Annotated in this window: 136 protein-coding genes, 1 other RNA gene, 3 pseudogenes and 1 riboswitch (2 of these 141 cut by a window edge); of the genes and pseudogenes, 28 read left to right on the top strand and 112 right to left on the bottom strand. The window is 43.4% G+C overall.

The window, feature by feature from the left end:
• From CXL14_RS13235 to cgeC, 5 genes are all read right to left on the bottom strand, one after another.
• Positions 1-167, bottom strand: partial view of an AraC family transcriptional regulator gene (locus CXL14_RS13235; protein ID WP_032863669.1) — the 5' portion only. 280 nt of this gene lie to the left of the window's left edge; 167 of the gene's 447 nt are visible here — the first part of the coding sequence; its start codon is at positions 165-167; the stop codon falls past the left edge of the window.
• A 137-nt stretch (positions 168-304) separates the two neighbouring features.
• Complete coding sequence (locus CXL14_RS13230; RefSeq protein WP_014418145.1) at positions 305-451, bottom strand: YjcZ family sporulation protein; 147 nt, start codon at positions 449-451, stop codon at positions 305-307.
• Positions 452-529: 78 nt separating this feature from the next.
• On the bottom strand, positions 530-1,309 hold the full coding sequence (locus CXL14_RS13225; protein WP_014418146.1) for a GNAT family N-acetyltransferase: 780 nt from the start codon (positions 1,307-1,309) through the stop codon (positions 530-532).
• A gap of 38 nt (positions 1,310-1,347) precedes the next feature.
• Complete coding sequence (locus CXL14_RS13220; protein WP_014418147.1) at positions 1,348-2,619, bottom strand: glycosyltransferase family 2 protein; 1,272 nt, start codon at positions 2,617-2,619, stop codon at positions 1,348-1,350.
• Between the two features lie 64 nt (positions 2,620-2,683).
• Entirely contained in the window at positions 2,684-2,983 is a 300-nt protein-coding gene (gene cgeC / locus CXL14_RS13215; RefSeq protein WP_007407929.1) for a spore maturation protein CgeC, read from the bottom strand.
• A gap of 210 nt (positions 2,984-3,193) precedes the next feature.
• Between cgeC and CXL14_RS13210 the strand changes: the two genes are divergently transcribed.
• Entirely contained in the window at positions 3,194-3,625 is a 432-nt protein-coding gene (locus CXL14_RS13210) for a hypothetical protein (RefSeq protein WP_014418148.1), read from the top strand.
• A 6-nt stretch (positions 3,626-3,631) separates the two neighbouring features.
• The gene (locus tag CXL14_RS13205) at positions 3,632-4,588 is read left to right on the top strand and encodes a CgeB family protein (RefSeq protein WP_014418149.1); all 957 of its coding nucleotides are present in this window, start codon (positions 3,632-3,634) and stop codon (positions 4,586-4,588) included.
• Positions 4,589-4,639: 51 nt separating this feature from the next.
• On the opposite strand, the gene phyC is transcribed toward CXL14_RS13205, so the two are convergent.
• Positions 4,640-5,791, bottom strand: a complete 1,152-nt coding sequence (gene phyC / locus CXL14_RS13200; protein WP_014418150.1) for a 3-phytase — start codon at positions 5,789-5,791, stop codon at positions 4,640-4,642.
• Positions 5,792-6,107: 316 nt separating this feature from the next.
• On the opposite strand from phyC, the gene CXL14_RS13195 reads away from it, so the two are divergent.
• Entirely contained in the window at positions 6,108-7,133 is a 1,026-nt protein-coding gene (locus CXL14_RS13195) for an SDR family NAD(P)-dependent oxidoreductase (RefSeq protein WP_014418151.1), read from the top strand.
• A 40-nt stretch (positions 7,134-7,173) separates the two neighbouring features.
• Here CXL14_RS13195 and msrB read toward each other — a convergent pair whose 3' ends face one another.
• The gene (msrB, locus tag CXL14_RS13190) at positions 7,174-7,608 is read right to left on the bottom strand and encodes a peptide-methionine (R)-S-oxide reductase MsrB (RefSeq protein ID WP_007409536.1); all 435 of its coding nucleotides are present in this window, start codon (positions 7,606-7,608) and stop codon (positions 7,174-7,176) included.
• Positions 7,609-8,142, bottom strand: coding sequence for a peptide-methionine (S)-S-oxide reductase MsrA (gene msrA / locus CXL14_RS13185; RefSeq protein WP_003153641.1), 534 nt, complete (start codon positions 8,140-8,142; stop codon positions 7,609-7,611).
• Positions 8,143-8,270: 128 nt separating this feature from the next.
• On the opposite strand from msrA, the gene CXL14_RS13180 reads away from it, so the two are divergent.
• Positions 8,271-8,696: a MarR family transcriptional regulator gene (locus CXL14_RS13180; RefSeq protein ID WP_025649777.1), complete on the top strand. Its 426-nt coding sequence runs from the start codon at positions 8,271-8,273 to the stop codon at positions 8,694-8,696.
• Positions 8,697-8,745: 49 nt separating this feature from the next.
• Here CXL14_RS13180 and CXL14_RS13175 read toward each other — a convergent pair whose 3' ends face one another.
• The 5 genes from CXL14_RS13175 to ilvA all read right to left on the bottom strand — a co-directional run bounded on the left by CXL14_RS13175 (position 8,746) and on the right by ilvA (position 12,444).
• Complete coding sequence (locus CXL14_RS13175; protein ID WP_014418153.1) at positions 8,746-9,309, bottom strand: YpmS family protein; 564 nt, start codon at positions 9,307-9,309, stop codon at positions 8,746-8,748.
• Between the two features lie 9 nt (positions 9,310-9,318).
• The gene (locus tag CXL14_RS13170; RefSeq protein ID WP_003153635.1) at positions 9,319-10,074 is read right to left on the bottom strand and encodes an SGNH/GDSL hydrolase family protein; all 756 of its coding nucleotides are present in this window, start codon (positions 10,072-10,074) and stop codon (positions 9,319-9,321) included.
• A 77-nt stretch (positions 10,075-10,151) separates the two neighbouring features.
• On the bottom strand, positions 10,152-10,733 hold the full coding sequence (locus CXL14_RS13165; protein ID WP_032863668.1) for an SCO family protein: 582 nt from the start codon (positions 10,731-10,733) through the stop codon (positions 10,152-10,154).
• A 98-nt stretch (positions 10,734-10,831) separates the two neighbouring features.
• The gene (locus CXL14_RS13160) at positions 10,832-11,083 is read right to left on the bottom strand and encodes a DUF2535 family protein (protein ID WP_007409532.1); all 252 of its coding nucleotides are present in this window, start codon (positions 11,081-11,083) and stop codon (positions 10,832-10,834) included.
• A gap of 92 nt (positions 11,084-11,175) precedes the next feature.
• Positions 11,176-12,444, bottom strand: coding sequence for a threonine ammonia-lyase IlvA (gene ilvA, locus CXL14_RS13155; protein WP_014418155.1), 1,269 nt, complete (start codon positions 12,442-12,444; stop codon positions 11,176-11,178).
• Between the two features lie 184 nt (positions 12,445-12,628).
• On the opposite strand from ilvA, the gene CXL14_RS13150 reads away from it, so the two are divergent.
• Positions 12,629-13,621, top strand: coding sequence for a sigma-54-dependent transcriptional regulator (locus CXL14_RS13150; RefSeq protein ID WP_014418156.1), 993 nt, complete (start codon positions 12,629-12,631; stop codon positions 13,619-13,621).
• 16 nt (positions 13,622-13,637) lie between these two features.
• Positions 13,638-14,276 (top strand): PAQR family membrane homeostasis protein TrhA, encoded by a 639-nt coding sequence (gene trhA, locus CXL14_RS13145; RefSeq protein WP_003153625.1) that lies wholly within the window; start codon positions 13,638-13,640, stop codon positions 14,274-14,276.
• A gap of 41 nt (positions 14,277-14,317) precedes the next feature.
• Here the strand turns inward: trhA and CXL14_RS13140 are convergent, their stop codons facing one another.
• The 10 genes from CXL14_RS13140 to CXL14_RS13095 all read right to left on the bottom strand — a co-directional run bounded on the left by CXL14_RS13140 (position 14,318) and on the right by CXL14_RS13095 (position 22,769).
• Positions 14,318-14,941: a lysophospholipid acyltransferase family protein gene (locus tag CXL14_RS13140; RefSeq protein ID WP_014418157.1), complete on the bottom strand. Its 624-nt coding sequence runs from the start codon at positions 14,939-14,941 to the stop codon at positions 14,318-14,320.
• A 21-nt stretch (positions 14,942-14,962) separates the two neighbouring features.
• Positions 14,963-15,448: a dihydrofolate reductase gene (locus CXL14_RS13135; RefSeq protein ID WP_014418158.1), complete on the bottom strand. Its 486-nt coding sequence runs from the start codon at positions 15,446-15,448 to the stop codon at positions 14,963-14,965.
• Complete coding sequence (locus CXL14_RS13130; protein ID WP_003153622.1) at positions 15,445-16,239, bottom strand: thymidylate synthase; 795 nt, start codon at positions 16,237-16,239, stop codon at positions 15,445-15,447. The genes CXL14_RS13135 and CXL14_RS13130 overlap by 4 nt, the downstream gene beginning before the upstream one ends.
• Positions 16,240-16,338: 99 nt before the next feature.
• Positions 16,339-16,947 (bottom strand): YpjP family protein, encoded by a 609-nt coding sequence (locus tag CXL14_RS13125; protein WP_014418159.1) that lies wholly within the window; start codon positions 16,945-16,947, stop codon positions 16,339-16,341.
• Positions 16,948-17,209: 262 nt separating this feature from the next.
• A complete protein-coding gene (locus CXL14_RS13120) occupies positions 17,210-17,980 on the bottom strand; it encodes a class I SAM-dependent methyltransferase (protein ID WP_014418160.1) in 771 nt (256 codons plus the stop codon).
• A 39-nt stretch (positions 17,981-18,019) separates the two neighbouring features.
• Complete coding sequence (locus CXL14_RS13115) at positions 18,020-18,454, bottom strand: BrxA/BrxB family bacilliredoxin (protein ID WP_003153619.1); 435 nt, start codon at positions 18,452-18,454, stop codon at positions 18,020-18,022.
• A gap of 81 nt (positions 18,455-18,535) precedes the next feature.
• Positions 18,536-20,212, bottom strand: a complete 1,677-nt coding sequence (gene ilvD / locus CXL14_RS13110) for a dihydroxy-acid dehydratase (RefSeq protein ID WP_007409524.1) — start codon at positions 20,210-20,212, stop codon at positions 18,536-18,538.
• Positions 20,213-20,464: 252 nt separating this feature from the next.
• Positions 20,465-21,598 carry a conserved virulence factor C family protein gene (locus CXL14_RS13105; protein ID WP_014418161.1) on the bottom strand — a complete coding sequence of 378 codons (1,134 nt, stop codon included), beginning with the start codon at positions 21,596-21,598 and terminating at the stop codon, positions 20,465-20,467.
• Positions 21,599-21,666: 68 nt separating this feature from the next.
• Positions 21,667-22,275 carry an HD domain-containing protein gene (locus CXL14_RS13100; protein WP_014418162.1) on the bottom strand — a complete coding sequence of 203 codons (609 nt, stop codon included), beginning with the start codon at positions 22,273-22,275 and terminating at the stop codon, positions 21,667-21,669.
• A gap of 11 nt (positions 22,276-22,286) precedes the next feature.
• Positions 22,287-22,769 (bottom strand): glutathione peroxidase, encoded by a 483-nt coding sequence (locus CXL14_RS13095; protein WP_014418163.1) that lies wholly within the window; start codon positions 22,767-22,769, stop codon positions 22,287-22,289.
• 283 nt (positions 22,770-23,052) lie between these two features.
• Between CXL14_RS13095 and metA the strand changes: the two genes are divergently transcribed.
• The 4 genes and pseudogenes from metA (at position 23,053) to cspD (ending at position 25,746) form a co-directional block, all read left to right on the top strand.
• Positions 23,053-23,958 carry a homoserine O-acetyltransferase MetA gene (gene metA, locus CXL14_RS13090; RefSeq protein WP_014418164.1) on the top strand — a complete coding sequence of 302 codons (906 nt, stop codon included), beginning with the start codon at positions 23,053-23,055 and terminating at the stop codon, positions 23,956-23,958.
• 224 nt (positions 23,959-24,182) lie between these two features.
• Positions 24,183-25,325, top strand: coding sequence for a diglucosyl diacylglycerol synthase (locus tag CXL14_RS13085; protein WP_007409520.1), 1,143 nt, complete (start codon positions 24,183-24,185; stop codon positions 25,323-25,325).
• Between the two features lie 93 nt (positions 25,326-25,418).
• Positions 25,419-25,530, top strand: a pseudogene (locus CXL14_RS20095) (hypothetical protein); the annotation flags it as partial.
• 15 nt (positions 25,531-25,545) lie between these two features.
• Positions 25,546-25,746 carry a cold-shock protein CspD gene (gene cspD, locus CXL14_RS13080; RefSeq protein ID WP_003153604.1) on the top strand — a complete coding sequence of 67 codons (201 nt, stop codon included), beginning with the start codon at positions 25,546-25,548 and terminating at the stop codon, positions 25,744-25,746.
• Between the two features lie 51 nt (positions 25,747-25,797).
• On the opposite strand, the gene CXL14_RS13075 is transcribed toward cspD, so the two are convergent.
• Positions 25,798-25,980, bottom strand: a complete 183-nt coding sequence (locus CXL14_RS13075; protein ID WP_012117812.1) for a hypothetical protein — start codon at positions 25,978-25,980, stop codon at positions 25,798-25,800.
• A gap of 161 nt (positions 25,981-26,141) precedes the next feature.
• On the opposite strand from CXL14_RS13075, the gene CXL14_RS13070 reads away from it, so the two are divergent.
• Positions 26,142-26,399 carry a DUF2564 family protein gene (locus tag CXL14_RS13070; protein ID WP_014418165.1) on the top strand — a complete coding sequence of 86 codons (258 nt, stop codon included), beginning with the start codon at positions 26,142-26,144 and terminating at the stop codon, positions 26,397-26,399.
• Positions 26,400-26,425: 26 nt separating this feature from the next.
• On the opposite strand, the gene CXL14_RS13065 is transcribed toward CXL14_RS13070, so the two are convergent.
• Both CXL14_RS13065 and CXL14_RS13060 read right to left on the bottom strand, forming a co-directional pair.
• Positions 26,426-26,608, bottom strand: coding sequence for a zinc-finger domain-containing protein (locus CXL14_RS13065; protein WP_003153581.1), 183 nt, complete (start codon positions 26,606-26,608; stop codon positions 26,426-26,428).
• 2 nt (positions 26,609-26,610) lie between these two features.
• Positions 26,611-27,282, bottom strand: coding sequence for a ribonuclease H family protein (locus CXL14_RS13060; protein ID WP_014418166.1), 672 nt, complete (start codon positions 27,280-27,282; stop codon positions 26,611-26,613).
• An 81-nt stretch (positions 27,283-27,363) separates the two neighbouring features.
• On the opposite strand from CXL14_RS13060, the gene CXL14_RS13055 reads away from it, so the two are divergent.
• From CXL14_RS13055 to sspL, 3 genes are read left to right on the top strand one after another with little or no spacing between them, the layout of a single operon-like run.
• Positions 27,364-28,044, top strand: a complete 681-nt coding sequence (locus tag CXL14_RS13055) for a queuosine precursor transporter (protein WP_012117815.1) — start codon at positions 27,364-27,366, stop codon at positions 28,042-28,044.
• Between the two features lie 6 nt (positions 28,045-28,050).
• Positions 28,051-28,443 (top strand): reverse transcriptase-like protein, encoded by a 393-nt coding sequence (locus CXL14_RS13050; protein ID WP_025649782.1) that lies wholly within the window; start codon positions 28,051-28,053, stop codon positions 28,441-28,443.
• Positions 28,444-28,494: 51 nt separating this feature from the next.
• Complete coding sequence (gene sspL / locus CXL14_RS13045) at positions 28,495-28,623, top strand: small, acid-soluble spore protein L (RefSeq protein WP_003153575.1); 129 nt, start codon at positions 28,495-28,497, stop codon at positions 28,621-28,623.
• Between the two features lie 5 nt (positions 28,624-28,628).
• Here the strand turns inward: sspL and CXL14_RS13040 are convergent, their stop codons facing one another.
• The 7 genes from CXL14_RS13040 to CXL14_RS13010 all read right to left on the bottom strand — a co-directional run bounded on the left by CXL14_RS13040 (position 28,629) and on the right by CXL14_RS13010 (position 35,693).
• Positions 28,629-29,516, bottom strand: a complete 888-nt coding sequence (locus CXL14_RS13040; protein WP_014418167.1) for a 5'-3' exonuclease — start codon at positions 29,514-29,516, stop codon at positions 28,629-28,631.
• Between the two features lie 93 nt (positions 29,517-29,609).
• Entirely contained in the window at positions 29,610-29,753 is a 144-nt protein-coding gene (locus CXL14_RS13035; protein WP_014418168.1) for a hypothetical protein, read from the bottom strand.
• A 76-nt stretch (positions 29,754-29,829) separates the two neighbouring features.
• Positions 29,830-30,087, bottom strand: a complete 258-nt coding sequence (locus CXL14_RS13030) for a YpbS family protein (protein WP_012117818.1) — start codon at positions 30,085-30,087, stop codon at positions 29,830-29,832.
• A 67-nt stretch (positions 30,088-30,154) separates the two neighbouring features.
• Entirely contained in the window at positions 30,155-33,736 is a 3,582-nt protein-coding gene (locus CXL14_RS13025; RefSeq protein WP_014418170.1) for a dynamin GTPase, read from the bottom strand.
• Positions 33,737-33,918: 182 nt separating this feature from the next.
• Positions 33,919-34,014, bottom strand: a complete 96-nt coding sequence (fbpC, locus tag CXL14_RS13020) for a Fur-regulated basic protein FbpC (protein ID WP_025284905.1) — start codon at positions 34,012-34,014, stop codon at positions 33,919-33,921.
• A gap of 72 nt (positions 34,015-34,086) precedes the next feature.
• Positions 34,087-34,593 carry an isoprenylcysteine carboxyl methyltransferase family protein gene (locus CXL14_RS13015; protein ID WP_014418171.1) on the bottom strand — a complete coding sequence of 169 codons (507 nt, stop codon included), beginning with the start codon at positions 34,591-34,593 and terminating at the stop codon, positions 34,087-34,089.
• Positions 34,593-35,693 carry a type III polyketide synthase gene (locus tag CXL14_RS13010; RefSeq protein ID WP_014418172.1) on the bottom strand — a complete coding sequence of 367 codons (1,101 nt, stop codon included), beginning with the start codon at positions 35,691-35,693 and terminating at the stop codon, positions 34,593-34,595. The genes CXL14_RS13015 and CXL14_RS13010 overlap by 1 nt, the downstream gene beginning before the upstream one ends.
• Positions 35,694-35,859: 166 nt before the next feature.
• Here CXL14_RS13010 and CXL14_RS13005 point away from each other — a divergent pair, with 166 nt between their 5' ends.
• Positions 35,860-36,468, top strand: a complete 609-nt coding sequence (locus CXL14_RS13005) for a GNAT family N-acetyltransferase (protein WP_014418173.1) — start codon at positions 35,860-35,862, stop codon at positions 36,466-36,468.
• Positions 36,469-36,496: 28 nt separating this feature from the next.
• Here the strand turns inward: CXL14_RS13005 and CXL14_RS13000 are convergent, their stop codons facing one another.
• Positions 36,497-36,805: an MGMT family protein gene (locus tag CXL14_RS13000; RefSeq protein ID WP_014418174.1), complete on the bottom strand. Its 309-nt coding sequence runs from the start codon at positions 36,803-36,805 to the stop codon at positions 36,497-36,499.
• Between the two features lie 222 nt (positions 36,806-37,027).
• Here CXL14_RS13000 and CXL14_RS12995 point away from each other — a divergent pair, with 222 nt between their 5' ends.
• Positions 37,028-37,291 (top strand): hypothetical protein, encoded by a 264-nt coding sequence (locus tag CXL14_RS12995; RefSeq protein WP_017418009.1) that lies wholly within the window; start codon positions 37,028-37,030, stop codon positions 37,289-37,291.
• Between the two features lie 839 nt (positions 37,292-38,130).
• On the opposite strand, the gene CXL14_RS12985 is transcribed toward CXL14_RS12995, so the two are convergent.
• Positions 38,131-38,697 carry a cysteine hydrolase family protein gene (locus CXL14_RS12985; RefSeq protein ID WP_014418176.1) on the bottom strand — a complete coding sequence of 189 codons (567 nt, stop codon included), beginning with the start codon at positions 38,695-38,697 and terminating at the stop codon, positions 38,131-38,133.
• Between the two features lie 345 nt (positions 38,698-39,042).
• On the opposite strand from CXL14_RS12985, the gene CXL14_RS12980 reads away from it, so the two are divergent.
• Complete coding sequence (locus CXL14_RS12980) at positions 39,043-39,318, top strand: hypothetical protein (protein WP_007409505.1); 276 nt, start codon at positions 39,043-39,045, stop codon at positions 39,316-39,318.
• 450 nt (positions 39,319-39,768) lie between these two features.
• Here the strand turns inward: CXL14_RS12980 and CXL14_RS12975 are convergent, their stop codons facing one another.
• Complete coding sequence (locus CXL14_RS12975; RefSeq protein ID WP_014418177.1) at positions 39,769-40,014, bottom strand: helix-turn-helix domain-containing protein; 246 nt, start codon at positions 40,012-40,014, stop codon at positions 39,769-39,771.
• A gap of 514 nt (positions 40,015-40,528) precedes the next feature.
• Between CXL14_RS12975 and CXL14_RS12970 the strand changes: the two genes are divergently transcribed.
• On the top strand, positions 40,529-41,221 hold the full coding sequence (locus CXL14_RS12970) for a hypothetical protein (RefSeq protein WP_014418178.1): 693 nt from the start codon (positions 40,529-40,531) through the stop codon (positions 41,219-41,221).
• A 93-nt stretch (positions 41,222-41,314) separates the two neighbouring features.
• Here CXL14_RS12970 and CXL14_RS12965 read toward each other — a convergent pair whose 3' ends face one another.
• The gene (locus CXL14_RS12965; protein WP_158319026.1) at positions 41,315-42,748 is read right to left on the bottom strand and encodes a glycosyltransferase; all 1,434 of its coding nucleotides are present in this window, start codon (positions 42,746-42,748) and stop codon (positions 41,315-41,317) included.
• Positions 42,749-43,189: 441 nt separating this feature from the next.
• Here CXL14_RS12965 and CXL14_RS12960 point away from each other — a divergent pair, with 441 nt between their 5' ends.
• Positions 43,190-43,786: a sigma-70 RNA polymerase sigma factor region 4 domain-containing protein gene (locus CXL14_RS12960; protein WP_014418180.1), complete on the top strand. Its 597-nt coding sequence runs from the start codon at positions 43,190-43,192 to the stop codon at positions 43,784-43,786.
• 208 nt (positions 43,787-43,994) lie between these two features.
• Positions 43,995-44,522 carry a hypothetical protein gene (locus tag CXL14_RS12955; RefSeq protein WP_040221738.1) on the top strand — a complete coding sequence of 176 codons (528 nt, stop codon included), beginning with the start codon at positions 43,995-43,997 and terminating at the stop codon, positions 44,520-44,522.
• 194 nt (positions 44,523-44,716) lie between these two features.
• On the opposite strand, the gene CXL14_RS12950 is transcribed toward CXL14_RS12955, so the two are convergent.
• From CXL14_RS12950 to CXL14_RS12725, 47 genes and pseudogenes are all read right to left on the bottom strand, one after another.
• Positions 44,717-45,880: an N-acetylmuramoyl-L-alanine amidase gene (locus CXL14_RS12950; RefSeq protein WP_014418181.1), complete on the bottom strand. Its 1,164-nt coding sequence runs from the start codon at positions 45,878-45,880 to the stop codon at positions 44,717-44,719.
• Positions 45,881-45,925: 45 nt separating this feature from the next.
• Positions 45,926-46,348, bottom strand: a complete 423-nt coding sequence (locus CXL14_RS12945; RefSeq protein ID WP_040221739.1) for a phage holin family protein — start codon at positions 46,346-46,348, stop codon at positions 45,926-45,928.
• Positions 46,349-46,397: 49 nt separating this feature from the next.
• On the bottom strand, positions 46,398-46,583 hold the full coding sequence (locus CXL14_RS12940; protein WP_014418183.1) for an XkdX family protein: 186 nt from the start codon (positions 46,581-46,583) through the stop codon (positions 46,398-46,400).
• Positions 46,583-46,945 (bottom strand): hypothetical protein, encoded by a 363-nt coding sequence (locus tag CXL14_RS12935; protein WP_040221740.1) that lies wholly within the window; start codon positions 46,943-46,945, stop codon positions 46,583-46,585. The genes CXL14_RS12940 and CXL14_RS12935 overlap by 1 nt, the downstream gene beginning before the upstream one ends.
• Positions 46,942-48,765 (bottom strand): BppU family phage baseplate upper protein, encoded by a 1,824-nt coding sequence (locus tag CXL14_RS12930; protein ID WP_014418184.1) that lies wholly within the window; start codon positions 48,763-48,765, stop codon positions 46,942-46,944. Before CXL14_RS12930 ends, CXL14_RS12935 begins: the two co-directional genes overlap by 4 nt.
• A 14-nt stretch (positions 48,766-48,779) precedes the next feature.
• Positions 48,780-51,344 carry a peptidase G2 autoproteolytic cleavage domain-containing protein gene (locus CXL14_RS12925; protein WP_014418185.1) on the bottom strand — a complete coding sequence of 855 codons (2,565 nt, stop codon included), beginning with the start codon at positions 51,342-51,344 and terminating at the stop codon, positions 48,780-48,782.
• Positions 51,345-51,397: 53 nt separating this feature from the next.
• Positions 51,398-53,101: a phage tail spike protein gene (locus tag CXL14_RS12920; RefSeq protein ID WP_014418186.1), complete on the bottom strand. Its 1,704-nt coding sequence runs from the start codon at positions 53,099-53,101 to the stop codon at positions 51,398-51,400.
• A gap of 14 nt (positions 53,102-53,115) precedes the next feature.
• Entirely contained in the window at positions 53,116-53,955 is an 840-nt protein-coding gene (locus CXL14_RS12915; RefSeq protein ID WP_014418187.1) for a phage tail family protein, read from the bottom strand.
• Positions 53,949-58,436, bottom strand: coding sequence for a phage tail tape measure protein (locus CXL14_RS12910; RefSeq protein ID WP_014418188.1), 4,488 nt, complete (start codon positions 58,434-58,436; stop codon positions 53,949-53,951). The genes CXL14_RS12915 and CXL14_RS12910 overlap by 7 nt, the downstream gene beginning before the upstream one ends.
• Positions 58,437-58,633: 197 nt before the next feature.
• Entirely contained in the window at positions 58,634-59,011 is a 378-nt protein-coding gene (gene gpG, locus CXL14_RS12905; protein ID WP_014418189.1) for a phage tail assembly chaperone G, read from the bottom strand.
• Between the two features lie 65 nt (positions 59,012-59,076).
• Positions 59,077-59,685, bottom strand: a complete 609-nt coding sequence (locus CXL14_RS12900) for a major tail protein (protein ID WP_014418190.1) — start codon at positions 59,683-59,685, stop codon at positions 59,077-59,079.
• A 14-nt stretch (positions 59,686-59,699) separates the two neighbouring features.
• Positions 59,700-60,083, bottom strand: a complete 384-nt coding sequence (gene gp17 / locus CXL14_RS12895; RefSeq protein WP_014418191.1) for a tail completion protein gp17 — start codon at positions 60,081-60,083, stop codon at positions 59,700-59,702.
• Positions 60,080-60,478, bottom strand: a complete 399-nt coding sequence (locus CXL14_RS12890) for an HK97-gp10 family putative phage morphogenesis protein (protein ID WP_014418192.1) — start codon at positions 60,476-60,478, stop codon at positions 60,080-60,082. Before CXL14_RS12890 ends, gp17 begins: the two co-directional genes overlap by 4 nt.
• A complete protein-coding gene (locus CXL14_RS12885; protein ID WP_014418193.1) occupies positions 60,475-60,792 on the bottom strand; it encodes a phage head closure protein in 318 nt (105 codons plus the stop codon). Before CXL14_RS12885 ends, CXL14_RS12890 begins: the two co-directional genes overlap by 4 nt.
• Positions 60,782-61,084, bottom strand: coding sequence for a head-tail connector protein (locus CXL14_RS12880; protein WP_014418194.1), 303 nt, complete (start codon positions 61,082-61,084; stop codon positions 60,782-60,784). The genes CXL14_RS12885 and CXL14_RS12880 overlap by 11 nt, the downstream gene beginning before the upstream one ends.
• Before the next feature lie 17 nt (positions 61,085-61,101).
• A complete protein-coding gene (locus CXL14_RS12875; protein ID WP_014418195.1) occupies positions 61,102-61,581 on the bottom strand; it encodes a collagen-like protein in 480 nt (159 codons plus the stop codon).
• A gap of 22 nt (positions 61,582-61,603) precedes the next feature.
• The gene (locus CXL14_RS12870; RefSeq protein ID WP_014418196.1) at positions 61,604-62,896 is read right to left on the bottom strand and encodes a phage major capsid protein; all 1,293 of its coding nucleotides are present in this window, start codon (positions 62,894-62,896) and stop codon (positions 61,604-61,606) included.
• A 38-nt stretch (positions 62,897-62,934) separates the two neighbouring features.
• On the bottom strand, positions 62,935-63,561 hold the full coding sequence (locus CXL14_RS12865) for an HK97 family phage prohead protease (RefSeq protein WP_014418197.1): 627 nt from the start codon (positions 63,559-63,561) through the stop codon (positions 62,935-62,937).
• On the bottom strand, positions 63,524-64,804 hold the full coding sequence (locus CXL14_RS12860) for a phage portal protein (protein ID WP_014418198.1): 1,281 nt from the start codon (positions 64,802-64,804) through the stop codon (positions 63,524-63,526). Before CXL14_RS12860 ends, CXL14_RS12865 begins: the two co-directional genes overlap by 38 nt.
• A 4-nt stretch (positions 64,805-64,808) precedes the next feature.
• Positions 64,809-64,979 carry a hypothetical protein gene (locus tag CXL14_RS20200; protein WP_014418199.1) on the bottom strand — a complete coding sequence of 57 codons (171 nt, stop codon included), beginning with the start codon at positions 64,977-64,979 and terminating at the stop codon, positions 64,809-64,811.
• Between the two features lie 13 nt (positions 64,980-64,992).
• Positions 64,993-66,702, bottom strand: a complete 1,710-nt coding sequence (locus CXL14_RS12855) for a terminase large subunit (RefSeq protein ID WP_014418200.1) — start codon at positions 66,700-66,702, stop codon at positions 64,993-64,995.
• The gene (locus CXL14_RS12850) at positions 66,699-67,214 is read right to left on the bottom strand and encodes a phage terminase small subunit P27 family (RefSeq protein WP_014418201.1); all 516 of its coding nucleotides are present in this window, start codon (positions 67,212-67,214) and stop codon (positions 66,699-66,701) included. Before CXL14_RS12850 ends, CXL14_RS12855 begins: the two co-directional genes overlap by 4 nt.
• A 225-nt stretch (positions 67,215-67,439) precedes the next feature.
• Positions 67,440-67,805 (bottom strand): HNH endonuclease, encoded by a 366-nt coding sequence (locus CXL14_RS12840; RefSeq protein ID WP_088056582.1) that lies wholly within the window; start codon positions 67,803-67,805, stop codon positions 67,440-67,442.
• Between the two features lie 305 nt (positions 67,806-68,110).
• On the bottom strand, positions 68,111-68,317 hold the full coding sequence (locus CXL14_RS12835; RefSeq protein ID WP_088056583.1) for a hypothetical protein: 207 nt from the start codon (positions 68,315-68,317) through the stop codon (positions 68,111-68,113).
• Between the two features lie 136 nt (positions 68,318-68,453).
• Entirely contained in the window at positions 68,454-68,666 is a 213-nt protein-coding gene (locus tag CXL14_RS12830) for a helix-turn-helix domain-containing protein (protein ID WP_088056584.1), read from the bottom strand.
• Positions 68,667-68,929: 263 nt separating this feature from the next.
• On the bottom strand, positions 68,930-69,079 hold the full coding sequence (locus tag CXL14_RS20195; protein WP_162839616.1) for a hypothetical protein: 150 nt from the start codon (positions 69,077-69,079) through the stop codon (positions 68,930-68,932).
• Positions 69,080-69,201: 122 nt separating this feature from the next.
• Complete coding sequence (locus tag CXL14_RS12820) at positions 69,202-69,711, bottom strand: hypothetical protein (protein WP_088056586.1); 510 nt, start codon at positions 69,709-69,711, stop codon at positions 69,202-69,204.
• A 15-nt stretch (positions 69,712-69,726) separates the two neighbouring features.
• Positions 69,727-70,710, bottom strand: coding sequence for a DUF6731 family protein (locus CXL14_RS12815; RefSeq protein WP_088056587.1), 984 nt, complete (start codon positions 70,708-70,710; stop codon positions 69,727-69,729).
• A 63-nt stretch (positions 70,711-70,773) separates the two neighbouring features.
• Positions 70,774-71,289 carry a sigma-70 family RNA polymerase sigma factor gene (locus CXL14_RS12810; RefSeq protein ID WP_088056588.1) on the bottom strand — a complete coding sequence of 172 codons (516 nt, stop codon included), beginning with the start codon at positions 71,287-71,289 and terminating at the stop codon, positions 70,774-70,776.
• A 19-nt stretch (positions 71,290-71,308) separates the two neighbouring features.
• A complete protein-coding gene (locus CXL14_RS12805; protein WP_088056589.1) occupies positions 71,309-71,494 on the bottom strand; it encodes a hypothetical protein in 186 nt (61 codons plus the stop codon).
• A gap of 250 nt (positions 71,495-71,744) precedes the next feature.
• A complete protein-coding gene (locus CXL14_RS12800; protein ID WP_025852606.1) occupies positions 71,745-72,410 on the bottom strand; it encodes a hypothetical protein in 666 nt (221 codons plus the stop codon).
• A 162-nt stretch (positions 72,411-72,572) separates the two neighbouring features.
• Positions 72,573-72,830, bottom strand: coding sequence for a hypothetical protein (locus tag CXL14_RS12795; RefSeq protein WP_101287836.1), 258 nt, complete (start codon positions 72,828-72,830; stop codon positions 72,573-72,575).
• 35 nt (positions 72,831-72,865) lie between these two features.
• Entirely contained in the window at positions 72,866-73,069 is a 204-nt protein-coding gene (locus CXL14_RS12790; protein WP_025852610.1) for an XtrA/YqaO family protein, read from the bottom strand.
• Positions 73,070-73,151: 82 nt separating this feature from the next.
• Entirely contained in the window at positions 73,152-73,316 is a 165-nt protein-coding gene (locus tag CXL14_RS20190; RefSeq protein WP_162918043.1) for a hypothetical protein, read from the bottom strand.
• 50 nt (positions 73,317-73,366) lie between these two features.
• Positions 73,367-73,795, bottom strand: coding sequence for a RusA family crossover junction endodeoxyribonuclease (locus CXL14_RS12785; protein WP_088056591.1), 429 nt, complete (start codon positions 73,793-73,795; stop codon positions 73,367-73,369).
• A 95-nt stretch (positions 73,796-73,890) separates the two neighbouring features.
• The gene (locus CXL14_RS20420; RefSeq protein ID WP_088056592.1) at positions 73,891-74,034 is read right to left on the bottom strand and encodes a hypothetical protein; all 144 of its coding nucleotides are present in this window, start codon (positions 74,032-74,034) and stop codon (positions 73,891-73,893) included.
• On the bottom strand, positions 74,031-74,978 hold the full coding sequence (locus tag CXL14_RS12780; RefSeq protein ID WP_141233183.1) for an ATP-binding protein: 948 nt from the start codon (positions 74,976-74,978) through the stop codon (positions 74,031-74,033). The genes CXL14_RS20420 and CXL14_RS12780 overlap by 4 nt, the downstream gene beginning before the upstream one ends.
• Positions 74,863-75,564, bottom strand: coding sequence for a DnaD domain protein (locus tag CXL14_RS12775; protein ID WP_052586175.1), 702 nt, complete (start codon positions 75,562-75,564; stop codon positions 74,863-74,865). The genes CXL14_RS12780 and CXL14_RS12775 overlap by 116 nt, the downstream gene beginning before the upstream one ends.
• A gap of 197 nt (positions 75,565-75,761) precedes the next feature.
• Positions 75,762-76,595, bottom strand: a complete 834-nt coding sequence (locus CXL14_RS12765; protein WP_371979617.1) for a PD-(D/E)XK nuclease-like domain-containing protein — start codon at positions 76,593-76,595, stop codon at positions 75,762-75,764.
• Positions 76,519-77,439, bottom strand: coding sequence for a hypothetical protein (locus CXL14_RS12760; protein ID WP_025852621.1), 921 nt, complete (start codon positions 77,437-77,439; stop codon positions 76,519-76,521). The genes CXL14_RS12765 and CXL14_RS12760 overlap by 77 nt, the downstream gene beginning before the upstream one ends.
• Positions 77,436-77,624 carry a hypothetical protein gene (locus CXL14_RS12755; RefSeq protein WP_032859263.1) on the bottom strand — a complete coding sequence of 63 codons (189 nt, stop codon included), beginning with the start codon at positions 77,622-77,624 and terminating at the stop codon, positions 77,436-77,438. The genes CXL14_RS12760 and CXL14_RS12755 overlap by 4 nt, the downstream gene beginning before the upstream one ends.
• Before the next feature lie 101 nt (positions 77,625-77,725).
• Entirely contained in the window at positions 77,726-77,923 is a 198-nt protein-coding gene (locus CXL14_RS12750; protein ID WP_014721404.1) for a YqaI family protein, read from the bottom strand.
• The gene (locus CXL14_RS12745; RefSeq protein WP_014418217.1) at positions 77,920-78,177 is read right to left on the bottom strand and encodes a YqaH family protein; all 258 of its coding nucleotides are present in this window, start codon (positions 78,175-78,177) and stop codon (positions 77,920-77,922) included. The genes CXL14_RS12750 and CXL14_RS12745 overlap by 4 nt, the downstream gene beginning before the upstream one ends.
• Positions 78,174-78,745: pseudogene (locus CXL14_RS12740) on the bottom strand (helix-turn-helix domain-containing protein). Before CXL14_RS12740 ends, CXL14_RS12745 begins: the two are co-directional and overlap by 4 nt.
• A 57-nt stretch (positions 78,746-78,802) precedes the next feature.
• Complete coding sequence (locus CXL14_RS12735) at positions 78,803-79,531, bottom strand: phage regulatory protein/antirepressor Ant (protein ID WP_014418219.1); 729 nt, start codon at positions 79,529-79,531, stop codon at positions 78,803-78,805.
• A complete protein-coding gene (locus CXL14_RS12730; RefSeq protein WP_032863594.1) occupies positions 79,528-79,842 on the bottom strand; it encodes a hypothetical protein in 315 nt (104 codons plus the stop codon). The genes CXL14_RS12735 and CXL14_RS12730 overlap by 4 nt, the downstream gene beginning before the upstream one ends.
• Before the next feature lie 12 nt (positions 79,843-79,854).
• On the bottom strand, positions 79,855-80,073 hold the full coding sequence (locus CXL14_RS12725; RefSeq protein ID WP_088056598.1) for a helix-turn-helix transcriptional regulator: 219 nt from the start codon (positions 80,071-80,073) through the stop codon (positions 79,855-79,857).
• Positions 80,074-80,226: 153 nt separating this feature from the next.
• Between CXL14_RS12725 and CXL14_RS12720 the strand changes: the two genes are divergently transcribed.
• Entirely contained in the window at positions 80,227-80,604 is a 378-nt protein-coding gene (locus tag CXL14_RS12720) for a helix-turn-helix domain-containing protein (RefSeq protein ID WP_014418220.1), read from the top strand.
• A gap of 371 nt (positions 80,605-80,975) precedes the next feature.
• Positions 80,976-82,172, top strand: a complete 1,197-nt coding sequence (locus CXL14_RS12715; RefSeq protein WP_014418221.1) for a tyrosine-type recombinase/integrase — start codon at positions 80,976-80,978, stop codon at positions 82,170-82,172.
• Between the two features lie 43 nt (positions 82,173-82,215).
• On the opposite strand, the gene pbuX is transcribed toward CXL14_RS12715, so the two are convergent.
• The 5 genes from pbuX to CXL14_RS12690 all read right to left on the bottom strand — a co-directional run bounded on the left by pbuX (position 82,216) and on the right by CXL14_RS12690 (position 88,262).
• Positions 82,216-83,520 (bottom strand): xanthine permease PbuX, encoded by a 1,305-nt coding sequence (pbuX, locus tag CXL14_RS12710; RefSeq protein WP_014418222.1) that lies wholly within the window; start codon positions 83,518-83,520, stop codon positions 82,216-82,218.
• Complete coding sequence (gene xpt, locus CXL14_RS12705) at positions 83,517-84,101, bottom strand: xanthine phosphoribosyltransferase (protein ID WP_014418223.1); 585 nt, start codon at positions 84,099-84,101, stop codon at positions 83,517-83,519. The genes pbuX and xpt overlap by 4 nt, the downstream gene beginning before the upstream one ends.
• 99 nt (positions 84,102-84,200) lie before the next feature.
• Positions 84,201-84,300, bottom strand: a riboswitch (purine riboswitch).
• A 133-nt stretch (positions 84,301-84,433) separates the two neighbouring features.
• Complete coding sequence (locus tag CXL14_RS12700; RefSeq protein WP_017418012.1) at positions 84,434-85,936, bottom strand: carboxypeptidase M32; 1,503 nt, start codon at positions 85,934-85,936, stop codon at positions 84,434-84,436.
• Positions 85,937-86,047: 111 nt separating this feature from the next.
• A complete protein-coding gene (locus CXL14_RS12695; RefSeq protein ID WP_017418013.1) occupies positions 86,048-87,967 on the bottom strand; it encodes an ATP-dependent DNA helicase in 1,920 nt (639 codons plus the stop codon).
• Positions 87,968-88,070: 103 nt separating this feature from the next.
• Positions 88,071-88,262, bottom strand: coding sequence for a hypothetical protein (locus CXL14_RS12690; RefSeq protein WP_003153550.1), 192 nt, complete (start codon positions 88,260-88,262; stop codon positions 88,071-88,073).
• A 166-nt stretch (positions 88,263-88,428) separates the two neighbouring features.
• On the opposite strand from CXL14_RS12690, the gene CXL14_RS12685 reads away from it, so the two are divergent.
• Positions 88,429-88,581, top strand: a complete 153-nt coding sequence (locus tag CXL14_RS12685) for a YpzG family protein (protein WP_003153548.1) — start codon at positions 88,429-88,431, stop codon at positions 88,579-88,581.
• A 40-nt stretch (positions 88,582-88,621) separates the two neighbouring features.
• Here the strand turns inward: CXL14_RS12685 and CXL14_RS12680 are convergent, their stop codons facing one another.
• From CXL14_RS12680 to CXL14_RS12645, 9 genes and pseudogenes are all read right to left on the bottom strand, one after another.
• Entirely contained in the window at positions 88,622-89,788 is a 1,167-nt protein-coding gene (locus CXL14_RS12680) for a THUMP domain-containing class I SAM-dependent RNA methyltransferase (RefSeq protein WP_022553050.1), read from the bottom strand.
• 96 nt (positions 89,789-89,884) lie between these two features.
• Positions 89,885-90,266: RNase P RNA component class B (gene rnpB / locus CXL14_RS12675), an RNA gene on the bottom strand.
• Positions 90,267-90,321: 55 nt separating this feature from the next.
• Complete coding sequence (gene gpsB / locus CXL14_RS12670; RefSeq protein ID WP_003153541.1) at positions 90,322-90,621, bottom strand: cell division regulator GpsB; 300 nt, start codon at positions 90,619-90,621, stop codon at positions 90,322-90,324.
• 79 nt (positions 90,622-90,700) lie between these two features.
• Complete coding sequence (locus tag CXL14_RS12665; protein ID WP_014418228.1) at positions 90,701-91,249, bottom strand: SLOG family protein; 549 nt, start codon at positions 91,247-91,249, stop codon at positions 90,701-90,703.
• 88 nt (positions 91,250-91,337) lie between these two features.
• Complete coding sequence (gene cotD / locus CXL14_RS12660; RefSeq protein ID WP_003153539.1) at positions 91,338-91,574, bottom strand: spore coat protein CotD; 237 nt, start codon at positions 91,572-91,574, stop codon at positions 91,338-91,340.
• Positions 91,575-91,657: 83 nt separating this feature from the next.
• Positions 91,658-91,765: pseudogene (locus CXL14_RS20090) on the bottom strand (hypothetical protein); the annotation flags it as partial.
• Between the two features lie 121 nt (positions 91,766-91,886).
• On the bottom strand, positions 91,887-93,125 hold the full coding sequence (locus CXL14_RS12655; protein ID WP_014418229.1) for a ribonuclease H-like domain-containing protein: 1,239 nt from the start codon (positions 93,123-93,125) through the stop codon (positions 91,887-91,889).
• Positions 93,126-93,144: 19 nt separating this feature from the next.
• The gene (locus CXL14_RS12650; RefSeq protein ID WP_014418230.1) at positions 93,145-95,391 is read right to left on the bottom strand and encodes a DEAD/DEAH box helicase; all 2,247 of its coding nucleotides are present in this window, start codon (positions 95,389-95,391) and stop codon (positions 93,145-93,147) included.
• A gap of 98 nt (positions 95,392-95,489) precedes the next feature.
• On the bottom strand, positions 95,490-95,996 hold the full coding sequence (locus CXL14_RS12645) for a PTS sugar transporter subunit IIA (RefSeq protein WP_012117833.1): 507 nt from the start codon (positions 95,994-95,996) through the stop codon (positions 95,490-95,492).
• Between the two features lie 138 nt (positions 95,997-96,134).
• Between CXL14_RS12645 and CXL14_RS12640 the strand changes: the two genes are divergently transcribed.
• Complete coding sequence (locus CXL14_RS12640) at positions 96,135-96,548, top strand: Hsp20/alpha crystallin family protein (RefSeq protein ID WP_007612169.1); 414 nt, start codon at positions 96,135-96,137, stop codon at positions 96,546-96,548.
• A 29-nt stretch (positions 96,549-96,577) separates the two neighbouring features.
• Here the strand turns inward: CXL14_RS12640 and CXL14_RS12635 are convergent, their stop codons facing one another.
• Positions 96,578-97,045 carry a YppG family protein gene (locus CXL14_RS12635; RefSeq protein ID WP_014418231.1) on the bottom strand — a complete coding sequence of 156 codons (468 nt, stop codon included), beginning with the start codon at positions 97,043-97,045 and terminating at the stop codon, positions 96,578-96,580.
• A gap of 186 nt (positions 97,046-97,231) precedes the next feature.
• Between CXL14_RS12635 and CXL14_RS12630 the strand changes: the two genes are divergently transcribed.
• Positions 97,232-97,414: a YppF family protein gene (locus CXL14_RS12630; RefSeq protein ID WP_003153532.1), complete on the top strand. Its 183-nt coding sequence runs from the start codon at positions 97,232-97,234 to the stop codon at positions 97,412-97,414.
• Between the two features lie 38 nt (positions 97,415-97,452).
• Here CXL14_RS12630 and CXL14_RS12625 read toward each other — a convergent pair whose 3' ends face one another.
• Complete coding sequence (locus tag CXL14_RS12625) at positions 97,453-97,821, bottom strand: YppE family protein (protein ID WP_014418232.1); 369 nt, start codon at positions 97,819-97,821, stop codon at positions 97,453-97,455.
• A gap of 45 nt (positions 97,822-97,866) precedes the next feature.
• On the bottom strand, positions 97,867-98,112 hold the full coding sequence (locus CXL14_RS12620; RefSeq protein ID WP_014418233.1) for a DUF5446 family protein: 246 nt from the start codon (positions 98,110-98,112) through the stop codon (positions 97,867-97,869).
• A gap of 205 nt (positions 98,113-98,317) precedes the next feature.
• Between CXL14_RS12620 and sspM the strand changes: the two genes are divergently transcribed.
• Positions 98,318-98,422, top strand: a complete 105-nt coding sequence (gene sspM, locus CXL14_RS12615; protein ID WP_003153525.1) for an acid-soluble spore protein SspM — start codon at positions 98,318-98,320, stop codon at positions 98,420-98,422.
• A gap of 43 nt (positions 98,423-98,465) precedes the next feature.
• Here sspM and CXL14_RS12610 read toward each other — a convergent pair whose 3' ends face one another.
• Positions 98,466-99,428, bottom strand: coding sequence for a DUF2515 domain-containing protein (locus CXL14_RS12610; RefSeq protein WP_014418234.1), 963 nt, complete (start codon positions 99,426-99,428; stop codon positions 98,466-98,468).
• Between the two features lie 41 nt (positions 99,429-99,469).
• On the opposite strand from CXL14_RS12610, the gene recU reads away from it, so the two are divergent.
• Entirely contained in the window at positions 99,470-100,078 is a 609-nt protein-coding gene (gene recU / locus CXL14_RS12605; RefSeq protein ID WP_014418235.1) for a Holliday junction resolvase RecU, read from the top strand.
• Between the two features lie 38 nt (positions 100,079-100,116).
• On the top strand, positions 100,117-102,900 hold the full coding sequence (locus CXL14_RS12600; RefSeq protein WP_032863588.1) for a PBP1A family penicillin-binding protein: 2,784 nt from the start codon (positions 100,117-100,119) through the stop codon (positions 102,898-102,900).
• A 77-nt stretch (positions 102,901-102,977) separates the two neighbouring features.
• Here CXL14_RS12600 and CXL14_RS12595 read toward each other — a convergent pair whose 3' ends face one another.
• From CXL14_RS12595 to panC, 10 genes are all read right to left on the bottom strand, one after another.
• The gene (locus CXL14_RS12595; protein WP_021494228.1) at positions 102,978-103,469 is read right to left on the bottom strand and encodes a YpoC family protein; all 492 of its coding nucleotides are present in this window, start codon (positions 103,467-103,469) and stop codon (positions 102,978-102,980) included.
• Positions 103,466-104,125, bottom strand: a complete 660-nt coding sequence (gene nth / locus CXL14_RS12590) for an endonuclease III (RefSeq protein WP_007612187.1) — start codon at positions 104,123-104,125, stop codon at positions 103,466-103,468. The genes CXL14_RS12595 and nth overlap by 4 nt, the downstream gene beginning before the upstream one ends.
• An 18-nt stretch (positions 104,126-104,143) precedes the next feature.
• Positions 104,144-104,842 (bottom strand): DNA replication protein DnaD, encoded by a 699-nt coding sequence (gene dnaD, locus CXL14_RS12585; RefSeq protein WP_003153516.1) that lies wholly within the window; start codon positions 104,840-104,842, stop codon positions 104,144-104,146.
• Between the two features lie 94 nt (positions 104,843-104,936).
• Positions 104,937-106,229: an asparagine--tRNA ligase gene (asnS, locus tag CXL14_RS12580; RefSeq protein WP_003153515.1), complete on the bottom strand. Its 1,293-nt coding sequence runs from the start codon at positions 106,227-106,229 to the stop codon at positions 104,937-104,939.
• Positions 106,230-106,363: 134 nt separating this feature from the next.
• Positions 106,364-107,545 carry a pyridoxal phosphate-dependent aminotransferase gene (locus tag CXL14_RS12575; RefSeq protein WP_007612190.1) on the bottom strand — a complete coding sequence of 394 codons (1,182 nt, stop codon included), beginning with the start codon at positions 107,543-107,545 and terminating at the stop codon, positions 106,364-106,366.
• A gap of 22 nt (positions 107,546-107,567) precedes the next feature.
• Positions 107,568-108,053 (bottom strand): cell wall elongation/penicillin-binding protein regulator TseB, encoded by a 486-nt coding sequence (gene tseB, locus CXL14_RS12570; protein WP_021494229.1) that lies wholly within the window; start codon positions 108,051-108,053, stop codon positions 107,568-107,570.
• 9 nt (positions 108,054-108,062) lie between these two features.
• Entirely contained in the window at positions 108,063-108,233 is a 171-nt protein-coding gene (locus CXL14_RS12565; RefSeq protein WP_003153512.1) for a YpmA family protein, read from the bottom strand.
• Between the two features lie 147 nt (positions 108,234-108,380).
• Positions 108,381-111,167, bottom strand: coding sequence for an ATP-dependent DNA helicase DinG (dinG, locus tag CXL14_RS12560; protein ID WP_029973654.1), 2,787 nt, complete (start codon positions 111,165-111,167; stop codon positions 108,381-108,383).
• A gap of 121 nt (positions 111,168-111,288) precedes the next feature.
• A complete protein-coding gene (panD, locus tag CXL14_RS12555; protein ID WP_003153510.1) occupies positions 111,289-111,672 on the bottom strand; it encodes an aspartate 1-decarboxylase in 384 nt (127 codons plus the stop codon).
• Between the two features lies 1 nt (position 111,673).
• Positions 111,674-111,906 carry the end of a pantoate--beta-alanine ligase gene (panC, locus tag CXL14_RS12550; protein WP_029973653.1) on the bottom strand. Its footprint extends 628 nt past the window's final position, so only the last 233 of its 861 coding nucleotides appear in the window; the start codon falls outside the window, past its right edge — the gene reads right to left on this strand; it ends in the stop codon at positions 111,674-111,676.

Raw genomic sequence — 111,906 nt, 5'->3', positions numbered from 1 at the left:
TGATCTTGCGGAATTCCTAAAATGACAGAATGATCAAGCAGACCATTCAATTGCGCCCAGTTTTTAAATGACTCCATCAGTTCTTTGTTTTGCTTTCCGCCATACTTTCCGACGTTTCGGAAATAAGCAATTCTTGATTCAGGTAATTCTTCAATCGTTATGTCCACATTTTCGCCCCCTTCTCCAGAAAGGTAATATGTATTAAAATGTTTTTCAAGCTGATTTTTCAGCATGGAAATAACAAAAAGCCTGCAGAAAGTGATGTTCTCTGCAGGCTGATTTTCATTATAGGATTTTTTTCAGTCTAACAAATAAAAGCCGCACCGACGATGATTAATAAAATAAACAATACCACAATCAGCACAAAAGTGCTGGTTCCGCCTCCGCAGCCGCCGTGCCCGTAACCATAGCCAAAACTGCCGCAGCCGTAGCCATATCCGTATCCGTACATACGCAAATCATCCTTTCTTCTTACGATATACGGCATTGTATGCGGGCCAACTCCCAATTGGTTTATGCGAATGCCCAACTATGTAAGAAAATAATGAAAAATTGTATGCACGCGCCGAAATCTTTTGAAGCCGAGTTTTTCATAAAAGCGGTTTACACCGTCCATCCCGGACGTCACAAGGTATACGGTTTCCATGCCGTTCAGCTTTGCCGCCGCCATCAGCTCATTCATCAATATCGATCCGTAGCCTTTTCGTTGGAATTGATCCAGAATTGCGACTTCTTCTATTTTTGCGGTTTTATCTGCTTTGTTGATGAAAAGCTCTCCGCAGCCGATCGGAATCGTTTGCGAGGCGTCGCTGTAGCACACGACAAGCATAACCGTTCCGTCCTTATACAAAGGATATTTCCGCTCAAGCTTTTGTTCGGCCGCCGCCTCGCCAATGTAAAGGGCATCATAGATGTTCATAATAGACGACCCGTCGGCGAGGCTTTTTTCCGTCCCCCAAGCAGTGAGCGGGTGTCCGGCCTGCAGGTCCCCATTTTCCAGTTTCCTTGCAAAAAACAGCTCATCTTCCACTACGCAGCCCTGTTTTACCAGAGTTTGTTTCAGAAGAAGCGGAAACGTGTGCTCCGGAGCCGCTTTCACATGAATATAATTGGCTTGAAGCATGCCCGGAACGGACGAAAAAAACGGCAGGAGTTTGTCTAACGGAAATGTATGGTGCAGCTGAATAAAGTTATGCGAAAAAATCTGCGGCAAAAAAGGGTCCGTATATACACTGAAATGCTCGAACCTCTGAATGCCGGAAGTAAGCTCTATATACTGCTTCTCGGTTTTATTAAATTGATCGGTCATAAAAGCTCTCCTTTTCCTTACACATCCAACTGCATCTCTCAACCTTTTGTTATATTGAGATTTCTCATAATTTCATCGTACACCGGATAGAACGGCATTCCAATTGGTAATTGTTTAATTTGCTGAAAGGAAATGGGTATCGCCTTCTGATTCGCAAAAAAGCGTTTCGCTACGTCATGACTGATCGGATGGAGAACCCCTCTCAAATAAACATAAAATTCCCGTTCAATGCGAAACAGCATTCTCCCGGGCAGATGTTGAATACAGCCCGATGCCCCCCGGCTGATCGGCGGACCGTCCGGAAGCGCTTGTATTTCGTCCCGTTCTAAAGCCGGGATGTCATGCCGTTTAAATCGGTAAAAGCGAAATGCGCTATGATCAACCAGCCTTTTCTCCCCGTCTTCTATAAAATAAACATGAAACTGATCCCTGACGAGCTGAAAATTCGGAATACTGACGGAGTTCTCTTCCTCATATTGAAATAAAAACGGATCCGGAATGACGACGGTTCGCCCTTCATATAACGTATGCCAGCGCTCGTTTACAGGCTTCCTTTTATTTCGGTCAAGCTGATATACTTTCTGATCCGTCCCCTTTACAAAGGACCCGTCGATCAGGACAGACGGAAGCGATTGATACGTGTTCTGAAATGAGTGGGGTGTTTTATAGGTCGTATCCAACACTTCTTTTATCGGCAGAAATGATGTAAATGTGTTGAGCCTGCTCCAAAAAACAGAGTCTCCGTGATTCCAATGCATAACATCTTCGTCCCAAAAGCTGCCAAACTTCTCTTTCACACGCTCAAGCAATGATCTCCGGTGCATCACCGAACAGTGATCAACGAGAAAAGCGGCCTGATCAAGCACCTCTTCAGCAAAACGATAGAAGTGGAATTGTTCTGTTCCGCGCCCGTTTACATGTATCACCTTCTGGCTGGAATAGACGGCATCAAACCCGCTGCATTGATTAAGCGCTTCCGCCATGCGGCTGAGCCTATCCGGATGAAATACGGTGTCGTCTGTCAAATAAGTGATGTATTCGCCTTTAGCCCGTGAAAGCGCATCATTAATCAAAACGGCATACCGGGTCGACTTCAGCCGTTCGGCAGGATTGATAAAACTGTTGTCATAATATATGCGAGGATCTTTTATATACGTACTGATGGCAGCCGAAGTTTCTTCATTTGAATGATCATCCATCACAAACAGCTCCCAATTGCTGTAGGTCTGATGCAAAACACTTTCAATCGCCTGTTTCACAAGATCCGGTTTGTTGTAACTCGTTAAGATAATTGAGATCTTCTTTTCCATCCCATCACCCCTTCTGTAAAACGTAAAAAACGGCTCCGAAAGAGACAGAGCCTGATATCCGTTATTAAAAAGCACCCCAGCTGACGATGCTTGAAATCGCGACGTTTGATCTCGTATTATTGAGCGGATTTTGAAAAACGGCCAAATCTGACAGCACTTCTTTGACAATTACGTTTTGCAGTGTGCTGCCGTTAATCAGATTGACGCGTGATACAGGAACCCCAAGCTCTTTTGCCATTACAAGCTGACGCCGCAAATCTGAATGATCTCCGGACGGCTGACGGGATAACAAAAGAAGAAGAAGCAGTACGAGCTGAAATTCCTCCTCAAAACCCCCGTGTTTTACAGTTTCTTCTGAATCCAAAGTATTCCTCTCCTTCATTTTTTAATCTATACAACGTATGTCATACTCTTACAATCCGCATAGGCAAACAAAGCCTGATTCGAAAATTCAGCTGTTTGATTAAATATTGAAAAAAACACAAGCAAAACGGCATTCGACTTATACCAATCTCTTCAATCAGGAATATGAATAAACGTGAGGTTGAAATTGTTAAAGGAGGTGTATGTTCGCATGAGCGAGGATCGTTTGGAGCTTAAAAAGGAGTTATTGAAAACTCTTTTAGCCCCTGTATTTGACAACAGCGCTTTATCTGGCGGCACAGATGGAGGAGATAATGTGGAAAACAAAGTAAAAGATTTATTGGAATCGGCAATTGATGCAAAAGTAGATGAAGCAGCGGCGAAAGACAGTCTCAGCGCACAATCTGTATTGGGAAGCGGTATTTCATTAGCGGCGAGATGGATTTTTGCAAGAATTCAGCCCGGCACTGTCATCAGCATTGTGATGGATTCAGGAGACATGATCGGCCCGGTTCAATTTGTTGCCTTTGACGAAATTCACGGAATCGTTTTTGTTACGCAGGAAAATTCCGTTACACCGGCAGGCTCTGCTACAACATTGCTTGACGTCGACAAAGTTGAAAGTGTCACGTTCACTTCGTAACAGCATATGAACGTTTTATATATCCGTTCAGGATATAAAGGCATATACACGTATTTTGACCGCTGGATCGAGGAAGGCTTTTTACAGTCTTCCGTCCGCTTTTTTTCTGTTTCTGAGTTTGAGGAGGATACCATCCGCAGTATACGGGCATTCAAACCAGACATCAGTCTGATGATGACGGGAGACCGTATTCCGTCTGAATGGCTTCAATGGCTGAAGACAGAACAGATTCCCGTTTATCTATGGATGACGGAGGATCCTTTTTATTTCGATGTGAGCATGACAATCGCCCCTTTCGCCGATGCCGTTTTGACGATAGAACAAAACGCGCTTGATGCTTACCGGCAAATGGGCTTACAGCACGTATATTATGTCCCGATCCCCGTTAATCAGCGGTTTTTTAAGAAACAACCTGCTGAAGCCTCTCTTCACACAAATCTGCTTCTGATCGGATACCCTTACCCGAACCGCGTTGAACTGGTGAAAGCAGCGGCGAAGCTTCCGTATACGCTTCGTATTATCGGGAAGGGATGGCGCAGACATCTGCCTAAAAAAATCGCCAGGCAGCAAAATGTGCTCGTAATGGATGAATGGATTGAACCCGAACATGCCGCATTATATTACAACAGCGCAGACGTGGTCTTAAACCCTCACCGTTCTTATCGGTTTGCGCTCAATCAGAACGGACGCGGCATCGAAAATATCAGTTTAAATACGAGGAGCTTAGACATTGCGGCTTGTCAGGCCTTTCAGCTGACAGACCTTTCTTCCGCGCCCCCGTTTTCATCCTTTGTTTCTTACAGCGGGCTTGCGGATTTTGCGGATAAGATCCATTTTTATATGACAAACCCGGGTGAACGTAAACAAATCGCGGCGCTTAATTACCAAGAGACAGTACCGGCGTACACGTATGACCGGCTGCCGGCTGTGCTTGCGGCTATCCGTTCCAGGACTTTCTCATGAAACGCTCTTCACATCAAAAAAAGCAGCTTTGATAAGCTGCTTTTTTCATGTTTATTTTCCGCTTCTGTCAGTCAGTTTTCTCGGGTCAACCTGTTTATTGACCTGCGGGTGAAAGCCGATTTTATCGGCGATTCTTTCCCAAGGCACCATTTTAAAATTTTGATTCACTTTTTGGCCGTGATCTATATTTTCTCCATCCTGTGCGACAAAAAGGCCGAACGGATATTCAGGCCCCAGCCCGAAACCCAGAACGTCAATTCCGTCTGTATCGCTTGTGCCGTCTGTTTCAGGCCCGTCTGTTATCTGAAAGTCCGCAACATATTTGTTCTGTCCCTGTCTTTCATAAATCGCGTAGCTGCTGTTACCCTGGCTTGATGCAAGCAGATAACCTTTCCCGTCAGCAGCGTAGTAAATCGTCAGTCCTTCAATATCAGGGGTTAAATGCCTGCCGTCGGCACGATCGATAACCGTTCCGTTACTGCCGCCGTCCGGCTCAGCGCTGAACTTCCAGATGGCCTCATCTTCTTCTGCGATATAAAGACTGCCGTATTCATCGTCTGCTGCCATCCCTTCTGTCTGAGAATTCATTTTAAACGCCCTTACCTTTTTGCCGGATATGTATCCATTTTTATCCGCATTTAATTCGTATTGTTCAAATTCGCCTTCTTTCCCTGTCACCATCGCGTAATATTTTCCTGTTTTTTGACTGTGGTACAAGCTGAAACCGTATACTTCATCAATTGCTGATGCAATCGGGCGGTCTGGATCTGTAATGCTTTGTAATGTGCCGTTTTTCCCGTCAATGGCGTAAATCTCAATGGTATTCTTTCCTTCAGACCGATTGGATGCCGCCGCAATATCGACTTTTTTTCCGTTCAACGGAAAATCATAGCGGATATCAACATTGTTCAGCTTCCCGGTATGATAGGAATGAAGCGTCTTTCCCTCTAGGCTGTACACGACTAAGCCTGATTTTTTATTGGTTGTGATCAATTTGCTGTTCTGAGGATTCTTGGGGTCCAGCCAAATCGCAGGATCATCAGCTGCATCACCGGCTGTATCAACCGGCTCCGTTTCCGCCGCCGCATTCACGGTAAAGTGATAAGGATCAGACAGCTTATGCTTGGCCTGGGAAGAAACCGCACCGCATGTGAGCATCAATCCGGCTGCCGCGGTTAACAAAAGTGTTTTTGAATGATTCATTTTCCTTCCTCCTTTTAATGAACGTTCACTTTAATTGTAAAATACATACAGGAAGTTCAGTGTTAAGTTTTTGTGAAGATTGTCCGCATGTGAGAATTTACGGAGAGAAAAAATTGACGTGAGCAAATATTTAAAATGAATATTTAGTACAATGTTTTATTTGTGATTTCTATTCTATTAATCGGATAAAGCGATATGAAAGCGCATCAGATTAATGTTTTTCTCTAATTTTTGATTTATTGGTTTCTTTCATTAACTCGCTGAAATTGTTCAACATATGATGCATGGTAGAGAAACGAGAGTTGGAGGATAAGCCATGCCTAAACAGCAAGCAGTAGAGCTACAACCGTTTTTTCACGATAAAACTGTTCTCGTCACAGGCGGGACAGGATCAATCGGAAGCCAAATAGTAAAACGCCTTTTGCTCTTAACCCCTAAAGAAGTCATTGTGTTCAGCAAAGATGACAGTAAACAATATGTAATGAAACAAAAATACGCGGATGAACAAAGACTGTCGTTTGTGCTCGGCGATGTTCGTGACTACAGAAGAGTCAACCAAGTGATGAAAGGTGTTGATATTGTCTTTCACACAGCTGCGCTGAAGCAGGTTCCGACATGTGAGGATAATCCCTTTGAAGCCATTCAAACCAACCTTATCGGCGGACAAAATGTCGCAGAAGCCGCTTTGCTGCAGGAAGTGACGCATGTGATTAATATCAGTACCGATAAAGCCGTTTCCCCGGTAAACACAATGGGAGCTACGAAATTGTTGTCCGAGAAGCTGTTTCATCAGGCAAATCATCATGTTCAAAACCGCGGTACGGTGTTTTGTTCGGTCCGCTTCGGCAATGTGCTCGGTTCACGCGGTTCCGTTATTCCTATTTTATTTGAGCAGTTGATGGCAGGCGGCCCGCTCACCATTACGGATAAAAACATGACGAGGTTTTTTATGTCGATTGATGACGCTGCAACGCTCACCCTGCAATCTGCGGCGATCACAAAGGGCGGAGAAACGTTTATTTTTAAAATGGAGTCCCTGAGGCTCGAAGAACTGCTTCACGGGTTTGAAGAATATGCGTTCCGGCACGGATTGCCGCGCCCCGCAGCTGTTGAAGTGGGAAAACGCCCCGGTGAGAAGCTTCATGAAGAACTGACCTCTCCTCATGAGACGGAATCTTTATATGAATGGGGCAATCTTTACGCAATATTGCCGGAACCCGCCAAACATCCGGAATTTCGGAAGGTCAATCTCCCCAGATATCAATCCGATCAGGCGCCGCTCATCACAAAAGACACAATCGTAAAGATTATTGAACGATTACATGAAGAAAAAAAAACATAGAAAAAAGGCCTGTCTGATAGGCAGGCCTCATTGCTGAGCTCTATTTTTCAAATAAATGCAGACAGGCTTCATAGCCCTCTTCCTTCAGCTTGTCTTTCGGAATAAACCGGAGTGCCGCAGAGTTAATGCAATAACGGAGACCGCTTGGCCCCGGACCGTCATTAAATACGTGGCCTAAGTGGGAATCAGCTGTTTTGCTTCTCACTTCCGTCCGGATCATCCCGTGGCTTGTGTCCAGTTTTTCGTCAACCTCTTCTTCCTCAATCGGTTTTGTAAAACTGGGCCAGCCGCAATGAGAATCGAATTTATCCAGAGAAGTAAACAAGGGCTTTCCCGATACGATATCAACATACAGCCCCTCTTCTTTGTGATCCCAGAATTCATTTTGAAACGGCGGCTCCGTTCCGTTATTTTGTGTGACTTCATATTGCATGCGGTTTAATGATTTGATTTTTTCTTCTTTATTAAAAGCCATCTATCTGTCCCTCCAATGCTCATCCAGAAAGCCTTGACGTCCGGAACCTACACGGTAGCGCCCGTAATGATCAGGATTTTTCTTATAAAAGTGCTGATGATAGCCTTCCGCTTCATAAAAAGGCTCAGCCTTTAAAATGTCTGTCACGATCGGCTTTTTAAATATGCCGCTTTCTTCAAGCTGTTTTTTTGAGGCTTCAGCGATTTGTTTTTGTTCATCGTTATGGTAATATATCGCCGCCCGATATGAACTTCCGCGGTCTGCAAACTGGCCGCCTGCATCAGTCGGGTCGATCTGCTGCCAAAACAGCTCGACAAGCTTTTCATACGGATAAATGTCAGGTTGGAATGTGATTTGAACGGCTTCTCTGTGTCCGGTCGTTTCACTGCACACTTCTTCGTAAGTCGGATTCTCAGTATGGCCTCCTGTATAGCCGGACACCACCTTTTCAATTCCGGGCTGTTCGTCAAACGGCTTCACCATGCACCAAAAACAGCCGCCTGCAAATGTGGCGATTTCTTTTTTTTCTGACATACGGGTGCCCTCCTTTGTTCATACGTGGTATTATTATATTATAGCATGTATAAACAGAATAAAAATAATTCTGCTTTCAGGGGAAGCTAAACGAATGCCACGCTGACTACATATTGGAGGTTCATGATTTGAAAGTAAGGACACAAATGATGTATGATATGGAAGCTTTGCTTCGAAAAGTGTTTAAACAAATCAGAAATGAAGTTAATGAAATTCTAGATAAAGAGCTGTCCAGGAACGAATTCACCATTTTGCGGATTCTCAGTGAACAAGGGCCTAAAAAAGTAACGGAATTCGCCCCCATTCTTGAGGTCTCCGCAAGCCACATTACCGCAGTGACCGACGCTTTAGTAGAAAAGGAATGGATCACCCGCATCCGTTCTAAAGAGGACAGGCGAATTATCAGAATCCATATTACGGAATCCGGGGAGAAAATTGTCGATCATTTCAACCAGAAAAAAACAGAATACTTTTTTAAACGGTTTGACTGCTACTCTGATGAAGAGCTTGCAACGTTAATCAAACTGTTCAGCAAGCTAGACAAAAAACGCTGACACGAAAAAACACAAATCCCTGAAAGGATCTGTGTTTTTTTATGAAAACTTATTGTTTCGGATGATAATAGGAAAATTCAATTTCATCCGTGTCGAGATTGATTTTATTCGCTTTTACATACATGCCGTTGTCTAAAGGCATTTCTGACAGACGGATCTCGATGCTTTTATCCCCAGGATGAACGTGCACAAATGACGGGAGTTCATAAAAGCTGTCCATATAATTCAGCACAAAGCTGATCGGCAGGCTTAATTCGCCTAATGAAAATTTCGTCACTTTCAAAATCACATCTCCGTTCTCCTGTACGGACGGTTCAAAAGTGACGACCGCATTAATGGAGGTTGAGAATGCTTTGATTTTACCTGCCACGTGTACATCGTTATTGATGTCCACTTTGTAGTCAAGCTGATTCGATGCCTTCTCTTTTAAGTAAGCATTCACAAACCTGGCAAGAGATTCTTTGGAGCTTGTGATATGAAAGCCGTACTCACTTTTTGTCTGATCTTGTATTTTCGCCTGCTCTCCCGGCATAACCAATAATGTCACAATTACCGCGGCGGCAATCACATTGAGTGCGAGAAGAACAAAAAACAGCGATTTCCACTTTTTCATCATTTCACCCTATTCTGCTGGTAACCCTTGTTTTTCAATGATGCCGTACAATCGATCGGCGATGAGTGCATACCCTTTTGCGTTCGGATGAAAATCATCATCCTTTGAAATCCGTCTGCTGCCGCTTTTTTGACTGAACAAGTCTTCAACATTCACCGCGGCGGCGTGGGGATCTTTTTCCAGCTCTTTTGCGGCGATCTTGTTCCAATCCGTTACAACCCCATTAATTTCTTTTAATTCAGGCAGCGTAAACGTGAATGGGTTATACATGCTGACATACACCAGCTCTGCGTTTTCATTATATTTGCGGATTTTTGAAACGATCGCCTTGAATCGTTTTTCAAAAGGTTTCTCTTCCTTTTGGAACGGCTGAACCGTCAGCTGCATCATATTCTGGCGGAGCACCTTCATTAAGTCATTGCCGCCGATGGTAAAAAAGATATAGTCGGCGCTCTTTAATGATTTCTGAACTTTTTTATTATCAAGCTTTTCCAGCAGGTCCGACGTTTTGTCCCCCTGCACCGCATAATTTTTAATATCTACCGTTTTCACATGTCCCTTTTTCTTAAGAGACTCCGCTGCCCTGCCGACGTATCCTGAACCGTCAGGATCTCCTACTCCTTCAGTCAATGAATCACCGACCGCAGCTATGACAATATGATCTTTCGTTTTCGGTTCTTCAGCGTCAGAACCGGTGCGCTGGACAGAACAAGCTGATAAAAGCAAAGCCAGTCCGGCGATCAATGAGAACATTCGCAGCTTCAATCTGGTTGCTCCTTCCCCGTCTACTAGTGGAAAGTGTAACATGTTTTTTCAGATTTGAAAATGTCTAATCTGCCAGTTTACTTGAGCTCCTCAGCCGCTTTGACATCTGACAGGATATCATCATACGGAACTTTCTGCACACCGTCATAATCTTTAAGCACCTTGCCGTCAGGTCCGACTAAATAAAAAGAAGTTTGATGTATGACCTGATCCTCTCCCTCCGGCTTTTTGACGATTGCTTTAAAGCTGTTCAGCGCAAAATCTTCAATGTCCTTTTGGCTGTAACCGGTCAGAAAATCCCAGTTGCGAAGCGAAAGCGGATATTTGGAAGCAAATGCTTTCAGCTGTTTCGGCGTATCCTTTTCAGGATCTACACTGAACGACACAATCCGCACGTCCAGATTCTCAGCCTTCAGTTTTTTTTGCAGTTCGGTCATGTGGGCCGTCATCGGCGGACAGACTGTATTACAGTTTGTAAACATAAAATCGGCAATCCAGACATGCCCCTTCAGGCTTTTCAGTGACACTGTTTTTCCGTCTTGGTTCTGAAATGAAAACGGTTCAATCTGATAGTTCAGCGGGTCTTTTATCGTTTTCCCCCCGCAGGCGCACAAGAGCAGCAAACAAAAGACGGCAGCGAAGATTTTCATTTTTTTCATTTCCATTCCCCCCATGGATAAAACGCTTACAGCATTCATCATAAAAAAATTCCCGCACCCTCCCTTATCAAAAGGAAGGCGCTAAGGAATATGCACCGTTATGCGTTATGTTTTAAAATCTCTTGGTTGAAAACGGCCTCGTAATCTTTCCACTTCATACGGCGCTTGACATATTGTCGGAATGAATACACTGTTCTCACACTTTGTGAAGCAAAAACTTCTCTCAAATAAAGCTCGAGGTGCTGATGAATTTGAAAAAAATAATGTTCACCTTCCGTGACAACCGGTATTTCTGTCACTTTTACCTGAATCCCGTCCTGTCGTTTGAACTCTAGGCTTTTGAGTAACAAGATATCAATCCTTCTTTTTCGATTGTTTTCTTTTTATTATATACAATCTAAGAAAGCGTGTCTGTCATTTTGCGCGGCCGTTCTAAAAAAAGTCAGATTAACAGGTGGAACAGATCCTGATCTTTATTCACCTCTACGTAATGAAATCCTTTTTGATTCATCCGGGCAATGAGCGCGCCGTAATCTTCCCGATGCTTAAGCTCAATGCCGACCAATGCGGGGCCGCTGCTTTTGTTATTTTTTTTCGTATATTCAAACCGGGTGATGTCATCATCAGGCCCGAGCACTTCATCAAGGTATTCGCGAAGCGCTCCCGCCCTTTGCGGGAAATTAACGATAAAATAATGCTGCAGCCCCTCATAAATCATGGAGCGTTCCTTCATCTCCTGCATTCTGCCGATGTCGTTATTCCCTCCGCTGACCACGCAGATGACGTTTTTCCCTTTAATCTCTTCCTTGTACAGATCAAGTGCTGACACGGATAATGCACCCGCCGGCTCCGCTACGATGGCGCATTGATTATATAATTCGAGAATCGTGCTGCACACTTTTCCTTCCGGGACAAGCACAACGTCATCGACAACGGTTTCGAGCGTTTGAAAGGTTTCGGCGCCGATTTTTTTTACGGCCGCCCCATCGACAAATTTATCAATTTTCTCAAGTTCAACCACTTGTCCGGCTTTTTTCGATTCAAAATAGGAGGCTGCGCCCTTCGGCTCTACCGCTATGATTTTTGTATCCGGCGAGATGTTTTTCATGTACGTGCCGAGCCCGGACAGGAGTCCTCCTCCCCCTACGCTTGCAAAAAGAAAATGCGGTTCAACGTCAATGTCATTTAAAATTTCGATGGCAGCCGTTCCCTGTCCGGCCATGACATCGGGATCGTCAAACGGATGGATAAACGTGCGGTTTTCTTTTTCACAGCATTCCGCAGAACTCTTATACGCATCATCGAAAGTGTCACCCGTCAATATGATTTCAACAAATTCTTTTCCGAACAGTTCCACTTGGGATACTTTCTGTCTCGGTGTGGTTGACGGCATAAAAATCTTGCCGTGAATGCCGAGGTGTTTGCATGAAAACGCAACCCCCTGCGCATGGTTTCCCGCACTTGCGCATACAATTCCGTTTTCAGTCTGCTCTTTTGAGAGCTGCCTCATTTTATTATAAGCCCCTCTGAGCTTAAATGACCTGACCACCTGCAGGTCTTCTCTTTTCAAATAGATATTGCAGCCATACCTCTCAGAAAGTCTGTCATTCCTCTGCAAAGGCGTATGTATCACAACGTCCTTTACGTTTTGGTGCGCTTTTAAAATGTCTTTTACCTGGATGAGAGAGTCTTCTTTAAGCAACGGTTTCATTTACAGAGTCCTTTCTTATTTAAATCCCTATTTAATATGCCATTATAACATGAATATTCAAACAATAAGATAATTATTTTAATTTCGTAAATAAAAATAAATAAACCGATACAAGAGAAAAAGATATTTTCGATCGCACAAACGTGTTATACTTAAACCAATTATAACCAAAAGGAGCCAATTCATGAGTGTAATTGAACAAACTGATCCTTTTTATCAACTAGCCGGCGAACATCACACCTTTTCAGAAGCGAAACGATTGGCCTCGCAATTTGCCTTATCTGATTTGCCGGTCTTCATAACAGGTGAAGTCGGAACCGGAAAAAAACAAATGGCCAGAGCGATCCACCATAAATCCCGCAGAAACAGCGAACTATTTATTACCGTTCACTGCAGCCAAAGCGAAGAGCGGCTCGAGTATGAACTGTTCGGCGCTGAAGGCGCATTAAACAGGGCCCGCCGCGGAACATTATTCTTATATGAAATCGGAGACATGCCGCTCTCGGTACAGGCCCGCCTTCTTTCCGAGCTGGACGCCGGGCTTTCCGCCCGCATCATTGCAAGCAGCACGGCGGATCTTGGCGATACCGGCGCGGAAAATACGTTCAGCCAAGATTTATTTTACAGGCTTCACGTGTTATGCCTTCCGCTCCCTGCTTTATCTGAACGAAAAAGCGATATACAGCTTCTTCTGCAGCATATGCTGACAGCCACGGGGCAGCATGTTCATATCGATCCGTCCGTTTATCCGCTGTTTGAGCGGCACACCTTTAACGGCAACATCAGAGAACTTCAAAATGCGGCGTACTATATGGCCGCGGCAGCATCCGGCAGCACGATTTATCCCGATGATGTCCCGCAGTATATCAAAAACAGCCAGAAAGCGAAAACAGCTAAGAAAAAAGAAAAACGGCTGACATTGATGGAGAAAGAAGAGTTTTTGTTTATTTTGGAATCAATTAAAGACTTAAATACAAAGGGCGAACCCGCCAGCAGACGGAGCATATCCGAATTAAGCGAAAACAGCACAATGACATTATCGCCCCAGCAGGTCAGAAACAGGCTTGATTACTTAGAAAAGATGAACTATGTGACAAAAGGCCGAGGACGCGCAGGAACAAAAATTACATTAGAAGGGTTGAGCTTTTTGCAGTCACTGCAAAAACAAATCCTTTAAAAAGGAGGACATTTGATTGTTCACAATAAAAGAAGAAATCGCAAATGCCGTCACACACGGAATCGGTGTATTGCTGTCGATTCCGGCGCTTATTTTTCTCATTATCTTCGCGGTGAAATACGGCTCGCCGACAGACATCGTCAGCTTTTCAATCTTCGGCGCTTCAATGCTGCTGCTGTATCTCAGCTCGACTCTTTTGCACAGCATTCAGCACAAAAAAACGAAAGACATTCTTGAGATTGTGGATCATTCCGCGATATACGTATTAATAGCCGGAACATATACGCCATTTTTATTAGGACCACTTAAAGGGGCGCTCGGTCTGACCCTTTTAATTATTGTTTGGTCGCTTGCCATCGGAGGCATCGTGTTTAAAATCTTTTTCGTAAAGCGGTTTATCATTTTTTCAACGCTTGTCTATTTAATGATGGGCTGGCTGATCATCATCGCCATTAAACCGCTGTACGCTTCGCTGTCAGGCCCCGGTTTCGGCCTTCTTCTTTTCGGCGGCTTATTGTATTCAGCCGGCACAATATTTTATATTTGGAGAAAGGTTCCGTATCATCACGCCATTTGGCACAGTTTTGTTTTAGGCGGCAGCGCCTCGATGTTTTTCTGTATTTTGTTTTATTGCGTCAAAGTTCCCTTTATCTGAAATAAAAAAGCACAGCCTCTCGTATAGAGACTGTGCTTTTTTTATGCACGGAGCCGTTTCTGACCGGCCGGATAATAAGCGGGCTTTATATGTAATTCAATGTCAGCCGGTTTCAGCCGTTTCAGTAATCTGCCCCGCAGGAGCCGGTCTGTTCCCGAAGTGCTGACAGGCACAATCGGGAGATCGAAACGAAGAGCCAGTTCCTCCGGATTGATTTTGCCGTCTTCGGACAGAATCAGACTTTGCCCTTTTTGCAGACGGACTTCCGCCTCCTGAAACACGGCATCCTGGCTGTCTCCGTCACAAATGACACCCATCAGCCGCAGCCAATTTCCGAGAAACGGCATCCGGAAAGCTTTCTCGCCAGCGATAAAACCAGCCGGCTCTTCAAGATGTCCCGCAAGCAGCAGAAGATCAGCCGGGCGCAATCTGGGATGCACATACAATACGGGGCCGTCCGGTATCGGCTGATCATGATGAATGCCGATTGCCGATCCCGACACGTCAATGCAGCCTCTCATAAAGGCTTTCGGCCGCTCATACACCAGCCTCATCTGTTTTTGAAAAGAAAGCCGCGGGTCAAGCTCTTTTTGATTGATATATTCCTGAATATTTTTCATGAACATAAATACAACGTACATCACAAGGCAGCCGTAACGAATCAATTCTTGTCCCCCTGCTTAAACTCAATTCTTTTTCTCGTATACAAGGTACTCATAATCGTAAGGGTTTTTTTCATCTTTTACTCCCTGTTTGCGGGATGTCAATTCCCATTCAGCTTCATTAAATTCCGGAAAAAAACGGTCTCCTTCAAAGACATGGTGAATTTTTGTCATGTAGAGCCTGTCCGCATAAGGAAAGAGCGCACTGTACAGCTGGGCGCCGCCGATCACAAAGCATTCTTCATCGGGCGGGATCAGCTTGAGCACTTCCTCAGCCGAGTCGGCGGTAATACAGCCCGGGAATAAAGATTCGTCCCGTGAGGTTACAACGATGTTACGCCGGTTCGGAAGCGGGCGTCCGATTGATTCAAACGTTTTCCGCCCCATTACAATGGTGTGACCCGTCGTCACTTTTTTGAAATATGCGAGATCATCGGGAAGGTGCCAAGGCAGATCGTTATCTTTTCCGATCAGCCGGTTTTCATCCATCGCAAAAATAAACGAAATCATACGCTGACAGCTCCTTTGATGTGCGGATGCGGGTCATAATCCTCAATGATAAAGTCTTCAAACGTAAAATCAAAAATAGAATCAACATTTCGCGCAAACCGCAGTTTCGGCAGCGGACGGACATCCCTTGTCAGCTGCAAATTCACCTGCTCCACATGGTTTTGGTAAATGTGGACGTCTCCGAATGTATGAACAAACTCACCCGGTTCAAGCCCCGTCACATGCGCGATCATCATTGTTAAAAGCGCATAAGACGCAATATTAAACGGCACACCGAGAAAGACATCCGCTGAGCGCTGATAAAGCTGACACGACAGTTTTCCGTCCGCGACATAAAACTGAAACAGGCAGTGGCAAGGCGGAAGCGCCATATGATCAATTTCGCCGACATTCCAAGCGCTGACGATTAAACGTCTGGAATTCGGGTTTGTCTTGATGTCGTGAATCAGCCGGGAGATTTGATCAATGGTCTCGCCGTCCGCTCCGCGCCATGAACGCCATTGAGAACCGTAAACCGGTCCGAGTTCTCCGTTTTCATCCGCCCATTCGTTCCAGATGCGGACTCCGTTTTCCTGAAGGTAGCGGACATTCGTATCTCCTTTTAAAAACCAAAGCAGCTCATGCGCGATGGATTTAAAATGGAGCTTTTTCGTCGTAAGCATCGGGAAACCTTCCTGAAGGTTAAACCGCATTTGGTAGCCGAACGTGCTGATCGTCCCCGTTCCCGTACGGTCTCCTTTTTTTTCTCCGTTTTCTAACACATGACGGCACAAATCTTTATATTGTTTCATTTTTTTCATCCTTTTAAAGTAGTCTTTTAGTAGTGTAACACAATAAAAAATCATTTCTGCAAAATTTCTCAGAAATGATTTTTTTATTTCTTCTCGCTATTACACGCTCATCCAGTCAGGCGGCGTATTGCGGTCCCAGTAAATGCTGCCGAGCTCATGATGTGATTGAAATCCGTCTTCAGCGGTATGGTAATGAAAATTAAACCAGTAGCCGTCTTGCGGAGGATGGTCCCGGCGGACGTGAAACCTTAAAAGGTCTTCACCCGTCAGCCTGTTATACACATGAAAAATTTTTTCGGTTTTTCCGGCCGACGGTTTACTGGAAATAACCACATCCTGATACGCTTCATCATCTTGAAACTTGGCTAAATGTCCTGTGATCACATCTTCGATTTTCGGCAGAATTTCACTTCTGTAATCATCTTCAATGATCGGAGAGATTTTGCTGCCGAATTTTAAAAATGATTGATTTTCAGCATCACCGAGAAGCTGCTGCTGATACGATTGAAACAGCAATTCAGGCTCCCGCCCTGCCTTCTCTTCTCCCGGCAGGGCATGTTCATCATAAAAAGCGGTGTAATCATTCTGCTCAAGACTGCTCGACTGTCCTGAAGGCTTGTCTGTCATCAAAGCAGCCGGAGGAGACACGAGTCCGAACGTTACAATGGTAAACAGAACCACAAGGGTCTTTTTCATCCACAATTTCATGACAGATTGTTCCCCTCTGTTTTATTGTCCTCTTTTCCTTTATTTTAGCATAGATGAAAGCGCGGCGTCATGTCCGGCAGCGTATTATCATGCAATATGGGAAATTGGTAACTGTGACCGAGCGGATAAACCGCTTACAATAAGAAGGAGAAAAAGGAGGGGATGAGATGATTAACGCTTTATTTGCGACTGTATCACTTCTCACGCTGCTTTATTTTGTCGTTATGGAAATCACTGATTAACGAAAAAGAAGCCCATGATATCATGAGCTTACATGTATGACACCGAAGTGGAAAAGCGCCGTCTTTCTTTTCAGCACCTTGAAGCCGTATCGTTCAAACCGCGGGCTTTTCCAATGGTCTTTAAGCACTACGCATTTTTTCGCCGCCCGGACGGCTTGCGTGATGCACTCTTCGTTAAAACCCTCTTCTGCCAGCGCGCGGAGCGGTGCAATGCCGTCTGACGTTTCAACAGGTTCGTGAAACATCGGGTCAAAATAAATGACATCTACCGATGAATCAGGAAGCTCCCGCAAATAATCGGCGCAGTCGGCATGTTTGACCTGAATGCGTTTCATGGCGGTTTGGAGCGGCTCCATTCCGGTTTCCCACGTTTGAAGTCCTGTTTCAACAAGCAATGAGACAAGCTTGTTTTTCTCCAGGCCGATGACTTGTCCGCTTTTTCCGACTGTCAGGCTTGCCAAAATCGCATCAGATGCCAGGCCGAGCGTACAATCTAAAAAGGAATCCCCCTCGCGTAATCCGGCTGCTTTTAACAACGGCTCGGCTTCCCCTCTCAAAAACCGCTTTGCACGGAACATCGCTGTATTCGGGTGAAAAAAGAACTTCTCCCCTTGCTTCGTGTAAAGTTCGAACCGTTCCTTTCCGATGACTAAAAGATCACCAGCCGCTCGTTCCAGCATTTTTTCAATGGGCTGTTTATTGCGGCTGCAGTAAGTGTCACCCAGCCTGACACTGAGTGACTGCGCTGTGTGTATCGTATATTCGCTTGGTCTGTAACTCGTTGTGATCATTTTTTTCTCCAAAAAGAAAATGCCCGGAAATCGGGCATTTCAGCAGTGCGCATCGAAGGCATCCGTCAGATTTTTCATAATTTCCTCCATGTCATGCCCTTCAATTTCGTGGCGGGGAATAAAATGAACGACCTCTTTCCCTTTTAACAGCGCCATTGATGGCGATGAAGGTTCCTGCCCCGTAAAATATTCACGCATTTTTGCAGTTGCGTCTTTATCTTGACCGGCAAATACGGTAACCGTATGATCAGGCGCTTTTTCATGCTGTAAAACAGCCTGAGTCGCAGCCGGACGGGCAAGACCGGCTGCACAGCCGCACACGGAGTTGACAACGACCAATGTCGTGCCCTCTGCCTGTTCCATAAAACTTTCTACTTCTTCAGCAGTCGTTAATTCCTGAAAACCCGCACCCGTCAGCTCACGGCGCATCGGCACGACCAGCTGGCGCATATATTCTTCATAAGCCATTGACATAAAAAAGCCCCCTCTAAAATCCTTATATGAAGTCAAGGATACTATAGAGGGGGCCGGAATTCAATTGTTCAGGCCTCTGTTTTATATTTTCATGATTCCGCCTGTATTGGCGCTTGTTACGAGTTTGGAATACCGGGCCAGATATCCTGTTTTTACTTTCGGCTCGAAGCCTTTCCATTCGGCCTTGCGTTTTTCCCATTCTTCTTCAGGCACTTGTACGTCCAAAATCCGTTTTTCTATGTCAACGATGACATGGTCGCCGTTTTCTACGAATGCGAGCGGGCCGCCTTCAGCCGCTTCAGGCGATACGTGCCCGATTGAAAGGCCCCGGGACGCTCCTGAAAAACGCCCGTCTGTAATAAGCGCCACTTTCGGGCCAAGCCCCATTCCGACAATCTGAGACGTCGGAGCAAGCATCTCCGGCATGCCCGGGCCGCCCTTTGGCCCTTCATAACGGATAATGACAACATCTCCTTCTTTTACTTTGCGGTTTATAATGCCTTCAAGCGCGGCATCCTGGGAATCAAAGACGACAGCGGGACCTTCATGTCTTGTAATCCCGTCCTGTACACCGCCTGTTTTGATAATGGCGCCGTCCGGAGCCAGATTCCCAAACAGGACGGCCAAACCGCCTTTTTCGGTAAACGGATTGTCAAGCGGATGAATCACGTCATAATCCTTTACTTCATGACCCGCAATTGTTTCTCCGAGTGTGCGGCCTGTTACAGTCAGCGCGTCAAGATGAAGCGCCCCTTCTTTTTTCGCCAATTCATTAAGGGCCGCCGAGACTCCGCCCGCTTCGTGCAGATCTTCAATGAAGACGTCCGAGGCCGGCGCCAATTTCGATAAGTGAGGCACTCGTTCAGCCACTTCGTTAATGCGTTCTAAAGAGTACTCAACCCCAGCTTCATTGGCAAGCGCAAGCGTATGAAGCACCGTGTTGGTTGAGCCGCCGAGAGCCATGTCTAACGCAAACGCGTTGTCAATCGCTTTTTCGGTGACGATATCGCGCGGCTTAATGTCTTTTTTGATGGTCTCCATCAATTGGGCCGCTGATTTTCTCACAAACTCTCTTCTCTCCGGTGAAGTTGCTAGAATTGTTCCGTTGCCCGGAAGCGCCAGACCGAGCGCTTCAGACAGACAGTTCATGGAGTTTGCCGTAAACATGCCCGAACAAGATCCGCACGTCGGGCAGCCGAACTGTTCCAGCTCCTGCAGGTCGCTTTCACCGATTTTCCCGGCTTGATATGCGCCGACGCCTTCAAATACTGAAGAAAGCGAAATTTTGCGGCCGTCGCTTGTACGGCCGGCTGCCATCGGCCCCCCGCTGACAAAAATGGTCGGAATATTAATCCGCATAGCCGCCATCAGCATTCCCGGCGTAATTTTGTCGCAGTTCGGAATGCAGACCATTCCGTCAAACCAGTGCGCCGAGACGACCGTTTCAACTGAATCGGCAATGATTTCGCGGCTCGGCAGCGAATATCTCATGCCGATATGCCCCATCGCGATTCCGTCATCTACTCCGATCGTGTTAAATTCAAAAGGCACACCGCCCGCTTCCCTGATTGCTTCTTTTACGATTTTTCCAAATTCCTGCAGGTGAACATGCCCGGGAACGATATCGATGTATGAATTACAGACCGCGATAAACGGCTTGCCGAAGTCTTCTTCTTTTACGCCGGCAGCGCGAAGAAGGCTGCGGTGCGGCGCTCTGTCAATTCCCTGTGTGATCATGTTGCTGCGTAATTCTGCCATGGTGATCCCCCTACTGTTTTTAGACTGTGCATTATTTTTAAAATTTTCAGTTTATTCTAGGGCGCGTTCTGCAAATTTTACAGTATCTTTGCCCTGTCTCGCTTTTCTATTCTTTCTGTATTTCGATAAAAACCCTCCAACAATTAATATTGTACTTACTATATAGAGTTTTGAATCATTTTTCAACAATATTCTAAATAATTTTTATAAAAAGTGAATTCAAATAAAAAAGGTGCATGGCGCACCTTTTTGTTATAACTGTTCTTTTTTTCTGCTTTCAGTCATCTGTTTCCAGACTGAACCTTTCGCCTCTTCTCCGTGCTCAATCCGTTCAATCGCCATTTTGACTTGCAGGCTGACTTCGAATTCCGGATCGTCTTCCGCCGCTTTTAATGCTTCCAGCGCGCTTTCATCGCCGACTTCATATAAAAACATGGCCGCGCGCCAGCGCACAAGCTTGCTTGAGTCACTGAGCGATTTCATCATGGCCGGGATGGCGCTCGCATCGCCGAGATCCGACAGACAGTCACCCGCCGTCCTTCTGACCGTCACCGTTTTGTCTTCAAGCGCTTTGTATAACAGCGAAAGCACAGACGGCTTTTCGATCATTCCCAAATAAACGACGGCTTGTCTTCTGATCGAAGTCTTCGGATCATGCAGCGCCTTTTCCAATACTGGTAAATCGTCTTCATCCGGATCCATTTGCTCAAGATGGGCATAGCGCTGTTTCCAGTCTTCATCATCGAGCATCTCCAATGTCACTTTATAAGCTTTCCGCTGCACTGCCGGTTTGGCCTCACCCTTTTGCTGTGCGGCTGCTTCTGTCAGACGTTTGAGCCGTTCATCACTGTAGGCGGCCTGAAGCTCTTCTGTGACATCGTGTCCGATTTCGGTAAAATCTCCGAAGCGCACGCCTTGTTCTTTCCAAGCCCGCTCAAATACGACATTTGAAGCTTCGGAACGCAGCTTTAAAATGGCTTCTTGGAAACGTTCCGGAAGGCCGAAGCGTTCTTCACGTTCGCCGTCCGTCAATTTGACCTGCATCGGGATTCCGCTGAACATTTGTACGAAAACCTTCACTTCACCGAACGATTCCTGTTCAGAACGGCTCTCAGACTGCTCCGTATGTTCCATTCCGAAAGCGGAACGGACCTGAGGCAGAATTTCCTTCCAGTCAAAACGGGCGTTTCTCTCCACAGCCAGGAAATCGGCAACGTGATAAACGCCCTTTACTCCTTCAATGTTTAAAATATCACGTACGACGGCCGGAGCATCATCTGCCTGATCGGGCTTGTAATTGTTGCTTTTCCCTGCCGGAAGCTCTTCAGTCAAAATCACTTTCATCGTGTTCGGACTCGGCGTCGGTTCTATTGATTTAATCTTCATATTGGTCCTCCTATGCGCAATCTGACACTTATTCTAACATAGTCGGCACAAGCGTTCTATTGCGCCGCTTAGCTTTTGCAAATGCCGGCCTCTTTTTGGATACGGGCGGCGAACTGTAAAAGAAATTGATGCCGCTCCTCTGCTAAACCGGCCCCCGTTTTTGTATTCATTAAGCCTTTAAGCTTGATTAATTTATCCTCTATATGGGCCAGCACACTTGTTTGAGTTCCGTACATCGGATGACCCTTCGCCCCGGCAAACATAAAAGCCCTGCCGATGCCCGCTGCGCCGATCGCATCAAGCATGTCTGCATCCTGAACAACTTTCCCCTCCAATGAAAGCGGCCGCTTTTTCAGCAGTTCCCTGTGTCTGAATGACATTCTCGTGATAATATCCGTAATCTCCTGAATGGGGCCATCCGCGATGTTGAAAGCAGCCAGCCGTTCTGTCACTTCGCCTGCCGTCAGCCTTTCGCTTTTTTCGAGCTTGGCGTCAATCAGATCATGAACCAGCGCGGCCGTCTCAGTGATAAATAAGTCGGCGCCTTCTTCTTTTGCCATATAAACAGAAAGTGTTGCGACCCGGGAAATATGAAGCCAGTCATGGCCCGTTCGTTCATTGATAAGCTTTTCTCTGACCCAATTCCTGACGCTTTCCAGCTGCTCTTTTTCGTTCACCGTATCACCTCTTATCGGGCCAAAAGCTTCTGCACCGTATCTTCAAGCTCTTTTGGGTTGACGTTCGGTGAAAAACGCCCGGTGACTTCACCGTTTCGGTCCACGATAAACTTAGTGAAATTCCATTTGACCGCTTTTGTGCCGAGCATCCCCTTCGCCTGTTCCGTCAGATATGTGAAGAGAGGATGAGCGTCTGCTCCATTGACATCAACTTTCGCAAACATCGGGAATGTGACTCCGTAGTTTTTCACGCAGAACTCTTGAATTTCCGCTTCGTTTCCAGGTTCTTGGTTCATGAATTGGTTGCAGGGAAATCCTAATATTTCAAGACCTTCCTCCCGATATGTATCATAGAGCTCCTGAAGCTGCTTGAGCTGGGATGTGAACCCGCATTTGCTTGCTGTATTCACAATGATCATCACCTTGCCTCTGTAAGCCGATAGCGTCATGTCTTCTCCTGTTATGGTCCGTACGTTTATATCGTAAATTGTCATCTGCGGCCCTCCTTTTTACATTCTCCATTTATTTTACCTGTTTTACACTGCAAAACAAACGGTAACCGCTTTTTCCTTCCACTTAACGGAAAACGGTTTTTTCGAGGAACCAAACGGCTCTTTACCCGTCATAATAAAGAGCCGCTCTGAATTTATGCCCATTTGCCGCTTTTATCCCTGTCATTATGCGTTAAATACGGTTTATTACGCCGGGATGGATTGAAAAATGGCTTAAAAATTTCTATAATGAAGAAAATTAACGGGGAATAACGGAGGTGGCATGTTGCCTATTAATATACCAAATCACCTGCCCGCTAAGCAGGTGCTTGAAAGTGAACACATCTTTGTAATGGATGAAAGCCGGGCTTTTCATCAGGATATCCGGCCGCAGAAGATCGTGATTTTAAATCTGATGCCGAAAAAAATCCAAACGGAAACCCAGCTCCTCAGGATGCTTGGGAATTCACCTTTACAAGTTCACTTTACGTTCTTAATTCCGAGCACACATACTCCAAAAAATACGGCAAGGCAGCATCTGGATGAATTTTATACGGATTTTTCCAACATCCGCCACAAACGGTTTGACGGAATGATTATTACCGGGGCTCCGATTGAGCACCTGCCGTTTGAAGATGTTTCTTACTGGGAAGAATTGAAGGAAATCATGGAATGGAGCAAAACGAACGTCACTTCAACACTCCATATCTGCTGGGGCGCTCAAGCCGGTTTATACTATCATTACGGCATTGAGAAAGTGGAGCTGCCGAAAAAAATCTTCGGTGTGTTTGAGCATACCGTTCTTAAAAAACATGAGAGATTGGTAAGAGGATTTGACGAGCTATACTATGTGCCCCACTCACGGCATACAGATATTAATACGGAGCAGCTGCAATCGGCTTCGGATCTGGATGTGCTCAGCGTTTCAGAGGAAGCGGGGGTCTGTTTAATCGTTTCAAAAGACGAAAAACAGATTTTCTTAACGGGTCATCCGGAATATGATACAGATACGCTACTTCAGGAGTATGAGAGAGACATAGAGAGAAATCTTTCAAACGTAGAAGCTCCTAAGCACTATTTTGCGCCCGGCGGGAAAGAACCTGTTAACCGCTGGAAAGCTCATGCAACGTTATTGTTTATGAATTGGCTGAATTATTACGTATATCAGGAAACCCCGTATGAATGGGATTAATTTTTGTTTTGAGTGATACGGTGACAAAAATATGATAAAATACTCTTGATTCAGTATGCGTATAACAAAACTTTAAAATAATGGAACATATCAATTAAATTTAGTTTAAATATGTTGCCGCGCTTATTATAAAATGATGCACTTGTGTTATGTTTATCTATAGACAATAACTCCTTACGATGCATGAAGCTTGCTTGTTGTTGATTACATTGAGGTGAATTTACTTGAATACCAATAAAAAAGTATTAATTTTGACTGCAAATTACGGAAACGGGCATGTTCAAGTGGCCAAAACGCTCTACGAACAATGTCTGCGTCTCGGCTTAGATGTGACGGTTTCCAATTTGTATCAAGAGTCAAATCCGATTGTTTCAGAGGTTACTCAATACCTTTATTTAAAAAGCTTCTCAATCGGAAAACAGTTTTATCGTTTGTTTTATTACGGAGTTGACAAAATCTATAATAAACGCAAATTCAATATTTATTTTAAAATGGGAAATAAACGTTTAGGCCAGCTCGTCGAAGAGCATAAGCCGGACATTATTATCAATACATTTCCGATGATTGTCGTACCGGAATACAGACGGAGAACCGGAAAAGTGATCCCGACGTTCAACGTTATGACCGATTTCTGCCTTCACAAAATCTGGGTTCATGAAAATGTTGATAAATATTATGTCGCCACAGATTACGTGAAGGAAAAACTGATTGAAATCGGCACTCACCCGAACAACGTAAAGATCACGGGCATTCCCATCAGGCCTCAATTCGAGGAATCGATGCCGAAAGAGCCGATTTATAAAAAATACAATCTCTCTCCCGACAAAAAAGTTCTTCTTATTATGGCGGGAGCGCATGGTGTGCTGAAAAACGTAAAAGAACTGTGCGAAAATCTCGTTCATGACGATCAGGTGCAGGTTGTGGTGGTATGCGGCAAAAACAGCTCGCTGAAAGAATCCCTCAGCAGCTTGGAAGGTGACAATGCCGACCGGCTGAAAGTGCTGGGCTATGTAGAAAGAATTGACGAGCTGTTCCGTATTACGGACTGCATGATCACGAAACCGGGCGGCATCACACTGACGGAAGCGACGGCGATCGGAGTACCCGTTATTTTGTACAAACCGGTTCCCGGACAGGAAAAAGAAAACGCCATTTTCTTTGAAGATCGCGGTGCGGCTGTCGTGGTCAACCGCCACGAAGAAATTTTAGAGTCTGTCACCTCCCTTCTTGCGGATGAGGAGAAGCTGAACCGGATGAAGGACAATATTAAAAGCCTTCACCTCCCCAACTCTTCTGAAGTCATTTTGCAGGACATTATAAAAGAATCTGAAATGATGGCCGGGAAGGCGGATATGGCATTATCGTAAAAGAAAAGCACACGAACGGTTCGTGTGCTTTTTGTTTTTTCCGGTTAAGCTTTGTTACTGGAAAAATAAAGATAAAAAATAGGGAGCTGCCGCTTGACGCCCGCTCCCATATGGTGTATAGTTGAACCATCATTTAACAACGTTTACATACGTACGGTTGGATGATGACAAAATTTTTTTTAGCACGAAGGTGCTACAGTACTAGGAGGAATTAAGCAATATGCAAAACGGTAAAGTAAAATGGTTCAACAACGAAAAAGGATTCGGCTTCATCGAAGTTGAAGGCGGAGACGACGTATTTGTTCACTTCACTGCTATCGAAGGAGAAGGATACAAATCATTAGAAGAAGGACAAGAAGTTTCTTTTGAAATTGTCGAAGGTAATCGTGGACCTCAAGCTTCTAATGTTGTAAAACTCTAAACTCAATACATGTTGATCAGATGACAAATAGAGGAGAGGCGTATGCCTCTCCTATTTGATTGCCGTCTGAATCTCGATGGCGACAAGATTCTGCTTGCAGCGCTGCTCGATTTCTTCAATTTGTTTCTCCATTGACGGCATTCCTTTTTTTGCCATTTCCGCTAAACTTCCCAAATCACCGTATATTTCTTTAAATGTCTGCTGAAGGATTGTTTTTAAATCTTTATCATTCACGGCTGGTTTTTCCCTTCTCTCCCAAGATACCCTGAATAATAGTAAATTAGCCCTAATTAATCAGGTTCAATAGTTATATCGGCTTATTTTCTATATTTTTTTCTATTTTCCGTACATATTTCAAAAAAAAATCTCCAAACTATTTGCGGAGGTGTTTTTTAATGGACTCTGAATTTTTTCCAAACGGACTGACGGATAAACGCCAGCTTGAATTAGCGGTGGAAACGGCCCAGAAAACAACGGGAGCGGCTACCCGGGGCCAAAATTCAACTTTGGTGGAATCTGCGCACCAGGCGATTCAGGATGCCAGAACGATGTCACAATCCAGTGAACTGCAGGCTCTCGACCAGGATTTTCTGCAAAAGCAGCGAATGCTTCTCGACGATTGCCAGCATCAGCTCGATGAATTCGAAAAATAAAACCGCAGAAGCTGCGGTTTTATTTTTTATTGATTTGTCAGCACCTTGCCGTAGGCTTTCAGCTTCTCCCCCACCGTGCATTGGTTGATGCAAAAAGAATGAGCGTGCGTTTTTCCAAACTCTTTGCGGAAATGCTTTTTTACGAAACAGTCTTTGCAATATTCATCCTGAAGCTCTGTCAATTCTTTATAAATGCTTTTTTTATCCAATATCAGTCATCTCCGTTACCTTCTAATGTTATGCGGCTTTCAATCTGCCGGTCCGAGAGAATTTTTCTGGCAAGGTCATCCGCTTCTTGATTTTCCTTTCTGTTTACGGCTTCATATGTCGGTGTCAGCTTTAAGGATTCGAGCAGCGCTTCAATTTTATCCAGCCATTCGTTTTGCGTTTCATCATAACACGGCCAGCTGCCGTCAAGCTGATGTAAAACGACGAGGGAATCCCCTCTTATCGTGATTGAATTTCTGCTTGCGCCAAGTTCCTGCACTTCCTTAAGCGCTTCGTACAAAGCGGCATATTCCGCCTCATTGTTCGTCTGAAGCGTTAAGCTTTTGTTTTTCCGTATGCGGTGCCGCTTGCCGCCGAGAGAATAATACACGACAATTCCGAGTCCGGCGCGTCCGCTTGTTTTGTCAAAGCCGCCGTCGAAATACACTGTAATGTCGTCAGGTTCGTGCGCAAGCTCTTCAGTAAGCTTTTCTAATTCTTTAAGCGTCCAGCTCGCGCCTTTTTCATCCTCAAAATAAATGTCTTTTATATAAGGAAAGCGGCTGACTTCTCTTGCAAGCATGCGCGCTTTCGGAACGGTCAGCCAATCTTCGGAAAAAAACGCGACGGGGCCTGTTCCTTTTGCTTCTATTTCGATATACGGCTTAAGATTCATTGAAATCACCTTACCATTCATTAGTTGACGGGCGTGTGCTATAATCAAACCATTCTCAAATTGAAAGGAAGTCAGCAGGTTTTGTTTAACGATGTGTTATGGATCTTATTTGCGGTCATTCATTTTATCATTGTTCTTCTGTTTTATAAAGGATTTGGCAAAACGGGCCTATTCGTATGGATCGGTTTCGCCACGGTGTGCGCCAACTTGCAGGTTGTCAAAACAGTCGAGCTGTTCGGGCTTACGGCGACACTGGGAAATATCATGTACGGCACCGTTTTCTTCGCAACGGATGTGCTGAATGAAAAATACGGTCCCAGGGAAGCGCGCAAAGCCGTCTGGCTCGGGTTTTCCACTCTGCTCGCTTTGACATGCGCCATGCAGGGGGCTCTTTTATATAAACCGGCTGCGTCAGATATCGCACAGCCGGCCCTTGAGACGATTTTCGGTTTTCTGCCGCGTGTTGCGCTCGGAAGCCTCTTGGCTTTTATTTTCAGCCAAACGATAGATGTTTATGTATATTCAGCCATTCGGAGAATCTTTCCTTCAGACAGGCTTCTCTGGCTCAGAAACAGCGGAAGCACGGCGCTCAGCCAGCTGCTGGATACATTTATCTTCACTGCCGTGGCCTTTATCGGCGTTTATTCCGCGGGAGTATGGTTCAGCATCTTCATTTCAACTTACCTGATTAAATTTGCGGTGTCACTCATTTCTGTCCCTTATGCGTATGCGGCAAAACGAATGACGCCGAATGGAGAGTGACGGATGATGCCCGCTGAAATTTATGTAGACGGTGCAAGCGCCGGAAACCCGGGCCCGTCCGGTATCGGTATTTTTATTAAACATGACGGGAAAACAGAATCTTTCTCAATTCCGATCGGCGACCATTCAAATCAGGAAGCTGAATTTCTCGCTTTAATTGAAGGAATGAAGCTGTGTGCCGCCCGCGGATTTGAGTCCGTGTCATTCCGGACGGATTCGGATATCGTGGAGCGGGCCGCAGATCTTGAAGCGGTTAAAAACAAGGCTTTCCAGCCGTTTGTGGACGAAATCATCCGCTTAAAGGCCGGATTTCCATTGTTTTTCATTAAGTGGATTCCCGGCAGACAAAACCAAACAGCCGATCAGCTCGCAAAAAAAGCGATTCGGCTGAATAAATAACCGGAATGAAATTGCGTCTCACTGTTCATCCTACAAATGAGGTGAACAGCTATGAGAAAAGAAAATAAAGGCCGGCTGACCGGGGGCGTGAATCCTCAGGGAAATATGGAAGGAAACGCGCATAAAGACCCGAAATCAGCCCTTGAAAACAACGCAAAAAAAAGCAATACAAAACGCTAGAGGGATCAGCTGATCTCTCTGGCGTTCAGCTTTTCGAGCATTCTTTCAATTCCTTTTATCTGATGGCGTCTGAGCATTAATGCCGCTTCTTCCATCTTCAATGAAAAAAGTGCTTCTTCAAGCGTACAGACTAACGGCACCTCGCAATGTATTTCAGCAAGCTGCCTTGACAGCTCCAATTCTTTCAAGCTTTGCTGAATTTTCGTTTGCTGGCCCTTCGGCAAGAGAGCGAGGCTTTCTAATAACCGGTCTATGTTTTGATATTCACGGATCAGCTTGTACGCCGTTTTTTCCCCGATCCCTTTAACGCCGGGATAGTTATCGCTCGTGTCTCCCATCAGCGCCTTAATGTCAATCAGCGCTTTTGGCGGAACTCCCGTTTCTTCTCTGAATATCTCATCTGTATATACCTTATAATTGCCGATACCCTTTTGCAGCAGCGCTACTTGAACTTGATGATTCAGCAATTGAAGCAGATCTTTATCACCCGTTACAATCGTAATTTCCGCTTCCCCGGAAAATAGGGCAGAAAGCGTACCGATACAGTCATCCGCTTCATAGCCTTTTATGCCGATGTTTAAAAAACCGAGCTCTCGCGCTGCTTCTTTCGCTAGGTCAAATTGCGGAATCAGCTCTAGCGGCGGTTCGCTTCTGTTGGCCTTATAATCTTGAAACAAATCATTGCGGTACGTTTTGCTTCCCATATCCCAGCAGCAGACGACATGTGTGGGCTGAAACGTATCAACCGCCGTAATAAGATGCTTTAAAAAACCGTTGACGCCGTTTGTGGGAATTCCGTTTTCATTTATCATAAAATTGCGATGAACGGCCGTCGCGAAAAACGAGCGGAACAAAAGCGCCATGCCGTCAACGAGCAGTAATTTATTATTCATATATCGAAACTCCTTTTTATTCAATGTTCCTATTTTACCAAAGAAGGCGGTAAAAAAACAGCATCCCCCCATTTGGAAGATGCTGCCGTCACGTTACTCACCGTGTCTTTTATTGCTTGCTATCAGCTTTTCAGCTTCACGGCCGGCATAAGAATCAAATTTCTGTCCGAAGCCGTTTTTCTTTTTGGCATTGTTATTCTGCTGAGCATTTCTGTTTCCCAGTTTTGTTCTGCCCATGGTCATATCCCCCTTTAGAGAAGATACGAATAGTATGTACAGCAAGCGCTGATGACACACGCGGCAGGTTCATCCATTACTGTCTGCTGACGAATTCTTTCACCATCTCTTCACTTACGAATCGTCTTTGCGGCACGATGCCCTTTTTCGCCAGCTGGTTCATTTTTGCGGTGATGCCATTGATGGCATCTGTCGTGAACGGTTTATTCTGTCTGCATTTTACAATGGCTTCTTCAATGGCCTGTTCACGCTCATAATCAAGCTGTACAAATGTTTTGACGTGCTGATGCTGTTTTGCGGAATGTGCTGAAATTGCTTTATGGACTTCTGACATAAAAGGTTTCATCTCGCTTTTTTCATTTTAGTCTACCACGACTGATATCTGCCCGCCAACCGGATTTTTAAATTTTCAGCATTTCATCTTTCTTTTTCCATGCTTTTTCGGCTTCGTAAAGGTGTTCAATTTCCCTTGCACTCGTATTTTCCGCAAGACCTTGTAAATAAGTGTCCCGCTGCTCGCGGATCTGGGACAGGCTTTTATCCGCCATTTCTTCTTGCAGACGGCGCACCTGCTCAGCATATCGCTCTGAAAGGCTTTCTTTCTCCTGCTCAAGCCACTTTTCTGTCACTTTTTGCAGGCTGAGCCTGAGCCCTTCTACAAACGCTGCTTTTCCGTTCTGTTCAAAAAACTGCTTCGGTGATTTAACTTCCTTTACGTGATGTGAGAATGCCGAGACGTCAATGACCGGAGCGACCTCTTTCAGCTGAACGGCAAATTCGTTTTCACCGCTGACATAAATGGAGAAATCTCCGTCTTCCATAAGCTTCTTCTGACAGTTTTCCATCCATTCCTCAGTCATATGGCGCTCAATAAAACCGGTCATCCGGATATCGAGCGTTTTCAGCTCTTGAATATATTCAAAACGGAATTCCTTGAGCGCTTCATTCAGCGCCGCTGATATATTTTGTTTCCAATCACCGTTTTGAAGACCCGGATGGAAGGCGGTTTTCAGCATATCATTCGCATAAAACGTCAGGCGATGTTTAATGTGATAGAGCTGTTCTTCCGTATCTTTCATCACTTTTCGAATGATGACCTCAGACGTACGGCGCTTTGAAATGTCACCGAGAGCTTTTTCATAGGAAGACTCCAGACGCTGTTTCTTTTTCTCTTTTTCTTCTGCCGACTGGTGAAGAGATTCGTGAAGCTGTTCCACCATACCGCACAATTTGTCCGCCTCTGTTTTCAGCTGGGCGCAGCTGGCCCTCATTACATCTTCCTCAATAAAGTGCTCAAGCCCGGTTCTTACATCAGAGAACCTGTTATAAAAAGCTTCTTTTTTACCCGCAAGCTCTTCTTTACTTGAGACATGATATAATTTCGGCCGGTTAATTCCCTCTTTTGAGAGTTCTGAGCGGACATAGTCTTTGACGGTTTCCAGCTCGCTTTCGGTTTTGGCCAGATCGGCGGCGTTAATGACAAAAAACATTTTATCCATGCCGAATGCTTCTTTGACGAGGCCGAGTTTCTTCAGAAAAGACCTGTCTCCTTTTGAAAAAGAATGCTGATAGTACGTCATATAAAAGAACGCGTCAGCATCTTTTATATATTGAAAGGCAAGTTCCGTATGGCGCTTATTGATACTGCTTGCTCCCGGCGTATCAACAATGGTGATGCCTTTTTGCGTGAGAGGCGAATCATAATAGACGGTGACTTCTTTTACGCAGCAGGCCGTTTTTTCTTCGGCTGCGTACGGTTTTACATCTTCAACCGGCACCGTCAGTGTCAGCCTTTGACGGATCTGTTCTTCATACGTATCAAACGCCTGCAGCATCGTCTGAATCACAGGAATAAGTTCACCCGGAACTTTTCCCTTTTTAATGGCATAATTCCATCTCTCTTTCAGTGAACGCCCCTTTACGTCAGCGTCTTTCAGCTCAGTCAGCTGAAGCATTTCAGCGTCCAGCTCCTCCTCCGTTTTAAAAACGATCTCCGCAGATTTATGCGGTTTGCCGTCTTGCGGTTTCGTTATTTTGTTGATCGTAGCCGTTGTGGGCGTCGGAGATGACGGAAGCACGTATTCACCGACAAGCGCATTTGCAAATGATGATTTACCGGAACTGAATCCGCCGAATAACGCCAAGGTAAACTGGCGGTTTTCAAGCCGCTCAATCCTGCTTCGAAAGGCTTCTGCCTGTTTTCCTAATATGCTTGAGGATTCAAGAATCCCGGCAAGCTCATAGAACCGATCAGTCTGCTCTTTTATAGGAAGTTCCTTCATCGCATTTTTTTCGGGCTTGCTTACTTCATGCCGTACAGCCTCTTTTGGTTTCTCTTTTTGGACGGGCGCTTTTGCAAGGCGTTTTTTTCGCGTATACCAGTCGCCGTTTCCCGTATCACAGGTCAATTCTTCTTCCCACAAAGCGCGGACTCGGGCTGCTTTTTCCAAGGCATTGCGTTCTTCTTTTGCCGATTGCGCGAGCTCATCCCTTATTTTCTTTTCTTTTTCGAGCCGGTTTTTCAAGTTCTCAATGAGCGGTCCGTTTTTTGTCTGAACATAAGCGGTCAGCTCCTCAATGAGTTCCGCTGTCTGTCTTTTGGCTTCCCTTCTGATCATTTCAGCGAGGTCTTTCGTATAAGTTAATACGTATTCAGATGAAAAGGCCGCTCCCTGCTTAAGGGCCTGAGCGGTGATATCATCAGAAAGCGGTGTACGGTACGCCTGGATTTTCCTGATCAGTTCGTCCGAATCCGCTTCATACCGCTTGGCCGCTTTCGTAAATGTGTCGATAATATGCCAATCCGCTTCCCCTTCCGTTCTTTTTTTAATATCGGCAAAAAATTCAGCACGCCTTCTTTCTTTTTCCGAAGCCGTTTTCGCTTTTGAAAAGAATAACCCAGTTTTAAATGAGGGCTGCTGTGATTCAATATAAGCAGATGCAAGCTCCCTCATCTCAAAGGGTGTCAGATTAGCGTTTTGCAATATGTTCTGCACGTCTTTTCTGATGTCTTTCTCTGCTGTTTCAGCCTGTTGAACGGCTTTTTTAAGCTCATCTTCAACAGAACGGACAAGTGCTTCTTGTTTGTCAAACTGCTCTCCGCTGCCGTTTTTATCTTCTTTTACGAGCATCTCTGTATGCTCTGTGACTAAGTGTGCGACTTTTCTCTCCGTTAAGGACCATAAATTTGTTTTTGCCTGCTGTTTCAGCTTCTGCAGATGTTTTTTCAGCTGTTCCATGCCGTTTAAAGGATGGTCAGGCTCAGTGACAGACGTAAAGAAAAGCGATTCTTTCGGTATTCCCGCGTCTTCAAGCATATCTTCCACCTGCCTGCGGTACGCTTCAAACTTCGTTTCAGTTTCATCATGCCTGTCAATTTGGTTGACGATCAGAAACAAATTCGGAATACGGTCTTTGATGGAACTGAGAAACATCATATTTTCTTCTGAATGAACGTGATTATAATGAACGACGTAAAATAAAGCGTCAGCCTGATGGAGAACCGAAGACGCAGATAAAAAATGCGCTTCGTCCGTCGAATCAATTCCCGGTGTGTCGATGTAGGCCGCATAAGGCTCTGACTCCTTAAAGCCGGCATAGACTTCCACCGTCTCAATTTGCTCACCATCTTTACAGAATTGCTGCACTTGTTCTTTATCGTAACTTCCTTTGATCTCTGCATAAGCACCGTCCGTCGTATGAAGCACGACTTTATCTTCACCGTGCCGGATGACAACGAGGTTGGCGCTTGTAGGAATCGGGCTTGTCGGCAGTATGTCTTCACCGAGCAATGTGTTTAATAAAGAGGACTTTCCGGCCGAATAATGCCCGGTAAACGCGATATAAACCTCTTCATCAGCCGCTTTTTTCATAATGGCCGCGAGCTGATCGGCCCGTTTTTCATCCTGATGATCCAAAAATTGTGCGTATAAGGCACCCGTTCTGCTGAAAATCTCCCTGTTATGGCGTTCTTCTTCTGTCATGTGTCTTTACCCCTTTGTGTCTGTCGCATCAAATGACGTTTTCATTTTTAGAAAGCTCTGAAAAAAACCTCTCCCCCATTTTACACAAGAATGGCACACTTTTCTTCAGGAAACGCAAAAAAGCCGCCGATATCGGCAGCTGATAAAGAAAAAACACCCGCGGCAGGAAAAACCGCAGATGTTTAAGAAGACATCGATTTATTCGAAACTTTTTTCAATACGAAACCAATTAAAACACTGTATGTACAAACGGCTGCAAATAAAAATAACATTGTCATTTTCGGCACCACCTTGAATGAGAATCATTTTCATATTTATATCTTATCATGAGTGAGAATGATTTTCAATCTCTATTTTGCGGTGTTTTCTTCTAGCGCTTTCTCTTCGGCGCGAATCCTCACAGTGAGCATGCAGGCATTGAGAATCGAAAAGAGAAACAGTGTCCAATACGCTCCGTATAACAGCGGCAGAAAAATAAATTCTAAGATGACGACCGCGTAGTTCGGGTGTTTCATCCACCTGTACGGCCCCTTTCTGACAAGCTCCGCATCCGGCACGACAAGGATTTTAGTATTCCAATACCGTCCTAATGATAATAGCGCCCAATACCTGATCCCCTGTACAAATAAAATGATACATATAATGGCGGCCCACCTTGGAGAAAGCGTTTTTTGAAACGCCGCCACCTCAGCTGTAAGAGAGACAAAAAAGAGCACATGCATCAGGACGAGAAAGGGATAATGTCCTTCTCCGTATTCGACTGCGCCTTGCTTTTTCACCTTTTGCTCATTGCGCCGGGCCACGATCATCTCCGCAATCCGCTGGGCCGCAAGCAGCATGATAAACAGCAAAAACATTAAGAAGCCCCCTTTTCCCAGCTGAACAGCAAAAGCTCAGACGAAAATCCCGGCCCGAGAGCGCCGATCAGCCCTTTTTCGTTTTCTTTCTGCCGTCCGTGGAGCAACTGTTCTTTTATCACATGAAAAATAGTTGCGGAAGACATGTTCCCGTGTTTTTGCAGCACCTTCCGAGATGCCGCAAGCTGACCGGTGTCCATTGAAAGACTCGTTAAATAGGCGTCAATGACCTTTTTCCCGCCTGGATGGGCAAGAAAGGTTTTAATGTCGTGAGGACTGACACCATATTCAAATAAAAATTCATCAACATTGTCCTTCAGCCACTGTGAAACCAGGGTGGGAATATCTCTTGAAAAAATGACTTGAAAACCGCTGTCGGTGAATTCCCAGCCCATCACATCTTCCGCATCCGGCATCATCACCGATTGAGTGGCGAATATCCGCGGAAGAAGCGGCTGTTTGACGTCGTTTCGGTTCGCCTTTTCTCCTCCGATTAGTACTGCGGCAATTCCGTCCGCAAACAGGGAAGTTCCGATTAAGTTGCTTTTTGACTTGTCGTTCGGCTGAAACGTTAAGCTGCAGAGTTCAGCCGCGATGACAAGCGCGTATGCTTCAGGATACGCGCGGCAGTATTCGTACGCCCTGGACAGGCCGGCCGCTCCGCCCGCGCATCCTAAACCCCAGATCGGTATCCGTTTTGTTTTCGCAGAAAACGGAAGCTGATTCATCACTTTCGCTTCAATGCTGGGTGTCGAAAGCCCGGTGCTGGAAATAAAAAAGATCGCATCCACTTTTTCATACGGAAAGGGATTTGTTAAACAATCCGGGTTTGTTAAACAATCAAGTGCCGCATCCGCACTGTGCTTGACGGTTTCTTCCGTATACAGCCGGTTTTTTTCTGAAAAACCCCGTGCCGTTTTATACCATTCAATCGGCCGGACAAACTGCCTTGATTCAATTTCGCCGTTTTGAAAGGCTTTTAACAGCCGGTCAATATCCTTAAATGAATCGGCAAACATCCCTCTCGCAAAATCCGCCGCCGTTTCTTGCGAGACATGATACTTCGGAATGCTCGTTCCGACAGATAACACATATGCCATGCCCATCACCTCTTTACATAAAGGTTTCCGCTTTTTTCCTGAATGTATGCATAAGTTTGAATCGAGAATTTCACTGACATGCCATTTTAATAGGAAATTGGCCCTTTTGAATAAGAAACCGTTCGACTATACTTGATCCATTCATAAAAAAAAGGTTGTGATAGGAATGCTGAAGCCTGTCATTCTTAAAGGGTCACTCGTTCAGTTAGAGCCGCTGGCGATTGATCACACTCAGGCACTTTGTGACGCTGCTTCAGAAAATAGGACGACTTACGCTTACACCCATGTTCCTGACGGAATCGAAGAAACAAAGCGTTATATTGAGCGCGCGCTTTCCGATTATGAAAAAAGACTTGCATTGCCTTTTGCAGTACGGAGTCTTGAAACAGACCGAATCGTCGGGAGCACGAGGTTTATGGATGCGGAAGTGTTTACGCGGCCGACAGATGCATCTCCGGAAGTGTGTGAGATCGGCAGCACTTGGTATGCCTCTGCCGTGCAGCGGACCGGTGTCAATACGGAATGTAAACTTCTGATGCTGACCCATGCGTTTGACGTGTGGCAAGCTGTCAGGGTGACGCTGAAAACCGACGTTCGCAACCAGCGCTCACGGACTGCGATTTTGCGGATCGGAGCCCAATTTGAAGGGATCCGCCGCGCACACATTCCGGCTGTCGACGGCGGCCTCAGAGATACCGCCTACTACTCCATCCTTCGGGAGGAATGGCCTTATATCCGGCAAAACCTTTCTGGCCGGCTCAAAGCATATAACTGAAAAACCTGCCGATATACGGCAGGTTTTTTTACATATTCGGATCATAGACGTATAAATTGAGATCGATCCGTCCGTCTGACGTGACCGCTACCCCCTCAGCTTCAAGAGACAGCTTCTGTACGGAAAACATCTCTTCATCTCTCAATCCGATTTCGCCCTTTGCATTGATGACCCTGTGCCAAGGAAGATGATGCTTTTTACTCATGGAGTGAAGAATCCGCACAACCTGCCTCGCTCCCCGCGGACTTCCCGCAAGACCGGCAATTTGACCATACGTCATCACTTTTCCTTCAGGTATCTGTTTGATAATGGCTACCGCCCGTGCCGTAAATGTCATGCAACTCCTCATTTCGCAAGAGCAGATGATTTTTGAGAAAATCAGCTACTTCCTGATCTTATTTTTATAGATGATAATTGCTTCATCATCATACTTATTTCAACTCTGCGTTTAAATAGATTATCTGTTTGTTCACAAAAAATTAACAAAGATAAGCATGTACTTATTTAACATAATATGTAATAATACAATTGTATTAAAAAAAGAAAAGGAGTGTTTACAATGAAAATGAAAAAAACTTTAGCCGGCTCAGCCCTATCACTCGCTTTACTCTGTTCTGCCGCCCCTGCTTTTGCCGCAGGTCCTGCTGATACACCTTCTGCAGAAAGTAAAACGAAGGAAGTATCTGCTTTGGCGACGTTCATACTTAATGGTTCTGGCCCTGATTATCCTACTTCAATTTACCGGAATGGAATCACCTATTATTTAGACAACATCACCTTCCATGGTGCTGATGGCACTTGGACAGCCGTCTACAAAAGCTGATTTTTCATGACGGGCGGAAAGTTTGTCTTAAGTAATAACTAAAAAAAATCCGTATGTTACCGTGCAGATGAGAGAATAAATGATTGCTAACATGTTACTTTTTTCAACCAGACATTATTTTTCTCAATTCTATATTAAAGAAGTGTCAAAATTAAAACTATTGACATGTTCTGTATTAAAGAAACAAAGGGTTAAGAACTTGTGCAGCAGATCAGTTTGTTCCATGTTTGTTTTCCAGAAAAGAAGTTCCAAATATCTATTTTGACGGTGTCAATAATTGTTTTATCATGGAACGGAATCTGGTATGGGAATGATGAGCGCTGTTACGAATATGAAGGGGCTCTGTCCCCTTTTTTTAGTTTCACTGACCTTAATAATTGATCGATATATATGCCACTTTAGAAACTAATGGACAATTAGGCTACGAATTAAAAGATGACTGTAAGCCTTTAACCATCAAAGATCTTAAAAATGTGATCGATCCAAAATGTCTTAACAAAGAGCCTCGGCCTCAAAAAGATGATCAAGCCAATATATTCGAGGAAATCAAAAAACATCAGACTCAGCACAAGCCAAAAAATCTTGAATAATTCGCTGATTAGTAAAGCCTTTTGTTATTCAAAACCGAAGCCGAATCAGCCCGTTAACCGCCGAGCATTTTTACCGAAACCGGTTTACAAGAAACAAAAAAAGCATCTGAAGCAGATGCCTTTTTTCAATCGATATTGCGACGATGAAAAGAGTCGGCAACCCCCGTATTTTCCGACGAGGCCCTTGTATGCGCCTGAATATGCTTTTCAGCCGCCTATCCCTACCGCCGGGCTTAGCCATAATGTTAATCAGTTTCTTTTTTTAAAATCATTGATTAATTGATCAGTCGTTAATATTGTGGCGAATTCATCATGCAATGTTGCCAGAGATATATTGTGAATAGTCTCTGCATCATAATATGTATCATTTTGGTCTCTCATTCCAAAGGCTGCTGTTGCATCTGAAATCAGGTATGTATCAAATCCTAAATTACCGCTCATCCTTGTGGTTGTTGAAACACAGTGCGGTGTAGTCAAGCCAGTGATTACGACAGTTGTTATATCATTTGCTTTTAAAAGCTCTTCTAGATTAGTACCAATAAAGCTGCTGTTTACTTTCTTGGTTATAATGACTTCTTTATCCATAGGTTTAACGATTTCCTTTATAGCAACCCCCTCATTTTTTGGATAAAATAAAGAACCAGGTTTATCAGAAATATGTTGTATGTATATGACTGTCCATCCTTTTTCTCTCCATAATTTCAGTATTTTGCTGATATTTTCTTCCGCCTTTACGTTATTTCGTTCTCCCCACTTTTTATCATCAAAGGCTTTTTGTACATCCACAATGATTAAAGCTTTTTTCTTTTCTGCCATCAGATAACCTCCTATATTGAAAATTCGTATTTATAACATTTTAAATAAAGATTTTACTTTTGTACAATTGTTTCAGTGTTAAATTTCATATCGCACCTTCCCCGTTGGAAAAGCATTGAAATATCTAAAGCAAGCACTCACTCAAAAGCTGCAGATCACCAGAGGCCGGCAATATTCAACTCTTTTTCTCTATATACTTATCAATATCCTGAAATAAAGCCTCAACAGTGAATGATAGGATTGCCCCTAACTAAATTCACACTCACAAAATATTAACAAAAAAATCCTTGGTCATTTTTGTATTTTATGTAATAATACAATTGTATTAAAAAAGGAGTGTTTAAAATGAAATTGAAAAAGGTTTTAACTGGTTCTGCCTTGTCTCTCGCTTTACTCGTTTCCGCTGCCCCTGCTTTTGCATCCAGCCCTGGCAATACAAATAGCGACTCAACTCAAACAAAAATTTCGACACAAGCGACCAAAGATTCTTTTACAATGGATTACCTTCATAGATGGGATATCCCAAATACAACTGTTAAGAATGGTGTTACTTATTACCTTAAGAAAGTAGAGATAATCGAAGGGTTCTATCGCGCAACTTTTGAAGGATGGATTAATTAAAAGAAGGGGCTTTCCCTTCTTTTCACTCTCTTTTGTAAGGATCTGTGCACAAAATACTCGTTCACGTACATATAGTGCGGGACGGTTTTTCGGCGAAATAAGGCGGATGCCTCATCACTCAATTTAGTTTCTTTTTCAAAAAATGAAAGAGAATGCCTCGCAAAAAGTTCAGCAACTTTCGGAAGCATCCTCGATCTGGATAAAATAAGATGTTATTTTAAAGAAAAACGGATAACTAACCCTCTTGAACCCTTGTCACATCAAGGGTTTTTTTCGTTTTAGGAATCATATTATAAATAAGTTGTTCACTTACCGCACACTTTCATAACGTGTTATTTCCCTTTAAATTCACGCTTTTGAGCACTTCTTAAGCAGAAACAAATTCACGCCTTTTCATCCTTGAATGTGATTTTTGTTATTTTTGTGTTATTTTTTTCGAAATATAAATCATTAATCATCATACGGCCGATACTTCTTCCGACCAGCTTCCAGTTCTTTTTTCTTCTCCACCAAATCAGTTCGAAGAAATAAACTGATGCCGCTCAGTTTTTTAATCGGATTCAGCTTACCACTGCTTATAAGTTGGCTTACTCGCTGGCGGTTCACTCCCAGAAACTCTGCTGCTTCTTTGGTGGTGAGGACTTCACGTCGAATGAAGTCCTCGACCTCCTGACGGTTGTTTAAATGATATTCCATGTTATCTTCTCCTTATAATGTCTTTGAGGATAGCATACACTGTTAATGCCACTACAATAGCCATTACAGACGTCGTAAATGAGTTTGTCCAAAACGAACGCACACCAATTGCTGCAACACTCAAAAGGATTAACGAAAAGATGAATTTTTGATTTTTCTTCATTTTTTATGCTAGACTGATTATAATAATATTGAGAAGCGAGCCGCTAACTCGCTTCCCTAACTATTTAATCCTTCTTATTTTTCTTCTCGTTATCGTTTGATTGTTGGGCAATCCATCCGATAGATACAACGTAGAAGATAATTTGAAGGATTTTTATCATGTTGTCTAGCATATCCTCACCTCCTTATATATTTATTATATACTCTCTATAAACAATTGTCTATAGTTTGTATGAAATAATTCCCTCTGTTTCAATTTTTTTAATTCATTATTTCTTCGCAAAATAAAACTATGGATAAACATCCTTCATTCCATTAAAATGAAATCATCGTCTAAATTTAGGGGGATATTATGGGTATATTTCTAAGTTTTATAGGGGTTTTTTTGTTTATTGGGTTTATAGCAGGCTTGGTTTTATTTTTCATCAAACGAACAAGAAAACTTGGTAAGTTAACAGCCCCACTTTGTTTTGTGGCATCTATATTCTTTTTCTATTTGGGAGGACAGTTTTCAGATACAAGTTCTAGAAATAGAGACACAGGAACAGAATTAGGTGATAATACGAACATTACATCTTTAGATGAAGAAAAAAATGAAATTTCTTCTAAAGACAAGGAAGTATCTGTGTCAGATGATGATTCTACTGTAGTTCATGAATTAAATTGGTCAGAAAAGCAAAATGATACAACGTTTAAAATCGATCGTATTGGAATCGTTAAAGACGAAATGGAATCCGGTGCTGAGGGAACTATAGCTGTTCACTTTGTCATTGACAATGGAAGCAAAAAAGATATCTCAACTTTCCCGAACCAAGGTACCCTCCTTACCAATACTAAAGAACAGATAGATGCCAGTTTATCACTCAGTGAAGATATTGGTGGAGAAATTATGTCTGGAGCAAAAAAAGAAGGGTATGTGCTTTATCCAATAAAAAAATTGAAGGATCCCAATGAAATCAAATCAGTCAGAATAAAATGGGATTTTTGGCCGGATAAAGATGTGACTACAAATGTAAAGGATTTTGATATTAATTTAACTTGGTGAGGAATCGTAATGTAATCAGTTATAATGGTCATCATACATAAGAATAAAGTTGAATTATTAAGAAGCCCCTTTCAAAATGAAAGAGGCTTCTTTTTATTCGTTTAACAAGGCAAACCATGCTTTCTGATAAACTTTTTGGCCAAACCCTTTAAATATAGACTTCGCGCTCTTAGACAAACGCTTTCTTGTTTTTTCTTCAGACATGATTTTTATTACCCTGTCTGCCAATTCATTTTGGGTTTTAACAAGATAACCATTTTTCTCGTTCTGTATCATATCTTTAGGGCCGTATTTAATATCATATGATGTTACTGGTGTACCTGCGGCTAAGCTTTCAAGAATGGTTAGTCCAAATCCTTCAGATTTTGAAGTGAGTATGGAACAAGCTGCTTTTTGATAAACCTCAATTTTGTTGTCTGTAAATCCTTTTAATTCAATATTTTTCGTTAAGTTTAATTTTTCAATTAGTTCTTGAAAGTATGTTTCATGCTCACCCGCGCCATAAATTTCGTATTTCGCATCTGGAATAACATCAACTACTTTTTTGAATGCCTTTATAGCTTCCTCTAGACCCTTCTCTTTATGATAGCGGGACAAAGTTACCGCTAGGTGCGGATTAACCTTAGAATTATCCTTCTCAGTGTCAGGTTTACTTATTCCATGTGGAATAACGCGATAATTCAATCGCTCTCCAAACTCGTTTAAAAAGTCATTTTTTTGTTCCTCAGTCAAAAACACAATCTGATCAAATTTATCAGGGTTCTTGAATAAAGCATTATATTGTTGACTTAATTCAAATTCACCCTTCTCATTTAAATCGTAATGATTAGTGTGCAACACAACAACTTTTCTCACATCAGATAATCTTTTATCCAATAATAAACTGAAATTTTTAGGGTTGTCAGACATGATGATTGGTGATTCAATCTCTTTTGTTCGATTAGCTATCCAATATGCCGCCAGGTCTTCTAGGTTCTTAAATTCTAAAGGCTCGGGATAGAAAAGATTGCAGCGGAATATCTCTTCATCTTTAGGCTTTAACCATGTTGTGAGATAACATTTCCCATCCTTTCCGAAATAACGGTCTAACTTTGGTTTGTTGCTGAACAAATCCATTTGGCGTTCACGTACTAAATAACCATCCTCGTTATATTCTTCTCTGCGAAGCCTGTGTCTAGCTTCATTCATATAATCAATATATGCAAGCCGTCCATTGTTATCGAACTTTTTATACTTTACATACAGACCATCTTTGAAGTAACGAAAAGCATTGTTTGCTTTAAAAACGATGAAGCCTTCTTCTTCTTTATTCGGATTCCCTTTTATACGATGATCTTCTTTACTGTTCTTAGAAGGATCTAGATCATTGAATAAATTATAAACCTTCACTCTTTCATCCAGTTCATTGGTATTATAAAGATTTTGAATGATACTTCTATGATTCTTTTGAAAAAGAATGGTTAGAAATTGAGTTTCTTTATACTCTGAAACGAGTGTATTCGCTCTATGTATTGTTGCTTTGGTCATACCGCCTCTTTTTGTATTTAAGGAATTAAACAAAAAAACCGGACTAACGAGAGACATATTTTATCCCCTTTTCATATTTTTTCACTAGATTATATTACTATAAATGAAATTTCAATGAAATAGTCATATAAAAAGAGAATAATTACAGAAAAACCCTCCTTGTATTAAGAAGGGGTCTTTAATCGATCAAAACTTAAGTCTGGTTTATGACCTATAAATATCGTCAGAAATTAAGCCAATCCTAATCTAAAATTCTTACTGCATGTTCTGTCTTTAGTAATGAAGGGCCATCAGCAAGGTACTGAGTTATTTTTTGTGTAATCAAACAAGACCTCCGAAAGTTCTTAACTTTCACTATTTTTAGAGTTATGTTAGAATAAAATAGGAACATACGTTCTATATTTGTTGAGATTAGTTACTGTATTGTGGAGGATTGATGGTTTGAAAACAATTTTACTATCTGATGGACGAGCCTTAAAATTAACGTTTGAAGAAACGAGAAAACATTTTCTGCCGATGATAAAAAAAACAATAAAACAAACTAATAATAAATTTATTTTTAACTTTATTGATGAGGAAGATTTTTCTCAAGAGTTAGAAATTGAACTTTGGAGAGCATATGAAGGTTATGATTTCAATTACGGAACGTGTTTCTCAACATATCTACATTACAAATTGAAAAAGGGAGTACGTAATGTAACATACTCTAGATACACTTTAAAAAATAAAAATAACGGGATTTTATCTATAGACACCTTAGTAAATAACAAAGACCTTAAACTAATTGACATATTGCCAACAATTGATTATTCACTGAGCAATCTTGAATCAAATGAACTTGTTAGAATTCTTCTAGAGAATACACCTCCACAAGATAGAGATGCACTTCAAGTAATACTTGACAGAGAGACTTTTTCTGTTTCAGAATATGCAGCAAAACACCAAATTTCTCGTCAAGCCGCTAACCAAAGAATTATTAAACTTCGAAAACACCTTCAAAATGTAATTTCTGAAAAATATCTCCTTACAAACGATTGAGCTAACTATTTGCAATCCAAAGATCATTAATTATTTAATGATCTTTTATTTTTCTCTTTCTTTTCATCGTTTTCCTTAGTCTATTCCAAATTCTCTAAGCTATAAGATACATAATCAATACACGGAATTCTAATTTTACATTTACATTTTTAAATTACGGGATAGAATAGTAGCACTCAAGAAACTAAATAAGGAGAGGAGCTTTTTTATGACTATTTGTATTAACAAAAAAGGGTCAAGCGTTCCGGTCTACTCAAATTACGGATTAACTACATGGGGATCTAAAGTCGGAACAGTTAATTCTAATGAATTATTTGTTTTTTATGGGACGTTTACAGAAGCAAATGGTGCAGTTTCAATCGGTTTTTATTCACCTTCAGGTTGGCGACAAGGATACGTCAAACCAAGTGCTGCCACTAGTTCATTTTTGACAAACGCTTATAAAGCGAAATACGGAACATCTGCTCATGGAGGAATCGCATTTAAAGTCCTTCATCGCCAATCTCGTATTTTTTCTGGCACAAACGTTATTACTACAGTAAAACCAGGCGGTAAGATTATCACTGATGGTTATTCATCTTCTGGTTCATCTTATCCATACCGATTAAGTATTAAAGGATACATTCATGCTGGAAGCACCAAATACCATAAAGTAACTAATGGCTGGTGTGACACTGATTTAGAAATCGGGAAATCAATGTACAATACAGTTACAATCGACGGTAAGTGGGTATGAAAAAGAAAAAGCTAATACACTAATCAATATAAAAAGAGGCATAAAAATTCTAACTTATGCCTCTTTTTTATATCTTAATCTAATTTAGATCCTCTGCTAATCTCATTATCCCCTCGTTTTATATTTATATTGGCCTCTAAACAGTTGGATGTTCATAATAATCACTACATATAACCTCCCAAAAATTCTTTCTGCTACTTCAATAATGCTTCAAGTTTCGCCTTTGTATCTGGTCCGTAAATGCCGTCTTGACGAAGCCCATACATTGACTGGAAACGTTTCACTGCATTTGCCGTCTTCGGTCCATATGCACCATCAATACCAAAATTTTTTGCGTTTTTATCTGGATAATAATGAAGAGTCGCTAACGCAGTCTGGATCTGTTTTACAGATTCCCCTCGGGTTAACGGGTTTGTGACTTTAAAAATACCCGCAGGCAGGCTGAATTTTGATTTTTGAGTGGTTTTAGGCTTTGAGGCTTTTACCTTCTTTTTGCCGCCGCTTTTCAGCTCGTTATCGCTTTTGATATAGGAGACATTCACATATCCGTGGAATGTCTGGCCTTTAGAATTGGTGTATTCAACATATCCCCATCCGTTGACAGTTGATCCAAGCTGATATTTTACAACCGTGCCATTCGGCAGGTTAAGCACCATGGAAGAAGAGGCGCTCCGTTGTGTCCGTAAAACAAGGCCATCGCTTGAAACCACCGTGTTTTTGATGAAACGGCCTTTATTCGAATCGGTGTTGGTTTTTGATTTGTTGTTAGTTGGTTTGTTAATTACTACCCCACCTAATCGCGCTTTTACTCCATTCTTGAAATCAGTAAACCCTTGTGATCTGCTAACCCATGGGGCCGGACAGATTTTGTGTGTAATGTCATAGTGCCGCACGATGTCATTGATCGGATTAAGTTTATACATTTTGCACAGCTCGGCACAAACTTGTTCTGCACGGGCAATGGTATCTGGATGGAAAGTGCCGTTCTTTTCGATGCAAAGCTCCACGCCTATAGATAAGAAATTCGCATTAGGCTTCAGCGCCGCGACACCCCGGTAAGGCTGCCCGTTGACGAATTGCTGAACGTCATTCGCATGATAGGCCACTTCATTCAACGGAATGATGCAAATAGCCTCTGTGCGATCGACAAAAATATGTGCAGATGCAAACGTCTGTTTTTTCTCAGATAGATTTCTGTTCTGTGCGGGGAGCGTTTGACCAAAGTATCTGTAATGATTCGCAGCAGGCGCGCCGGGGTTTGCCGTGTAATGCACCACCAGTTTCTTCACGCCGTTGTTTTTGATTCCCGGCCGCGTCCATTTGTTAATATCAATATATTGGTTTCTGTATGCTGACATAAAAATCTCTCCTATTCTGTTTTTGAATTCAAAAAAGCAGCCGGATTAACCAGCCGCCTGATCATCTTTTTCTTTTGTCTGATCGTTGTCGCTTTCAATTACGTGAAGCCTGTCGGTGATAACGGCTGGTATCTTAACCCCGATCTGCGCCAAATTCTCCGTGATGGACAGGCCCTCATTTGCGATATAAAAAAGAACGGTTCCAAAGGTCAGGACGCCGTTCAAATTTGTTATCGTATCAATAATGTTGGCGACGATGACCACCATAAAACTGAGCATCTTCCGCACATATCCAAACCATGCACTGCGGCTCCGGAGCTGCTTCATTTTCCATGCTTTTATAATGCCAGTGATAACATCCAAGATGCTGAGGATCAAAAGTAAATCAAGGTATTTCACCTCCCCGAATAGATATGTTCTTGCGATCTGTAAGCTTTCAAAATTCAACATCACTTGTATTCCCTCCATTGTTAATCACCTCCTCCGAGGCAAAATAAAAACACCTCTAGGGTGTTTATTAGCTCCCTGTCCCGCCCACATCCACACTGATTGGCTGTTCTGTAGCGGGATAGGTTAAACCAGTGATTTGTTTATATTGGTCTTCAGTAATTCTGTTCAATTCAACAAAACGGGCGACATTCGCGTTTGTATAATAATTCCGGCCCCAGCCATAAATGGTCTTGATATTTGCAAACCAATCCATTATGCTTTTCCTCCCTCTGCCAACATAAGAAGCAAGTCAGCCAATATTCTTGACTGTTCCTCGGCTGCGCTTTGAGCTTCTGCCAACTGCTTCATAATGACAGCATTCTGTTGTTTTAAAATATCAACAGGCGTTGGCCCCTGAACATTTTTTGCGTGCTCTAATATAGAATTCTTTTCTTCTCGTGTAGCCGATTCTATCCATACCTGTTTGCTAGGATCGAATTTCGCCTTAAAAAATGAAGGTGGTTGAATTAGCGTGCAATTTTCAGGAATAATATAATTTCCTTGCTCATCTACTTCGCTAATAATAGAAGGTCCGATAAAAATAAAATCTTCTCCATACTTGTATGCTTGAATCATGTTGCAGTTCCTCCTGTTTGTAGCGGCACAGATACATCTATATAAAAACCATCTAATCTATTTGAATCAAGTGGCGTTGGATATTTAATCTTTAAGTCACCATCATCGTATACAATCAAATTTGCCGTTCCCCCTGTTCCGCTTAGAGCAACCGAAACGACAGCCCCTCCTATCGGCGTGTACTCAACTGGTATTGACCCAAAAATAATTTCAGCATCTACCCTTACGTGACCTCGTAATAACAACAAAGAACCCGATTTTGCATATATTGGCGTGCGTGTCCCCACGGTAGCACCGTTTTTCAGCGTAATATTTTGCCACACAGGATTTTCAAAATCATTATTTGTAATGAGCCGTTTCCACCCTTTAAAAACGCCGTCAGTATGAACCGTGGTATGCCACAAAGTGTTATCATGGCTACGCCACGCTATGATGGACTTTCTCCCGGAATCGCCTTCGATAACATCATAGTTAAACCATGAGCTATCATTCACAACAGGATTGTTTTTAACTGATGTGCCATTCGCATAATAATAACCTGAACTTAACGCTAGAACGTCTGTCTCATTTACTAATTGTGTTCGTTTTCCGTCATCCTTTGTCAACTTCGTCATCTGGCCGCCATTCCACTTGTCTTTTTCAGTTTTTGTTACGTGAATGTCCGTTTTATCGGCATGAACATCGACTTTTGACTGCGCCCCTTCCACTGACTCAAACTCACGCCATGACGTCCAAGAATCCGAGCCTGAGATTTTATTACGCATAAACTTTCGGCGGCCTGACGACGTTGAGTCGCTGCTGCTATAGGACGTATATTCCTGATATGCATACGTTCCGTAGTTGTGGACGAATAGATACCCGTTATTATTCACGGGCGCATTTAATGCTGTCGTGACACTGCTCATATAGTATAAGCCTGTATCCGTTACAGTATTGAAATCAGCACCGCTTAGATACTTCGCCAGCCCATTATCTTCCGTTAATTTAAAGAGCTGCCCTGCATTCCATTTATCCTTTTCAACTTTTGATGTATGTCTTTCTCCGTTGTTATCGTGTTGTCGAAAAGCATAGTAATCAGCCTGTTTGATATTATCGACTTTATCAAGTCCAACTTGTGCCGCAGTAACCTTGTGCGGATTTGAAGTGTCAGAGGTGTGTTTGTCAAAATCCTCTTTCTTTGCTTGTACGTCATTTGTTACGGCAGATAGCCCTATCTGCGCTTTTGTTACTCCATGTGGGTTACTTTTATCCTTTGAATGCTTATCAAGATTCGCCTGAACAGCGTCAGCCTTTTCTTGCGAGCCCTTTTTCGTTTCAACAGCTTCGAGATCGGCAAATTTCTCCCGTAATTCCCCAACGGTTTGACTGATTTCTTTAACGGTTTGGGTTACCCCGTCTCTCAGCGTTTCAAAGTCGTCAATGTAGTAGTCAGCTGTCGGAACGATGTTCTGATCTTCTAACGTTTTAGCGATAGAAAAGGTGAAAAATGAAGTTACCAGGGATTGTCCGTTTGTATAATATAGTTTGATTTCAGCCTTAACAGTTCCGTAATGCGTCAGTTCCTCATCAGACAAAATGTATTCAGCCGTACCATTGACTTTGTCTATAAGCGTAAGACTCTTTTTATAAAATGATCCGTCAGCATATAGCAGAACGATTTTTGCATCCAATGCTGACAAAGGCAACGGTACGCCATCCTTCACAAAAGAAAAGGACAGCTTGGCGCTGCCCGTATCTTGCGTCATAAATTGTATGTTTGTGGTTCGGCCGTTTGACCGTCCGGCATTAATATCGAATGACACGCTCCCCGTTTTATACATCTTTGATTCCTCCCTTAATGCTGCGGCGTAACTAGCATCTGCGCTACCCCGTAACCTTTTTTCACATCGAACGGAATTTTGATTTTCATAACAGTTCCGTATCCGGCGCTTTCCGCCTTTGTTGCAACACCATGGATGGCAGAAACACTATCGCCGACTGTTACCGTTTCGTCAATCCTAACGAAGACTTGACCGATCAAACCGATTACATGCCACTCGTCCCTTTCCTCTCTTGGTTTGTATTCCGCTTCAGGCTTATAATTCGGATTTTCAACAGGGATCTTAAGAATTTCATTTCCATCATTCACCTCACGATAAACCAGTCCGCCAAATTCATCGCGGAGATAACGATCATTCCAATAAAACGATGCTCCACCGAGCACAACGCCGGCTGTCTTTGAAACAACGCCAAGAATCTTGTCCCCTACATGAGCTTTACGAATCTTATCGCCTTCTAACGCAACAAGATAAGATGCCTCAATCTTTGAGCCGTCGGCAGATTCAAAATACTCCGCTAAGTCCTTTAAATTAGACACACTTTCAATAGCGCCTGTAGCTCGAACAGTCCCATTTTTAGCATTAAGTTCAATCTTTTTATTCGCTTCTGATGCGCTGCCATCACCGTGCCCCATCGCAAGGGAATAAGATTTACTATTCTTTGTAGCCTTTGAAAACATAACACCCGAAGAAGCTCCGTCTCCGGTCGTATGCGAATCGTACGAAAACATTACACCATTTCGTGATCCTTCTGTAGATGCTCCACCTGCGTTACCAGCAATCAGATTTCGTTCACCCTTTGCAATTGTTGATCCGGTATTTGCAATGATAGCACTGTAATTCGTAAGTGGTTGCCCGGAAGATGTTGCTGCGCGGAAACCACCTTTAACGTTATTAGGAACGACAGAGTGCTTTTGGTCACCTAATACTGCCGCGTTTCTATAGCCATAAGCCCTTACTGCAAGGATGTTCGTTTGAGTATTCGGCGACGTAATGCCCGCTATACCATTCGAGCCGTGCAGTAAACCATTAACTAAATTTACATTGTATACGCCGCCTCCTATTCCGATCCCGTTAGGTGCTGATTCATGGCTTGCAAAATCGGAAATGAAGACATCATCTGTTCGTTGATCGCCGCCAACAATCCGAATGTCATATTCAGCAGTTTTAAATCCAGTTACTTGAAGATTGGTAACGTTTATCTTTCGACTTTTATATTGAAATGCAATAACTGAATCTCCTTTATAGTCGTATGTCGGATCCCCAATCGCTGTAAAACCAATGATTTTCACTCTCTGATATGCCGAAACAACTAGCGCCTTTGGAGCTAGTCCTTCATAAAGCGAATTGAACCTTGGTTCTCTTGACGTGCAGTCTACTAACGTCACATCACGTGCAGTCTCACTCCACGGATCCGTCGCTAAATGATGCCCAATGTGTCGCAAATCAAATGATCGGACGTCCCGAAAGGATTCATGACCTCGAATATGGACGTTACAAGGTGCCGGCCATTCTGCATGGGCCTTAACTTCTACCCCGCGGACGTTACCTTCAGTATAGTTATCAATCACCCAGACATGCTTAGAACCATCATCTACTTCAATACCGTTTGAATTGGCACCACCTTTACGATGTGCCTTCCCGGTAGGGTTTGTCATAACATTATGTGTAATGAAAACGTATTCGCTGTAGTGTGTTGTAATGCCATCGTCACCATAACCAGAGCCAACACAGCGGTCAATCCAAATATACTTACTGCCAGTTGCGGTATAATTTTTAGCAGTTATATCATATGTCGGTGCAGTTATATCGAAGCAATGCAACCCCGGATTAATACCCTCAACTTCACGGATGATACCGAACTTGACTTGCGCAAATGTCAAGCAGCTTGAATGTATCCCGCCAGTCGCTCCTACACCGCCTTGACGTTCCGGATTCCAATCAAGAGACATACCTTCAACAACGATATTCCGGTTCCCTAACGTATGATCAGCATTTGTAACAACCCACTCGCTGGCCGGTGTATCTTCATGGAGCTTAAGTGTAGTGACACCCATACCTTGACCAATCATATATGTCCAAGATGGAAGTTTGACTCCTTTAACAACATATGTGCCGGCTGATAGCATGAGGCGAACCTTACCAGTGCCAATTGCCCTTTTAAACGCTTCTGAACTATCGGTTTCTCCGGTTGGATCAGCACCGAAGTCATCTACATTGACGGTTCGTTTAATCTTTTGGAGAAGCTTGTTATACTCTTTATCCAGCCGCTCCTTGAGCAATGGAGTTATATTTCCTTCAGCATCAACCCGCGCATCCACAACTTCTTTTACATTTGTTCCATCAGCATTTAAAATCAGGTTGCGTATCCGGTTATATAGACCATCGATATATGAGCGTAAAGAAAAGCCGCCATGGTCAATTTGCTCCGACGAGTGGGCTTTATTGCTCTTTTTATGGCTGTTTATCTCGTTTTCAAGACTATTCAATCCATTTTCAACGGTCTCAGCATCTGCTTTTTGTTCAGCAATATACCTTGCGTTTCTAGTGGTGTCATAATCCTTGATTAACTTGAATCCCAATGTGTCACTCTCCTTTCAAGACAAAATAAAAAACACTCTTAAAAAGAGCGCTTCTAAATCATCATTCTCAGTTTTTGTACATAACGCTTTTGATCTTTTAATCGCTTTTCTTGCTCCATCCGGATATCCTGAATATCTTTACGGAAATTAGCAAAGTTCAATGTTGGCTTTGCATATGGATTTAAGGGCTTATATTGAATGGAAAGCAGCCGGACATCGTCTTCATAGGTTACGCCATAAACTGTATCAGCCAACACATGAAGTGTGTCTCCTTTCCAAAAATCATCTTGTATGTCAAGAAGCTTTGGCTCATAGATGTATTCATAATCCACTTCGATCTCCATTTTCGGGTAAGGATTCACGTATTTTTTAAGCGCCTCCATCATGCTGGACTCTTTTTTATAGCGCTCGTCGCGCAGTGGCTCAGCCCACCGCGGCATGCCATCAAGCAGGAACTTATTTTCGTCAGGGTGCTTGTAAAGGACCGGCTCAAAGACGTACTCCGTTTTTTTGCTGTCGGTGCTGCTGTTTTCCTTTATTGCTCCGTATCCCCGTGCTCGGGTAGAGCAGCCGTCTGTCGATGTTTTAATTTTAATGCCGGGCATATTATAACGAGAGTCGAGAGTGTGATTGATACGCTTTCCCATCTTTTTATAAACGTATATCTTGTAATTATCCACATCAAGCTCTAAGCCGTAGTCTTCCACAATTTCGCTTATCAGCTCATTCGCGAACTTATCACCAAAATTCTCCTGCTCCACACTTTTAAATTCACTTTCCTTGTCTTTGAAAATGTAAGAGAATTTCGTCCCCTTCAATGTGAAATCAAGCATTTTTCGTACAGTCAGTGTGCCGCTGATCGTCGCTTCTACATAATGGTTATTCAAAACAGCAACGAAAACATGGCTTGCAGAAACTTTCTTGCTGAGTGTTTTTTCCTGATCAACCTCAACCATCGTAATAAAGTATTTTTGATGGTTGAATTTTTTTTCGTCCAAATAAAGGATATTGTCATTTATGAGCAAATCATATTCAATGCCATTATCAGCAGTCCGAGTGATCGTAAACTCAATATCTTTTTTTCCGGTGGTGTCATCTAATAGATCCGGATCGGCTCCAATGACTTCGACCACTTGATTTCCGTCTTGGCTGGAAACATGCAGCTGAGGGAAGTAAACGTCTTTTGGCAAGTTTTGATTCAGCGTAATGTCTTTACCATCATATTCTTTACTTGGTATATCCGGCTCAGGATCTGGTGTGCCTGGATTACTCGGTTCGTCTGGTACTCCTTCTGATGTATCATATTTCGTTAATTTATAGGTGAAAATGAGGCTGTTCAATTTTGTTGCGTAATTTGGGTCGGTAGCATACCCGGCTTTGACGAGAGCCGCAGTTGCTTTCTGATAATCTGTTTCCCCGACGACAGCTTTATAATGGTTTTTGTCCCAGCTAAGGCCATTCAAGTACAGGTTCGCCAGGTCTTGTATAGATTCTTTCCATGAAGGGTACTTCCTGAATTTAGCCGGAACTTGTACATTTTCTCCGTTGATAACTTCCCATGTCTGCATAATGACATATTGGCCGTTGTATTCGCCCTTCATACCGAAAAGATTATGCCCTTTTGTCGCCAATTCACTTGTGCCCCAAGCGCTTTCTAAGCATCCTTGCGCAATGATCAGTGATGCGAGAATACGGTGCTTTTTATATATTTGCTGGGCGTCGCCGGCAATCTCTTTAATAAAATCTGTATTCGCCATATAAACCGCCTGCCTTACAAGTAGTAGAACCGTGTGTCAAATTCTATGACAAAATCATCGGCATTTTGAATTTCAAACTCATTCCAGCCAATTTCGAGATTCGGCAGACGTCCAGATGTTTTTATTGGTTTATTATTGAGCAGCGCGTACTGCTTTAAAAATGATACCTGCTGTGACTTCTTCAACTCCTGTTCAATCGTTAATTTCTCGCCATTAGTATGATTGATTAGCGTTACATTCTTCCCCTTGGCGTTCAATAGGACGTTATACGCGTGATCTAGTGGATTGATTTGGACATCTCCGGAATTAAAGACAGAGAAACGTTTCTGATTCTTAAAATAATAGGCCAGGTTGTCATTCGATTGCAGGTTCATACCGATGTTCCAGTTCTCTCCTGACTGAGCCTGCGCTGTTTTGGTTGAATGTTTGGATTCTGCCATCCCGGTAATATTGGTAAACTCGACCGAAAAAACAGCATGTGTTTTCTCCTTTTCTTTGGCAATGCTGAAATTCCCATCACACATAACAAGGAAACGGCGATTCGGCCATAAGTCAGTAGAAATATAATAGGCAAATGGCTTCACCAATAAAGCATAGAGCTGATGCCTAAGCATATAAAAATTGTTGTGAATTTTTGAATTCATATATACTTCTACAGTGACTTTTCTTGATGAATAGGTCACATCACGTGGATGCTGTGCTGAGATAACACCATGACGCCGCGGGATCGTGATTGTTTCCCGATTGATAGCCGGCGCTTCCGCCAAAAAACTCAACACTTCAAATTGAGGGAGCAAGCCGTCAAGGCTCTGCTCCCCCAATCCGTTATCAAAATCCAAAAATAGTTTTACCAAGCAGGCTTACCCCCATTTCTATATTGTTTTCTTCTATATCGGTCAGCGCTCGTTTGGTCTACTCGGGCCCCGTCAATATAAGTGTTGTTATCTTTTAAGACCAGTTGTTGCAGTAGCTGAATGTTCTGCTGGAGAGCGTCGATCTGCTGCCCCATCATACTGATTTGCCTTTCTTGATTCTCCACGACCCGAGTCATATCGATATTGACACTTCTATCATTTTCAGGCTGTGCTGCGGATGCTTTTTGGAGTAATAGCAAAGCCTTTGAGATCATCCCTTCTTGCAGTGAAGGCAGTACGCCAAGCTCACGCCCAACCCGCGCCCACAATCCGATATTCCTTTCGCGGTATGCCGGATCTTTCGTAATGGTGGTTTCATCGTATCCTCGTTCGTTGAGGACCGCGAGCTTGGAGCCGCCGCGCCCCGGAGATGTACCGCCCTTTGCATACCCCACATACGGGCCGCCGCGCGCCATTGATTTCAAGCCGGGATGATTTGATATATCTCCATATCGCCCTTTGATGTAATTAATGGCCGCCAGAATGTTGTCCACCGGATTAAGTATGTTGTTATGACCCGGAAATGCGTTAGAGGAAAACGTACTCGGAATGGTCTGCATTAACCCCCTTGACGGGTTTCCTGCTCTTGCATTGGAATCTGTAAGGTTAATGGCATTCGGATTTCCTCCTGACTCTTTCATGGCAATCGTGATTAAGCCGGGAACCCATGAAAACGGGACACCAGCAATGCCGACCGCTTCCGATACCCATTTTTGGACCTGGACAGATCCGGTTGCTCCTTTATAGGCATCTGCAGTAAAAAATCCCACATCCGGCAAGACCCCTTTTAAGAATTGAAGGGCACCGCTTTTTAGCGTTTTGAGAATACCAGTCCCTAACCCGTCTATTCCGGTCCCTGTTTTAAACGGGATCATTCCTTTGAAAATGCTGCTGATTATCTTTTGCGGTCCTTTGATAATCATATCCATAACGTCAGAGGCGACGTCCTTCGTTTTGCCAATGACATTCTTGCCGACAGAGACAGCGCCTTTCACCAGCTTTTTCGACCCCTCAAACGCATTCTTGAAGAAGTTTCCGACCCCATTTGCATAACCGGGAAGTCCTGTGGCAGCTGCTTCTTTCGACTGAGCGTGCGGAAGAACAGACGTGCCGCGCGGAAGATCCCACACTTGCGGGCCGCCCATTCCGACAATGTAAGTGCCGATGCCGGGCGTGTGAGCAAGCTCCCATCCTTCTTCGCCGACTAATGCCCGGCCGCCTGGGTGGAAGTCTGTTCCCTTGGCATAGGATAATCCTGGTGCGATTTGCATTGTGGAAGACTGGCGACTATCGTACCCTGCTGGTTTCCATTCTGGAATTGTAGGCGCATGAACAAATTTTAAAAATGCATTTATCCCATCAGTAATGGCATTTACTTTGGTTGCCAAATCAACTTTGAATAGATCCCATTTCCCGAGCACTTCTCCTGTTTCCCAATCAACCTGATCAATATGCCCTTCTGCTTGCTTCTTCGCTTCCTTTACGACGCCTTTATGAGTTTCCTCTGCTTCATTAATTGTCTTTTTAGCCTGACTCCTTGCGTTTTTAACTGTTTTATCGTGTTCTTTTTGAGAAATTGATCCTTTTACATAACGCTGCTCATCCGCGGCATCAATAACGGCATCACGTTGTTTCTCAGCTGCTTTAATGGTTTTTTCTTTTGCCTTGTTACTGTCTTTTATAACAGCAGCCGCTTGTTTAGCAGAAAGATTAGACGCCTCTTCTTTTAACTTCTTAGATATCTTTATCTGCTCAGCCTTACTTCGCGAGAGCGCAGTTTCCATTTCAGCAAGCATTTCGCCTTGAATTTTAGCTATTTCTTTATTTTCTTTGTCTGTAGTTTCCCGATTTTCACGGGCAGCAGTTCTATAAATTTCATCCACTCTGTCAACATACTTTTGGATTTTCTTTTGTTTTTTCTTGTTATAGGCATCGATTTTGCCAATGATTTTATTTTCTTCTTTGTCAGACATTTCGTTATTAGAAGCATAAAATTCTTTCAGCACTTTAGTTGCATTGTTAGCGCTGGTTTTGTATCCGTTTTTCAAAGAATCTCCCATGTCTTTAAAGCGCTTTGACATGTCATCTGCAATATCGTTCGTGATGGTAGCATTGGTCGCTTTCAGGGTGTTCAGCTTAGCAGTAACCTCTATGTTCATGTCTTCATAGGCGTTTACAGCTTTTGCTGTGGATTTTGATACACCGTCTCCAAATTCAATTGTTGCCGGGAGCACTCGTTTCTTTAAATTGTCGTAATACTTAAACCCGGCATCACCTAAAAGAGTCACCCCCGTAATAAGCGCACCGACTGGTCCGCCTAACAATCCGAGTCCGCCACGTAAAAGACCGACAACGGCAGTGCCTTTTTTGAGTATGTTAAAGAGACCGAAACCGCTTTTAGCAAGTTGCATAAATCCGCCGGCCCCTTTTACGGCATTTAATCCGGTTTTGATAATTCCGGCGCCGAACTTTAACAGCTCAGGAGCAAAAGTAAGAACGAGTCCGGCAATTGTTCCGATTGGACCGCCGAAAAGAGTTAGACCAGTACCGGCCACACGGGAAGCGCCGCCAAGTCCGCGCATCGCTTTCGAGCTTCTATTTGTCGATTGCTCCAGCCGGCCCACTCGCGTCGCTGCCACGGCGTTTGTTTGGTTGAGCCTTTCCATTCGGGTGGCTGCTACCGTTGCCGCAGTGGAAGTTGTCGCAATACCAGCTGCCGCTGTTCGGGATGCAGCACCTGCCGCAACAGCCTCAGTCGTATAAACGCCGAGACTTGCAGATGCCCGATTGACGTTACCGGTTAAATATCCTCCAGCCGTGCGGAGCATATTCCAGCCTGCGGCGATCCTCGGTAAAGCTCCAAGTACCAACAGAAAAGCCCCGCCCAAAAGAGAAAATACCGTAACTGCTCCACCTGTAATAGCGATGGTGCTCGCCACAGAGTGTGGTAAAGAATCAAACCATGTCACTAATGATGTCAGTCCATCAGTAGTAGCCCTGATCATCGGTATAAACTGGTTTCCCATGGTGATGACGGCGTTATTTGCTGCAGATTTCAGATAATCTACAGATCCAGCCAGATTGTCCATCTGCTCGTCAGCTACTTTTTCAGCAATGCCGCCGCTGTTTTCTATTTCCGCTGTAAATTCTTGCAGTTTATCTTTCCCTGCATGCATGAGTGTGATAAAACCTGATAGAGCATTCTGTCCGGCAAGCTGCTTGGCGATTCGGATTTGTTCTGTTTCAGTATAATTTTTTGTCTTTTCTGTGATCTGTCCCATGATGTCGGCCAGCGGGCGCATCTTGCCAGTAGAGTCCGTCACTTTCAGACCTAATTCCTCAATTGCGGAAGCCGCCGGCTTAGGCGGAGCCGCCAAACGGGTCAGCGTTGCTCGAAGGGCTGTTCCGGCCATGTCTGCTTTAATTCCGCTGTTTGCCATAATACCGGTCGCTGCAGCCAACTCTTCCATGCTGACACCTGCTGTTTTAGCAGCCGGAGCCGCGTATTTCATTGTTTGGCCAATCTCTTGCAAAGTGGCATTGGAGTTCGTGAACGTATACGTCATTGCATCAGCTACACGGTTTGTGTCCTCTGCCTTAATATGAAATTCAGTTAAGATGTCAGAAACAATATCAGCCGTAACGCCGAGGTCGGTTTGTCCGGCGGCAGCCGTTGCAAGCAAGCCGGGCATAGCACCGATAATTTGGTTCGTCTTATAGCCGGCCATCGCTAAATACTGCATGCCTTCAGCTACTTGCCCATCCGTGTACTGTGTGACAGCGCCGAGATGCCGGGCTGTTTCTGTTAATGATGCCATTTGATCATCCGTTGCGTTCGCCAATGCGGCGACACGGCTCATATCTTTCTCGAAGCTTGCTGCGGCCTTAACGGTTGCACCGATCCCAAGCGCTCCGGCGGCACCAATCCCCGCTAACGCCTTTCCTGTGGCTGTTGCGGATTTATAAACAGCGTTCAGCTCTTCTGATACATTCTTTGAATCCTTTTTAAAAACAGAAAAAACGCCTGCAGCCCGACTGCTGCTGTCTGACATGGTTTGAAACTCTTTGCCGACTTTATTCAGCTCTTTTCCGAGATTCTCATGGACCGCAATAGCATCATTCAAACGCCGCGCTTGAATCTGTGTCTCTCGATTGTCTTTTCCTTTCTGCCTGACCAGTTCTTCATACCGTTGACGGTGTTCTTGGACTAATCTGCCTTGAATCTTATACTTATTGCTTAAGCCCTCCATCTGTGATTGCAAGAGCTTTGATTGGTTGCCAGCATTTTTATAAATGCTCCCGGCTGCCTTCATTTCTGAATTTGCCAGGCGCATCTGCCTTTTTAAGCCTTCAATACCCCGGTTAAATCCTGTATCATCAAGACCGACCTTAACGACCATATTTCCTATAGGTTGAGCCATATGTATCCACCCCGCTTTCCTGGCAAAGATTCAACAAAAAAAGACAGGCTATAAGCCCGTCTAAAAGAAGACATCTTCAAATTTCACTTCTTCTGGTTTATTGGTTTCTGTCAATATCTCTAAATAGTGATATATGTCCATCTCGTCAATTGCGTTCATACTCCACCCTTGTTGCAGGAGAGTGGCGTAAATTTCATTTATTTGCTCGATTCCGCGCTCGTAGGTGTATTCTTCTCCGTCTGTTCCGGCAAAAAATCCTGATCAGCAGCCTCAATTTCTTTATAGCCGGCAACTTCCGAGAGAATGCGGCTCACTTCTTTCGCCACTTCAAAAGATTCCAGCCCCTCAAATAATTGATCATAAGTAAATTGATTGCGGAATATCCCAACAATAAATTGCAGCTGTTTTTCGAGGATTTTGATGCTTTTCTCCAAATTATCCGCTGTTTTTTCCGCTTCTGCATTTAATCGTAATGCTTCAAGAAGTGTTTTTGTATTGGTCCGGGGTGCAATAAATGTTTTGAATTTCTTTTCATCTTCGAACCATAGTTTAATAGAGATATGTTTTTGAGCCATGTTGACTCCTCCTTTTTATACGAATACAAAGGGAAGGAAGCTCTTAAGCTTCCCTAATCCCTAGGTTAAGCACCTAGATCTGTACTTGTTTTTTGATCGGCAGTGGATGATGTATAGGCACTGCCATACACTTTTTCATAAAACTTATCTAAATCGAAATTAGGAGCATCTTCGTCCGCGATCACTTTATATACATCATCTTGGTCTCTTTCAAGAAATTCAGCTGACAACTTAGAAGTTTGAAAGTCCACTTTTTCTTTTTTTGTATTCCAGTCGTCATCAGGCAGTGTAAACCGACCTTGGACTAAGCCGACATATCGTCTTTTTCCATTAGCTTTCACACCAAAGAAAGTCATAGCAATCCAAGGCGGAGTAACATTCTTCTTAAATAAATACAGTCCATCTGTGGTTTCCTCTATCCCAAACAAATTGACAAGGTGCTCTGGCGGAACATCTCTCATCTCTAAGTCTAATTTCGTTGAACCAGTTGAAACAGCAAGGTCAACTACCTTGTTATCAGCATATTGCTTTTCTGTAGATGAATCAGTTGCCATCTTTGCATTTATTGCATGTGGATAGTCGACAATCTTGCTGGCAACCCACAAGCCGTTTTCTTTTTTTAATGGTGCGTATTGAACGCCTTCTAATCCCACCATTGAGCTGTATTCAGGCATCATAAAACCTCCGATTATAATAAAATGTTTGCCTCAAACCGATAACCTTTTCGGATGAGGCGCTCTGATTGTAAAAATTCATTGATAAGAACTGTCGTTTGAAAATCCAGTTTCCCCATAACATCCAAGATAGCTGCCATAATTGGATCACACGACTGGTTGTGATACACATCAATTTGATACAAAGTGCTATCTTTAATTGGATGCCCGTCTGCCCATTCAGTCGTTCTATACTCTAATTCTTGAACCACAATGTAAGGAGGTTGGCTTTCCAAACCTTCTGGCACAGCCAGTTCATAGATGTTTTCAGGGCCAGTCAGCATCAAAAGCGCCGGATCTTTTTCCAGCGCTTCAAATACTTTATTTTTTAGTTGTGAAGATCTTTCTACTAAATTCACAGTTTAAAGCCTGCCTTTATGACTTTTTCCATTGCATCAAGCATCTTGCCATTCGCCTTTATCATACTCCGGTGAATAAATGGATTGGCAGCCTGATGGAGCGTGCCGAATTCCGGCAAGTGAACACGGAATTTTGTATCTTTTGTAGGACCTACAACTGCGTATATCTCTCCGTCTTCGTCCCGCCTGATACGGCTGCCGACTATAATATCATCGTCAATGTGCGGATGACTTCCGCCAATGGCAGAGCGTGGAGCTTCCTCATTAATTTCCGCAGCCAAAACAGCCCCTCCGGCTTTCACTGCTGCTTTATGAATCTTTTCATCCTTACGGGCCAGATCAGCGAAAGTAGATTCAAGCTCTCTAAACCCTTTCAATTCCAATTCAAAGTTCATCGGCTCACCACATTCGCTTTAATCGTAATGAAATGCCGCCGCGAATAGTTCGGCAAGATAGCATCAATTTCGTATGTTTTTCCCTGAAAAACGATTCGCATATGCTCATTGATATCTTCACGGTGCCGGATTGTAAATTGAACTGTTTTTTCTTTTTGTATGGCCGCTGCAGCATAATATTCCCGGCCCTTTAAGCCCTCCACCTTTGCCCAGCATTCAATAACTGTTTCCCACCTATCATTTCCCTCCATAGGCAGACGGCCGCCGGGCTTCTTTTTTTGGAATTGAATGCGGTAACGCATATCATTCAGCATCTGACGCCCTCCCTGGCAATGTATATTTCAGCTGATTGATTAACGAGGTCAGCACACCGTCTAAATTAGATGTTGTACCAGCTATTTCCCTGTTCTCATACCAATGTGCCACAAAAGCATTTACGCACATGGCGGCCCGGGCTGATTGATTGGGAAAAGCAAGGCCCGTTGCCGAAGTGATGTATTCTTTTGCGGAGGCAATGAACGCGAGAATTAAATCGTCCTCCAGGTCACCATCAACCCGGAGGAATTTTTTCGCTTTTTCTAATTCTATTTTTTCAGCTTCTGTCATCTGGCATCACCTGCCTCTCATTCTGCAGGAGTGGTAGATTTCAGTTCATCAATTTGTTTTTGCATTCCATCAAGCACAGCCTTCACTTCACTGTTCAGATGATCCATCATGACGCTGCCTGTTCCAATGTTATTGCTGCGAACTGATTTGTCAGCAAGCATTTCATGTACAATGCTGCCCTCACCAATAACTGCTGGATCACCTTTTTCGCCTTTAGGACCTTGCTCGCCTGTTTCACCTTTCGGACCAGCAGGACCAGGTTCCCCCTGCGGTCCTTGTTCACCCGGATCTCCCTTCTCGCCTTTGGGCCCCTGGGCGCCCGTATCGCCTTTTGGTCCTTGTTCACCTGGATCACCCTTTAAGCCTTTTACATAGAGAGGATTTTCTTCGCTGTTATCTGCAACCGAAATGTCAGTGATCGGCGTTCCTTTGCCGTTATCCCTTGCTGAAGTTAGCACACCGTTACTTTCGTTTAGAATGTTGTTTAGTTTTGCCATCTTTTAATCAATCCTTTCAGTATTAGTTTCCAAGATCAGCAGATTGTTCAGGTGTTTCCACTTTTGCATCCTCACCAACAACAAGATCAGTTACAATGATTGCAGCTTCTGGATCCACTACTTTTCCGTCGAACCGCTCAATACCGCGGAAATATGTCTGATCCGTAAGAAAGGCATCTCCGCCAACATCTGTAGATTTGATTTCAAATTTTTGACGATCAAACATGAAGTAGCCGCGTTTAAAGTCGCCGAAAAGAATGTGTGTTTTCTGTGTTTTATCATCCGTAAGGACTTCATCATAGATTTCAACCGGACGCCCAAATAGCAAGAAATTATCCTCATTCCTTGGATCCTCCGCTAAAATGCCGCGGCCGTTTTTGTCTTCGATATTTGCTAGGGTTTCAAACGCTTCAGTATTCATCACCCAAACAGCGTTACGTCGATAACCGCGCTTAATTTGGTTTTTCACTTTTCTTAAAAACTTAATCGTAATGAGTGACGGCGCTTTAATAGACTTGAATTTGCCGCTGCTAATGATACCTTCAACGTTTTTCTCTCCGCCGTCTCCATAAAAAATTTCATCATTCTCTGTTACAACGGCTGATTCAGACAGCCAGTCCACGATCTCTTGAACAAAATTCACAAATGAATCATTTAACAACTCACTGGAAACAGGCATGATTCCGGCGAATTTCTTGACGTTATACCAAATTTGATCAAATTCCATATTCTTCAGTTCTTTAATCTGTTCTTTCTCCGCTGTGTTATAAAGTTTTCCGGCAACGCCTTTACGAACCGTATAATTTCCGGATGGCGCAGTTTTCGGAACAACACGGATCAGATTACGAACAGAGTTCAGTTCCTGGATAGATTTCAAAATTTCTTTTGAAATATCATCCGGCACTGTATAGCCGCCGTCTTTATCGCTGCCTGCAGATAATGAACGGTTTTCTTTCAAAACGCGTTCCATCATGTTTCGTTCTTCTGTTTCAAGATCATGGCTGCGGCCGGTTAGCACCTTCAACCACGCTTCCCGGTATTCTTTCGTCGCTGTTAAGATATTACGATCTTCCGTCTCTTTCTTCGGTTCACTTTTGATTTCTGCAGAAAAGTTTCGTTCCTCGCCAATCTCCGGAAGTTCTAAACTGCGACCCTCTGTCATTAATTCAATTTGACTCTGCAGCTCTTTTGCTTCTTCAAGCATGCTGCGAGCTTCTTCAGGCTTTCCATCCTCCAAAAGATTTGAAGCCTCTTGTTTCTTTTGTGTGAATTTTTGTCTTAATTCACGTTCCTTTTTTGTCATTGCTACTGGCATTCGGGTATCCTCCTTAGATTTGAACATAAAAAATAGACCTATAAAGTTAGGTCTAAAAGTTCCAATTCCATTTTTAGTTTTTCTATTGGCGCATCGCGCATTTCTTTAATCTGTTCGACTTTTTCTAGACTGCGTTCACCGATCACAGCCTCCGTATCGTTATAAGCAGGTGTTGTTACAAGTGATATGTCAAAAATACGCTCGATGTTATTGATTCGACGTTCATATACATCTTCTTCATCATTATGACGCCATTCATCCGGCTCATTCTTGTTATAATTCAGTGAAAAGGCGAAGGAACACTGATTAATGACTCCGCTTCTGATATTCTCCATTAAATCTTTAGCATACGTCGTATCTGTGGGGGTAAAACGGAATTTTAGACCAATAGCATCTGTCTCTAATTCAAGCCGCCCAGCATCGCCAGAAACGGTGTTTCTCGCTAACGGATAATCCTGGCGGTGATTAAAAAGCGCTACTACGTTTGAAAGGTCCGTGGAAGCTAATGCATCCCGGCTGATGATTTCTTTAAACCATCCACCTAAACGTTCAGACCATTTTTCAAATTTTAAGGCGTAACCCTCAATAAAATCTCTTTTCTCTTCTCCTTCACCAGCAGAACGCAACTCAATCTTCGTTGTTAGGTGGCGAACTTCCTTGCTCATGTATGTCCTCACCTCCCTTAACGGAACCTGATTTGTTCATTTGATACTCCTCCAATGAATCAAGGAATGTATAGTTAAGCGATACAAGGTGCCTATCACCGTGTTCAATTGCGTTTTTCTCTTCAAAAGCACGAATTTCATTTATATTTAATGCACTGATCCGTTCCATAATTTCATAATACTCCGCCCTAGATTTCGCATCACCGCGCAGCTCGCTGTTTACGTTGAATTTGATATAGAACCCATCTTTAATCTCTTCATCAGTAAAGAGTTTCGTAATAATTTCCTGTTCAAAAGAAACCAGCCACGGCTGCAGCGTGTTTTTTACGTATTCAATCGATTGGTGTTCAATATTATTGAATGTTGCCCGGTCCAGCTCATTGATTTTATGCAATGGAACTTTAAAAATAGATGCGATTTGTGCCTTATTAAATTTCATAGACTCCACAAACTGAGCTTCTTGCAACGGCATAGATATTGATTCATAAGAAAGACCGGCATCTATAATTGCAATGTTCCGCCCGGCATTTACCTTTTCCCATTCATCTCTCGCCCGCTGTTTTGCATCTTCGTCTATTAAAGTCGGAACTTTTAAGATTCCCCGTGGTGTCGCATCATTTTTATATAATTTCGCATTAAATTTTGTGGCAGCCGATTGCGCGCCAATATGCTCCCTTATAACTCCGATAGGACTCTTACCGTTGATCCCGTCTTCTGTCATACCCTTGAAATGCAGGATCTCATCTGCATACAATTCAACACTTTTTGAATTAATGACAGTTTCATACCACAGCATACCTGTGTTTGGGTTTACATAGGCTTGCGTATTGGCGGGGTTTAATGGCAATAGAGCTGTTATAAAGCCATTCCGATCTGTTTTTATATAAGAATAGGCATTCCCCCACGTACAAGCATGAGTCATCATGAGCTTTTTCCAAGTAAAAGCCGTCATGTATTGATTCGGCTTTAGATAAAGCAATTGGGCAACAGGATGATCCATACTGCTTATAATATTTCCTTGCTTTTTTTTGAATGTATGGACGGCAAGCTTCGCAATGTCATCAGACAAAACATTTATACACGAAAAAACATCCGGATGGATGAGTGCCGTTGATTCACTGACACGTTCACCGCTAGCTGTTTTTGAGCCGCCGAACATATCTATAATCCAATCAGGAGGATTTGCGAGGCCCCAAGGCTCTTCATCATTTGATCTCTTAGAAAACAGCCCTTCCAAAAACAATTAATCACCTCCTTTTCTTACTGAGCAGCAGTGCATAAAATATAAAAAAGACACCTGTCAAAACAAGACCGATGTCTGTGTGCAAACGATATGCAGCTGCCAATATAAAAGCAGCACCTATGATAAAAAGAAAATCATTTAAAAAAAGCATCATGGCTGTCAGTATTTTCTTCACTTCTACACCACCTTTAGAAAGAAAATGAAGCTGACTTGATATATGCGTTTAAATCAACCTCATTATTGATTTGAGAAGCCCGTACATACGCATTCACAAGCGCGGCGGCCGGGTCAATCCGTTGGGTTGATTTTGATTTATCCAGCATGATGTTCTCTTGAGCATCCACTTTTGTTACAGTGTTCCCCATTGCCCAAGTTAGAAGATCATTTTTCGGGTGTATGATTTTTTTAGACTTGACCTTTGCTCTGAAGTCTTTGGTCGGCTCTGAGAGAGTTGCCACCCCTTGGCGGATTTCAACCATTACATATCCGTCTGCCTCCATTTGCTGAGCGAACTGAGTAGCGTTATATGGATCGTATCCAATTTCCTTGATGCGCCAGCCATGTTCCTTCTCCATTTTCTTAATATACGCTCTGATATAATCGTAATCGACGACAGCACCATCTGTTGTTGTTAACCAGTTCTTTTTCTCCCATACATCATAAGGGACCTTATCCGTGTTCATCCGCTCATGGAATGTATCCTCCGGCATAAATCCATGACTATCGACAGCAAAACTGCCGTCATCTAACGGGAAGATGAAAGATGCGGCGGTTAAATCAATCGTTTTTGACAAGTCAATGCCGACATAACATTCTCGGTTCTTCAGCTCAGGAAATTCATCCGAACCGCAATCCGCCCAAGCTTGCATATCCATATAACCATTCTCGCGCATATTAACCCAAATGTTCATATTCTTTGTCATGAAATTTCTCATCTTCTCCGGCACAGCAAGCGCTACTTCCAATTCTCCACGCAAATAATTCAGCCCGTGTTCGTTAGCTGCCACAATAGGGTTTGCTTTTATCCAATTGCGCTCATCTTTAATGTCATCGTCTTTATCTAATTCATTAATCATCACAAAATACTTTTCATTTTGCTCAACTTTATTGGGATCCAGTATACGTGAAACGTAATCGTATTCCACACGATAGGCGGGATTATTTAGCTCAAACCCTGCTGTCGTAATAATCATCATTAACGGTTGAGCACGAGCAGCCATACCAGAAGCGAGTACATCGTAAATCTCTGAAGTTTTATGGGCGTGATATTCATCGATGATGCCGCATTGCGGGTTGAACCCGTCCCCCGTTTTACCTGCATCTTTCGAAAGCGCCTCTATTTTTGACTGTGTTTTGGGATGTTCAATCTTACCGTAAGCAATTCGGTATTTCTTCTCCGGCTTATTCAAAAGGTCACTTTGCATAATCTGTGCTTTAATTTCGTTCCAACAGATTTTCGCCTGTTCCGTTTTTGTTGCACCTATGTAAACCTCGGACATGTATTCGTCGTTAGCCATTGCCTCATAGGATCCAACACATGCCAGGCTTTGTGTTTTTGTGTTTTTACGGCCAACCTGCCAATACACTTTTTTAAAGCGTCGATAGCCGTTATCCTTATGCACCCACCCGTACACATTGCCGAAAATAAATATTTGAATAGGCTCCGGCACAATATTTTCACCTTGCAACGGCCCTTTCGTATGCTTGAATTGTGTCATCCAGTAAAGAAAGCGACGCGCTTTCTCATCATCAAAGACGTACGGAAACTCTCTGGTACCTTCCCGGCTGATATCATTTAAAAAACGCTGACAAGCCCATACATGTTTTTCACATGCGACAATCTCACCCGATATAACGTCGCGTGAGTAATCAATAAGAAATTGTTTTATTGTCTTCATACATTACCAAACTCCTTTTCTGCAGCCGTCTTTTCTCGCTCCTCCTGTGTTCGGGTAATCGCGAGTTTTGCTCGGGCAGATGGCGTAAGGCCGAAATCATTCGCAGCTGATTTCATTTGATCATAGTAATTCTTTTGCCGCTTCAATAACGGATGCTCTTCACCAATCAACTGAATAGGATTTCCATCCTCATCCTGTCCCTCGGTATGCACCATAATCCCATCTTTTTCAATGATTTCTGAAATGGAAATATACTGAGAGTATGCATTACAATAGGCGGCCAACATGCTGATATCTGCTTCAGTAATAATCTCCACCTCAGATAACAAAGCAGCAACCCTTTTAAATTCTTTTTTCGCAATTTTATTTAACCAAGGTGGCGCTTTAATATTGTCGGAGCGCATTTTTATCTTTTTTTCGTGCTCAGCACGGGCAGCCAGCTCATCCGTATTCTTTTTGTTGGGATTACCTTGGATTAATTGAAGTGTTGCAGATTTAGCAGGTCTCGGCATGTTTTCACCTCATTTCTTTTCAAAAAAGTACGTTTTTTGCTTGTTTTTTTCATAAATCGTGATACGATGAAATCAATCATAAAACCAGTCGTATCAAGCCCTCTCGGCAAATTCGCCGAGGGGGCTTTCTGCTGTTTTCGGAACTTTGAAAAGCGGTGTTTGTTTACAGAAGGGGGATCGCCGTTCTCCGTTCGTTTCCCTTCGAGAGATTTGTTAGGGGGGTGGTCACTTGACTTTACTGCCATGAGCCTTGTTATGACAGGCATTACACAAGCTTTCAAGGTTCTTTATATCCAATCGTTTCGACCAATCTTGCTTTACTTCCACTATATGATGCACCATGTCAGCCGGAGTGAAGCAATGCGCTTTCAAACAATGCTGACAGAGATAATTGTCTCGCATCAAAGCAAGTTGTCTTGTTCGTTTCCATTCAGTTGATTTATAAAAACTTGTTATTGTTTTGTTTCTTGAATGTTTGTTGTAATGTTTTGTTTCTTCTTGTTGTTGTGTCTTGTGTGCATCACAGTACTTATCCCGAGTAAGGGCACGGCAACCACGGGCGGCACATTCCTTTAGGGGCTTGGGCGGCATGAACTTACATCCTTATTCCTTTGTTTCGGTGTGAATGCCAAAAAGAATTAAAGTTCATATACATTGATTCCCTCAATATCCTTTCATTCTGTCCCGCCATATTTATGCCCTTACATGTCTGCATCTCTTTTTCTATGCTCTCTCCATACTGTGCTATGAATCCCATCATGCAACCTCCTTACATTCCCTCTAAACCGACACCGTACTCAAGCCGTTAGCCGCCAATTGTCTCCTTGAGATTTACCGGAATCAGTTTACAGGGAATATAAAAAGCACCCCGAAGGATGCTTAAACAAAATTTACTCTTATCTCATTTCTTCATCTTCTGATTCAAATATCAATACTGTCGATTCTGTAGTACCTTCATATACTTGCGGTATTGCACATACAAGTCTGAATCCATCTTCACCTTGTAAATTCAAGTGCTCTTCAAGTTCAAGTAGAGGGGTTTTATCACTTAGCGTGCCATTAATTTTGTGAACGCAGTAATCATAAATTTTTTTAGTTTCCATAGCTTTCTCACCTCCCACCTTATTATCGGTTAAGGAGTAGGCGATAGGAACCATTCGCAAAATTTGTCGAACGAAAGCCCTTTATAAATAGGTGGCAACCGTAAGACGAAAAAGCATCATTTTATTATAGTTGCAATTAACGTTTCTTTTTATAAGCCGTAATATCTTTTCTTAAGAAAAGACGATCTCTATTCGTTGTTTTGATTGGTTTCAATGTCCCATGATCAACTAGCTGTTTAAGGTTTTGACGAGTGCACCCGATAATTTCAATCGCTTCCGAGGTGGTTATGACTTCTTTATCAAGGAACTCTCTCAATTCTTCGACATCACTAAATACAAACTTATCCATCCTTTGAATTCCTCCATTTCATAACTAAGTTTATAATCGTCAGCGTGAGCCAGATAACTGCCAGCACTATCGATATTATGTCCAGTACAGTCAGGTTGTTAAAGTCCATACGAGAAAATTGTAAGCAGAACAAGACGAAAAATAACAGTGTTGTTGAGTCTAATATTTTTTTCATTATCTCCGAGCATGGAATTTTAATGGTTTTGTTTAAGACCCATTAAGATGTTATAATACAAGGAGGGGAAGTAATTCCCCTCGTGGGTTTATTTGCGACGTTTCTTCTTGGCGGGAGAACGTCGTTTTTTGTTTTTATCACCCTTTAGGTCTTTGATGTTCTTGATCAGTGTCGTAATCCCAACGAGAATTCCGACTAACCAAGCTGTATCCCTAAGGATGAATTCAACGATTTCCATGCTCGTTAACACCTCCTTTCGATACTTTAATTATAACACTTATATTTACCACCGTCAATATAAAAACCAAATTCAAAACAAAAAAACCCCGTATGAAAGGGGTTTTTATAAAGGACTAAGTCCTATTGCCTGCTGTTTCGAGGAGGATTGTTAAAATTTTTCACTATTAGGTCGGTAATTAATTTCACTGAATAGAAAGAACCTAATGTCATCAACCAAATAAATATAAACCATACTCCATCAATTACAGCTTTAAGAATGTTATTACAAATCTCAGGTAAGCTATTTACAATAATTGAACAGATAACCACAATTAGAGCATAGTATATTTGAGTTCTTAAATTTGTATATATCTTTTTCTGTAGGTAAGGGTTGTATTCAGTAAGCCTTGAAAAGACTGAGCTTCCCTGCAAAGAAATTAATAAGCTAAGAAAAACACCCATAACCCCAATAACAATAGATGCAAAAGTAATAATATTTGAACCATTACTTTTTAGATTCACTACCCAGTTTAGATAACTAAGTACCCCAGTTAAAATACCCAATATAATACAAATCACAATGTTATATTTAACCCAAATATCCTCTAATTTATGCAACAAATTAGTTAACCTGGTCCGCTGCTCACTCATAAATAAATCACCTCGTTATCTTCTCAAGACACGTCTAACATCACCACGCCTTCTATCATAAGTTTCGATAAAGGATTGGTATAAATATTCGTGGGCTACCGTTTGCCTTGGACGTACTTCTATACTTATACGATCTGACAATCTTGGCTCAACTAAATTTACTGTCTCAACTTCTGCTTCTTCATTTTGTAGTGCTGTAAGCTCAATTGTCGGCCGATTTCGCTCGCCAGTCTGTTCAAAAGCTCTTAAAGTTCTTCTAATAACATCTTCATCAAGAGATGCCGTTTTTTCACTCCTACCCAAAGAAATAGTTAACTCAGCTGTCACGCCAGCACTCTCTCCTAATAAACGACGTGTTTCGCTCAGTAAACTATTCTCATTCAAACCAGCATCCAACATAACATCTGCACACTTAATTCTAATCTTTTTATAAAAATCTGCCTCCATTAATCTTCTGACTTTCGAGCCATCAATAACTGGAACAAGTTTGACAATCAAAGGAGTATCTTCAGTATTCCCTAGTGTATCTAAATATCTGAATCTTAATTGAGTTAGTACATTTTCTGTCTGGGCAATTGTTAGTCCATATAAATTAGACTGAACTATAGCAGCATTTAATTCATTATCGTAAATAAAACTAATGAATTCTCCAATATACTCATCCTGCTCAAGCAAAATATTTTCTTTTATCTCCCCAAACCTCTTTTTTGAGGGTATGTTATTTTCTCTCAATTTTGATAGTTGAAAACTGTAGATATTTCTTCTTTCATCAAAAGTGTAAGTATCTTTTTCAATTTCAGCGTACTCATCACCCACTGGAACTGTAGTTCTAAAAGTTTCCGAATTAACCATCAGGTAATCCAAAAAGGGTTGCATATTCCATAAATCAGCAGCGTGATTTATTACCCCATCTTCTGGATTTAATTCAGCTCTAACTGCTAGGTCAGCTGGAACTAATTGTACTTCAAAATAATTAAAACGAACATACTTTCTTGCCATAATTTATCTCCCCTTTCGATATAATTATAACATCGACAGGAATTAAATAACTTTTAATGAAACTTATGCTAAACACAAAATACTTTTTTCTGCTCGATTTTTCATTTTTAGACGGGAACGTTCGATGTTCTTCTGCACGGTTCCTTTTTTAATCCCCAATAACTGCGCTATCTCTTCGAATGACATGTTTTGCACAGCATGCATCATGAATATGTCTTTTTCTCTTTCTGTGAGCACGGAAAGGGCGTCAGAGATTCTTTCCTTATCCCAATCACTTACCTCTCCCTCAGCTTCTTGAACGATTGCATATTCTTCCGGCAGCGCATCAATTAAGCGCGGATCAGCAAGAATCGTCCTTTGATATGCATCTCTTCTGTCAGCACCTCGGCGGGCGCCGGGCTGTCTTCCGTTCTGCAGCCATTCGAGAGTGAATTCAATATCGCTGATCATGCTACTGATTATCTTCTTATCGTTCTTTTGTTCAGCCGTCATTTCAACTTCCGGTGTTTCCGTTAATGACCGGTATATCTTTCTTGCTTCTTTTAACGATCTTTTATATTCAATGATTAAATCTTGCACTTTTCATCATTCCTTTGCCTCAAAATGAATATGTATCGTTCCAATTATTATTTTTTTGTTCAGCAATATACTGGCGTCTAGATACCTCTGAAACTCTTAAGTTGAAGGTTTTGACCAAGAAGGTTTTCAACTCGTTATAGAGCTCTTCTCTGCCGCAAAAGATATTTACAAGCTTTCCGTGCTTATAAGCGAATCCGTATTTCATCCTAAAACTCCCCTTATTCTTTCTGTTTTAAATGGTCCGTTCTTGCCTCGTCCGAATATTTGCTTTTTTGGGCCTTCATCGTCGCTAAAAGTCGTCCAGAACAACTCCTATGCGTTTTTTATTAGGCTTTTTCATTCCTGTTTCATGTCGTTCCCCTGGACAAATAAAAAACGGACACCAATCAGAGCACAGTAATTTGTGCAATGATCAGTGTCCGCAGGCTTTCCGTCTTGGACTATAAATTTTTTTTTTACTTTTTTAAAGTCTTACTATAACCAAATTTAATCATAAAGCTTATTAGGACTATAACTACTATGGCAATCGAAATATCTTTAATCATTGACAGGTTATTCTGAAAAAAACCAGATAACTTTGGATATTTCATTATTGTCATATAACTAATTAGACAAGCTATATAAATCAATGAAGTAGTAGTCATGTTTCTTTTTATTTTATCCATTTCTTTAATTTGCTTTATTCCTTTATCAAATGTAATTATGCCTTTGTCAGTTATAATTGGCTTAAACTCCAATTCTTCATCTTGTTTTGTTTTAATATCCCTCTTAAGATCTAATAAGTTGTTAGATATTTCGATTTTCTGATCTATAGAAAGAAAATTAGTTTCGGAAATATCTTTAATAAGAAGATCTAAAATATCATCAATGCTATACAAACTATGTTGTTTAACTTTATTTGATTTAGCATTGGCAGCGGATAGTGACTCCAAAAGAGGTAAAGAAGGATTTTCTCCCTCTGATATAAAATCTTTCAAAGTATTAATTATTTGATTATTAGCTCTGTTAACTCTTTTAATATAATCTTTTCTTCCAAAAAACTTTGTTAGGGAATTTACAATAAAAGTACTTACTATTGCAGTTATTAAACTAACAATCCAGGGATTCGTTATCCAATCCATTTTCAACAACCTTTTTAAAATAAATCATACTATATTATGAAAAAATTTCATAATATTTTCGTTTGTTCATTCAGAAAAGAAACCATCCATCCCCTTTACTTTTGGGTCACTTTGACGGATGTTATTTTTACAAATCACTGATATATTTTGCTTTTCATCCTTTCATCCCTCTATCCCCGGCAGGACAGAGATTATAAAGAACACAACCACAACTACCGTGCATATCAACCGACTATTCATTTTATCCCGTTTTGCAATAATTGTTTCATCACCAATCATCTTTAAATCATCTGAACGCGCTACAAGGACCGGTATATATTGTTTGGGAACTTTCAAATATTCTGCTGCCTGTTCGACGGTCATCGCTTCATCTTTCGTTGCTTTGACGACACGTTGTAATTTGACTTGTAATGGCATCAATTCAAAAACCCCTTTGCTGAATAATTACATTCGTTTTATTTCACCTTGAACCCTATTTCGTGATCGACTCGTGCAAAGCTGCCTTTTGAGGTTTGGATGATGGTCTTTCCGTGCTCTGGGACATCCAATACATGCGCTGTTCCTTCAGTACCATCTAAAACGATGATACGGATTTTCCCAGGCTCCATACTTTGCTGAATACTTCCTTCATGATTTTTAATTTCTTTGGGGTTGTACACCTAGACTCCTCCTGTGCTATGATAGAAGTACCAATTCGAATCATAAGCACTGAGGCATAAGCTTCGGTGTTTTTTTATATCCTTAGTACGGATTTTCCCAGCCGCTCATTGTGAACGCCGGAGACGGCTTTAGTTCCTCTCGGTATATGATCGGATGTTTTTCGACATATGCTGCCAGTTCTTCCGGCGTCATCTTCCATTCCTTTACCGGTCCTGGTACGTAAGGATTGTTGTTGTTTTCTTGCATGTTGTTAACCTCCTGATTATTTGATTTAGGATCCATAGAAAAGCTACCTGTCATGACTCAATCTCAGTTATAATGACTTCCACCCGCGGCTCTTCACTGTAAAACTTACTGACCTTCAAATCGACTACCTGACTATCATCCTTGTATATCAGATGATTTAAAGCGTCTTTGACACCTTTTACATAGTTATCGACGTCCGGCTTTGTTACAGGGCGTAAAAGTCCTTTTTCAGCGTTCTCCTTTTTCCTCTTGGATCCGGATACAGCTTTCGGCATCGGTCTGAATACTCTGACTTCCATTGCGACAGGACCAACAATAACCTGCTTCGGTCGATGCTGAGACGCAACCAGTGCCACATACTGCTTAAAATTTTTTGACTTTACAGGATCGCACATTCTAACCTTTCCGTTTTGAATGGATCCCCGCGGCCGTCCTTGTGCGATCGGCTCTCCATAAACAATAAACTGAATAGAACTCAACAGCCTTTTACCTCCCGTCAATCTGTTCCCAATGCTCGATCTGCTTTTCCTTGTAAGGTGCAGTCAGTAATATGACTGGCAGCGCAGCAACTGCTTTAAGCACTTCTCACCAGCTCCATTTGCCTTATTTTCTCCTCCAGGATCCTAATCGCCGGTGTGAGATCCTGTCCGCCTGTCTGTTCAGCCGGGCCGAACATATAAATCCCTCCGGATCCTTGAACGTTCGTTTTTAAGCTCATTCCCATTCTCCTAACCTATGATTTAATTGCATTCGGTCTCCCTTGATGGTTACCGTATAATTACGGCACATCTGATGTATCCGAGATCCGAGCGCTTCGTCTATATCTAATAATGCTGCTGTATCTAATTCTGATGAAATCAGCAGGGGTTTGTGGTTCAGGTAGCGATAATTAACGACCGATTGGATCTGCTCAACCTGCCAATCTGTGGCCCGCGGTTCTCCCTTTACTGGTTTAAATAAATCGTCGATGAATAGAACGTCCGCTTTTCTCATTGCATCAAGCTTGGACTCTAGTTGATCAAAGTTGTCTCTTAAATTCCCCATCCCTTCGACGTAAGGGAAATACATGCAGTAAACAGATTTTTTCTTAATAAGGTTGTTCATGATTGCCGTTAATAGGTGCGTTTTTCCGCTGCCAGGCTGCCCAAGGAGGGCGATGCTGTTCGAACGTTCTCCTTTAACTTTTTGAAAATCCTTAAAGTATTCCATAGCGCACTCATATGCGTCTTTAATCATGTCAGGCTTGCCATCTGTAATGAAATTACCGAATAAGAGCATTTCAAATTCCTCGGTAATACCGCTGGCTTCCATAAGCCGGGCGATCTTTTTCCGTTTCACACACTTACATTGCTTAGAGTACGTGGTTTTCCACTCCCGGGCCTTATCCGGTAAGCACACTTTTCCTGCAAGGTAATCCTCTTCCCTCACCATTTGATCAGCGTTAAGACTCTCCATTGTTTTTTGTTCTTTTCTCAGCTGCCGTTCAGTATCTTGGTGAACCCGATATACAATGATTCCTTTGTCCTTGCAGTCAAGGCAATCATATTCAGCCTTTTCTTCTGAGGCGGCCTGTTCCGCTGAAAATTGGGCTGACCTGTCCCGTAGTTTTTTGAGAATGCCCGCCATTGCCATGTCCGTACTTTGTGTTTTGTGAGCTATCATGCTGTTTTTTCTCCTTTCTCTTCTGCGTAAACGGATTTGATAGAACTGCTTCAATGTAATTTAAACCAACCTTGCTGCCCTTGTTCCTGAAAGCCTGTTTCATAGCCTCCATGACCTTCTCCTCGCCGTAATCTTCAACCATATAGCCAATTCGCTGAGCTTCAATTGGTCCGATAGTACGGGCGACTTTGTTCTCGAATAATTCAAAGACATTTTTCACTTTTTCATCAACTTCCTTTCTTTCTTCCGACACTTGGACAAGGTCCTTCTTCTTGTTGTAATTGCCAAGCTGTATGTAATCCGCGTAATTCAGAACTGTAACAATAAAGCCGCGTTTTTGCGGCAGCCTGTCCAGTTTTAAATACTCCTGCTTGACCATTCTGTCTAACGAGTATTTGATCTGATCGGATGACCAATTAAAACGCTTTGCTAATTCCACAAGCTTAATGATTGTCTGACCGAGCTCTAAATCCTGATCCGTTCTATACTCTGCCCGTTTGAATAAATGATCGTATATTGTCTCATCCCGTGAATCTTTAAATGGCAGGCGGGGTAAAATGACATATCCTAGTCCTTGCGTATCCATATCGCTCACCTACTTCCTTTTACACACTGCTGTTAGAGCCTTAAAATCAATATCTGTTAATTCTAAAGATGGTTCATTCGTCTTCAGATAGTCCGTTACATACCGTGTATATAAGCCCTTCCTCATATCACGCCTTACTGTCTTAACCAGCCAGTAATAACAATGCGGAATCGGAACCTTAATTAAATCCTTTTCCATCAGCTGATCAGCTCCGAGAAATGAATGATACTGTTTAACTGATTTGTTGCACGGCAATATTTGCATCTCTCACACCGCTCCGGCTTTTCGCCGCCGTGTTTCACTTGCAGGATACGACCCATACGCTGCTCAATCTCTTCAAGCTCTACTTCCATTCGGCCCTTATCGATATTGATGACTGCTTTATCCGGCGGATCCTCTTTAGATACCCCCACGATAAGAGGCTCAAGCCACTCGTTACGCCCAGTCATACGCTTTTCCATTTCTGCGTAGAGCGCCATCTGTCCGATGTATCCGTATGCTTCGACAAACGAGCAATAGCCTATTTCCGGATTCCACACCTTTTCTCGAAGTGAACGGGTTGTTTTCAGATCTGCAAAACGGCTGCCGGCCGGGTTGTATACGTCCAGCTTGCCTTTCCATGGAACACCGAAAAGTTCAGCCGTTACGATAACTTCCTTTGCTCCTTGCAGAACGAACATACAGAGTTCGTCATGTTGAATCGCCTCAATCATCAGATCAGCTAACTGATATTGCTTGTACAGTTGGCCTTTTTGTGTAAAAAGTGATGGCGTGTTTCTCTTGAATTCATCAAATACCTGTTTCCCTTCAAGCCAGGCATGAACATATTGACCGAAGAGGAGAGCTTCTGAACCCGGCGGCACCCATTCACCGTTAATCTTGGCCATTGTTGCCGCCTCGCATTGCAGAAAGCTCTTATATTGAGAATTTGACATGTAATATCTATCAATCTCGTTAGAATAGTAATTCTCCTTGTTTAGCGCCGGAATCGTCCTCATCAGCAGGATCACCAGCCTTTTTCTTTTTTTCATCTGCCTTCCCAACTTGCTCTTTTTGCTTTTTAAATTCTTCTTCAGCCTTTGACTTAGTCGCGCCTGTGGCCTTGATATTGAAGTAATCCTCTTTCTTTGCCATCCCATCACGAAGGGACGTGTAAATGCGTCCAATTTTCAAGAAATCTTGTTCAGTGAAAGCATCGATCGAATTGCCGATGTATTCCTGGATCATTTCTTTTGTAACGCCAAACTCTTTTTTGAAAAGAGATAAAGCGTTTCTGAGACGATCCTCCAAAGGTTCTTTATGACCGCTGATTAACGTTTGCTGACACATATCAACCGCAGCATCTACGATATCGCCTGGAATTACTCCAAGTATGCAGGCACGCAACCGCCGCGCGCCTTGATTAGCAACCATTTCATAAATATCCCTTGGATCATCAAGCTTTGTAATAGCACCGCGCGCTTTCCGTTCATGCTTAACCGTGAAAATCTTGGTTTGACGGGTATTCGTTTCGAGGTCCCAGGCATAAGCCATGACAGACGATTCTCCTGCCTTCTGTTCCAATTCCATAATCCCGTAATCAATGTTCCCCCAGTTCTGCGCCAACGCTTCAGCAAGACGTATAGAAGGACCAGATACTTTTGAGCCGCCTCGGGGATATTCGTACACCGCGTTCTCGGCCAACAGCCTCCGTTCACATGCTTTCTTAATCCGATCGAACGCCGCGTATACATCCCGCGGGAATTTCTTAGCAATGACCATAGCAGCCTGTACCTCTTGAGCTTGGCGACTGACCATAGCTTCGGTAGTCACGTTGGTTGCCTGTTGAGGTGCGGGCATATAATCTGAGTAATCTACCTGAGACAATCCATTCATTTTGCTGCCACCTCTCTCAAATAAGCTTCTGTGCCGCGCCTCTGCCATTCTCGGTATGCGTCCATTGATGGAAAACTGAATACAGGACGGCCATACTTGTCAAATGTAATTGAACCGCCAACCTGACTTAAACGTGCCTGGTCGTCCGCCCGATCGCTGAATGACACTGTAATTGATTTTGCCATTTATAAAACCTCCATTGTTTTCTATGAGGCGTTTTGATATAATTAGGTTCCAATCAATAATCAAAACGCCTTACGAAGTCCACTTTGCCGAGTGGGCTTTTTTATTGCGCTGTTTGAAATTCAAAACCAAGCTGCTCCTTTAAGTACCGTTCAAGATTATCCCTCAAAATTACCTCGCCGCTGTCGATTACATAATCATCTGTTGGCATTATGATGTCCCCAAAAAAATCCTTTTTTATTTCAGGTTCTGACGTTTTATCGTGCCAGTTGTTCAAAACCATTGGATTTTCAATGTTCATTGCGAGCACCTGCTTATTACAGTTAAATTAATACCTCGCTGCTGCATTTTCATAGCTACATCGTACAAACGGCCTTTGTTTGCTAACCGGTTAATATCCTCCGTCAAAACTTTTATGCTTCCGGCTAAGCTAATGGCTTCCTCGTAATCACCATCACGCAGGGCCTCACTTAGCATAATCGCCAATTCTTCTGCTGAATCCACTTTCCGTTTAGCAGCTTCTAAATCTGATTTAAGAAATTGATTGTTGTTCATATCGTAATTGCCTGCCTCTCCTCATGTTTTGCCATTGCTACTTGATCAACTAGCGCTTTTCTTGTCCACCTATCCGCTAGTTCTTGTATCTTTAAACCGTGTCCGCGGGCTAGTGAATAGATGAGTGTCTTATTTGCCGGAATAAGATCGAAAATCTGTTTAATATCACCCATTGGCAGTTCACCTGCCCTCCTACCCGGCCTGTCACTTGCCAGCCAACGGGCTAGGTGTTTTGTTGCTTCCAACGCCTCTTCCAACTGATGGACCATATTGATTACCGCGGCACTTGCACTTTCATTTAATGCAGGATCAATGGGGGCAGCCGCTGTGGGTGCAGACGGAAAAGATAATGCACGAGATCAATATGTTCATAGGCTTCACATACTTCAAACCACTTAATGCATAGTTCAGGAGTGAGTTTGCTAAAGCCATTTTCCACATCAGAAACATATCGTTGATCCTTTCCCCCAATTAAATTACCGATTTGGTACTGTGCAAGGCCCGCCGATTTTCGGACACCACGCATAATCTGCGGTAAATTTCGCAAATTGTATGGGTTGTTCTCCATATGTTTGCCTCCTGATATATTCAGTTTTTTACTGATAAAATTTAAGTAATGAAAACACTAACTCGCCTGTTGCTTTTTCAACTTGTTAATGATGTAGGCTTGTCCCTTTGGTGTAATCTTCATTGTGAGCCACGTTTTTGACTTTCCGCTTACTTCTCGAACTCCCTGTGCTACTTCAAAGTAACCGCGGTTCACATATTCTTGATAAGGTTCATTTTTGTTGGAAAAGATCATCTTCCAATCTCGTAATTTCTGAAACAACTGCCTCTCACCAATAACAATGCCTTGTTTTGATGCAAGTTTTGCAACCTCTCTGACAAGCAGGGATTTTTCAGACGCCATACACGATTCAGCAAAACTGACCAACGGCTCCTGAATCCTCAATGTTTGTTCAAGCTGTTGCCGTTCTTCCTGTTCGGTGATCCATCGCTTTGCTCGGCTGACTGGATCATCAATCATATAAGACGGCTGCTTTAGTTTCTGAAGCTCATTTTCCATTCGGTTAAACTCCGAAATATACTTTTCCTTGAACAGCGCTGCCTTTGCACCTGTGTAACCAAAAACTAAGAATGTAAGACCGTCACGCTTGATGAGATATTTTTTATAAGTGCGATTCCTATTGTCCTTATATTCAACCTCCCCAAAATTGTGGAGATTAAATTCTTTACTAGAATCAAGGTTTTTAATATCACGTAAAACATGATCATGACGCTTTCCGAATACCTCAGCAACAGTCAGGCTATCGGTTACAACTTGATCGCCTTCAATAAAAACAAGTTGATTCATGCGGTTGCCCCCTTACGGAAATACTGGGTATTTTCCTCCACCCAACGGGTATTTCTTTCAATCCATTTAAAAAGCAGCTGGGTTGGAATTTTCTTGCCGAACTCATCATTTACCGGGAAATCAGGTCGCGACATGAGTTCAGACATTTTTGTTTGACCGCATCTGAGTACTTTCATCGCTTCTTCTCTGGTTAAGATGTGAGGAAGCTCATTCAACGCTCCCAGCCGCTCGACTAACATATCTGTTGCCCTATCAGCAATTTTTGCTGCAATTTGATCAATGAAGTTATCGTCGTATTGCATGGTAAACATATTTGGTACCTCCTATGCTGTGTTTGATTTTTGTTTCGAATCGACGACATTTTCTTCAAAAAAAAGCGTCCAATCGACATCAAAGTTGTTAGCAATTCTCTTTGCTAGTTTTACTGAAGGATTTCTCTTTCCTAATTCAATGTTCGCGTAAGCACCTCTAGAGATACCAATTTCCTCAGCTGTTTCCTGTTGGCTTTTGTCTCCACGGATGTCTATCAACCATTTCCTCAATAGATTCACCCCCCTATTTGCGTCGAAACGAATCATTTGTTTTTATGATATCGTCCATTAGAAACAATGTCAATAACTTTTTCGTCGTTTTGACACAAAACTTTATTTGTTTCATTTCGACACGTTATAATGTTTAATGAATGAGGTGAAATTATGTTTAAAGACCGGTTAATTCAACTCCGTAAAGGCAAGAAGTTAACACAAGAACAAATGGCTGAAAAGGTTGGCGTTCACAGGGGCACATATGCTAATTATGAAAGAGGCCATAGACAGCCAGACTATGAAACATTAGTTAAAATAGCTGATTTCTTTGAAGTCTCTACAGATTACTTGCTGAGAGGTCAAGAGTACTACCAAGATAAAGCTAAAGAACTCCGTAAGCAGAATGATGTTCGTTTTGATAATGTCGAAGGACAGGAACTGATGACGGAGGATGAAAAAGATAAATATCTTGCAGATGCTCTAAGGCGACTTGATGGAATTGAAAAAATGATTGCAGAGAATTTCAAAAACAAAAAAGAGGAAAAGTAATTATTCTTTATTGTTTATTAAGTTATTTCTGTTATTTCTGTTTACTAATAAGATCGGAACTTGAACCGGAATACAAATGAACCCGATCCGAAAGGATAATTTCACCATGTTCCTAATCCCTTATGGTTCAAGGGTTTTCAATCTTATTCTCATCTGAAACTGATCCGGACTTGAACGGAATCTCATCAGTAAAAATCGAGTCGTTGAGAAAAGTCCTGTTTTTAAATTTTGATTAGCCCTTTTAGGGCTTTTCTTTAAACAAAACACCAGAACATAAGTTCTTTTCCAGAATACATTAACTCTCCTCCCCCTACTCATTAATTTCATTTGTATTTAAAACAACTCCTATACTTAATCTAAGAGGTGAAAGAATGTATACCAAAGAATTAATCAAGGGTAAAAAATGGTTAGCAGTTGGAGAAGGCCCTCGTGACCCAGTCACCGGCAAACGAAAGCAAATTCCGCGGCGGGGCAAAACAAAAAAAGAAGCCGAGCAAAGAGTCCGTGATGCAATTGCAGCTTTAAATGAAGATGGCATCGATGAATCAAGAGTGAAAAAGATAACTTTTGATCAAGTCGCAGCCGAATGGTTGGAAGAGTATATGTTAACAGGGAAGAAAAAGAACACTGTCCGAATCAGACGAGAAGAGATAAAAATATTAAATGCCTACATTGCCAAATCCATCATCAATAAAATAACCTTGAGACAGTATCAAAAAATACTTAACAAACTAGCAGAACAAGGGTATTCACGAAGCACTATGAATGGAGTACATACGACAGCAGGCATGATATTTAAGTATGCTGTTAAAGTAAAGTTTCTTAAAAGCAATCCTATTGCAGATGCTCTAGTGCCTAAAAAAAGAATAACCGTTGAAGAAATTGAAAATAACAACATAGCTGAAAAATACCTCGAAAAATCGGAGATCGAGGAATTTCTTTTAGCAGTTAAAAATCACGGTCTACACATGGATCTGGAACGATTTTATTTACTTGCTTTTTCAGGTATGCGATCCGGGGAGTTATGTGCCCTCAAATGGTCTGACATCAATTTCGAAACAAAAGAACTCCGGATAACTAAAACCATTTATTCAGAAAGTAATAACATGAGAGAGTATGAATTAACTCCGCCCAAAACACCTGGATCAATTCGAACAATTGCTATAGACGATCAAATTATAGCCATGCTGAAAGCATATAAAACGAAAGTGAAAAAGATGCATTTGCAATCACAAACAAAATTATCTGAGTACCATAATGAAAACTTTATTTTCGCAAGAGCAAACGGGTACCCTTACCTGCCAAAAAGCATCATATATCGGATGGAAAGAATTCTAAAAAAAACATCCATAAAAAAACATGCGACTCCTCATATATTCAGACACTCACATATCAGTATGTTAGCTGAAGCAGGTGTCGATATTGCGACTGTGATGAAAAGAGTCGGCCACGATGATGTGAAAACAACAATGAAAATCTATACCCACGTTACAAATAAAATGAAAGAGAATGCCTCACAAAAAGTTCAGCAAACTTTCGGAAGCATCCTCGATCTCGGGATTTCATAAAGAAATGTTATTAAAATGTTATTTTTTTAAGAAAAACGGGTAACTAACCCTCTTGAACCCTTGTCACATCAAGGGTTTTTTTCGTTTTAGGAATCATATTATAAACAATATTCAAAATCACGGCGGTAAAGCTTCCGGCGACGATTCCGTTTGTGGTCAGCAGATTTAAGTAAGACGGCAAGTGCTTAAACATATCGGGAACGACGGTTACACCGAGTCCCAATCCGACCGAACACGCGACGATCAGAAGGTTTTCCTGCTTTTTAAAGTCAATTTGACTGAGCATTTTAATGCCATAGGAAATGACCATGCCGAACATGGCCACCATCGCGCCTCCCAATACCGAAGACGGGATGATGGTCGTGAAGGCTGCGATTTTCGGAAAAAGGCCGAAGAGCATTAAAAGTGCACCCGTGACACCGATGACCGCGTTTTTCTTAATTCCCGTCAGCTGGACGAGGCCGACGTTTTGGGAATAAGCCGTGTACGGAAAAGCATTAAAAATGCCGCTGATGAATACCGCCAGGCCTTCCGCGCGGTAGCCTTTTGCTAAATCACGTTCAGACAGGCGCCGGTTTGTCAGGTCACCGAGAGCGAAATAGACGCCGGTTGACTCAACAAGGCTGACAATGGCAACGATGGACATCGTAATAATCGGTGCCGCATGAAATGTCGGCGTCCCGAAGTAAAACGGTTTAATCATTTGAATTGCGTCAGCATTCGCCACATTGTCAAATTGCACTTTTCCCATAAAATAAGCGATGGCCGTCCCGATGAAAATGCCGATTAAAATCGAAATGGATTTCAAAAATCCTTTTGTAAACCGATAAAGCAGCACGATGATGACGAGCACCGTAAATCCGAGGGCAAGGTTAGACGGATCACCGAAATCCTCGCTGCCTTCCCCGCCGGCAATATGATTCATCGCGACCGGCATTAAGGTCATCCCGATAATCGTCACGACAGATCCGGTTACGACAGGCGGGAAAAACGATACGAGCTTACCGAAGAAAAACGACAGCAGAATGACAAGCAGACCCGATGCCAAAATGCTTCCATAAATGGCTGAAATCCCGTACTCCTTACCGATGGAAATAATCGGCGCTACCGCGGTGAACGTACAGCCGAGCACAACGGGCAAGCCGATGCCGAAAAATTTATTCCTCCATACTTGAAGCAGCGTAGCCGCCCCGCACATAAAAATATCAATTGATACGAGATATGTCAGCTGTTCTGCGTTCAGTCCCAATGCCGCTCCTACAATTAAAGGAACGACGACGGCGCCGGCATACATGGCAAGCACGTGCTGGATACCGAGGGAAAGTGTTTTGGCATAGCCGTTTTTCATGAACGGACCTCCTGTACAAATGTCACTTTTCCGTCTTCAAGCGATTGAATTCTCGCCAGCGATTCGACCCGGCATCCTTTTTTCACCAGCTCATCTCTTCCCGGCTGAAATGACTTTTCAATGACGATTCCGATCCCGCAAACCTCTGCGCCTGCTTGTTTTACGATGGATAAAAGCCCTTCTGCCGCCTGTCCGTTCGCTAAAAAGTCGTCAATGATTAACACGCGGTCTTCTTTCGACAGATGATTTCCGGAGATTGCAATCTGACTTTCTGTTTTTTTCGTGAAAGAATAGACGGATGCCGTCAGCAGATCTTCCGTTAATGTGAGAGACTTCCTTTTTCTCGCAAAGATGACGGGAACGCCGAGTTCAAGGCCGGCCATCACCGCAGGGGCAATGCCCGAAGATTCAATTGTGACGATTTTGGTTATCTCGTCTTTTTCAAAACGGCGCGCAAATTCCCGGCCGATCTGCTGCATGAGAACCGGATCAATTTGATGGTTTAAAAAAGAATCCACTTTCAGCACTTGATCAGAAAGAACAATTCCGTCTTCTGCTATTTTTCGTTTTAATGCTTCCACAATGATTACCCCCGCTTATAAAAAATAAAAAAAGCATTGCCCGCTCTCAATAAAAAGAGCAAGCAATGCCGAATGATCTACACGCAACGGCCGAATAAAGCCGTTCCATTGCTCACTCATAGTCGGACATTTACGGTGACCGGTAGAAACTTGCGTGCCATATCCACGCGATTATATGAGTGTTCGTATGATATTAATCAAATTATAACAAGATACACTTCTTTTGCATAGTGAAATTTGAATATTTCCGAACTTTTACAAAGAATTGGTTTTCGATTATTCGTCTTTTTAGAATTTTTAGAAAAACACCCGGTGTATACCAGGTGTTTCGTTTATAAATATAAATTTGAATATTTACCGACGAGATACTCAATGAGATATTGAACGTTCAGCTCTTCTCCCGTTGCATCTTTTATGATGTCAAGCGGCATTTTGCGTCTTCCGTGCTGATGAACCTTTTCTGTCAGCCATTGTTTGATCGGCTCAAAGTCGCCCCGTTCTATTAATTGATCAAATTCAGGCAGATCGTCAAGCATGGTATGCTTCAGCTGTGCCGCATACATATATCCGAGCGCATAGGAAGGGAAATAGCCGAAATCGCCGCCCGCCCAATGTACGTCCTGCAAAATGCCTTTTGCGTCAGATGGCGGCGTAATGCCTAAATAATCATGATATTTTTGATTCCACAATGCAGGCAGTTCTTCCACTGTCACTTCATTACTGAAAATTGCTTTTTCAATTTCATAACGGATAATAATATGAAGCGGATATGTCAGCTCATCGGCTTCAATTCGGATAAAGGTCGGTTTCGCCTCGTTGACAGCGCGTACAAAATCTTCTCTTTTCACATCTTGAAATTGATCAGGCGAAGCCTCAACCATTTTTTCATAATAGGCGGTCCAGAAATGTTGATTTCTGGCGATAAAGTTTTCATAAAATAACGATTGGGATTCATGAATTCCCATGGATGCACCGTCAGATAAGTTCGTTCCGCTCAGCGCTTCGTCAATATTCTGCTCGTAGATCGCATGCCCGCATTCATGAATCGTTCCGAAAATTGCCGTGCGGAAATCGTTTTCGTCATATCTGGTCGTCACCCGCACATCGCCCCGGTTGATTGTCGTCGCAAACGGATGCACCGTCTCGTCTAGGCGGCCGCCGTCAAAATCATACCCGAACTCTTTTAAGAAATACAAGGAGAGGTCTCTTTGTTGTTCTTTCGGAAACGTTTTCGTTATAAAGGAAGTGTCCGGTTTATTGCCGGATTCCGTCACTTTTTTGATAAGCGGAATGATCGCTTCCTTCAATTCAGAAAACAGCTGATCCAGCACCTTTACCGTAACACCCGGTTCGAAAATATCGAGCAATGCGTTGTACGGATGATCTTCATAGCCCCAATACGAAATAAACCGCTTATTAAAATCAATCAGCTTCTCAAGGTACGGAGCAAACATAGAGAAATCAGAGGCAGCCTTTGCATCCTCCCAAGCCGTTTCAGCTTTTGATGTTAAAATGACATATTCTTTATACTCATCTTCAGGAATTTTTTTATTATGATCATAATCTTTTTTCGCAAGTTCCGCCGCTTTCACTGTATCTTCAGAGAGCTCTTCTGCATGCGCGAGAAGGATGTCGATCAGCTCTTTCATCCGGTCGGATGTCTGGATTTGAAAAACGTCAGCCGAAAGCTGTCCGATGCTTTCCGCCCGATCATCAGAGCCTTTTTTCGGGGCTCCCGTTCTTAAGTCCCAATGCATAAGTGCAATGGCTTCGACATAGTGGGATACTCTTTTTAACAGATCAAAAAACTCTTTTTCATATGTATGTAAATCCATATCCGTTCCCCTCCCTTTTCACTATCAATTACAGGCTAATGGAATGCCGTGATAAAGTCAACTTCCCGGATTTAAAAAAGCCGCAGGATAAGAATCCTGCAGCTTTTGTTTTTATACAATTTTCGGTGTAACAGGCAAAACCTTTTTGACTTCGGCCAGGACCCGTTCACTTTCTCCGCCCGCATAAATGGATATGGTTCCGCTGTCCTGATTAGAACGGATAAGGCGGCCGATTCCCTGCCTGACTCTCAAGAGCATGTATGGCAGATCAACTTCCTCAAACGGATCTTTTTTCGCTCCGTTCCGCTTTGCGGTAAACACCGGATCATGAGGCGGATACGGCAATGCCCAAATGGTCACATTCCGGAGCGAGTCACCGGGAATGTCAAGACCTTCCCATAAGTGGACGGAACAAAGCACGGATTCTTCATCCCGCTGGAACTTTTCGACCAGACTGCTGATCTCTTCGTCACCTTCGTAGTATATCGGATACGGCAGCTCCCACGCGGCAGCCTGTTCTTTAAATTCTTTCATGTCTTCAAAGGAAGGGAAAAGAACGAGGGTGCGTCCTTCATTCTCCTTAATGGTTTCAATCGTTTCGGCTGTTTTCTGCTCAGACGTCATGTCACCGTGAAGCGCAACAGACATTTGCTCCTCGTAATCGTACGGAGATTCAACGGTGAATGATAAAGGATCACGGATTCCGAGGCTGTCAGCGATATAATCAAATGAACCGCCCTCAGAAAGAGTGGCCGATGAGAAGATATAAGGAATCTTTTTAGAAAAGACCTTTTCTCCCAGCACTTCGGCTACAGTTCTCGGCATAACGACAAACGTTGAGTCTGTATCCCGCGTTTCAAGCCAGCTGATGGCATCCTTCTGATACAGCGACAGCGAATATGCCATTTGTTCGACGTATTCTTCTACAACTGACAGCTCGTACTTATCAATCGTATACATTTCCGATTCAAATACGAGCGCCTCGCCGATTTTATCGAGCAGACGGCACAGTTCGTCAGCCGCACGCTTAACGCGCTGGTCGTTTTGGATGTCCAATCGGTGAGAGCCGGCGATTTCCTTCGATTCCTCTGACAGCACATAGAAAAACTCATCGTTTGCGGCAAGGGCATCTTCAATCAGTTCGGCGAATTCCTCTCTGATGTCATTTTGAAGCAGACGCTCTAAAAACAGCTCGAGCGTCGACTGCTTCACGCGATAGGTTAACGCTTTTTGCGCGGCGAATTCCAGCAGATGTCCTTCATCAAACACGACGGCGCTGTGATCCGGCAAAAGCGGCAGCTGTCCTTCCCTTTTACGTGATTCTTCCGTCCATACATGCTCCATGTAGAAATCATGGGAGCAAACAATCAGATCCGTTGATTTTCTGTAATGATCTCTTGAAAGTGTTAAACCGCATCTATGTCTCATATCACAAGTTAAACAATCTTGGAAGGAATCATAGCTGACGCCTGCCCACTCTTCATTCGTCAAATCAGCGTACTGTTTGCGGTCGCCGTACGGATAAAAGCGCTGCATCGCTTGTGATTCGTGTACGAATGAAGGCAGCGACTCATAAAGATCCAGCCACTTTTCATCATCAGAACGCTGCATTGTTTTCTCAAGCTTTTTCAGACACAGATACTGCTCATGGGATTTGGACAGCCGTGTATCAATCTGCAGATCCAAATGTTCTGTCAGCTTGGAAATGTCGCCTTCTTTTTTGACAAGCTGTTCAATTAACGTTTCATCGGCGCATGCGATAATGGCCGGTTTACCCGTATATCTGGCATAGCTGATGGCAAACAGCAGATACACCAGCGTTTTCCCCGTACCGACTCCTGCCTCAGCGAACATGACCTTTTTCTCTTTAAATGCCCGTTCAAGCTGAAACGCCATAAATACCTGCTCATCCCGAAGGTCAAAGCCTTTCTCGGGAAGGATATCGTAAAACACGTCACCAATCCAATTGTTCAATTCTTCGTAAAAATTCTTTTCTTTTGTTAAAGCAAAAGGCAAACGTGATGTTGTCACCCAACTCCAACCCCTAACTATTCGGCATTCAGACCATCTATAATATCATTTAACCCTTTTCAATACAACAAAAAAACTTGGCCTCGCCAAGTTTTTGTCATGATCATTTCCGGTTAATGATATGTGTACATAGGAACGGATGGTCTGTTGAATGTGTATGTTTTACCGCATTTTCAAGTTCTTCCTGTGCGTGTGTCATGGCGGAAGGACCGAACTCCGCTCCGGCTTCCTCCAGCCGGAAAGCAGTTGCGTCTAACGCCTTTTGTATTTTACTGAAGTGCTCGCTGTTCAGCATAAAATAAGATCACCTCTCAAATAGAAATAATCATCATTCTATGCCGATGTTTCACTTTCTATACATGCCATTCTGAATGATCCTCACCTGACCTGCACAAACTACAACAGATATTCGATCGAATATCCATCTTCACAAATTTATTCTACCCGGGAGTGATGGTTACATGAGTTATAAAGATCGATTAGATCAGCATTCTGAATTGTTTCATCACAATTGGACGCGGCCGAAACGCTCTAAATCGCAAGTGAACGGCCACACCGAAATGTCCCAGACCAACATTATTTTACGGAGCAACGCAAAAGCGCACCGCTGGTAATGGCAGAATAAAACGTAAAGATGCCGGAGAAGACGCTGTTTCAGGCGTCTTCTCTTTGTTGCGGCTTTTTCCGCTGCGGCCGCACTTTAGCCCAGTACTGATAATAATCCGTTTTGATAAAACCGTTAAAGAGCTTCCGTTTTTTGGTTGCTTTTCTTCCGTAGGCCTCTTCAAATTGTTCATTTGACGTTAACATGTAGACAGACCATGTATCAAGAGATTCAAATGCCCGGCCCATTTCTTTATACATCTGCTCGACTTCCCTTTTTTCGCCGAGCCGTTCGCCGTACGGAGGGTTTCCGACGATTACGCCGAATTCGAGTTTTGTCGTAAAATCCTGCACCCGCATTTGTTTGCATTCAATCAGGTCCCCAAGTCCCGCTTCTTCTGCGTTTTCTTTGGCGATGTTTACCATCCGGTGATCCACATCACTGGCAAAAATCTGCAGCGGCTGATCATAGTTCGCCTTTTCTTCCACTTCAAGACGCGCCTTGTCCCACAGTTCTTTTCCGATCCATTCCCAGTCTTCTGAAACAAAATCACGGTTAAAACCGGGAGCAATGTTTTGTCCGATTAAAGCGGCTTCAATGGCGATCGTGCCGGAACCGCAGAACGGATCGACGAACGGACGGTCAGGCGTCCAGTTGGTTAACTGAATTAACGCGGCAGCGAGCGTCTCTTTAATCGGAGCTCCTCCCTGATCAACCCTGTATCCCCGTTTGTGAAGGCCTGTTCCTGATGAATCCAGTGTAAGTACGGCTTTATCTTTTAAAAGGGAAATCTCCACCTTATACTCGGGTCCCGTTTCTTCAATCCATTCATTTTGTTTTCCTGATTGCAGTTTCAGCTTTTCCGCTATCGCCTTTTTGACGATCCGCTGGCAGTCAGGCACACTGGCAAGCACTGATTTCACGGATTTTCCGATAACGGGGAACTTTGCGTTTTCCGGAATGTACGCGCGCCAGTCAATCGCTTTTGTTTTTTCAAACAGCTCATCAAACGTTTTCGCCTGAAACTCGGCGACCTGTACTTTGATGCGGTCAGCCGTCCGCAGCCATAAGTTAGCGCGGCAGATCGCAAGCGCATCTCCTTCAAAAATGACTTTTCCGTTGTCTACTTTGCATTCATAACCTAAATCACGCACTTCTTTGGCGACGATCGCTTCAATTCCCATCGGCGCCGTCGCTATTAGTGTGTACTTCTTCATCGTATCACCCTGTCTCTTTTAAGCTTTCGTTTCATTCAAGATAAAAGCTCCCCTTTTAAGGAGAGCTCTAATTTGTCATATCAATAATGTTTAACGTTCTGTAAGCCATGTTTTGTTCCGTCGTACTGCAATCGGCTCATCACCTCGTACTCAGGCGGCAATCATCTATCTACAGAAAGTATTCTGTCCTTCTATCTGTTCAGTTCCTTCAAGAAGGTTCCCCTACCAAAATTTGGGTTTCTCGCTCGAGGGGTTTACCGCGTTCCACTCTCACCATTTCTGATGAGACTTCGTCACTGTGGCACTTTCAAGGATACTCAGCCATATCCGGAGACGTAGGCTTTTTTCCTGCCGTCAGCCTATCAAGGCTGCCCTAGCTTATTTCTTCGCTAGGCACGAACACTACGGGCATCTCAGCACCGTGCGAGCATGGACTTTCCTCTACAGATTCAAAGATCTGCAGCGATTACCCGAACGTTAAGAACACTTGTTCATTATAAAGCAACTTGTCTCATTTGACAAGTGCATCTGCCTTATTCGTCATAAAGTTTGCTGCCGAATACATGTTTCTCAAGGTTGGACAGCCTTTTCAGAATGTCAAAGTTGGTCGTATTGGACTGCACCGGCTGTTTTTTACTTGCTTCTTCAAGCTGTTTTTTCAGCTGCAGATTTTCCTGCTGCAGTTCTTCAATTTCTTGATGAAAGGTTTCATAATCCTTAATAATCATATCTAAAAATTTGTCAACGTCTTCTTGTCTGTAACCTCTAACGCCTGTTTTAAATTCTTTTTCCAAAATGTCTTTCGCAGAAAGCTTTACTTTATCAGCAAGCATCTTTTTCACCTCATATCGTGAATCATCATGTTATATTTTATTCAGAAACACGTCCCGTTGTCAAATATTCTCTGACGTGTTATGTAAAGAAATCTTCTTCTTCAACGGCGGCACGGAGATCATCCATCGTAATCGAATAAATCGGATATCCGTCTGTTTCACGGCGTTTTTCTGCCTGCTGCAGCATATATTTCGGCGATCCTTCCATTTCAGGATCATATAAAAGCAAAAGCGCATCTGACTTTTCAATAAAGAACGCGTTTTTCTGCCGGAATTGAAGCGGACTTTCGTACGGCCGATGCGTCAGGCTCTCCTCATAATCTGCCTGAGCAAGCACCGCTTCATACATTTCTTTATTCGGCTCCTTCCACTTTTCCTCCTGGCCGTAGAAAGGCGTGATAACGGCAACCTTTAATTCCGGATACTCTTCTCTGAGATCGTACGCCGTTTCTGCCGCCCAAAGCTCAGTCCCCAGCTGTCCTGATATGAGAATCCATTCCAAGCCTTCGTCAAGGAAGCTTCTGAGTCTGGTTTCTATCGCCTTTTTTATATAAACAAGCGCCCGGTCATCCTGTTTAAAAATCCCGAGTTCAAACGGCTTGTATCCTGTTACGGCTAATACTTTCAATTGATCACCTGCTTAAAAAATGGGGCTCCCCATCGGGCCCCATTTTGATTTGCTGATATCCTAACCGATCTTGCTTAAGCGTTCAATACTAATGATCGCAGCAAGGGCTTCCGCACTGAAAATGCTGGTGAGTTGTCGGGTCAACATTTGAAAAAGTGTGCGGATAGTAATGAACGTGCTCAAAGTTGTGGTGATTTACGTTAGTTGTATGTTGCGGATGAATATGCGGCACAACCGTGTTAGAAAAGCAATGGTGTTCACAGCAATGAGTCGGATGGACAATCGGCGGCATCACGTTTGGTCTGCAACAATGATGATGAAACATGCTAAATCCCCTCTCCATTAACTTTTATTACACTGTTAGGTTATGAAGAAAAGAGGGTACATGTTCTAATTCAATCACCCAATTTAAAAGTGCGTCAGCAAGCTGTCTTTAAAATTCGAAAACACAAACGCAATCAAAAAAACCACGACAAAGAACAAGTAAAAAACACCTTTATACATACCAACTCTCCCCTATAAATAACTAACGCTATTTTACAAGATGCGGCACCATTCTACAACAAAATCGATGCGGATTCAGAAAAAAATATTTTTGGCGAAACAGCTCGGCTTTTGCGCTTTCCCGGGCAATATTTCAAGAGGAATATTTCCTCTTGAGCCGGGCAATTCTCACATGGAGCTTCTCGGCTTCTTTTTCCGATATTTCCTCGTCTTCTGCCGCCTGCTGCGCGGCCTGCAGAGCTTTTTTGTAATCTTTTGCGTGATGCTCAAAATAGATCGCCAGCTCTACCGCTGATTGGTGTCTGCATATGTGAAGATCAGAGCCCGTCAGTTTCTCCCAAAGGGGCACGGCGTCTTGCCTGCGGTTTTGTTTTTTATAAAGCATTGCTAAGTCAAAAAGGGCCCGATCTGAATCTTCAAAGGCTTTGCCTTGCAGCGCTTCCAGCTGTGAAACAGCCCGATCGGTTTCTTTATGAGCGATAAACCATTTCGCCATGGCGTATGCTTCCTGACGTTCTGACGTCTGATCAGAAGATGCAAAAATCTTTTTTGACATATGGATGTAAAGAGCGATGAGGGAAAGCACATCTTGTTCATTATGCGAGAGCACTCCCTTTAAAAGAGCCGGGTCCTCCGCCTTTAAAAATTGAAAATACAGCATCGGCGCCAAATAACCAGGTGTGTCTTCGTCCCTTTTAAAAGCAAGCTCTTCATTTTCAACCGCCGAAAGCGATACACGCTCTAATTTATGTTTCCAAAGCCGTCTCGCTCCGTGCAGAAGATCAAAGTGTCCGAAGTCAGGAAGTTTCGGAAGCCTGTCCCGCAGCAATGTATGCCTAGTTTTTACCTGAGGCCAGTCAAAGGCTTTTCCGTTATACGTAACAAGAGACGTAATGTCAACCTCACTTAAAAAGCTTTTGTAAAGAGCCGTCTCGTTTCCCGGTTTAGGAAGCAGATGCTGTTTAACCGCGACACGGTCTTCATACACTCTTGCATGACCGAGCAAAAAGATCATATTGCCGGCCCCGCCGCCGAGGCCGGTCGTTTCAGTATCAAAGAAGAACAGCTGGCTTTTTTCGTATCCTTCTGCTGATAAAGTATGTGTCAAACCGCCTTTATTCCATAATGCCATGACGTCATCAAGTTCACTGAAGCTGTACCGTCCGTGACGGTGCGAAAGCGGATAGACGGTTTCGCGGATAAGACAGAATTCATCCTCAAAAAAGAAAGGCTTCACTCCGAATGCCTCCCATTCTTCTCTAAATGGGACTTGAATATCCGGGACCGAAAGTTGTGAAGCTGCCGGCTTTTTTTCAGCTTCCGGCACATTCAGGTGGTTTTTCATCCGCTTTAATTTATTTTTCAAGGACATCTTTCGTCCCCCTTTTCTTTTACACGTAATTCAAGAGCCGGAGTATCGCTTTCTTTGCATCTATTCCTTCTATTTCGGAGCCGATGCAGGAAGGACATCCGTCTTGACATGGACATTGTCTGATCAGGCGCTCAGCCCCTTCATTGATTTCATCAAATCGCTTATATACTTCATCAGCAAGTCCGATTCCGCCCGGATAATGATCATACAGAAAGATTGTCGGAAGTCCGGTATGTGCGGCTTTGATTTGCGGCACGACATGCACGTCATTTCGGTCGCACATGACGTATACAGGCACGATATGCTGCAGGACGTGGGCAATGCCTAAAAGCAGCTGTTCAAGCGTTTTTTCGCCGATCTCCGAATCCGTCTCTTTCAATTCAAGCCAGGCAGCACTGGTATGCAGTTCTTCTTCTGGAAGATGAATCGGCCCTGATCCTATATTTTCAAATGTCGTCATTTTAATTTTTTTAAATATTGTCGGAAGTGCGTTCACGGTTACATCGCCGAAATGTAAGGCCGTTTTCTTTCTGCTGTCCGTTCTGTCAATGTCCAGCACTTTCAGCTGCACCGCTAAATTGGCATCTGTATAATATTCGACATCGACCTTTCGTACGTACGCTTTTTTATGGTCCCAATCAAGCTTTTCAACCTGGTACTGCACCCCTTCATGAAGATAAATCGCTTCATCATGAAGAAGCGTCATCGCGCTGAAACGGTCCATTTCTCCGATGATTTTTACATCAGCCGTCTCTGACCGGTCAACGATGACCACGTTTTCCTGTGACGCCGAACGGAGACTGATGTTGGAGGCGGGAAAAGATTCGCTCGCCCAGTGATAGCGTTCGCGGTTTTCGTGAAGCACCCCTTCTTCTTCTAAATACTCGAGAATGTCTCTTGCATCATTTTCTCCGAATGTTTCATCGGCTCTGAAAGGCAGCTCATACGCAGCGCATTTCAGGTGATCGACCAATATAATGAGATTATCAGGATTAATCCTTGCAGATTCAGGCGAGCGTTTAAAGAAATAATCAGGATGGCGCACAATATATTGGTCAATCGGATCAGAGTTCGCCACCATCACGATAAGCGCCTCTCCCTGCCGCCGTCCGGCCCGGCCCGCCTGCTGCCATGCGCTCGCGACACTGCCCGGGTACCCCGTCATCACGCAGACCTGAAGCTGGCCGATATCAACGCCAAGCTCCAGCGCGTTTGTGCTGACAACCCCGAGAATGCTGCCGTCTCTTAACCCCCGCTCTATATCTCTTCTTTCTTTCGGAAGATATCCGCCGCGATAACCTCTGACAGACTTCGCGCCGATTTCCTTTTTTACGATCTCCTGAATGTGGCTTAAAATAATTTCAACCCGCACACGGCTTCTTGCAAAAACAATCGTCTGGATCTTATTTTTCAAAAAAGTTTTGGCAAGTTCGTTCACTTCCACGGTGGCGCTTTTTCGAATATGCAACGGTTTATTTATAATCGGAGGGTTGTAAAAAGCAAAATGCTTTCTTCCGGCCGGGGCGCCGTTGTCGTCAATCAGGCGCACTGATTTTCCCGTCAGCTGCTCCGCCAATTCCATCGGATTGGCGATTGTGGCGGATGTGCAGATAAATGACGGCTTGCTTCCGTAAAAAGCGCAGATTCTCATTAAACGGCGGATGACGTTCGCCACATGGCTGCCGAATACGCCGCGATACGTATGTAATTCATCAATGACGATATATTTCAGGTTTTCAAACAGACTCACCCATTTTGTATGGTGGGGAAGAATGGCTGAATGAAGCATATCGGGATTTGTGATCACAATATGCCCGGCTTTTCTGACTTTCTGCCTGATGGCCGGAGACGTATCTCCGTCATAGGTGAAGCTTTTAATGTCCATGCCCGTCTCGTCTATGATTTCGTTCAGCTCGCTTTTTTGATCCTGTGCGAGCGCCTTTGTCGGAAATAAATAAAGCGCGCGGCTTGAGGCATCTTCCGCGATAGACTGAAGAACCGGAAGATTATAGCACAGTGTTTTTCCGGAGGCCGTCGGTGTGACAGCCACAATGCTTTCTCCGTTTTGAACCGTCTGAAAAGCGGAGTATTGATGTGTAAAGAGCCGCTCGATCCCCCTCTTTTCGAGAGCCGCCCGAATGTTCGGATCTACTTGCTCCGGCATCGGCATGGTTTTCGCCTCCCGCGGTTCCTCTTCATGCCAATGCACAATATTTTCATGATTTTTTAATTCCTGTATCAGTTCGCTCAGTGATTTTTTCTTCATCGTTCACACCTCTTTATGAGGTACAGTTTACCGAATATTTGTTTGCCTGGCTAGATGAAAATCCTGCACAAGAAAAAAAGCAGGGAATCAGCCCCTGCCTACTTCATTTTTATCGTAAAAAGCTCTGTTTGTCCTTTTTTCGCTTCATTTGCGCCTGCAAATTGCAAAGGTTCTGCGGCATCGCCATTCATAATCACCATAGGGATGACGGTGCTGCTTGCTTTTTCTTTTATTAAATCCAGCCGGCACGTTAAAAGCAGATCGCCTGTTTTCACTTTGTCGCCTTCTTTTACATGCGCTTCAAAGCCTTCACCGTTCATATTGACGGTATCCAAGCCGACATGTATCAAAAGTTCCGCTCCGGAAAGGGTGCGGATGCCGACAGCATGTTTTGTATGGAACAGCTGAATCACTTCTCCCTCAACCGGTGAAACAATGTCTCCGTTTGCAGGCTCGACGGCGATCCCATCCCCCATCATTTTTTGTGAAAATACAGGATCCGGCACTGAAGCCAAATCCATCACCGCTCCGTCAGCCGGAGAAAAAATCACTTCTTCGGCCGGCTTTTTCCGGCTGTCTCCCAATCCAAATAATTTTTTCAGCAATGTGTTGTGCTCCCCTTCCTAAATGTGAATCCGTTACCAGTTTATTCTCCACTATTTAACCATACTTTCTTTTTTCCTTCAATTCTTAACCATACGGCATAACATCGCATAGTCTGTTTGTAAAAAGGCGGTGGTCATATGGATCAATCACAAAACGATAAACTTGATCCGCAAAGAAATGAGGACATCATCAGCCATGCGATGGACCAATTTTTTCACTCAGGTCCCTTCGCAGAATTGATGCAGGGTTTTCAGCACCTTGTCAATTCGGCTTTTACTGAAGCGCAAGTGACGATTGACGTCAGAGAAGAGCCGACGGGCCTCGCGGTTGATATCGGCGTTCCCGAGACGTTCCGTGACGGGGATATGCTGGTGGAAACGAAAGGGTGCTACCTTCACGTTACAATCCGCTACGATCATAAACAGGCTCATTCATCCCACGTGTCTTCAAGCATGACAAGAACCGTTGTCCTCCCGTATAAGGTGAGTGAAGAAGATATGGAAACATCCTGGAATGAACAGACGCTTACCCTCTTTTTCCCTAAAAAATAAGCATGAATGATGGATATCATTCATGCTTTTTATTTGAAGATACTGGTGAAGCCTTTCACCAGCGATCCGACCTGATTTACGGCGCTTACCATCTGCCCCGTTGTATCCATCATTTTATTAAAGTCAAACTGTCCGTTCGTTTTTTTAAACTGGGAGAGTATGCCTGAGAATTGGGAAGACTGCTGCTGATTCGGTCTGGGAACGGGGTAAGGATTCACAAACCCCGGCTGCCCCCCGGGCATGGCTGCCTGAGGAGGAGGGGGAGCAAACGGCTGCTGCATATGACCGTATTCCTGATTCGGATAAAATTGCTGCGGGTACTGCCCTTGCTGTTGATATGGCGGCGGCTGCAATGGCTGTATCTGCTGCGGATACGGTTGCTGTAATGGCTGTATCTGCTGCGGACTCGGCTGCTGCAGCGGCTGTATCTGCTGCGGGTAGAAATATCCCGCCGGCTGCTGGTACATATTTTGATAGGGCTGCGCTCTCCATTGCATATGACATTCCCCCTTGTCTCTCACTAAGTTTCTGCTATATATGTATGAATTCCGCCTTGGTTATGTGCTTTCGGAGATTCTGATCTTTGTCAAATGCTGTCGAAAGTCTTAATTTTTTAAAAACAGAAAAAAGTCGAATCGTTATGTTACCATAATCTCAACATACATGAGAGGGGATGCACCATTATGAACGTATCATACTTAAGAAAGCGTTTTGCTGAAGTGAAAAAATATGAAACAGATTGTGCAGATAAACTGATGGACTTTGCAAAATTCCTCTATATTCAAGGCCATCTCACCGCAACCGAATTTCGAAACAGTATGAAGGTTCTCGAAGCAAGTGGAGCAGAAAACCCGGCGTATGAATAACATACCCGACCCCTTTATATAAAAGAAGGCAGCCGTTTTCAGCTGCCTTCTTTTTCAATTTCATCCCTTAATATACGAAGCGTATATAAAACAGATTCAGTTAAATCCCTGTATCTTTTTTTATGAATATGATGAACATATGATTGGAGCATCAGCTCTCCGAAATTTTCTGTAACGGCCTGAATTTGTGCGTGATGAACGTATTTCGGACGGTTTTCCTGAATAAACGCAAGCGCTGCTTTAGTCCAAAGCGCGCAAAGCCGGTCTCTTTTTTCAACATCGGGTTTAATAATCTCAAAAAAATCATATGAACGGCCTGACTCTTTTCCATCCTGATATCTTTTTTCAGCTTCCAGAACCGCCTCTATCATTTGTTCTGTCAGCTCCAATAACGACTGTGTCTGCAAACGGACTCACCTCAGTACATATGGTACCAAAGTTTTTGCATAAAATCAGCTGATCCGGCATGCTCTCGGCAAATCCTTTTTACGCCGGTCAGCCAAAAACAGGTCATCAATACAAACATGAAGCTCCCGCGCCTCTTCCTCAAGGCGGGAAAGTTTCTCCTGTCTGATTTCTTCAGCTTCCGCCTGACAGGATCTGACTGCTTGGGTAAGCGTTTTTTCAGCAGCAGAAATCCGGATTTCAATATCAGAAAGCAGACGGAGAATATCAGCCTTGCTCGTGTAAACAGACATTCATGTTCCTCCCTTTTATCACTTGCGTCTCTTTAGAATATAATTCTCGTTTTCATACCGCTCTCCTCTGCACATGACAAAACTAGAAGCAGTTCGGCAAACAAACAGAGATTATCCTAAAAGGCGTGCCTTTCGACAAAAAAGTGCCGCAAACTTTGTATGAACCGGCACGTTAATGCAAACGATACAGTTGAGGAGGTGCCGTATGAAAACGAGACCGAAAAATGCAGGTAAACAGCAAAAAACCGAAGCAAAAACGACTGATACGCTTGATAAAAAATTAGGCGGCCCAAACCGCCCTTCCACGTAACACATCAGCAGCCCGAAACCCCAGCGAACGGTTTCGGGCTTTTTCATTTCTTCAGCCACTCTTTAACCGCGAAGAGCGCATGGAGCTCCCGTCTTTTTTGGAAGTACCAGTCCGTCAGTTCAAGCTGTTTCGGCATTTTCTCCTGTAAGAAAGCCCCTTTTCTTAACCTTTTTTGAAACCAATCCGCCCTTTCGCCGTCTAATGGGTGGGCAACAATGGGATAGGTTGTCCTCAGCATCGGTGATGTTCTTTTTTTGATGCCGATCATTTTCTCCATATCAAAGCGCGAACCGGTATGAGGAACGGTATCAAGAAAACGGTAAAAAGAAGCGTGCAGATCAGGACTGAACAGAAGGCGGGCCAGCTGTTTTCCGAGCGTAATTCTTTCTTCGGTTTTCGAAAACCGTTTGACGGAAATTCCGTATAAATGTCCGTCAAATGAAGGGAATATCACCGTATTAAAGTGAAACCAATCACTTAAATAAAAAGGAATCGTGCCAAAAACATTCTTTTTAAACGAAGGATTTTGTATAATAGGTGCTTGGATAGTGTTTTGTTCATTTATAATAAGAGCATACATGAGCCGTTCCGTATCTCCGTCACGCCAAAAGCGAAACCATTCTTCCTGCATAAAAGCCGAGACGCGGAAATGAGGAAGATGACGGAAAAGAGGTTCGCCGATTTGTTTTGACCACTGGTAGACCAGAAGCTGAGGATAGGCATCAGAAAAAATCAGCCAATTCGCCCTTTCATACGAAAGGAAAAACCAGTTTTTCTGACTGCTGTCAAGGCCCTCCTGATAAAGGACGCCTCTTAAATCAGTCATCGACCAGCCCGCATTGCGGGACACAAAGGATGCCAAAAGCGGCCACTTGATCTCAGGATGGCGGTCATAATATGCTTTATAGGCATTCGTCCGGGAAATATTATCGGCATTTTTTATTTTTGTCTCTTTTTCGATCAGGCGAAGAATGGCGGTTACGGTCTGTCGTTTATGCACGTTCATTCACTTCCGTCACTATTAGTTTGATAAGGAGGATGGAAAAAGTGATTCGGTACCCGAATGGAAAAACTTTTCAGCCGAACAAAACGGTTTCATCCCAAAACAGCCAGAAACGGACCCATTCATACAGTAATCGCGGCATGACCCTCGAAGACGACCTGAATGAAACGAATAAGTATTATCTGGCTAACCAAATTGCTGTCATTCACAAAAAGCCGACACCCGTCCAGATTGTAAACGTCCACTATCCGAAAAGAAGCGCCGCAGTCATTAAGGAAGCTTATTTTAAACAGTCTTCAACAACTGACTACAACGGCATTTATAAAGGACGCTACATTGATTTTGAGGCAAAAGAAACAAAAAACAAAACGGCATTTCCCCTGCAGAATTTTCATGATCATCAGATTGAGCATATGAAGCAGGTGGTCAGGCAAGACGGCATTTGTTTTGTTATTATATCCGCTTTCGGAAAGGTTTATTTCCTCGAAGCCGACAAGCTGTTTGTCTTTTGGGACAGAAAGGAGAAGAACGGCAGAAAATCGATTCGCAAAGACGAATTAGAAGATGCTTCCTTTCCGATTTCCCTTGGATACTCACCGAGAATTGATTATATTAGTATTATTGAACAGCTTTATTTTTCGCAGGAACAGTAGACTGAGCGAAAGGTTGATAAACGAAAGGTTGAGATGTTATGTCAGATCAATTTATGAGCCGTGAAGAACGCCGTAAGGCAAGGCAGACGAAAAGCACTAAGCCCTCTTCACCGAAAAAAGGCAAGAAACAGCGTAAAGGCGGTTTATTCAAAAAGATTGTGCTGTCCTTGGTTATTCTGTTTGTCCTTGGCATAGTCGGCGGAGCGGCGGCATTTGCCGTTTTGGTTTCCGGCGCGCCCTCTTTAGACGAAGCCAAGCTGAAAACGCCTTACTCTTCAACGATTTACGATAAAAACGGCAAAGAAATCGCGGAAGTGGGCGGTGAAAAACGAACCTACGTCCCGATTAAGGATATACCCGATGTTGTGAAAGAAGCATTTATCGCAACTGAAGACGCCCGTTTTTATAAGCACCACGGTATAGACCCGATCCGGATCGGAGGCGCCTTGGTCGCAAACTTTACGGATGGATTCGGTTCAGAGGGAGGAAGCACAATCACCCAGCAGGTTGTGAAAAACTCGCTTTTGACCCATCAGAAAACGATTAAACGGAAAGCACAGGAAGTGTGGCTTTCACTGCAGCTGGAGCGCCATTATTCTAAAGATGAAATCTTAGAAATGTATTTAAACAGAATTTATTTCTCACCGCGTGCCTATGGCGTCGGTAAAGCGGCTGAAGAATTCTTCGGCGTAAAAGACTTGAGCAAGCTTACGGTTGAACAGGCGGCAACGCTTGCCGGAATGCCGCAAAGCCCGACCGGATATAACCCGGTTAAAAATCCGAAGGCTTCCGAAAAGCGCCGAAACATTGTTCTCAGCTTAATGGAAAAACAAGGATTCATTTCAAATTCTGAATACCAAAAAGCAAAGAAAGTGTCCATGAAAGATGAAGGCGTCGTCAGCCAAAAGGAATACGATAAAAAGGACACAAATAAATACAGCGCTTTTGTCGAAGAAGTTATGAAAGAAATTGAGACAAAAGAAAAGAAAGACGTCGATATTTCAACTGACGGACTGAAAATTTATACGACTCTTGATACGAAAGCACAAGATTATCTTGATCAATTGATGAACGGCGACACAGCCGGATTTACCGAAGGCATGCAGGGCGGCGTCACGCTCCTTGATACGACAAACGGAGAAATCCGCGCCATCGGAGCAGGCAGGAACAGAACTGCCGGGGGATTCAATTATGCAACACAAGGTAAAACCCAGCCCGGTTCAACGATAAAACCGATCCTTGATTACGGCCCGGTTATTGAAAATAAAAAATGGTCGACGTATGAGCAGATTGACGACTCGGCTTATACGTACTCTGACGGCACTCCGATTCACGACTATGACAATAAATACAGAAATATGATATCAATGCGAGAGGCCCTCTCAGACTCGCGTAATATTCCGGCTCTGAAAGCATATCAAGCAGCCGGTAAAGATAATGCCATCGACTTTGCAAATGACTTAGGACTAGGATTAAACAAAGAGAGTGTAACCGAATCTTATTCGATCGGAGGATTTGGTGAGGATAACCGCGGTGTATCTACTATGACAATGGCGGGCGCCTACAGCGCTTTCGGAAATAACGGAACGTACAATGAACCGCACGCGGTCACATCGATTGAATTTAATGACGGCACTAAGCTTGATTTAACACCGAAACCGAAAAGTGCTATGAGCGATTACACGGCATTCATGATTACCGATATGCTCAAAACAGTCGTGCAGTCAGGAACAGGCAGACTGGCTCAAGTACCGAACGTGGAAGTCGCCGGTAAAACGGGTACGACAAACTTTACTAAAGAGGATATTCAAAAATATAATATCGCACAAGGCGGAGTTCCAGACTCATGGTTTGTCGGATACACCCCTCAATATACAGCAGCGGTTTGGACCGGAGTTGAGTCTGGCAACAAAGCAGGTAAGAAATCACTGTCTTCTGCTGACCAGCAAGTCGCAAAACGGATTTTCCAAAAGCTGATCTCATACGTTGATGACGGTAAAGGAAGCTTCAAGCAGCCTGACAGCGTCGTCAAAGAAACGGTTGAGAAAGGCTCGAATCCTGCCGCTTTAGCCGGACCGAATACACCGGATGATAAAAAAGTGACGGAGTACTTCGTGAAAGGAACGCAGCCAACTGCCGTTTCTAAAACGTACACGAAAGAAAAAGCCGATAAACCGACAGGATTGCAAGTGAAATACGACAAAGATAAAAAATCATTAACCTTAAGCTGGAATTATGACGGTGATGCAACATTCAATGTCAAACAATCCGTTGACGGCGGAAGCTACAGTGACATTCAAAACAGTTCGGCAAAAGAAGCCGTCGTCTCAGATGTCACGCCAGGCTCCACATACAGCTTCCAGGTGACAGCGGAAAACGATGACGGAAAAAGCGATACGGCATCAGCATCTTTCAAAGTCCCGAAAGATGAAGAAGACGATGCAGATAAAGATAAAGCGACTGACGATGAACAGAAGTCTGATGAAGATAAAGATAAAGACAAGACGCAAACCGATGATTCAAACACAGATGACAATCAGACAGATACGTCTGACGGATCGGATCAAACACCCACTGATGACTCAGATAAAAATCAGGATCAATCCGATAAGGATCAAACGGATGACAACAATCAGAATCAGCCCGGTAACGGGACGGATAACAACGGACAGCAAGATAACGGCTCTGATAATGATTCCGATTCCGGTTCAGACGGCACAAATAAACCTGACAGCGGTCAAACGGACAAAAACCAAGACTCATCTTCAAATATCAACGGGCAGTCCAATTCGTCAACCATCCAGTCAAATTCCGCTCATTAGCGGACGAAATCCTTCACCTCAAACAGGTGAAGGATTTTTTTCATACAAAAAAACCTCCTTATGAGAAAAGGAGGTTTTTAACATTTGTTCATGGCTTCATATTTATGATATTGTTTCTTCATCTCCGTCATCAATTCATCCAGCTGAATAAACGAGTGAAATTGAGTCGGTTTCGTTAAAATAAACGCCATTCGCTCCGCCCAATTGATCGGTTCGGCGGGAAAATGTTTTGTTTCAAGCACAGTCCAGTCGAGTGATGTAACCCGCTCCCCTGCCGTCCAGTGAAAAGCGGCAATCAGACAGGCAATTCCCTTCAGCATGTCATTTTGATCACATCTCGATTTTCTTGTTTGAAAAACGGGAAGCAGCGTTTCTTTCGTTTCGTTCCAAATCTGAAACAGAAACGGGACATATTCGCCCCTTTCCCTCCATGGCTGCACTGTTGGCTGACCGCTGAAATCCATATACAGCGGATGGCGGCGCAGCGCCGTTTTGATCTCGTGGCTTTCCAAGTCCGTAAGGCTGCGCAGGTATGTTTCATAGCCTGCCAGAATGTCAATCGCCGTCACCGTTTCACCAGCCCTTTTTTGTCACGCTTCTGCCCTTCTCTGCATAGCGGAAGCAAAGGACATTCCGCACAGCGGGGAGATTGCGCTTTACAATGATACCTGCCGAAAAATATTAATCTGTGGTGCGTAACAGACCAATCCTCTTTCGGCACTTTTTTCATTAATGTTTTCTCTACTTCCAAAACAGAGTCCTTCCAGCGGCAGATACCGAGCCGTTTAGAGACCCGCTCCACATGAGTGTCTACTGCAATCGCAGGTACGCCGAAAGCAACAGACACGACCACATTTGCCGTTTTCCGTCCGACACCCGGCAGATTCACAAGCTCATCCCGGTCTTTCGGCACTTCTCCGCCGTACTCTTCGATGATCATTTTGCTCAGCTTTTGAATATTTTTGGCTTTATTACGGTACAGGCCGATTGATTTAATATCCTGCTGGAGTTCTTCCAGCGATACGGCAAGATAATCTTCGGGCCGTTTATATTTTTGAAATAGCGTTTTTGTCACTCTGTTGACGAGAGCATCCGTACATTGCGCGGATAATGCGACTGCCACAACCAATTCGAAAGGATTTGAATGGACAAGTTCACATTCTGCGTGCGGAAACATATCGCCGATTTTTTCAAGACAATATTCAATCTGCTTTAAATTTAACACGTTTCTCCCCTTCTCATGTTATTGTTCCAGCCAATTGTAAAAAGGCACCTGCCTCGTATACTCTTTTTGCGGATCATTTTGTTTCGTTTGAACACGCCGGAATTTTTGGCTGTGCGCCTTCGCCTGCTCAACCGTTTTGAAGCCGTTCTTTTTCCATTCAAATAAAATCCGGTCAATATAGCGAAAACTGAGTTTCCCCGATAAAACGGCTTCTTTTAAGGCGTGTTTAATCAGAATCGCATCATGCTGATCCTGATCCTGCCATATGGCCAGCGTCTCGCATTCAAGCGGCGACAGCGGTCTTCCGAACTCTTCTTCAAAGATGGTATACAGGCTTTTTTGTTCTCTTTCTGACGTTCTTTCCTGCGTTTCGTTTTGTGAATGCTGCATGTAATCATACAGCTTCGCCCATAACGGCTGCAGAGAATATTTTTCAAACTTTATACCGTTATGGTCTTCACATTCTTCAATAAACAGAAAACCTTTTTGAATAAACATTCTCAGGCAGCTTGTACATTCTTCAGCAGAGATGGACATGCCTGATTGAAGTTCAAACGGCGTCGGAAAATAAGAGCCTTTTTCCAAATGCATTTTAATCTTCAAAAGCAGGATCAATTCGGTTTCATTCAGCCCAAGCTGCCGGTAATGTGTCAGCAGCAGGTTGGGAATGCTTGAAATGCCGAGTTCCTGCATATCTATAAATTGCTGTTTTTTCATCCTTACACCTCTTACTGTAAAAGGTTATCTCCGGGAGCTTTCCCCTTTACTTAGAAAAAGTCTCCCTTGCAGGAGACTTCGTTTTTCATAACTATTACGGATACAGACGGTTCAGAAGTCTCGGGAACGGAATCGTTTCACGCACGTGAGGCGCTCCGCTGATCCAAGCCACTGTCCGCTCAAGTCCAAGGCCGAAGCCGGAGTGCGGAACAGAACCGTATTGTCTGAGTTCAGCATACCATTTGTAAGCATCTGAATCCAGACCGTGTTCTTTTAATCTTTCTTCCAATAAATCCATATCATGAACGCGTTCTGAACCGCCGATGATTTCCCCGTAGCCTTCCGGAGCGATTAAGTCGGCACATAACACGACATCGTCACGATCTTTGGCAGGCTGCATATAAAACGGTTTTAATGACGTCGGATAATGAGTGATAAACACCGGTTTGTCATAGCTTTCTGCGATCGCTGTTTCATGCGGCGCACCGAAGTCATCTCCCCACTCAATATCGTCAAAGCCTTTTTCTTTCAGGAATTCGATCGCTTTATCGTACGTAATGCGCGGGAATGGCGCTTTGATTTGTTCAAGCTTCGATGTGTCTCTTCCTAATGTGTTCAGCTCGATCTTACAATGTTCCAGCACGCTTTGCACGATGTATGCAACATAATTCTCCTGAACTTCAAGGTTTTCTTCAAATTCAACAAATGCCATTTCAGGCTCAATCATCCAGAATTCGATGAGATGGCGTTTCGTTTTCGATTTTTCCGCTCTGAACGTCGGCCCGAAAGAGAATACTTTTCCGAGCGCCATTGCAGCTGCTTCCATATACAGCTGGCCGCTTTGAGACAAGAAGGCGTCTTCATCAAAATATTTCGTCGCGAACAGCTCAGTCGTGCCTTCCGGAGCGCTTCCCGTCAAAATCGGCGGATCAACTTTCACGAAGCCTTCTTTGTTGAAAAATTCATAAGTCGCACGGATGATTTCGTTGCGGATTTTCATAATTGCGTGCTGGCGTTTCGAACGGAGCCATAAATGTCTGTGATCCATTAAGAATTCCGTACCGTGCTCTTTAGGCGTAATCGGATAATCAGTCGCTTCGTGAATGACTTCAATGGATGTAACAGCAAGCTCATAGCCAAGCGGTGAACGCTCGTCCTCTTTCACAATTCCTTTTACATAAAGTGACGTTTCCTGCGTCACTGATTTCGCGATTTGGAAGATGTCTTCTTCTACTTCAGCTTTGACGACAACTCCCTGAATGAAGCCGGTACCGTCTCTCAGCTGTAAAAATGCGATTTTACCGCTTGAGCGTTTATTAGCGACCCAAGCTCCAATCGTTACTTCCTCGCCTGTGTGTTTATACACTTGGTTGATTGTTGTTTTCAAACTCTTTCCCTCCAGAACAAGAAAGACATTCAGGAATCTGCCTGAATCTCTTTTTTCATCACTTTATTATACCCGTTCTACTCTAACGGGGTCAATGCAAGTGAAAAGCGGCTTTAAAAGCCGCTTTTTCAGAATCAGCTGTGTTTTTCCGTGAAGCGGCGGATTCTTTCGACCGCTTCTTCTAAAAGATCAAGTGACGTTGCGTAAGATAAACGGACGTTGTCCGGTGAGCCGAAGCCCGAGCCCGGCACGATGGCGACTTTTTCTTCTTCCAGAAGCGCCTTGACGTATTCATCGACATCTTTGAATCCGCAGTTTTCTGCGGCCGCTTTGGCGTTAGGGAACAAGTAAAACGCCCCTTCAGGCTTGACACAGGTGAATCCGGGAATTTCACTGAGCTGAGCGTAAATGGTGTTCAGTCTGTGCTCAAATGCCTGTCTCATCTCTTCCAGCGGCTCAGCCGGACCGTTATAGGCCGCAATGGCGCCGTATTGAGCGATGGACGTCGGATTTGATGTGCTGTGGCTCGCAAGGCTCGTCATCGCTTTAATAATCGTCTCCGAACCCGCCGCATAGCCGATCCTCCAGCCCGTCATGCTGTGAGATTTCGACACGCCGTTAATGATAATCGTCTGCTCTTTCAATTCATCTGAAAGCTGTGCGATTGAGACGTGTTTTTTTCCTCCGTATGTAAGCTTCTCATAAATCTCGTCAGAAACGATCAGAATGCCATGCTCCAGACACACTTTTCCGAGTTCCGCAAGCTCTTCTTTCGTATACATAACACCTGTCGGGTTGCTCGGTGAATTGATAATGAGCGCTTTTGTTTTCTCGGTGATAGCCTGCTTCAGCTGCTCCGGTGAAATTTTAAACTGATTGGATTCCAGCCCTTCTGCATAGACGGGACGCCCCCCTGCCAGTTTCACCTGCTCAGGGTAGCTGACCCAGTAAGGAGTCGGTATAATCACTTCGTCCCCTTCATCAAGAATGACCTGAAATAATGTATACAGAGCGTGTTTCGCTCCGGTGCAGACAATGATTTCTGACGGCTTATATTCAATCCCCTGATCGTTTTTGAATTTTTTTGCGATACTGTCTTTCAGCGCCGGCAGACCGCCTGAAGGCGTATATTTTGTGTGGCCTTCATTCATGGAACGCACCGCGGCATCTATAATGTGCTGAGGCGTATTAAAATCCGGTTCTCCTGCTCCGAGGCCGATGACATCATGGCCTTCTGCTTTCAGTTCTTTCGCTTTTGCAGTAATTGCAAGTGTTGCAGACGGTGTTAATGCGGATACTCTTTTTGCCAATTTCAACTTGAACTCCCCCTAATACGTCTCACGGTGTGATGTTTTTGAGAATCTTGCCGCTTGTAAAGTCCACATAGCTAAAGCTATACTGCCCGCTTTTGTTGATATAGGTCACTTCCCATAACGGAACATTGTTTTCTCTCGCCGGGTGAACGCCATTCAGCTTGGAAACAAGCCCTTCGTCCCGAACGATCTTGGCAGCCTTGCCGCTTGAAATGCCGTCACTGGCTTTTTTTGAGAGAATTTTTGCTTTTTTGTCGGCCGGAACCCATACATACACATCTTTTCCATGTTTATCCGTTCCGGTAACAACATAATATTTCTGTTTGCCGACAAAGGTCTCCACTTTCTCAGCATCTGTCAGATCCGTTTTTTCTTTAGCCGCTGCGGCAGCTGTTTCGTGGCCTTCTTCTTTTTGAGCCATTGCAGATTTAAAAATGCTGGCCGAAAATAAAAGAACTGCTAAAAAAATAATACCAAATACGGCTGTAAATATTAATGCTTTTTTTCTCATCTTTTTCACCTATGTACGATAAATGGTGAAGACCGCTTCATTTTGATTTTCTTCGTCGAGCGCAAGGCCGAACATCAGATTGTCCCGTTTCAAAGTCCGGTTTAATGTATCGACAATTTTATATAAATCATCTGAATGCTCCACATTAATCGTTGACAGAATTTCAATTTTGCTTTCCATTTTTATACCCTCCATCGGTCGAACAAATTTTGTTAGTCATAACGGGATGCGCCCGCGGCATAATAAAATCACAAGGCGGCATGAACCCGCTTTTACTATAAAAACAATTCCTCATCCCACACCACGAAAGCCGCGTTTATGCGGCTTTTATTCCGTTTGGCTGACATAAGCCCCGAGTTCGGCATCCGTCAGCTCCAAAAGAGATGAAGTCGGGAGCGCTTCAAGAAACAGCCGTCCGTAACCCGCCGTCTTTACACGCTGATCTAAAAGAACGATTGTTCCCTTGTCTCCCGCCGTACGGAGCAGGCGCCCGATCCCCTGTCTGAACGTTAACACAGCCTCAGGCAGGGAAATCGTCTGAAACGGATTTTTCCCCTGCTTCTTGGCAAATTCGCATTTTGCGGCGTGAAGCGGATTGTCAGGCGCCCTGAAAGGAAGTCTTGCGATCATGACAGTTGACAATTCATCCCCCGGAAAATCAACGCCTTCCCAGAAATGATTCGTCCCGAGCAAAATCGCCCGGCTTGCCGTTTTAAAGGTTTTCATTAATTTACCGGGACTCCCGCCCGAAATACCTTGGGCGAGAAGCTGAATGCCTGAGATCTCCATACTGAGTTTCAGTTCCTGATACACTTTTTTCAGCATATCATGAGACGTAAACAGGACAAGGATCTTCGGCTGTTTTCCCTTTGACATGATTTCCGCATACTTGGCAATATGCTCAATGACTTCCCGCTCCCCGTCATATTTAACGGATTTCATCTCTTTCGGAATGATGACGTTCATCTGATCATCGTAAGAAAAAGGAGACGGGATGCTTTTGGTGCGCGGATAAAAATCCGCAAGTCCGAGCCTTTCAATCATAAATTGAAAAGACTGCTCCACCATTAAGGTCGCTGATGTGAGCACAACGCTTTTTTTGCGGGCGAAAAACTGGTCTGCCAGCATTTCACCGGGCTCCAAAGGCTGCGCATAGATGCTGACGGCGTTTTTTGCGCCTTTCGCGTCAATTTCAACCCAAACGGCTTCTTTCTCATCATTTTCAAACAGCAGCCTGCTGAACGTATCGCGATATTCTTTCAGCCCCCTGATACACTTTACATATTCGGCCGCTAAAAAAGCCGCTCCGCTTTTCATCTGATCAAGCTTTTGATGTAACAGTTTCTCCTGTACTGAAAACATGTCAAGCAGCTGATCCAGCATCGCACAAAGCCGCTCCGCTCCGTCCGTTATCATGTGAAACCCTTTATCCTGGCTTTTATGATTGAGACTATAGACGAGACGGTTCAGATCGTCTTTAGGTTTTCTTCGTTTGACAAAAGAATGCACTGAACTGAAAAATGCGTCGCTTTCCGATTGAATATGCTTCATCCACTCATCGGCGTCAAAAAAACTTTCCGCCGGCAGTTCATACGTATAAAACAGTTTCCTCATCCGCTTTAACAGTCCGTGTTCCTTTAAGGTTCCGATTCGGCTGAGCTTTGTGTGCAGTCCGATGTATGAAGCTCTCTTCCCGAGGTGCTCGCTGGCAGCGCGTTCGAAATGATGCGCTTCATCAATGATGACCGTTCCGCTTGCAGGCAGTTTTTTCGTTTCACTGCTTTGATCTGAAAACAGCAAAGCATGGTTTGTGATAATCAGATCTGCGGCCTGCGCTTTTTCTTTAGCCCGTTCATAAAACCCGGCAGCCGAGTCCTTCCCTTTTTTCAAAAAAGAATTCTCATCGTAAGCCATGCGCTCCCACAGCAATCTGCCGCCTGATGGAAGATTCAGCTCAGCGGCGTCGCCCGTTTCAGTCTCCGTCAGCCAGACGAGAAGCTGTGCTTTCGTCAAAACCGCATCATAGTTGTCATCTTCCTCATGCAGAATATGTTCAAACTTAGGCAGGCACAGATAATGTGATTTCCCTTTTAAAATAGCGGCTTTGACCGGCCAAGGAAACATACGCTCCAAAAGCGGAAGATCTTTAGACATGATCTGCTGCTGCAAAAGAGTAGAGTACGTGCTGATAATCACGGGAGTTTGTTCCGCTTTGGCAAATAAAACAGCCGGAACGAGATAACCGATCGTTTTTCCGATGCCGGGCGCCGCTTCAATCAGCGCATGCTCCCGATTACGGAAGGCGCCGAGCACTTCATCCATCATCGAAAGCTGCCCATTCCGCTTTTCATAGCGGGGGATGATATCGGATAAGATCTGTTCTTTTTCTTCGTTCCACTTTTCAAGGTCAATGGCCGCATTCACCGGACGGGAAACCGGAATGTGATCGGGCTCTTTAATTGAAAAAGAGGCGTATGGAATGCAGCTCTTTTCTTCCGCCGGCCTGCTTTCATGTATAAAAGAATCCAAAAGCAGCGTCAAATCGCTGATAAAATGCTGTGAAAGCCTTCTAAGCTGCTTTAACGTCGGTAAAGGCAAATGTTTCAGTTTATGTAAAATGTCTAAAAAGACCAGTCCCGTAACCTCCGCATCGCTGTCTGCGCGGTGAGGGCGGTCATGAACAATATTCAGCTCCGCGCACAACTCACCGAGCTTATATCCTTCAAACCCCGGGAAAACAATACGCGAAAGCTCAACCGTATCAAGCACTTCACAATCCGGCAGCTCATAGCCCGCTTCGCTCAGTTCATGCCGGACAAATCCGAGGTCGAAATGAATATTGTGGGCAACAAAATACGCGCCGTCAAGCAGATGAAAAATCTCCTCTGCGACCGCTTCAAACGGCAGTTCATTTTCAACCATTCCGGACGAAATTCCCGTCAGCTGTTCAATAAACGGCGGGATGACCTGATTCGGATTGATATATTTTGAAAACCGCTCAGTTATTTGTCCATTTTCAATGACAACCGCTGCGATTTGAATGATTTTATCGCCCTTTTTCGGCGAATTTCCTGTTGTTTCGACATCTATGACAACGAACCGTTGTTTGTTCATTAAAATGGACACCTCAATTCTTGCATACGAGAAAAGTGTAACACGTTTTGTTGAGAAATGGAGCGGAAAAACAGCTTTTGCCCCTAAATCTTAAAAGAAAACCCCCATGAAGGGGGCTCTTTTACAAAATCGTGTGTGCCGGCTCCTGGCCCAGCATCTGCTCGATTTTATTCTGATCATCCAGTACGGCCACCTTCGGCTGATGGCTTTTTGCTTCCTGATCAGACATCATTTGATAAGAAATAATAATGACTTTATCTCCTTCTTGGACGAGACGGGCGGCAGCTCCGTTTAAACAGATGACGCCGCTCCCCCGCTTACCGGGAATAATATACGTTTCAAGTCTCGCTCCGTTGTTATTATTCACAATCTGAACTTTTTCATTAGCGAGCATTCCGACGGCATCTAAAAGATCTTCATCAATCGTAATACTGCCGACATAGTTTAAATTGGCTTCCGTCACGGTAGCGCGGTGCAGTTTTCCGGCCATCATAGTGCGGTACATATTATGATCTCTCCCATTCATCAATATCAATAATGATATTATCAATCAGTCTGGCTTTAGAAAATTGGACGGCGCAGGCCAGAATGACCTTGCCGTTTAATGTTTTAAGCGGAGTCAGCTCCGGATAAGCGTACAGTTCGGCATAATCAATGACGCCGCTTGTGTTTTCGATGATATCGGTGACGGTTTTTATGACGGTTTCCGGATTTCTTTCACCGTCTTTGATCAGTTCGG

Origin of the sequence: Bacillus sp. SJ-10, assembly GCF_002843505.1 — a bacterium.
In the GTDB taxonomy this organism is placed as follows: Bacteria; Bacillota; Bacilli; order Bacillales; family Bacillaceae; genus Bacillus; species Bacillus velezensis.
The sequence above is the reverse complement of the archived record's forward strand: the minus strand, read 5'-3'. Positions and strand labels throughout refer to the sequence as shown.

Excerpts from the sequence above, each read along its gene's own strand:
- CXL14_RS13230 (WP_014418145.1), bottom strand. The coding sequence starts at position 451 with ATGTACGGATACGGATATGGCTACGGCTGCGGCAGTTTTGGCTATGGT.
- CXL14_RS13225 (WP_014418146.1), bottom strand. The coding sequence starts at position 1,309 with ATGACCGATCAATTTAATAAAACCGAGAAGCAGTATATAGAGCTTACT.
- CXL14_RS13220 (WP_014418147.1), bottom strand. The coding sequence starts at position 2,619 with ATGGAAAAGAAGATCTCAATTATCTTAACGAGTTACAACAAACCGGAT.
- CXL14_RS13210 (WP_014418148.1), top strand. The coding sequence starts at position 3,194 with ATGAGCGAGGATCGTTTGGAGCTTAAAAAGGAGTTATTGAAAACTCTT.
- CXL14_RS13205 (WP_014418149.1), top strand. The coding sequence starts at position 3,632 with ATGAACGTTTTATATATCCGTTCAGGATATAAAGGCATATACACGTAT.
- phyC (WP_014418150.1), bottom strand. The coding sequence starts at position 5,791 with ATGAATCATTCAAAAACACTTTTGTTAACCGCGGCAGCCGGATTGATG.
- CXL14_RS13195 (WP_014418151.1), top strand. The coding sequence starts at position 6,108 with ATGCCTAAACAGCAAGCAGTAGAGCTACAACCGTTTTTTCACGATAAA.
- msrB (WP_007409536.1), bottom strand. The coding sequence starts at position 7,608 with ATGGCTTTTAATAAAGAAGAAAAAATCAAATCATTAAACCGCATGCAA.
- msrA (WP_003153641.1), bottom strand. The coding sequence starts at position 8,142 with ATGTCAGAAAAAAAAGAAATCGCCACATTTGCAGGCGGCTGTTTTTGG.
- CXL14_RS13175 (WP_014418153.1), bottom strand. The coding sequence starts at position 9,309 with ATGAAAAAGTGGAAATCGCTGTTTTTTGTTCTTCTCGCACTCAATGTG.
- CXL14_RS13165 (WP_032863668.1), bottom strand. The coding sequence starts at position 10,733 with ATGAAAAAAATGAAAATCTTCGCTGCCGTCTTTTGTTTGCTGCTCTTG.
- ilvA (WP_014418155.1), bottom strand. The coding sequence starts at position 12,444 with ATGAAACCGTTGCTTAAAGAAGACTCTCTCATCCAGGTAAAAGACATT.
- CXL14_RS13150 (WP_014418156.1), top strand. The coding sequence starts at position 12,629 with ATGAGTGTAATTGAACAAACTGATCCTTTTTATCAACTAGCCGGCGAA.
- CXL14_RS13135 (WP_014418158.1), bottom strand. The coding sequence starts at position 15,448 with ATGATTTCGTTTATTTTTGCGATGGATGAAAACCGGCTGATCGGAAAA.
- CXL14_RS13130 (WP_003153622.1), bottom strand. The coding sequence starts at position 16,239 with ATGAAACAATATAAAGATTTGTGCCGTCATGTGTTAGAAAACGGAGAA.
- CXL14_RS13125 (WP_014418159.1), bottom strand. The coding sequence starts at position 16,947 with ATGAAATTGTGGATGAAAAAGACCCTTGTGGTTCTGTTTACCATTGTA.
- CXL14_RS13120 (WP_014418160.1), bottom strand. The coding sequence starts at position 17,980 with ATGATCACAACGAGTTACAGACCAAGCGAATATACGATACACACAGCG.
- CXL14_RS13115 (WP_003153619.1), bottom strand. The coding sequence starts at position 18,454 with ATGTCAATGGCTTATGAAGAATATATGCGCCAGCTGGTCGTGCCGATG.
- ilvD (WP_007409524.1), bottom strand. The coding sequence starts at position 20,212 with ATGGCAGAATTACGCAGCAACATGATCACACAGGGAATTGACAGAGCG.
- CXL14_RS13105 (WP_014418161.1), bottom strand. The coding sequence starts at position 21,598 with ATGAAGATTAAATCAATAGAACCGACGCCGAGTCCGAACACGATGAAA.
- CXL14_RS13095 (WP_014418163.1), bottom strand. The coding sequence starts at position 22,769 with ATGACAATTTACGATATAAACGTACGGACCATAACAGGAGAAGACATG.
- cspD (WP_003153604.1), top strand. The coding sequence starts at position 25,546 with ATGCAAAACGGTAAAGTAAAATGGTTCAACAACGAAAAAGGATTCGGC.
- CXL14_RS13070 (WP_014418165.1), top strand. The coding sequence starts at position 26,142 with ATGGACTCTGAATTTTTTCCAAACGGACTGACGGATAAACGCCAGCTT.
- CXL14_RS13060 (WP_014418166.1), bottom strand. The coding sequence starts at position 27,282 with ATGAATCTTAAGCCGTATATCGAAATAGAAGCAAAAGGAACAGGCCCC.
- CXL14_RS13050 (WP_025649782.1), top strand. The coding sequence starts at position 28,051 with ATGCCCGCTGAAATTTATGTAGACGGTGCAAGCGCCGGAAACCCGGGC.
- sspL (WP_003153575.1), top strand. The coding sequence starts at position 28,495 with ATGAGAAAAGAAAATAAAGGCCGGCTGACCGGGGGCGTGAATCCTCAG.
- CXL14_RS13040 (WP_014418167.1), bottom strand. The coding sequence starts at position 29,516 with ATGAATAATAAATTACTGCTCGTTGACGGCATGGCGCTTTTGTTCCGC.
- CXL14_RS13035 (WP_014418168.1), bottom strand. The coding sequence starts at position 29,753 with ATGGGCAGAACAAAACTGGGAAACAGAAATGCTCAGCAGAATAACAAT.
- CXL14_RS13030 (WP_012117818.1), bottom strand. The coding sequence starts at position 30,087 with ATGTCAGAAGTCCATAAAGCAATTTCAGCACATTCCGCAAAACAGCAT.
- CXL14_RS13025 (WP_014418170.1), bottom strand. The coding sequence starts at position 33,736 with ATGACAGAAGAAGAACGCCATAACAGGGAGATTTTCAGCAGAACGGGT.
- fbpC (WP_025284905.1), bottom strand. The coding sequence starts at position 34,014 with ATGACAATGTTATTTTTATTTGCAGCCGTTTGTACATACAGTGTTTTA.
- CXL14_RS13015 (WP_014418171.1), bottom strand. The coding sequence starts at position 34,593 with ATGTTTTTGCTGTTTATCATGCTGCTTGCGGCCCAGCGGATTGCGGAG.
- CXL14_RS13010 (WP_014418172.1), bottom strand. The coding sequence starts at position 35,693 with ATGGCATATGTGTTATCTGTCGGAACGAGCATTCCGAAGTATCATGTC.
- CXL14_RS13005 (WP_014418173.1), top strand. The coding sequence starts at position 35,860 with ATGCTGAAGCCTGTCATTCTTAAAGGGTCACTCGTTCAGTTAGAGCCG.
- CXL14_RS13000 (WP_014418174.1), bottom strand. The coding sequence starts at position 36,805 with ATGACATTTACGGCACGGGCGGTAGCCATTATCAAACAGATACCTGAA.
- CXL14_RS12995 (WP_017418009.1), top strand. The coding sequence starts at position 37,028 with ATGAAAATGAAAAAAACTTTAGCCGGCTCAGCCCTATCACTCGCTTTA.
- CXL14_RS12985 (WP_014418176.1), bottom strand. The coding sequence starts at position 38,697 with ATGGCAGAAAAGAAAAAAGCTTTAATCATTGTGGATGTACAAAAAGCC.
- CXL14_RS12980 (WP_007409505.1), top strand. The coding sequence starts at position 39,043 with ATGAAATTGAAAAAGGTTTTAACTGGTTCTGCCTTGTCTCTCGCTTTA.
- CXL14_RS12975 (WP_014418177.1), bottom strand. The coding sequence starts at position 40,014 with ATGGAATATCATTTAAACAACCGTCAGGAGGTCGAGGACTTCATTCGA.
- CXL14_RS12970 (WP_014418178.1), top strand. The coding sequence starts at position 40,529 with ATGGGTATATTTCTAAGTTTTATAGGGGTTTTTTTGTTTATTGGGTTT.
- CXL14_RS12965 (WP_158319026.1), bottom strand. The coding sequence starts at position 42,748 with ATGACCAAAGCAACAATACATAGAGCGAATACACTCGTTTCAGAGTAT.
- CXL14_RS12955 (WP_040221738.1), top strand. The coding sequence starts at position 43,995 with ATGACTATTTGTATTAACAAAAAAGGGTCAAGCGTTCCGGTCTACTCA.
- CXL14_RS12950 (WP_014418181.1), bottom strand. The coding sequence starts at position 45,880 with ATGTCAGCATACAGAAACCAATATATTGATATTAACAAATGGACGCGG.
- CXL14_RS12945 (WP_040221739.1), bottom strand. The coding sequence starts at position 46,348 with ATGGAGGGAATACAAGTGATGTTGAATTTTGAAAGCTTACAGATCGCA.
- CXL14_RS12940 (WP_014418183.1), bottom strand. The coding sequence starts at position 46,583 with ATGGATTGGTTTGCAAATATCAAGACCATTTATGGCTGGGGCCGGAAT.
- CXL14_RS12935 (WP_040221740.1), bottom strand. The coding sequence starts at position 46,945 with ATGATTCAAGCATACAAGTATGGAGAAGATTTTATTTTTATCGGACCT.
- CXL14_RS12930 (WP_014418184.1), bottom strand. The coding sequence starts at position 48,765 with ATGTATAAAACGGGGAGCGTGTCATTCGATATTAATGCCGGACGGTCA.
- CXL14_RS12920 (WP_014418186.1), bottom strand. The coding sequence starts at position 53,101 with ATGGCGAATACAGATTTTATTAAAGAGATTGCCGGCGACGCCCAGCAA.
- CXL14_RS12910 (WP_014418188.1), bottom strand. The coding sequence starts at position 58,436 with ATGGCTCAACCTATAGGAAATATGGTCGTTAAGGTCGGTCTTGATGAT.
- gpG (WP_014418189.1), bottom strand. The coding sequence starts at position 59,011 with ATGGCTCAAAAACATATCTCTATTAAACTATGGTTCGAAGATGAAAAG.
- CXL14_RS12900 (WP_014418190.1), bottom strand. The coding sequence starts at position 59,685 with ATGCCTGAATACAGCTCAATGGTGGGATTAGAAGGCGTTCAATACGCA.
- CXL14_RS12890 (WP_014418192.1), bottom strand. The coding sequence starts at position 60,478 with ATGAACTTTGAATTGGAATTGAAAGGGTTTAGAGAGCTTGAATCTACT.
- CXL14_RS12885 (WP_014418193.1), bottom strand. The coding sequence starts at position 60,792 with ATGCTGAATGATATGCGTTACCGCATTCAATTCCAAAAAAAGAAGCCC.
- CXL14_RS12880 (WP_014418194.1), bottom strand. The coding sequence starts at position 61,084 with ATGACAGAAGCTGAAAAAATAGAATTAGAAAAAGCGAAAAAATTCCTC.
- CXL14_RS12875 (WP_014418195.1), bottom strand. The coding sequence starts at position 61,581 with ATGGCAAAACTAAACAACATTCTAAACGAAAGTAACGGTGTGCTAACT.
- CXL14_RS12870 (WP_014418196.1), bottom strand. The coding sequence starts at position 62,896 with ATGCCAGTAGCAATGACAAAAAAGGAACGTGAATTAAGACAAAAATTC.
- CXL14_RS12865 (WP_014418197.1), bottom strand. The coding sequence starts at position 63,561 with ATGAGCAAGGAAGTTCGCCACCTAACAACGAAGATTGAGTTGCGTTCT.
- CXL14_RS12855 (WP_014418200.1), bottom strand. The coding sequence starts at position 66,702 with ATGAAGACAATAAAACAATTTCTTATTGATTACTCACGCGACGTTATA.
- CXL14_RS12850 (WP_014418201.1), bottom strand. The coding sequence starts at position 67,214 with ATGCCGAGACCTGCTAAATCTGCAACACTTCAATTAATCCAAGGTAAT.
- CXL14_RS12840 (WP_088056582.1), bottom strand. The coding sequence starts at position 67,805 with ATGCCGCCCAAGCCCCTAAAGGAATGTGCCGCCCGTGGTTGCCGTGCC.
- CXL14_RS12835 (WP_088056583.1), bottom strand. The coding sequence starts at position 68,317 with ATGGAAACTAAAAAAATTTATGATTACTGCGTTCACAAAATTAATGGC.
- CXL14_RS12830 (WP_088056584.1), bottom strand. The coding sequence starts at position 68,666 with ATGGATAAGTTTGTATTTAGTGATGTCGAAGAATTGAGAGAGTTCCTT.
- CXL14_RS20195 (WP_162839616.1), bottom strand. The coding sequence starts at position 69,079 with ATGGAAATCGTTGAATTCATCCTTAGGGATACAGCTTGGTTAGTCGGA.
- CXL14_RS12820 (WP_088056586.1), bottom strand. The coding sequence starts at position 69,711 with ATGAGTGAGCAGCGGACCAGGTTAACTAATTTGTTGCATAAATTAGAG.
- CXL14_RS12815 (WP_088056587.1), bottom strand. The coding sequence starts at position 70,710 with ATGGCAAGAAAGTATGTTCGTTTTAATTATTTTGAAGTACAATTAGTT.
- CXL14_RS12805 (WP_088056589.1), bottom strand. The coding sequence starts at position 71,494 with ATGAAATACGGATTCGCTTATAAGCACGGAAAGCTTGTAAATATCTTT.
- CXL14_RS12800 (WP_025852606.1), bottom strand. The coding sequence starts at position 72,410 with ATGGATTGGATAACGAATCCCTGGATTGTTAGTTTAATAACTGCAATA.
- CXL14_RS20190 (WP_162918043.1), bottom strand. The coding sequence starts at position 73,316 with ATGCAAGAAAACAACAACAATCCTTACGTACCAGGACCGGTAAAGGAA.
- CXL14_RS20420 (WP_088056592.1), bottom strand. The coding sequence starts at position 74,034 with ATGAGCTTAAAAACGAACGTTCAAGGATCCGGAGGGATTTATATGTTC.
- CXL14_RS12780 (WP_141233183.1), bottom strand. The coding sequence starts at position 74,978 with ATGATAGCTCACAAAACACAAAGTACGGACATGGCAATGGCGGGCATT.
- CXL14_RS12775 (WP_052586175.1), bottom strand. The coding sequence starts at position 75,564 with ATGGATACGCAAGGACTAGGATATGTCATTTTACCCCGCCTGCCATTT.
- CXL14_RS12765 (WP_371979617.1), bottom strand. The coding sequence starts at position 76,595 with ATGAAAAAAAGAAAAAGGCTGGTGATCCTGCTGATGAGGACGATTCCG.
- CXL14_RS12760 (WP_025852621.1), bottom strand. The coding sequence starts at position 77,439 with ATGAATGGATTGTCTCAGGTAGATTACTCAGATTATATGCCCGCACCT.
- CXL14_RS12755 (WP_032859263.1), bottom strand. The coding sequence starts at position 77,624 with ATGGCAAAATCAATTACAGTGTCATTCAGCGATCGGGCGGACGACCAG.
- CXL14_RS12750 (WP_014721404.1), bottom strand. The coding sequence starts at position 77,923 with ATGAACATTGAAAATCCAATGGTTTTGAACAACTGGCACGATAAAACG.
- CXL14_RS12745 (WP_014418217.1), bottom strand. The coding sequence starts at position 78,177 with ATGAACAACAATCAATTTCTTAAATCAGATTTAGAAGCTGCTAAACGG.
- CXL14_RS12735 (WP_014418219.1), bottom strand. The coding sequence starts at position 79,531 with ATGAATCAACTTGTTTTTATTGAAGGCGATCAAGTTGTAACCGATAGC.
- CXL14_RS12730 (WP_032863594.1), bottom strand. The coding sequence starts at position 79,842 with ATGTTTACCATGCAATACGACGATAACTTCATTGATCAAATTGCAGCA.
- CXL14_RS12720 (WP_014418220.1), top strand. The coding sequence starts at position 80,227 with ATGTTTAAAGACCGGTTAATTCAACTCCGTAAAGGCAAGAAGTTAACA.
- CXL14_RS12715 (WP_014418221.1), top strand. The coding sequence starts at position 80,976 with ATGTATACCAAAGAATTAATCAAGGGTAAAAAATGGTTAGCAGTTGGA.
- pbuX (WP_014418222.1), bottom strand. The coding sequence starts at position 83,520 with ATGAAAAACGGCTATGCCAAAACACTTTCCCTCGGTATCCAGCACGTG.
- CXL14_RS12700 (WP_017418012.1), bottom strand. The coding sequence starts at position 85,936 with ATGGATTTACATACATATGAAAAAGAGTTTTTTGATCTGTTAAAAAGA.
- CXL14_RS12690 (WP_003153550.1), bottom strand. The coding sequence starts at position 88,262 with ATGCTGAACAGCGAGCACTTCAGTAAAATACAAAAGGCGTTAGACGCA.
- CXL14_RS12685 (WP_003153548.1), top strand. The coding sequence starts at position 88,429 with ATGAGTTATAAAGATCGATTAGATCAGCATTCTGAATTGTTTCATCAC.
- CXL14_RS12680 (WP_022553050.1), bottom strand. The coding sequence starts at position 89,788 with ATGAAGAAGTACACACTAATAGCGACGGCGCCGATGGGAATTGAAGCG.
- gpsB (WP_003153541.1), bottom strand. The coding sequence starts at position 90,621 with ATGCTTGCTGATAAAGTAAAGCTTTCTGCGAAAGACATTTTGGAAAAA.
- cotD (WP_003153539.1), bottom strand. The coding sequence starts at position 91,574 with ATGTTTCATCATCATTGTTGCAGACCAAACGTGATGCCGCCGATTGTC.
- CXL14_RS12655 (WP_014418229.1), bottom strand. The coding sequence starts at position 93,125 with ATGTCCTTGAAAAATAAATTAAAGCGGATGAAAAACCACCTGAATGTG.
- CXL14_RS12650 (WP_014418230.1), bottom strand. The coding sequence starts at position 95,391 with ATGAAGAAAAAATCACTGAGCGAACTGATACAGGAATTAAAAAATCAT.
- CXL14_RS12640 (WP_007612169.1), top strand. The coding sequence starts at position 96,135 with ATGGATCAATCACAAAACGATAAACTTGATCCGCAAAGAAATGAGGAC.
- CXL14_RS12635 (WP_014418231.1), bottom strand. The coding sequence starts at position 97,045 with ATGCAATGGAGAGCGCAGCCCTATCAAAATATGTACCAGCAGCCGGCG.
- CXL14_RS12630 (WP_003153532.1), top strand. The coding sequence starts at position 97,232 with ATGAACGTATCATACTTAAGAAAGCGTTTTGCTGAAGTGAAAAAATAT.
- CXL14_RS12620 (WP_014418233.1), bottom strand. The coding sequence starts at position 98,112 with ATGTCTGTTTACACGAGCAAGGCTGATATTCTCCGTCTGCTTTCTGAT.
- sspM (WP_003153525.1), top strand. The coding sequence starts at position 98,318 with ATGAAAACGAGACCGAAAAATGCAGGTAAACAGCAAAAAACCGAAGCA.
- CXL14_RS12610 (WP_014418234.1), bottom strand. The coding sequence starts at position 99,428 with ATGAACGTGCATAAACGACAGACCGTAACCGCCATTCTTCGCCTGATC.
- CXL14_RS12600 (WP_032863588.1), top strand. The coding sequence starts at position 100,117 with ATGTCAGATCAATTTATGAGCCGTGAAGAACGCCGTAAGGCAAGGCAG.
- dnaD (WP_003153516.1), bottom strand. The coding sequence starts at position 104,842 with ATGAAAAAACAGCAATTTATAGATATGCAGGAACTCGGCATTTCAAGC.
- tseB (WP_021494229.1), bottom strand. The coding sequence starts at position 108,053 with ATGAGAAAAAAAGCATTAATATTTACAGCCGTATTTGGTATTATTTTT.
- CXL14_RS12565 (WP_003153512.1), bottom strand. The coding sequence starts at position 108,233 with ATGGAAAGCAAAATTGAAATTCTGTCAACGATTAATGTGGAGCATTCA.
- dinG (WP_029973654.1), bottom strand. The coding sequence starts at position 111,167 with ATGAACAAACAACGGTTCGTTGTCATAGATGTCGAAACAACAGGAAAT.
- panD (WP_003153510.1), bottom strand. The coding sequence starts at position 111,672 with ATGTACCGCACTATGATGGCCGGAAAACTGCACCGCGCTACCGTGACG.